We start from the raw sequence: 115,343 nt of genomic DNA, 5'->3' as shown, positions 1-115,343 counted from the left end.
CTGGGATACGATCCAGAATTTCTTTGCTGCGTTCTTCATCAGCGCGCAGTTGCTGGGTATTGTTGGTAGCCATATATCCCGGTGCAATTGCGTTGACGTTGATACCGTGTTTTGCCCACTCGTTCGCCATCAGACGGGTTACACCCATAACGGCGCTTTTTGATGCGGTATAAGAAGGTACGCGGATACCACCCTGGAAGGACAGCATAGAAGCGATGTTGATGATCTTACCGCCTTTACCTTGCTTGATGAACTGGCGAGCAACGGTCTGAGACATAAAGAAAACGCTCTTAATGTTCAGGTTCATTACGTCGTCCCAGTTTTTCTCGCTGAACTCGATCGCATCTTCACGACGGATGATACCGGCGTTGTTGACCAGAATGTCAACGTGACCAAATTCAGCAACAGCTTTCTCTACCAGCTCTGCATGACCAGAGACATTGCTCATGTCGGCAGTCAGGCTCAGGAAACGGCGTCCCAGTGCGGTGACTTTCTCGATAGTGTCTTTAGGTTCAACGATGTTGACGCCGACGATATCACAGCCTGCTTGTGCCAGACCGATAGCCATGCCTTGACCCAAACCCGTATCACAACCCGTGATCAGAGCAACTTTACCTTGCAAATCAAAAGAATTTAAAATCATATCTGTAATCTCTCTATAAGCGACAAAATACTTAGTCGTTAGCTGTTACTGTAGGGAACATCGGTAATTCCGGTAGAAAGCGATTAACGTAACTCGCTAACCTTGACGTGATCCATGTCACCGAAAACTTGATTATCGCCAACCATGCCCCAGATAAAGGTGTAGCGTCTGGTGCTAACACCGGAATGAATCGACCAGATCGGTGAAATCACCGCCCGCTCGTTTTTTATTACTCTAATGACGGGTTTCCTGCTGCTGCCCATCATGTGGAAAACTGCTGTTTCATTACTAACCGTTCTTGGTGAAAGCGCCGGGCGAAACAGATGATGTTGCGTGGCAGTGACAACGTCACCTGTTCCTCAAACTGCCCGGTTCTTTCTTGTTATGCGGGATGATAGTTTGGATGGGATGTGAATTCAATAAAAATGAAATAATGTTTTATTTATTTCTTGAGGGCCGTCATGGTTTTGCTTATTTTATGTTTCTTCTGGTACTGATGTGGCTAAAATGTCGCAATCCATAGTCATACACTCGTTGTCGTACACGGTTTGTTGGCGCAATAGAAGGTATGGCAATAAAGAGCGTTAGAGGAGAGAGATGATGAGAAGATACTTTATTGATGATGAAACGCCATGGGAAGAGCTGGGCGGTGGCATTAAACGTAAAATCATGACCTGGAGCGATGAGCTAATGATGGTTTACGTGCATTTTGATAAAGATGCGATTGGTACGCCGCACTTCCATGAAATTCACGATCAGATTGCTTATGTTGCCGCTGGCAGCTTTGAAGTCGAGATCGAAGGTGAGAAACGTATCCTGAAAACGGGCGATGCTTATCTGGCAGTGAAAAACGAGATGCACGGTGTGGTCTCGCTGGAAGACGGCAGCGTCCTGATCGATGCTTTCTCGCCTAAGCGAGCTGATTTCCTGTAATGCCTCAAAGCGTGGTCAGCCGATAGACTGGCCACGCTTTCGTCATATCCCACGATGTCTGCTTTTCTATTCTTCTACTTCTTTATTTCTAATTCCTACTCCTAAATCCCTAGACTACATGTTCAGCGGTCAGCTGATTCAGGGAATCCAGCTTATCGTCTGCCAGCACCCAGCGAGCGTCATCGCGAAACTCAGCCTGTGGAATAACGATTGAACGCATGCGTGCTGCTTTGGTTGCGATCATACCGTTCACCGAATCTTCCAGCGTCACACAGTGTGTCGGAGGAACGCCGAGTCTGTTTGCTGCATTCAAATACACCTCCGGATGAGGCTTGCTATACGGCAGTGTCTCGGCTGACATTAGGACATCAAAGTAGTGTTCCAAGTTAAACATTCGCAGCACCTGCTGCTGCATGCGGAGCGGCGAAGCGGAAGCCAGTCCAATTTTGAGATTCTGTTCACGGCACAGTTGCAGTGCATGTTCGACGCCGGGCAGGAGGGGGCGTTGTTCGGCAACAAATTCAATCGTGCGATCGATAATACGGCGGACAACCTCGTCCCGGGCGGGTGTCGCCCAGGGAGAACGCTGATACCAGAGTTCGACCACCATATCGATGCGTAAACCCAAAGTATCTTTCATGGATTCTCGTAGTGAAACGTCTATGCCAAGCGAGGCGATAACCTCCAGTTCGGCCTTGTCCCACAACGGTTCTGAATCAATCAGCAGCCCATCCATATCGAAAATCGCCGCTCGTATAGAAGAATCAAAGGACATACCACTGGCTCCGTCAGCAAAGGAAAAGAATATTTACTGATAAACTATACCCTAATAAGTCGAGTTGCAGGGCACTGCTCAGGCTATGCGGGAGATAAAGTGTTGACTGCGCGTAAAGTTACAGTAGGCTACCCGTCGTACTAAAACGATACATTACCGATGTTGCGTCGCTAAGAAGGGGTTCTCATGACGTATCAACAGGCTGGCCGTATTGCCGTCGTTAAACGCATTGCCGGATGGATCCTTTTTATTCCCGCGCTGCTTTCAACCTTCGTCTCGCTAGCTAATTATCTCTACGCTTATACCCAGAAAAAACAGGGCATTGATGCTGTTCTTCTGGATTTTGTGCATCTGATGGTCGACATGGTGCGCTTTAATACGCCTTTCCTGAACATTTTTTGGTACAACTCGCCAGTACCGGATTTCACGCGTTTTTTCAGTGGGGCGACGCTGATGTTTTGGCTGATCTACATCCTGATTTTTATTGGCTTGGCTTTACAGGTTTCGGGTGCCCGGATGTCACGTCAGGCGAAGACCATTAAGGAAGGCATTGAAGATCAACTGATTCTGGAAAAAATGAAAGGTGATGGTGGGAATACGCGTGAGACGCTGGAATCACGTGTTATTGTTCCTGGACACTCGATTTTTGTGCAATTCTTTCCGCTTTATATCCTACCAGTGATTATCGCGGGTATTGGCTATCTGGTGTTACGTTTACTCGGGTTGCCAGTCTGATTGACGGTCTGGCGCAAAGTCTGCGCCAGACGCTGTATCCTTCCCACGTTAGATCACATTTCCCATCACAGAAAAAAACGTCCCGTATTAGCTCAAAAGTTGCCGCTCGATAAGCTGTTGTGCCTCAACAATATGTTTACCACCGAAAAGATTGGCCCGGTTAAGCAGATAATAAATTTGGTAAATGGGCTGGCGATCGATAAAGCCTTTATCCAGCGGCCACACGCTCTGGTAACCATCATAAATCTGTGGGGGCAGAGCCGGATAGCGCGGCAGCATCGCTAAATCACATTCTCTGTCTCCCCAATAGCTGGCCGGATCGAACAGATAAGCGCCATCCTGACTATTCGCACAATTATCCGGCCACAAATCACCGTGCAAGAGCGACGGCTGAGGCTGATGTCCGGCCAGACGATCCTCAACGCGCGCGATCAGCGTTTCGATGTGACCAAAATGCATTCCTTTCTCTGCTGCTAACTGTAATTGCCATCCAATACGCTGTTCGGCAAAAAAGGTCGCCCAGCGCCGCTGCCAGCTGTTTGGCTGAGGTGTTGTCGAAAGGTCGTTATCAAAATCCAGACCAAATTGCGGTTGGTCGCTCCACTGGTGCAGGCGTGCGAGTTGTTCGCCCAGACACCAGGCGCTGTGCGCATCCAACGGTTTGACAGGTAGATATTGCAGAAGCAGAAAACTGTGATCGCGTGAGCTGCCGACACCATAGACTGTTGGTATATGTACCGTATTGCTACGGCCCAGCAAGTGAAGCTGATCGGCTTCAGCAGTGAATTTGGTTAGCATTTCGCGACTATCGCATTTTACGAAGACGTCATGCTCGCCGTAGCGGACGTACCAAGCCGGGTGTATTTCACCGCCGGACAATTCGCGGTATTCCTGAATTTCCGCAGTACCGTGATGCTCTTCCAAAAGTCGGCTGATAGCTTGCCACATAAGGTCATCCTCCCGTTGATGTTGCCCGATACGATGCTGTTCACTGGGGTGATTCGTTTACGGTAACCCATTGAGCACAATAAAAATGGAATCTATCGCACAGTGATAACCGATAGGCCGAGATAACGAGAAACAAGTATAGTCGGAATTAAAAATAGCGGAGTTAGGACGACGCTCAATCCGGTAGATAAGGCAATGAAATAGCGCATTAATGACGTAACCGACGGCTGTTTTCCGGTTACGTCGTGCTAAAAGGCTGAGGGCGAAAGGATTACAACGCGTCGGTGATGGCCTGAGATGCCGCCTGACGACGTTGCTTAAGCTGGTGGTAAGTCAGCGCCAGCGTGAAGAACAGTGCCTGAACGATCACAATGCAAGGGCCGGTTGCGCCATCAATATAGAAACTGATCAGGGTGCCAGCAATACAGGAAATAACGGAAACCAGCGTGGCAACAAGCACCATGCGCTCGAAACGTTTACAGACCATGAAGGCAATAATGCCCGGTGCAATCAGCATCGCGATCACCAGAATAACGCCGACGGCCTGTAAGGATGCGACAATCGTCATCGCCAGCAGGCTCAGCAATCCGTAGTGCAGTAGCTTGACGGGCAGGCCGATAACGCGGGCATGATTGGGATCGAAGCAGTACAGCATGAAATCTCGGCGCTTTAACAAGATGATGGCCAGCGTCACCCCTGCAATCAGTAAGATTTGCGTCAGCTCTTGCTGAGTGATGCCCAGCACGTTACCAAACAGAATATGGTTCAGGTGCTGATCGGTATCGATACGCGCAAACATGACGAGCCCCAGCGCAAACATGCCGGAAAAGATGATCCCCATGACCGTGTCTTCTTTAACCCGGCTGTGTTCTTTTACGTATCCCGTCGCTACCGCACAAAAAATACCGGAAACGAAAGCCCCGATAACTAACGGAATCCCCAGTAAAAACGCGACAACGATACCGGGCAGAACGGCATGGGAAATGGCATCACCCATTAGCGACCAGCCTTTCAGCACCAGATAACATGACAGCACCGCACAGACCGTACCGGTGACGACGGCAGCGAGTAACGCACGCTGCATGAACGGGTAGGACAGGGGATCGATGAGCCAGCTAATGAGCGTCATAATGCATCTCCTGATTGATCGCGTAACCGCAGGCGGCGCGATGCCAATAACCCATGCTTGGGTGCAAAGACAAACGCCAACAGGAAGACGACGGTTTGCAACGTGACAATCACGCCGCCGGTTGCACCATCAAGGAAGAAGCTCAGATAAGCCCCGACCGCGCTGGTGATCGCACCCAGTGCAATAGAAATCACGACCAGACGACCAAACCGATCGGTGAGCAGGTAAGCCGTGGCACCCGGCGTAATCACCATCGCGATCACCAAAATCGCACCGACGGTTTGCAACGCCGCGACCGTACAGGCACTCAGCAGCGTAAAGAACAGAATTTTCAGCTTCAATGGAGAAAGACCAATCGAACGGGCATGGTTCTCATCAAAGAACACGGCCAGCAGATCTTTCCACAGCAGGCAGAGAATTACGAACGTTACGCCGATGATGATTTCAACTTGCAGAATATCTTCGTCGGCAATGCCCAAAATATTGCCAAAAATGATGGATTGCACGTTAACCGATGTCGGGTTGAGCGAAATAATCAGCAGGCCGACAGCGAAAAACGTTGAGAAAATAAAGCCGATAATTGCATCTTCACGCAATCGGGTAATATGACGGATGAGCGTCATTGCCAGCGCGGCAAGCATGCCGGTAAAAAATGCACCTGCCGCGTAGGGCAGGCCCAGCGCATAAGCTCCTGCGACACCGGGGACGACGGAGTGGGAGAGTGCATCGCCCATCAGCGACCAGCCTTTCAGCATCAGGTACGCCGAAAGAAAAGCACACACGCCGCCGACAATCGCGCTGACCCAGATCGCCTTGACCATGTAGTTATAGCTGAATGGCTGCAACAGGATATCGATCATCAGGGCTTTTTCTCCTCCGGTACAGCGCGTGATGCAGGAGGATCGCTCTTGGTCGACCCATAGAACACAGCCGGACGTTCATCGTCTGTTAACACCGTCACCGAGCGGACATCGTCATCATCGTGAAGATGAGATCCCCCGAGGTTGATGTGTCGCAGAACACCGCCGAACGTTTTCTCCAAATTACTTTGGGTAAAGGTGCTGTGCGTCGGTCCTGCGGCTAAAACGGTGCGATTGACTAAAATAACGTTGTCGCAAAACTCAGGAACGCTACCGAGGTTATGAGTCGCTACCAGAATCAAATGCCCTTCATCGCGCAAGGTGCGAAGCAGGTCGATAATGGCGTTCTCCGTTTTGACGTCTACGCCAGTAAACGGCTCATCCAGCAGCAACACGCTGCCTTGTTGAGCCAGCGCCCTCGCCAGAAAAACACGCTTTTTCTGTCCACCGGACAGTTCACCGATCTGGCGATGTTGCAGCGTCGATAGCCCGACGCGTTCCAGCGACTCCGCTACAATAGCGCGGTCCTGTTTACTGGGAATACGCAGGAAATTCATCCTCCCGTAGCGTCCCATCATGACCACGTCGGAAACCAGAACGGGGAAATTCCAGTCCACGTCTTCTGTTTGTGGAACATAAGCAACCAGATTCTGTTTCAGTGCCTGGTAGATCGGTTGCTGGTTGAGCAGTACCTGCCCTGAGGTTGGCTTGACCAACCCCATGATGCTTTTGAACAACGTCGATTTTCCACTGCCGTTTACGCCAACCAAGGCGCAAATCGTACCGCCAGTCAGGGAAAAAGAGGCATGGCGAATAGCCTGATGCCCGTTGCTGTAAGTAACCGAAACATCATTGACTTCTAATGACTGTGCGGCTCGATCGCTACTCATTGATTAAATCCTTTAGCGATGGTTTCCACCGTCACTTTTAACAGGTCGATATAGGTCGGCACGGGGCCTTTTTCTGTAGACAGCGAATCAACATACAGCACGCCGCCATATTTCGCCCCCGTTTCTTTACTAACCTGTTTTGCCGGCTTATCGGAAACGGTGCTTTCGCTGAATACGACAGGGATCGCCTTCTCACGCACGGTATCAATAACTCGACGCACTTGCTGCGGTGAACCTTGCTCGTCGGCATTGATTGGCCAGAGATAGACTTCATTGAACTGATAATCCTTTGCCAGATAGCTGAACGCCCCTTCACTGGTGACTAACCAGCGTTGCTTTTCTGGGATACGGGCAAGACGTTCACGCAGCGGCGCGTCGAGAGCCTTAATTTTTTCCGCATAAGCTTTGGCGTTACGATTATACGTTTCTGCATTCGCGGGATCGGCTTGCACCAGACCTTTACGGATATTTTCAATATAGATTAATGCGTTGGAAGGTGACATCCAGGCATGCGGATTTGGGTTGCCATTATAGGCACCTTCGCGGATAGGAAGCGGCGTGATGCCTTCCGTCACCACAACGGCCGGCACATTTTTCACGTTCTCGAAAAAGCGCGTAAACCAACGTTCGAGATTCATGCCGTTCCACAGCACTAGCTGTGCAGACTGTGTTTTCACAATATCGCGTGGTGTCGGCTGATAATCATGAATCTCCGCACCGGGTTTGGTGATGGACTCAACCGTTGCTGCATCGCCTGCAATATTTTGTGCGATATCCTGAATGATGGTAAAGGTCGTGATGACTTTAAGCTTTTCAGCCGCCTGAGCGGAGGTGCTGGCTAAAAGCAGTAAAGCGCATGGTAGTGCCATACGGCGGAACAGGGCAGGTAAATGAGCGTGAAAGCCAATCATGCGGATATCCTTACAAACCGTGAAAGTGTTATTTGAGAATAATTATCAATATCATTTAAGTCAAGAGGCAGAGAAGGGCGGGGAGCGAATATTGGAAGGTGTTTCATGACACAAGAAATCACTGTTCGCAGGCACGTAGCACGCGCTTGCGCGGGTAAGGAACGCATCATGCTCCTTTGATAACAGAAATGTTGCTTTAATTTAATGAATCGTACTTAAGGTTACAACGAAAGTCTAACGGTAACGCTGATAGTCGGTGTGCACAGAGTAAGGCTTATACCCGTCATGCTTCAAGCTGCTCGTGTGTTGGTAATACCCGGATCATCTTTGAGCCTCGCCCGAAGAGCCGCCGCAGCGGTATTCAAATCATTGTCCTTACCCACCTAGGTCACTTAATAGCATAAGCTCCTGGAGATTGGGGGGATCTTATAAATGAGGTTCGCTCTTCGAGGCAACGCTTTGCGTTGTTCAAAGCGCCAGCGTTTTTGTTACGCCACTCGAATTATTTAGGAGATATGTCAAAAAACGGGAAAAAAACGATATAACCTTAAAAAATCCTCGATGGCTGCCGATAAATTAGAAATACTGTAAGCAGTATTTCTTGATTTTTAATATGAAAGGGTTATGAGTGATATGAGCACTAAATCAGAACGACGCTGGAAGTTGGCAAGTATAGTTTTATTGACGTTTCTGGTGATGTTATTAGCCTTATTGATTCAAACAAGTTAATTCTCCTCATGGCTAAACAATTAGGTTATAAATAATATCCATTATGTAGTGTATTAATACAAAAGCTATAGATAGCATAAAATCGACAATCGATTTTAAACATTGATATAAGTATACAAATTATAACTTTTTGTTATGATTGTAGTTGTGTCTATGGCAAAACTGCGACAGTTGTTGCGTATATTATCACATAATAAAGTCTGAAATGCGCTTATTGTTTGGCTTCAGAAGATGTTGAGAAATATAGATGCCAGCGTGTGCTATCGAGTATTAATGAATCAGTGATGACGTGAATTTGTGCGGCATGTCCATGACTGATAAAAAAGCCCTTGCCATCGATCACATAGTGTGTAATAACGCTTCTGGGTAAAACGAGGTACAGTTCTGTATATGAATGGCATTTTCAGTAAAGAAGACTTAAGTACAACCTTTAGCGTTGCATGCTGCTTCTCTGCCGATCCTTATCTTAGTGCCTCAAGCAGTAACGACTTTGGTTTGTCTGTATAACGCCTTTTTGGCGGTTTAAACAATTAAAGGAAATATTTGAAATGGCAAAGATTAAAGGTCAGGTTAAGTGGTTCAACGAGTCTAAAGGCTTTGGTTTCATCACTCCTGCTGACGGCAGCAAAGATGTATTCGTACACTTCTCTGCAATTCAAGGCAACGGCTTCAAAACTCTGGCTGAAGGCCAGAACGTAGAATTCGAAATTCAGGATGGTCAGAAAGGTCCTTCCGCAGTAAACGTCACTGCGCTGTAATTTTACAGTTCTGTTGCAAAACCCGCCATGGTGCGGGTTTTTTGTTGTCTGTGTTTTGTCTTTACCTGTGACGCAATAAAGATGTTTTTAATGAGGAAAATGTGCCGATGAGCTATCAGTGTCCGCTATGCCAGTTACCTCTGGAGCGACACCCGCGGCAATGGACGTGTGGTAAACATAACTTTGACTGTGCGAGAGAAGGGTACGTCAACCTGCTGCCGGTACAGTTTAAACGTTCGAAACAGCCTGGTGATAGTGCCGAAATGATGCAGGCACGACGCAGCTTTTTGGAGGCTGGCCACTATCAACCGCTACGTGACGCCGTTGCGCAGCACGTAGATCGTATTGTGGCGGATGACGCTGCTGCGCTGTTGGATATCGGCTGTGGTGAAGGGTATTACACCGCGGAGCTGGCGCATCGTCTTATATCGCACAGAACGATGACGATCTACGGACTGGATGTGTCCAAAGCGGCGATTCAGCGCGCGGCAAAGCGATATGAAAACGTTGAGTTTTGCGTTGCATCCAGCCAGAGACTGCCTTTTCGCGACGAATCCCTTGATGCTGTGGTAAAAATTTACGCGCCGTGTAATGACGCGGAGCTACAGCGCACCATTAAGGTTGGTGGTTGGGTGGTGACGGTGTCTCCGGGGCCTCGGCATCTTTATCAACTGAAAGCGGAAGTCTACGATGAGGTGTTGCTGCATCCGAACAAAGGTGAAGCGCTCGCCGGCTTTCAGCTTATGGATCAGCAAACGCTCGCGTATCCGATGCAGTTATCTGGGAGTGAAGCTGCGGCGCTATTGCAAATGACGCCCTTTGCCTGGCGAGCAACGCCAGACGTTAGCGAGCGACTGCAGGCGGCTACCGCATTTCGTTGTGAAACGGACTTTATTATCCGCTTGCATCAGCGCATTGATGGCGGTGCGGTAGCGTAATCGAGAAGAATAAAAAACGGGCAGCGTGATAATCGGGCTGCCCGTTGATGTAAGTCTTGTTTTAATACCCTAAATAATTCGCGTTGCGTGAAGGCGGCAACCGCACGACAAATCGGTTCTAACCGATTTGAACAGCGCTAGTGCTGGCCCGAAGGGTGAGTTTCATAAATGAAGCTCATTAATCCCCAGGAGTTTACACAAGTAAGTGACTGGGGTGAGTAAGAGCAGCCAACGCACAAGCAACGTGAAGTATGACGGGTATATCAGGCGGCGTAGCCGAGGTGTTCATACAGGATATTGCAGCCGATGCCAATCAGAACCAACCCGCCCATCACTTCTGCTTTTTTGCCGAGAATCGGACCGATATAGCGGCCAATCATCATCCCAAGCGTCACCATAATCATGGTAGCGCAGCCTATCACCATCGCGGTATGGAAAATATTGACCTGAAGGAAGGCCAGACCGACACCGATTGCCATGGCATCCAGGCTGGTGGCGACGGCGGTACAGATTAACAGCGCCAGACTATGATTTTTGACTTTTTCGCAGCGGCAGTCTGAAGAACCTTTGAGGCCTTCAACGATCATGCGACCACCCAGAATCAATAACAGCGTAAAGGCAACCCAGTGATCCCATTCGAGAATATATTGGCTGGCAAAAAAACCAAGTGCCCAGCCGATGAGCGGGGTGATAGCTTCGATAACGCCAAAAATGAGTCCAGTACGGATGGCATCGCGGAAACGGGGATTATGCAGTACGGCACCTTTACCGATTGACGCGGCGAAGGCATCCATTGACATACCAAATGCTAAGATAAGAGTTGCTGACATATTCATTGTAAATAGCCTCGGCTGGACGATTAACCATATACACGCAGATCATCCCCAACCCGAACGACGATCTTACGTGTCTATGGTCTCGCCTGCCAATCACGCTTGGCCGCCCGCACCACGTTTCATGCCCCGGAAATAGAAGGTAAAACGAGTATGTTGATACGAGCATTTCTGACTAGCTACTATGAATAACGACTAATCAGAAATCGGCTACTCCCCAATGACGGCGCAACCTTACCATATTATTTATAGCGTAAACAACACTAAAAGTTTTAAGTGTTAATAATGCAATTGATAATTATTTTCATTTGATTGTTGGCGGTAATAGATCGTGTAAAATAACGCCAATGTTACTGGGGTTAAATATCATCAAAAAATGAGATTTATATTCGCGGATTATTTGAAATAATCCGTTTGATAAGTTTACCTCATCGATTGTCAATCATAAATTGATATATTTTTTCTAAATCATCAATCTGGGCAACCTGAATTAATAAACGCCGTTTCTCAAGGCCTATGGCTAATACGCCATCCTCAGATAGATTCATATTTTTAATTCTTGCATAAGGAATGAATATATTCGCATAAAAGAATCCGGCTGGTTTAAATATCAGTTTAGGGCGACGAATATAGGCCAGATAAAACGCCATGAAGGCTAGAGAAATCAAAAGATAGGTGGCGAGAATGGTGCCATTACTCATCACATTCTGATAAATAAGAATCCCTACTAAGCCGATAAAAATCAGCGTATCGAGGCGATTCATCCGTTTTAGAGGGACGAGGAGCTGGGTTTTCCCTTTGAATTTATCCATGATGAACTCATCATAGATGGCATAAATCAGTGCTAATGCAATCAACACGACTAGCGTGATATCAGTCATTGTCATCCATTTTAACCTTGCTCGTTAAGAACCTAATAATAAAAAACGTAGGGAACGTGTTTCAACGTCGCTTGCGACGACCCGCAGGGTGACGGACATTCTTGTCCGTCATAAAAAATGGCCGACCGTATTGGCGGCCAGCCATTGAATATTACACGCCGAGCAGGCCGATCCAGTACCCGAAGATACCAATCGCGAAGAAGCCCATAATCAGCCATAGTGCGTTCACCTTGCGCCGTAACAGCCACATACAACCGAATGTTAGCAGTAGCGGAACGAGCCCCGGCATAAGCTGGTCAAGGATGGATTGAACAGTGGTGACCGTGGTTTCCCCGTTTTGGTTCGTCACTGTTGATACCACCATCGGAATGTTGACGTGAGTCCATTTATTGACCAAAGCCCCCATGACGAACAGCCCGAGAATAGAGGCTGCCTCGGTCATTTTTTGCAGTAAACCGCCGCCCATATCGCTGACGATATCGATCCCTTTACGGTAACCATAGGCGACGCCGTAGTAACGCACCAGCAGGCGAACTAGATTAAATAGGACGAAAAAGAGGATTGGCCCTAATAGACTACCGCTCATGGCAATCCCTGCACCGAGTGCGGCGAATACTGGACGGGCGGTGCCCCAGAATATTGGGTCGCCGACACCTGCCAATGGACCCATTAACCCGACTTTCAGGCCGTTTATCGCTGCATCGTCAATGGGGGCGCCGTTAGCGCGTTGTTCTTCCATTGCCATCGTTACGCCAAGCACCGGGGCAGCAACAAACGGCTGCGTGTTGAAGAACTCCAGATGGCGCTTGATCGCCTGTTTACGCTCTTCCGAATTTTCAGGATAAAGACGGCGGATCACCGGCACCATGGAAAAACAGAAGCCGAGTGCCTGCATACGTTCAAAGTTCCAAGAGCCTTGAAACAGGTTGGAACGGATAAACACCGCGCGGATGTCGCTGTCAGTGAGTTTTTTGACATTCGTGTTTTCGACCATTTTTCTCACTCCTGTTAATCCAGTTCGTTATCAAGGTTGTTATTGCCTGATGAAACCGGCTGGCCTTGAACTTTGTTATATTTCGGGCTGAGCTGGATATACAGCACGGCCATCACAATACCGATTACGCCCAGCGCCACCAGGTTGAACTCGGTGAACGCGGCGGTCACGAAGCCAAGATAGAAGAATGGCATCAGGTAGCCCGCACGCATCATGTTGATGACCATCGCGTAACCGACGACGACAATCATCCCTCCGGCGATATTCAGGCCGTTAGTCACGACTTCCGGGATGGAGTTCAGCATGGCGTGGACGGCGTCAGTGCCGACGGAAATAGCGACGATCACTGCAGGAATCGCGATACGCATGGCCTGAAGCAAAAGAGCCGAGACGTGAATCCAACTGATGGCTGTTAGATTACCTCGCTCTGCCGCGCTGTCTGCTGCATGCTGGAATGCGACCGTGATGGTACGAACAATGATGGTTAATACTTGCCCTGCGGCAGCGAGCGGAATCGCCAAGGCGATCCCTGCGCCGATCCCCTGACCACCAGCAATAACCAGAATGGTTGAGATAATGGAAGCCAAAGCCGCATCCGGTGCGACTGCCGCACCGATGTTCATCCAGCCTAATGCGATCATTTCCAGTGTACCGCCGATAATGATCCCGGTTTTTAAATCGCCTAATACTGCGCCAATCAGCGTACAAGCGACGAGTGGACGGTGGAACTGGAATTCATCAAGAATCGAACCCATCCCCGAAACACACGCGACGAGAAATATCAGCACAATTTGAAGTGTGGTAATCTCCATCGTACTTCTCCTATAAAATGTGTCTGAGTAAAATAAATCGCCATCCCCATTGATTTTCAAGGTCAACGTAACGTTTTCTATGTCGACATAAAGCTTTTCAATATCGACATAAATGCATATTTAAAAATCATCAGGTCTATAAGACTATTATTGATGGTGATATTTGCGTTAAGAATCCTCGCATTGTGACAGGGCATCAACGCGGCATTTTGTTAATCAAGTCCATCATTTTAATCCGAGAATCGGTTGATACCTTCCGCACCTCCAATTCAATACCGCGCTTATCTAATTCACGGAATGCTGCAATATCCTTCTCATCGATAGAAACGGCATTATTCACCTGTGTTTTCCCTTGTTTGAATGCTATCCCACCAATATTGACCGAGGTGATGTTTACGCCATTTTCGATCAGCGTTAATACGTCCGTCGGATTGGTGAACAGCAGCATCACGCGGTCGGCGGCATATTTTGGGTTGTCATAAACACGAACGGCTTTTGCCACATCCACTACGTGCGCGGTAACGCCCGGCGGCGCAACCTGAGTCAGCAACGTTTTACGCACGTGATCGGCGGCGACTTCATCGCTGACAACAATAATGCGCGAAACATTGGTTTCTTTCGTCCAGCGGGTGGCGACCTGACCATGAATCAAGCGGTCGTCGATACGAGCCAGCCCAATCTTCATGTGTTCGCCGGGTCCTGCCGGTGTGGGTATGGCGTTGGTTTTTGGGGGCGGTGGAGAAGAAGGGGACGTGGCTTTGGCGGCTTCCTGATGCTTTAGCGCTTTTACGCCATCTCTACCGGCTTCCAGGGCGATAGAAACCAGAGCGGAGAAGGAAGGGTTGTCATCCCGAGCCATAAAGGTTTCCGCCAGCATAGGGATATTCACGCCGGCAATAACATCGTGGTTTTCTTTATCGGTGACAAGGCGGCTGGCGGCGTTAAACGGGCTGCCGCCCCAAGTATCAACGAGAAACAGTACGCCTTGCGACGTGTCTAACTGCGTGAGCTTTTCCTGATATTTTTCTATCAATGTTTCGGCGTTTTCTCCAGGGATGAAATCGATCCAAGCGACATTACTTTGCTCGCCAAGGATCATTTCTGCTGTCTTTAACAGCGGTCCCGCAGTAGCACCGTGAGTGCATAACATAATTGCAATACTCACTTGTTACCTCCTCACGTTCACGATCAAAAAAGAGTCAATGTGTCAGGAAACCAAGTTAGCGTTTCGGTCGTGAAAACGTTAACCGTCGCGGTATCTTCGTGTCATACTTCAAATTGCTTGTGCGTTGGCAATGCTCGACTCATCTCTGAGCGTTGCAGAGTCTCCGCTCCCCCAGTTACTTACCTATGTAAAATCCCGAAAATTCACCGTGTTCCTCCAACAAGTTGTCAGGCGAGAAATCGTAACTGACAGATTTATTTTAGTTGTCGAAAAAATAAATAGTGTGATGATGCTCTAATGCTGACCAGTTTAAGCTGTGGGCTAAAACTGATATAAGCGAAATCTGTAAATTTTAGCGTGTTATCAATGCAAAGCTGGTCTAAGAAATTCTTTGTGAGAATTGGTAACAACCTGTTAAAGTAAACCTCCTTTAAATTGCTTAGGAGCACTGGGCATCAGCCCTTCCCATGGACTGTCACCGACAAAACGTTCTCTGTTTTCCCGCTAATGCCGGCGGTTTTCTGTACTCAGTTGGTCACTCAGGCCACATTCAGAATCTCTCTGATTCACACAAACTCTTTTTATTACCATTCAATGCGGCTCATGCATTGATGTCATCCGCTCGTTCATTTTCTGGAGTCTGACATGGAATTTTTGCTAGATCCTTCAATCTGGGCAGGCCTATTGACGCTGGTGGTACTTGAAATTGTTCTGGGTATCGACAATTTGGTGTTTATCGCCATTTTGGCGGATAAATTACCCCCCAAACAGCGAGATAAAGCCCGCATTATCGGTTTAAGCCTGGCGCTGTTAATGCGTCTGGGTCTGTTGTCTTTGATTTCCTGGATGGTCACACTGACGCGTCCATTGTTTAGCCTTGGCGATTTCAGTTTCTCAGGTCGTGACCTGATTTTGCTGTTCGGCGGTGTGTTCCTCTTGTTCAAAGCCACGATGGAGCTGCATGAACGGCTAGAGAATAAAACGCACGATGGCAACGGCAATCGCGCCCACGCGAGTTTCTGGGCCGTGGTGGCACAGATCGTCGTGCTGGATGCTGTGTTCTCGCTGGATGCCGTGATTACTGCGGTGGGCATGGTAGATCATCTGGGCGTCATGATGACGGCGGTGATCATCGCAATGGGCGTCATGCTGATTGCTTCTAAACCGTTGACCAACTTTGTCAACGAGCATCCAACGGTAGTTGTCCTGTGTCTCAGCTTCTTGCTGATGATTGGTTTGAGCCTGATGGCGGAAGGTCTTGGCTTCCATATTCCGAAAGGTTATCTGTACGCGGCGATTGGCTTCTCTATTCTGATCGAAATGTTTAACCAGATTGCCCGTCATAACTTTATGAAGCATCAGTCGCACCGTCCTTTGCGTGAACGTACCGCAGAGGCCATTCTGCGCCTGATGGGCTCACGGAAAAACACGGACAACGTGGATGCGGATGAACCGCAGAAGAAGCTCACAACCGAGGAATTCGCCGAAGAAGAGCGCAATATGATCAGCGGTGTGCTGACGTTAGCCTCGCGTTCACTGCGCAGCGTGATGACGCCGCGGACTGAAATTTCCTGGGTGGATAGTGCAAGTTCTGTCGAACAGATCCGCATGCAATTGCTGGATACGCCTCACAGCCTGTTCCCAATCTGTCGCGGGTCGCTGGATGAAATTATCGGCGTGGTCCGTGCCAAGGATCTGCTGGTGGTGTTGGAAACACAGACTGATGTGGAAAGTTTTGCGGCGGCTAACCCACCTATCGTCGTGCCGGAAACGCTGGATGTGATTAACCTGCTGCCCGTTCTGCGTCGTGCGAAAGGTAGCCTGGTCATCATTGCCAACGAATTTGGTGTGGTGCAAGGGTTGGTCACGCCACTGGACGTGCTGGAAGCGATCGCGGGTGAGTTCCCGGATGAAGACGAAACTCTGGATATCATCCCAGACGGCGAAGGTTGGCTGGTGAAAGGCGGAACGGATCTACACGCTTTACAACAGGTGGTGGATAGCAGCGAGCTGGTTGATCCGAAGGAAGAGTATGCATCACTGGCAGGAATGCTGTTGGCGCATAGTGATGAGTTCCCGAAAGTCGGTGCCATCATTGAGTTGTACAACCTGCGCTTCCATATCATCAACGTGTCCGAATACCGTATTGAACTGGTGCGTGTAGAACGTATTGTCGATCGGGAAGAAGATGAAGATGCGTAAGTCGTTCTGCACAAGTAGATGACAAAATGAAGCCCTGCCAATGTGGCGGGGCTTTTTCATCGATGGAAATAAAAGCAGAAACAGGGTGATGACTTATCACACGGCTTTCTAATTACAGTGTGCGTTAATCACACTGCACTTTGATCGCCAGCCCGCCCCGTGAGGTTTCGCGGTATTTGGCGTTCATGTCTTTACCCGTTTCGTACATGGTTTCAATTACTTTATCCAGTGAGACGCGTGCTTCGCTGGTGCGACGGGTGGCCATACGGGCGGCGTTAATCGCTTTAACGGAAGCAATTGCGTTACGTTCTATGCACGGAACTTGTACCTGACCTGCAACCGGATCGCAGGTTAAGCCCAGATTGTGTTCCATACCGATCTCGGCGGCGACGCAAACCTGTTCCGGGCTCGCGCCCATCAGCTCTGCCAACCCAGCTGCCGCCATGGAGCAGGCTACGCCGACTTCACCCTGACAGCCGACTTCGGCACCGGAGATGGAGGCGTTCATTTTGTAGAGAATGCCGACCGCGCCTGCCGCAAGGAAATAGCGGATGTAAATGGTCGGGCTAACAGGCTCGATGAAGTGATCGTAATAGGCCAGAACGGCAGGGACGATACCGCATGCACCGTTCGTTGGTGCGGTAACCACACGTCCACCTGCGGCGTTCTCTTCATTCACCGCCAGCGCGAACATATTGACCCAGTCCACCACGTTCATCGGGTCATTGGATAGCTTATCGGACGACACCAGCATACGGCGCAGCGCAGATGCACGACGTGGCACGCGCAGCGGGCCGGGCAATATGCCTTCGGTGTTCATACCGCGATCGATACAGGCACGCATTGTCTGCCAGATATCGGCAAAGTAGGCGTCAATCTCTTGACGGCTGTGCAGCGCCAGCTCGTTACGCATCACCATTCCGGAAAGCGACAGGCCACTCTGTTTGCAGTGATCCAGCATCTCTTTGGCGGAATTGAAGGTATAGGGAACGGATACGTCGGTGGTGGCGTCTTTACCGAAACTCTCCGCATCAACGATGAAGCCGCCGCCGATAGAGTAGTAAGTTTTGCTATAGATTTCTTTATTGCTGGCAAATGCGGTGATGGTCATACCGTTTTCGTGCAACGGCAGATTTTCACTGCGGAAAACCATACCGCCTTCGCGTGGGAAATCGACCTCATGCTGCCCGTTAGCCAGCAGCAGGCGTTCGCGTTGCTCAACATCGCGGATGAAACCGGGAATGGCATCAATATCCACGGTATCTGGCATATTGCCCGCCAGACCCATAATGATAGCGATATCCGTATGGTGGCCTTTACCCGTCAGCGACAGTGAGCCATACACATCGACGGCAATGCGCGTGGTCGCGGTCAGTCGGTCCAGGTTGATCAATTCATCGACAAATTGCTTACCGGCTTTCATCGGTCCAACCGTATGAGAGCTAGAGGGGCCAATACCGATCTTAAACATGTCGAAAACGCTTATCACGCGAAACTCCTTAAAGACTCAAGGTCGTACCCACTCTTTATTATCTGGTCGCCAGCATCCAGTTCCTTCATCACAATCAGATAGTTATGCTGCTAATTATCTGATGATTTCGGTTCCAGCGAGACATGACCTGAATTTTAGTGGATATATACCCAAAGATTAGAATAAAACTCGTTAAATCGCGCTATTGTAGTGTGGAATATGTTGTGTGGCTTTCTTTTTCGCATGAAATAAACTTATGTCATTGCATAATTTAACTTATCCTAAATACGACCTAAGTCATTGTAAATGCTATGTCTGGGTGGTTTTTGATCGCAAAGGCCGCTTTTAGAATAGGGATATTTAGTGAAGGAAAAGAAGTGGTGGGCTAAACGCCGCTGAACGCGGCATTGAGCTTATTAGGGCCTGTCGGAAATCTGTAAGGCGAGCTGGTGGATGATGGCGGCGGTTAGCCCCCAGACAAACTGCTGCTGGTACCAGGAAAGATAAACGCGATGGCGCTGCTGCTTGCGTTCGATATCCAGCGGGTAATAGCGCGTTAGCGCGAAGGCCTCGTCCAGCGGCATTTCAAACAGTTCGGCGACTTCATCTTCATTGGGATGAAAGCGGGTCTGTGGGGCGATCAGCCCGACGACGGGTGTGACCTGAAAACCGCTTACGCTATCCAACGGCGGTAATACGCCCAGCACCTGGACATTTTCTGGCGGGATAGCCACTTCTTCCTGCGCTTCACGCAGCGCCGTTTCAATAATTGAACGATCTTCTTTATCCGCCGCCCCGCCGGGGAACGCCACTTGCCCAGCATGTTTACGCAGATCGGCAGAACGTCGGGTCAACAACAGCGTGGGTGTAGGGTGACAAATAATCGGCACCAGCACCGCAGCCTGACGCTGCTGGTGCACAGGCCGCAGCGATGGCGGAAGCTGTAACTGAAAGCGCGTAATAAAGTCATTCAGCGCAAAAGCCGTTGGCGGCAAAGCGATCTCACTCATTTATTTGATACCTGGATTGTTTGGGTGCCGTTCAGCAGGGGAAGAATACGACCCACTTTATCAAACGTTTCCTGATATTCAGCCTGTTCCTGACTGTCGGCGACGATGCCGCCACCCGCCCAGCAGTAGATTCTGCCGCGTTCGGTTAATAGCGTTCTGATGGTGATATTGGTATCCATGGTGCCGCACAGGCTGATATAGCCGACGCTGCCGCAGTAGGCATTGCGGCGCTGAGGTTCCAGCTCTTCAATAATCTGCATGGCGCGGATTTTGGGTGCGCCGGTAATCGAACCGCCGGGGAAACAGGCGCGTAGCAGCGTGGTTGCAGGGCAATCTTCCGGTAGCAGTGCTTCAATGGTGCTGACCAGATGGTGCACCGCGGGGAAAGGTTCGACGACGAACAGCTCCGGCACACGGACGCTGCCCGGCACCGCGACACGACCGATATCGTTACGCAGGAGATCGACAATCATCAGGTTTTCTGAGCGATCTTTTTCCGAATTAGCGAGCCGCACCGCCTGTTGTTTATCGGCATTCGGGTCTGCGAGACGCGGCAGTGTGCCTTTAATCGGGCGCGTTTGTATGCGCTGATTTTCCAGCCAGAGAAAACGTTCCGGCGATACGCTGATGACGGTATTTTTCGGCAGGCGCAGGAAAGCGGAAAAGGGCGCTTTATTGCCTGCTGACAGTCGTAAAAATGCCTGCCATTCATCACCATCGTAAGCCGCGGAAAAGCGCTGTGCCAGGTTGACCTGATAGCAGTCTCCCGCCAAAAGGTAGTCCTGTATTTTGCGGAATTTTTCGCCGTACGCCTCGCGTGACATATTCGGCTGCCAACTACTGGTAAGGCTGAAATCGGCTTTTGGGGCGTTAACGGGCGGAGTCGCTAACCAGTCGAGCTTTGCCTGAAGGGAATGATGTACGATCAGCGTTAACGTCTGCCGATGGTGGTCGGCAACCAGCGCCCAGTCGTATAGACCCACCGCCATATCCGGCAGGTCGATGTCCCGTTCGGCCTGTGCGGGCAGCGTTTCAATCTGACGTCCCAAATCATAGCCGAACAGGCCAAGTGCGCCTCCCTGAAAAGGGAAATCAGGATGTGTTTCCGCGGGCAACGAGAGTGAATCAAGCTGCTCTTGCAATAAGGTAAACGGATCGCCTTCTACGGTATTTGTGACGCCGTCACGTGTAATTTCCGTCTTGCCCCCGTGCGTGCAAAGCGTGATTCTCGGGTCTGCGACCATAATATCAAAGCGATTGTGCGTATGATCGGCAAACCCGGAATGCAGCAACATCGCCCACGGCTGTTGGGAAAAAGGCGCAAAGCGATCGAGCAGCACACTCGGGTAATAAGGTAACGTGTAATAGATAGCGGTGGAGCCAGAATTGCTTGTAGGGGTTACGTGAGTCGTATTGGCGGCAGTCATGTTTGTCGTGTTGTGTCTGTTCTATGATGTTGCGTCGATTTTACTGGTTACAGCGTACCACAAAGCAGAAACACTGGTGTATGTCGAAGCGGGCGTGCGATGATAGGTGCGAATTTATCAATTAGGGAATTATCATGATTGCAGGTATGCCCGCGCTGACGCACAAACAGCAACAAGATGCTGTAGAGCGTATTCAGGAACTGATGTCTGAGGGCATGAGCAGCGGCCAGGCGATAGCACTGGTTGCGGCGGAGATCCGCCAGAATCATCAAGGTGACACCGTCGCGATGATGTTTGACGAAGATGATGACGAATTTAATGACAGCGACGAAGAACACCATTTTGACGATGGGGAAGAGGAAGAAGAGCAATAACCACGCCTCCCCTATACCCGTCATACTTCAAGTTGCATGTGCGTTGGCTACGTTACTCGCTCCACTTGCGTGGACCTCGCCCCGTTGGGGCCGCTGCAAGCAGCGTTCAAACCTGCCTCTGGCAGATTTGTCAGTCACCCGAATCACTTACCTGAGTAAGCTCATCGGGATGAAATGAGAGACATCCTGCCTCTCACCGAAGGCCAGCCGTTGGCTGGACAAATTCGTTCCCGACGAATTTGTCCTTCGATTGCCGCGTTATTCGGCCTTGTGGCCTCACCCCTTCGGGGTCAGCGCAAGCGCTGTTCAAAACGCTAACGTTTTGTCCTGAAACTCGAATTATTTAGGGTATAAAAGTGGTGATGGCTTATACCGCAGCTATCGCTTTGATTTCGACTTTGAATTGCGGATGCATCAATTTAGCCTGCACGGTGCAGCGTACAGGCGCGCTACCCGCCACGACCCAGGCATCCCACGCGGCGTTCATTGCAGCAAAATCATCCGCATCGGCGAGAAAAATCGTCACGTCTAACAGCTTGCTCTTATCCGTTCCCGCCTGTAGTAGGATCGCATCTAACGCGCCCAGCGCGTTTTCCGTTTGCGCCTGTGCATCGTCATCCAGATTTTCCGGTACGCTGGTGTAATAGAGCGTGTTGTTGTGGATGACGGCGTCTGACCAACGTGCTTCAGGATTAATTCGTGTGATCGCCATGAGGTGGGGGTTCTCCATGTGGGGATAATTAAAATAGTGACATCAATCAATACCAGCCGCCAAGCCTAACACAGCAGGTTCCGGCACGCTTTCCTGATTTAGGGTGGTAGCGTCGGGTGACTCTTGGCATAATCAGCGCGATATTTTGCCACGGCCTGAAACGGTCAGCGGCTTACAAATTTACTCTAAATAATTCAAGTTTCAGGAAGGCGGCAAGCGAGGGAATCCCGATGAGCTTACTCAGGTAAGTGATTCGGGTGACCGAGCGCAGCCAACGCACACGCAACTTGAAGTATGACGAGTAAAAGCATTCCCTTGAAAAAGAGAGCAGGCGTGACGAACGATCGTGTAATTGATGATTTTGCTAATGACGGCGCGCTGGCGAAAGCGATCACGGGCTTCAAGCCTCGTGAGCCACAGCGACAGATGGCGCAGGCAGTCATGCGGGCCATCGACGATAAAACGGCGTTGGTGGTGGAAGCGGGAACCGGAACCGGTAAAACCTATGCCTACCTTGCGCCCGCCTTGCGTTCTGATAAAAAAGTCATCATTTCGACCGGTTCGAAAGCGCTACAGGATCAGCTCTATAGCCGCGATTTACCGACGATCGCGCAGGCGCTGAAGTACAAAGGCAAATTAGCGCTGCTGAAAGGTCGCTCGAACTACCTCTGTCTGGAACGGCTCGAACAGCAATCGCTGGGCGGCGGTGATTTACCCGGTGAAACGCTGAGCGAACTGGTTCGGCTGCGCGGCTGGTCGTCAGAAACGACGGAGGGCGACGTTACGACCTGTTCTGGCGTGGCAGAAGACAGCGCGATCTGGCCGTTAGTGACCAGCACCAACGATAACTGTCTGGGCAGCGACTGCCCGCACTATAAAGAGTGCTTCGTGGTGAAAGCACGACGTAAAGCGATGGATGCCGATATCGTGGTGGTCAACCATCATCTCTATCTGGCCGATATGGTCGTGAAGGAGAGCGGTTTTGCCGAGCTGATCCCAGAAAGTGACGTCGTCATTTTCGATGAAGCCCACCAAATTCCCGATATCGCCAGCCAATATTTCGGCCAACAGCTTTCCAGCCGCCAACTGCTGGATCTGGCGAAAGACATCATCATTGCTTACCGCACCGAAGTGCGTGACGCTTCTCAACTGCAAAAAAGTGCCGATCGCCTGACGCAAAGTACGCAGGATTTTCGGCTGGCGCTGGGCGATCCGGGATTTCGCGGTAATCTGCGCGATGTGCTCGAACAGCCGTCGCTTCAGCGTGCGCTGGTGCTGCTGGATGATGCGCTGGAGCTGTGTTACGACGTCGCGAAACTGTCGCTCGGGCGTTCAGCGCTGCTGGATGCCGCCTTTGAGCGCGCCACGCTTTATCGCAACCGCCTGAAACGGCTGAAAGACGTGCAGCTACCGGGTTACAGCTACTGGTACGAATGTAATTCACGCCATTTCGTGTTGGCGCTGACGCCGTTGTCCGTCTCCGATCGCTTTCGTGAATTAATAAAAGAGAAGCCTGCTGCTTGGGTGTTTACCTCCGCGACGCTGTCGGTTAACGACCAACTCTTCCACTTCACCGATAGGCTGGGGCTGGATAACGCGAACACGCTCCTGTTACCCAGCCCGTTTGATTATGCTAATCAGACGCTGCTCTGCGTCCCCCGTAACTTGCCGGAAACCAATCGTCCCGGTGCGGCAAAAAGGCTGGCGGCGATGTTGCAGCCGTTGATCGAGGCGAATCAGGGGCGCTGCTTTATGCTGTGTACCTCGCATCAGATGATGCGCGATTTGGCAGCCGAATTCCGCGCTACACTGACGCTACCGGTGCTGTTACAGGGCGAAACTGGCAAGGCGCAACTGCTGTCGCAATTTGTGTCGGCGGGTAATGCCTTGCTGGTGGCGACCAGCAGCTTCTGGGAAGGCGTGGATGTGCGCGGCGATACGCTCTCCTGCGTCATTATCGATAAACTGCCGTTTACCTCGCCGGACGATCCGCTGCTCAAGGCGCGTATTGAAGACTGCCGCTTGCGCGGTGGTGAGCCTTTCGACGATGTGCAGGTTCCCGATGCGGTGATTACCCTGAAGCAAGGCGTCGGACGACTCATCCGTGATGTCGATGATCGCGGTGTGATTGTGATTTGCGATAATCGACTGGTGATGCGTCCGTATGGTGCCGTGTTCCTTAACAGCCTACCGCCGACGCCGCGTACCCGCGATATTCGGCAGGCGATTAATTTCCTGACGCGTAACACATAATTCCCAATTGGCGGTTGCCGCATGGCCTGACCGATGGCGGGAAGGGCTGCGGCACGACAGGGGCTTATGCTATGATACGGGTTATTAAGATTTATTTATCCTGCCTGAGGTTGGCATGTCTACGCGAATTCTAGCGCTTGATACCGCAACGGAAGCCTGTTCCGTCGCACTCTGGAATGAAGGTGAAATTCATTCTCTGTTCGAAATTTGTCCCCGTGAACACACACAACGTATTCTGCCGATGGTGCAGCAGGTGCTGGCCGATAGCGGCCTGACGCTCAAGGATCTTGATGCGTTGGCCTTTGGTCAGGGGCCGGGAAGTTTTACCGGCGTGCGGATTGGTATTGGCATCGCCCAAGGGCTGGCGCTGGGAGCAGATTTACCGCTGCTTGGCGTATCGTCACTAGCGACGATGGCACAAGGCGCTTTCCGTCTCACGCAGGCAACGCAGGTGCTGGCGGCCATTGATGCGCGGATGGGAGAAGTGTACTGGGGCTGCTATCAGCGTGATGCTGACGGTAGCTGGCAGGGGGAATCCGAGGAAGCGGTATTGAAACCTGAACAGGTGCAGGCATTAACTGCCGCGCTGTCAGACGAATGGGCCACGGTAGGCACCGGATGGGAAACCTATCCTGAACTGGTCAGCCATTCTTCGCTGGTGTTAGCGAAGGGCGACGTGCTGTTGCCGCAGGCGCAGGACATGTTGCCTCTGGCATGTCAGCTATGGCGGGCAGGAAAAGCGGTCAGCGTCGAGAATGCACAACCGCGCTACCTGCGCAATGAAGTAACCTGGAAAAAGTTGCCCGGCCGCGACTAGTCAGAATATGCATTCTGCGCGAAGTATACCTGTCATAAACAGCAACTTATTCGATGCTGAGCAGTCTAACTACCAGATATCTGAAGAAGGGGGTGTGCAATGTTTGTACAGATAGAACGCGTACAGATGAAGCGTGTGCATCTGAATCAGAAAAAAGCACGTCTCGGTATGGTGGTTGCGACAGCGCTGCTGCTTTCAGGCTGCGTCACGGTGCCGGATGCCATTAAAGGCACCTCACCCACGCCGCAGGACGATTTGGTGCGTGTGATGAATGCGCCGCAGATTTATGTCGGTCAGGAATCACGCTTTGGTGGGCGGGTGGTCAGCATCCGCAATGAAGCAAATAAAACGCGTCTGGAAATTGCCAGCATGCCGCTGGATAGCGGCGCGAAACCGCGGTTGGATATGCCGTCAGAAGGGCGTTTTATTGCCTATGTAAATCGCTTTCTGGAACCTGTCGATTTTAAAGACCAACTGGTCACCGTTGTCGGGCCGATTGTCGGCACCGAACAGGGCGCTATCGGGGATAAACCCTATCGTTATGTCGTGATCGATGCGCAGGGCTACAAGCGTTGGAATGTTGTGCAGCGTCTGATAACACCACCCGGCGGCTATGGCTATGGCCCGTGGGGATGGCGCGCAGGTTACGGCTACGGTTGGGGCCCAGGATGGGGATTTGACGGCGGTTGGCCCGGTCCGGCACGGATTGAGAATGTCGTGACAGAATAAGAATAGGGCTATTTTACTTGTCATTTTGAACCTGAGCAGTGCTCACACAAACGCAATTGCGTTTGAACGCCACTTGTGGCGGCCCGCAGGGTGAGTGTAGCGAATAATCCTCACGTACTACATGTACGCTCCGGTTTTTCCGCACTGTCCGTGTCCAAACTGACTGTGCCAATAACGCCCTATGGGGTAGATTCTAAAATTATTTAGTTCGGTGTGAAGAAATCAGGCGATGCAGGTTGCCTGATTTTTTTTGAATAAAGAATAAATTAGTGATCGCTCTCGCAACCTTAACATTGTTTGTTAGCTAACTGGTAAGCTGAGTTAAAATAATGTTAATAACAATAAGCCTCTGAGGGCGACGATGATGCCGCTAAAAAAATATCTCGGGAGTGACGTCTTGGAAAAAATTTGGTTATCACGCTATCCGGCGGATGTGCCGGCGGAAATCGATCCAGACCGCTATTCGTCGTTGATTGACATGTTTGAAAATGGTGTGAGACGTTATGCCGATCGACCTGCATTTATCAATATGGGTGAGGTGATGACGTTTCGTAAGCTGGAGGAGCGGAGCCGGGCGTTTGCGGCCTACCTGCAAAACCAGCTTAAATTGCAGAAAGGCGATCGTGTGGCGTTGATGATGCCCAATTTGCTGCAATATCCCGTGGCGCTGTTTGGCGTGTTGCGTGCGGGTATGGTGGTTGTCAACGTTAACCCACTGTATACGCCACGGGAACTGGAACACCAGCTAAAAGACAGCGGTGCCAGCACGATTGTTATCGTGTCTAACTTCGCGCATACGCTGGAAAAAGTCGTTCATAACACGGCGGTGAAGTACGTTATCCTGACTCGCATGGGTGACCAGCTATCCACGGCAAAAGGCACGCTGGTTAACTTCGTAGTGAAATACATTAAGCGGCTAGTGCCCAAGTATCATCTGCCGGATGCGATATCGTTTCGTCGTGTTTTGCAGGAAGGGCGACGCCAGCAGTATGTTCGGCCTGATATCATCAATAGCGATCTCGCCTTTCTGCAATATACCGGCGGCACGACGGGGGTGGCTAAGGGCGCCATGCTCACACACCGCAATATGCAGGCGAATTTGGCACAGTGCCTTGCGGCTTATGGCCCGGTATTGAGAGAAGGAAATGAATGGGTGGTAACGGCGTTGCCGCTGTACCATATTTTTGCTTTGACGGCTAACTGCCTGCTGTTCTTTGAGTTGGGCGGACAGAATCTGCTGATCACCAATCCCCGCGATATTCCTGCAGTAGTAAAAGAATTGAAACAGTATCCTTTTACTGCGATTACGGGCGTCAATACGCTGTTTAATGCGTTGTTAAATAATAAAGAGTTTCATGAGCTCGATTTCTCGACACTGCGATTGTCCGTTGGCGGCGGTGCGTCGGTGCAGCGGGCGGTAGCGGAACGCTGGGAGAAGTTAACGGGTAAACATCTGCTTGAGGGATATGGGTTAACAGAAAGTTCCCCTCTGGTGGCCGTGAACCCTTATGATCTCAAGCATTACAGCGGCAGCATCGGGCTGCCGGTGGCATCAACGGATGTCAGAATCATTGACGACAACGGTAACGATGTTGGGCCGGGCGAATCAGGTGAACTCTGGGTGCGCGGGCCGCAGGTGATGTTAGGGTACTGGCAGCAGCCTGCTGCTACAGACGACGTGTTAAAAGATGGCTGGCTGGCAACGGGTGACATCGTCACTTCTGACGATGAAGGATTCCTGCGGGTCATCGATCGCAAGAAAGACATGATTCTGGTCTCCGGCTTTAACGTCTATCCGACGGAGATTGAAGATGTTATCAGTCGCCATCCCAAAGTGTCCGAGTCGGCAGTGATTGGGGTGGAAAATGAGGTCTCCGGTGAGGCAGTAAAAGCCTTTGTGGTAAGGCGTGATCGCTCGTTAACGAAAGAGGAACTTATCACGCACTGCCGTCGTAATCTTACTGGCTATAAAGTGCCGAAAGAGATTGAATTCTGCGACGATTTGCCGAAATCCAACGTCGGGAAAATCCTGCGCCGCGAATTACGTGACGAGAAGAAGGCAAAGAGAGACGCTGCCGCCTGACGATTTTCCGCGAAAAACGACTGCTAGAGAGAGGCAGGACGCGATATGATGTTTTCACGCCGGTTTATCCGGCGTTCTTTTTTATAGCGATACGGATTCATCCAGAACCGTAAAGTAAAAACAACCAAGAGAATGACGTTTTGAATTATCAGTTGATCACTTCCGACATCGGGTTACAACAGGTTTGCTCCCAGGCGCGACGCTTTCCGCAGGTAGCATTGGACACGGAGTTCGTCAGAACCCGCACGTATTATCCGCAATTAGGGTTGATTCAATTGTATGACGGCGAACAGCTTTCACTTATCGACCCGTTAACGATTACCGACTGGGCCCCTTTTCAAGCGTTACTGCGTGATGAACAGGTCACTAAATTCCTGCATGCGGGCAGCGAAGATCTGGAAGTGTTTCTCAATGCGTTTGGAACGCTGCCGACGCCTTTCATTGATACACAGATTCTGGCCGCATTTTTAGGCAAGCCGCTCTCATATGGTTTTGCTGCGCTGGTGGCCGATTACATGGGCGTGACGTTGGATAAAAGCGAGTCGAGAACGGACTGGCTTGCTCGTCCGCTGAGCGAAAAACAGTGTGATTATGCTGCTGCCGATGTGTTCTATCTGTTGCCGATGGCTATTCAACTGGTGGCAGACACGGAAGCCGCAGGGTGGATAAATGCCGCGCTGGATGAGTGTCTCCTGCTGTGTCAGCGTAAGCAGGATATTCTGGCACCGGCGCTGGCCTATCGCGAATTTGGCAACGCCTGGCAGCTGCGTGGCCGAAATCTGGCTTGCCTTCAGCGTCTGGCTGAGTGGCGTTTGCGTAAAGCGCGCGAGCGAGACAGCGCGGTGAATTTTGTCGTACGTGAAGAGAACCTCTTGCAGGTGGCGCGTTGTCTGCCGACGTCGCTGGGTGAACTGAGCTCGCTGGGGCTGAGCGGCCCTGAAATCCGCTACCACGGCAAAACGCTGTTGGACTGTGTTACACAGACGGACGGTATTGCTGATGCGGATTGCCCACCTCCGGTGATGAATTTAATCGACTATCCCGGCTATAAAAAGGCGTTTAAAGATATCAAAGCGCTAGTGCAGCGCGTGAGCGAACAGAGTGGATTATCCGCCGAGCTTTTGGCCTCACGTCGCCAAATTAATCGTCTGCTGAACTGGCACTGGAAATTAAGTGGGCAAGATGCGGGGATGCCGGAAATGTTGTCTGGCTGGCGCGGTCAGTTATATGGTGATGAACTGCGTGAAATTGTGCAGGGCTATTAATCACCAGTAAACACGTCTTATCAATACGCCTTATTTGCTGTGATGATGTAATCATAAAAAAGCAGCAAATAGGGTGATAAGAATACGGTGAAAAAAATAAAATAAGAAATAAAAAACTGGCTAAATATACAGTCTATTGTGAAATGAAATGCACTTAGTTTGATGTATGACGGGAATAGATATCCCCTACGTAAAAGCAGGGGATATCACAGCAGAAAAATCATTTAGGCGTTTCTTCCGCTTCCGGTAATGTAACGTTCAACTCAAGCACGGAAATATCATCTCCTTTTTGCTCAAGCTGAACCGTCACCATCTCAGGGTCGATCTGTACATATCTACAGATAACCTCAAGAATGTCTCGCTTTAATTGCGGCAGATAATGGGGTTCGCTATCTCCCCGGCGTCGCTCCGCGACAATAATTTGCAGCCGTTCCTTGGCAATATTGGCTGTCGTTTTTTTGCGGGACAGAAAGAAGTCCAGTAAAGCCATAATTTATCCCCCAAAAAGTCGTTTAAGAAAACCCTTCTTCTCTTCTTCAACAAAACGGAAAGGACGCTCTTCGCCAAGCAGACGTTCAACGGTATCCGCGTAGGCTTTGCCTGCATCGGCTTCCGCATCCAGAATGACGGGTTCGCCCTGGTTAGAAGCGCGGAGCACAGATTGGTCTTCTGGGATTACGCCAACCAGCGGAATCCGCAGAATTTCAAGAACGTCTTCCATACTCAGCATGTCGCCACGGCTCACCCGGCCTGGGTTGTAGCGCGTCAACAGCAGATGCTCTTTAATCGGATCTTCAGAACGTTCTGCACGACGTGATTTCGAAGACAGAATGCCCAGAATACGGTCGGAGTCGCGAACGGAAGAGACTTCCGGGTTGGTGGTGATAATCGCTTCGTCGGCGAAATAGAGCGCCATCAACGCACCGGTTTCAATCCCGGCGGGTGAGTCACACACGATAAAATCGAATTCCATGTCGCCCAGATCGTTGAGCACTTTCTCTACGCCTTCATGCGTTAACGCATCTTTATCACGCGTTTGAGATGCTGGCAGAATGTAGAGATTATCCGTTCTCTTATCTTTGATCAGCGCTTGATTCAGCGTGGCATCACCCTGAATAACGTTGACGAAGTCATACACCACGCGACGCTCACATCCCATGATCAGGTCGAGGTTACGCAGACCAATGTCAAAATCGATGACAACCGTCTTTTTTCCTTTCTGGGCTAAACCGGTAGCAATGGCCGCGCTTGATGTGGTCTTGCCAACGCCCCCTTTACCCGATGTAACAACAATGATGCGTGCCATAAATGTTTCCTTGGGAGATTCTAGTCTAGAGGTTTTATCGTTAAAACATTGTCCAGTTGGTTCAGATTGATCCGTGCTGGCTGCCCAAAATACGCTTCAGGAATCTGATCGCTCAGCCAGTAACGGCCAGCAATCGAAACCAGTTCTGCGGCCAGATGCGTACAGAATATCTGGCACTGAACATCGCCAGAAACGCCTGCGAGGGCTCGGCCGCGCATCATGCCATAAATATGAATATTGCCATCGGCAATCACCTCAGCACCCGCGCTCACGTTGCTCGTGATGATTAAGTCACAGTTCCGGGCGTAAATCTGTTGGCCGGAACGAACGGGGGGACTGATGACTTTCGTTTTCACCGCAGGAGGAACGGCGGCGATGGGCTCGACGACCCGGCGTTGTGCTTTACCTTCGCTCAGAAGGGGAAGCCCCGCCTGCGCAATGATTTTCTTTAATGCGTCGTCGGTACACCCGCTGACGCCAACGACATGCAGGCCAGTTGACGAAATGGCCTGCTGTAATTTTATCCAGTCCGTTTCCGCTGTTAATGCAGCAACATTAATCACAACGGGGGCATTTTTCAGGAAAGCAGGCGCCTGCTCTATTTTTTCCTGTAGTGCCTGGTAAATTACCTCGGGTTGGGAATCATGCAAATGAACAACCGATAAGGTAAAGCTGCTGCCTTTTAGCTCTATTGGCGTTTGTGACATCTATCCTGACTCATTTTCAGCATCTTTTAATCCCTAGAGTAACATTTAAGGCATGATATTCCAGAGCGCTGTAAGCATGTTATAGTCACAATTATATACAGGCAAGATGGCATTCCCATCAAATAGAGTAAAAAAAATGTTTTGTGTGATCTATCGAAGTGCGAAACGCGATCAGACCTATCTTTATGTTGAAAAAAAAGACGATTTCTCACGCGTGCCAGAAGAATTAATGAAAAGTTTCGGCACGCCGCAGTTAGCCATGCTCTTACCGCTGGATGGGCGTAAAAAACTGGCGAATGCCGATATAGAAAAAGTGAAACTTGCGCTGCAGGAACAGGGCTTTTATCTGCAAGTTCCTCCCCCGGTTGAGAGCTTATTAAACACGCCTGTATAAGTGTAAAAAAATAATACCAAGGCGTACTTTCAGATAAAGCCGCAAACATAATTTGGCGTGGAATATCTCAGCCGTTCGCATGATATTCCGCGCGATAAATATTCACTTTTTGAGTTATCATTTAATTGTTTCCATTTTGGTGGGATATGACGCCGTTTCCCTCCTTAAATGAATTGCTTAGCTTTCATAGCGAACATCATGTGCTTCCGTCGGCGATGGAAGTTCCCATTTTGTCAGCATCCCCTGCAACGTTTTATTGCTCAACGTAGTGTCCCGTTTACCGTTGCGACGCAGCAATTCCTGACGTGGACGCTCCAGATAGACGATCTCCACTTCTGCACCGTAGGCATAGCACAGATCCAACGTATGGGCGCGCATCTGCTGGCTCAGGTGCGTAGCGTTCCACACAAATGATTCGTGTGTTCGCAGCAGTGAACGCGCTTTGTCGGTCGCCCAGTGCACCGCTTTCCCTTCATTTTCACCGTGTTTCAGCCCCAACTCTGTTCGCGCATCGTCGAAAGAAACCACGGGTAAATTGGGCCGATGTGTTCGCACCCAAGTATCTTTTCCCGAAGCCGGCAAACCGCACATCACGGTGATCTTTGAACCCGGTTCCTGAAACAGTGGATAGTCTGGATGGACATCGGCTCCGCGAAAATAGCTCAGGCGCGTATGGACATCGACAAACGCTCTCGGTTGGCCGTAGCAGCCTTCCTCCCGCGCATATCGGCCTCCGCCAGCGTTGCCAGTAGCGGAATGCTCAACTGCCAGGACAATTCGCGAATCGTAAAGATCGGCGACACCCGGCGGCGCTCATCCTCAAGGCAGTAAAACGGTACCTGATGCACCGAAATTAACCGGCAAATCGCTTCCCGAATCGCAAACGGCACGCCAGCGTCCCACAGTAGCGCCCGAGCGTCGATCGCTCCTTTACGCGAATGCCCCGGTTGACCAATTATCCCTGTCACCGGATCGATCACTATCGTTCGGTATTTCGCAACGTCATGCAGCAACGCGGCAAAAAACAGTATCTCCTGCTGTTCGCGCGTGGCTGTCTGATAATCGGGAAGCTGTAATAGCGACTCGACAACCAGCATTGTGTGTATCCAGACATCGCCTTCGCCGTGGTAGCGCGGCTCCTGCTGCGTCTCTTTGGCGCGTTGAAGCACCGGGAACGCATCCAGACAATCAGCAAAATCTGGCTGTGCGCCAGAGGCAGGGACCAATCCCCTGATGGTATTCCACTCCATGATAATCATACTCCTTGCTTATCGGGCATGGCGGTGGCGAGTGCGTCTAAAGAACGCAGCGTATTCAGCCCCAGCATTTCCCAGGATACTTGTGGACAAGGCGCGTACAAATCAACGCCTTCAGCCAGTTGATTCGGTAAAATTTTATCATGTAACTCGAATTATTTATGGTGTATATATTAAATTGTAAATGATTTAATTTTAATATCATGCTTTTTAAATATAATATTGATTTATTTTTGGTGATGAACGAATGTTTTTAATTTATCGATGGTTAGGGTAAATATAGATTTTTTCATTGATTATTTATTCTATTGAGCTATACATAATAATACCAATTAAAGTCGTTGTGTATTTTATGTCAAATCAATGAATGCGAGGGGTTTATATGAATGAGTATTTTACAAATTTAGATTTTTCAAATGGAAAGGATATAACGCAATCACAACTAAATGATGCATTGAAAGTAAATAATTACATTTATATCGATTTATATGATACACACTGGTCTCCAAATATCTTCATTCCAGATGAAGTACCATTTAGTGGCGGAATTATACATATTACGAGTAAGGCAAAATACAAATCAACTCTATATGTGTATAATAAACAATATGTTATATCTAAAAATGAAGAGTTGGTTGTTTTAGGCAGCCCAACTAAGGAGTGGTCTGTCGTTGTACCAGCACCTTAATATCTAATAAATAAAATATGAATCATTTTGATTTGCAAACGATAATGCTTAGCCACACTTACGTAATGCACCCTTCTGTACGAAGGTTTTTTTATAATCTTAGAAGCGACATACGGCGTAAAGGATTTTAAGAGCAACGAGACCTCAACGCATATAATAGGGCTTCAAATGGCTACAAAATTTGGGGCTCCAGAGACGTGCTGCTGCTTGGCGAGAACGATACAGTGGGGTATTTTCGCTGCAACGGTTTTACGCCGGATGGGGTAAGCATCTGGGGCTGGGGTGGCAATTGCCTGACAATTGTGTGATTTCATTATTATGATTATGCGTCTATCTTCTCGCTAAATTCACATAAATCTTCAATCAAGGCGGCGGGGGGATTTATCGTCCCCGAACGTTTCGAGGACGATAAACCGCTCTATGAAAAACCGTATGTTGATGCAGGAAGAAACGGTCTCACAGAGTACGAGATCCCGTTTACCGCGCTTCCACGTTGAAGTGCGTTACGGCGACGTTAGCTTTCATAGTGAACATTATGCGCTTCTGTCGGCGAAGGAAGTTCCCATTTCGTCAGCATACCTTGCAGCGTTTTGTTGCTCAATGTGGTGTCCCGTTTCCCATTGCGGCGCAGCAATTCCTGACGCGGACGCTCCAGATAAACGATCTCCACTTCTGCGCCGTAGGCGTAGCACAGATCCAACGTGCGGGTGCGCATTTGCTGGCTGAGATGCGTGGCATTCCACACGAACGGTTCGTGCGTTCGCAGCAGTGAACGCGCTTTGTCGGTCGCCCAGTGCACCGCTTTCCCTTCGTTTTCACCGTGTTTCAGCCCCAACTCTGTTCGCGCATCGTCGAAAGAAACCACGGGTAAATGGGGCCGATGTGTTCGCACCCAGGTATCTTTTCCCGAAGCCGGCAAACCGCACATCACGGTGACCTTTGAACCCGGTTCCTGAAAAAGTGGGTAGTCTGGATGAACATCGGCTCCGCGAAAATAACTTAGGCGCGTATGAGCATCGACAAACGATCTCGGTTGGCCGTAACAGCCTTCCTCCCGCGCCAGCTCGCGAAACAGCTCAATACTGTCGAGCACGCGCGCTTGATCCTGACAGATGCGTCCGCGCATATCGGCTTCCGCCAGCGTTGCCAGCAGCGGAATGCTCAACTGCCATGACAGTTCGCGAATCGTAAAGATCGGCGACACCCGACGACGTTCATCCTCAAGGCAGTAAAACGGCACCTGATGCACCGAAATTAAGCGGCAAATCGCTTCCCGAATCGCAAACGGAACGCCTGCATCCCACAGCAGCACGCGGGCGTCGATGGCGCCTTTGCGCGAATGTCCCGGTTGACCAATCTGACCCGTTACCGGGTCAATTACCGTCGTGCGGTACTTTGCAACGTCATGCAGCAATGCGGCAAAAAACAAGATTTCCTGCTGCTCGCGCGTGGCTGTCTGGTAATCGGGAAGCTGCAATAGCGATTCGACCACCATGATGGTGTGTGTCCAAACATCGCCTTCGCCGTGGTAGCGCGGCTCCTGCTGCGTCTCTTTGGCGCGTTGAAGCACCGGGAACGCATCCAGACAATCTGCAAAATCTGGCTGTGCGCCAGAGGCAGGGACCAATCCCCTGATGGTATTCCACTCCATGATAATCATACTCCTTGCTTATCGGGCATGGCGGCGGCGAGCGCGTCTAAAGAACGCAGCGTATTCAGCCCCAACATTTCCCAGGATACGGCTGGGCAAGGCGCGTACAGATCAACGCCTTCAGCCAGTTGGTTCGGCAAAATAGGGCGTCGGGAATGATGCGAGCCGCTGTCTAAAATGGTCTGGATAAAGTCATGGCGCACCAGCTTGTAACGAGCCAGTACCTGTTCATCATCTTCAACCTTCAGATACAGGCCTTCCGAACGATCCGATTTATCGGTTTGTTGCCAGCACAACGCGAGCGGTAAACCTTCACGCTGCACGGTGGATTCAAACGCCGTCTTCCAGTTCTGGCTTTTTGCCAGCGAACGGAACACCAGCTTCCACAGCAACGCCGGATTCGTTGGCATTTCCCCAGCATAAAGTACCGGAACGGACAGCACGGGCGAACCGGCCAGCATCGCATGTCGGCGCGCCGTCGATAAAAAAATGCCGTCGCGACGATCGTAAAGATCAAATTCGTGAAAGTAGTGCGGCAAACGGTCGTAAAACACGGAATGCTTGCTGTACGCCCATTCGCCGTACATCACGAAGCGGTCTTCCAGCAGCTCAAGAAAACGCATTTCGTGCGCGGTGGCCCAGAGCTTGAACTGATTGAACTGCCGCTCCCGTGAGCCGCCAGCCAGATAGTGGCCGCGCGACTGGAGCAGGAGTTCTGCCGTTTCATTGAAGGACACGCCGCTGTTTGCGCCGTCGATCTTTTCTTCGATCACGACGTAACGGCCTGCCAGTGCTTTCAGTGCAATTTGATCCGACGCATCATCGCCGGGCTGTAAACGCGAACCTTCCAGATGAGGGGTACGCGGATATTTTAATAACGGTATTGAATGTAAATACATGTTTTTCGCCTGCTGCGTTATTGGCGCAGCCAGGCCCATCTACAGTAAAAAAAGAGGGCCGACGAACGTGTTCTGGCGCGAGTCTATAGACTGTCCACTGGCATTCCAGAGGTCAGAGTCGCGGGGGAGGAAGCGGGAGATTCGTTTTCTGCTCCGCACAATAGCGGGGAAAACAGGGAACTCGTACCGCAGCCAACGCTGGCGCAGACTGCGCCGAATCGAGGCTGCTTAATGCAGTCGTCGGCGGTTAGAGGGGGGCTGACGTAAAGGGCACTTTAGGGCTCCACATGACACATTGGGGGTGAGTAAACGGCGCGATTCTAGCGAAGGAATTCTCCGACAACAAGTTTTTCTATAAAAAATGCTATTCTTTCCTGTCGTTGTAGAATGCACTGTCGCGTGTAAACGTGGTAAAAAGGCCTGAGGCTATCGACGTCAGCGTGATAAGAATAGCGAGTGGTGAGATAGGGGAATGCACACAATGAAGAGTCGAGGAATATAATGAAAATCAGTGTGATAAAGAAAGGGATTGCGGGTCTGTTACTGGTGCTGCCGTTGCACGGATTTGCCGAAACAAAAGATCCAGACTTGTTCGTCGGCTATACCACGCAGGATCTTACCGATGCATTACCTGCGCAGCTGTTGAACATGATTCAGCGAGAAAAAGTGGTCGATGCGGTAAACCACATGGTGCAGACCGAGTATGTTGACCCTACGACAGGCAATAAGGCGCTGGTTTCACTGTTCATGCTGCCGCCAGATAGAGATGGCAATGTCCCGATTGCCTCCAAACCCAGCGATCTGGATGCGGTGATCGCCAGTACGGAAAAAGAGATGCTGCGCCAGCGTATCAAACCTGACCAGCGTGCGGGAAACATTGATGATGCGACGCCTTTTCGCTGCTTACAAACGATTCTGAATAACAAGGTTCTGCATTCGCTGTGCTCGACGCTGATTAAAGGGCGCGTGCTGGAAGTGCAGGCGATCAACACGGTCGAAAATATTCAGGATGAAGCCGCGCTGAATAAGGTCATCGGACAACAAAATGAGTTTGTTGTTGGGATGGGAAAAACGATGCTGGCGCTTAAAAAGTAATCTGCGCTGACACAGTAGGACAGGCGTCAGCGGCGACAGACCCCCACGGTTTCTCATCAACATTTCTGAGCGAAGGCGAACACCTTCGCTTTTTTTGCACCAAAAATCCCCCGATTCTCCCTTGCCAGATTCTCAGCGTTCGTGCATAACTGCCGGTGCCAAAGGGCCGATGCCTGAAATCGGGCATGGCGAAACGACATTCATTACGAAATATATTCATCACGAAACGACACCGGATAAACGCTATGCTTTTGTTACTCGTTTTGGCTGTGATTGTAGTCGCCGTTTACGGCTGGTTAAAACAGCCGCAGTATGTATCACCAGAGGTCAAGCCCCAGCCGGAAAACCCACTCTTTCGCGATGGCGCGTTTCATAACCCAGTGGCTCGCCCGACGGTCGATAGCCAGAACCGATTCACGCTGCTGTATCGCTTTCTTTTCGAGAAAGACGCTGGCGCGTTACCAGATACCCGGCTGCCGTCGGAAAAAACCAATCTGCATCAGTTGAGTAAAACGGATAACGTCATCATCTGGATGGGACACTCCAGCTATTTTATTCAACTGGAAGGGAAAACGTTCCTGCTGGATCCGGTATTTAGCGACAACGCTTCGCCAGTGCCGCGCACCAACGTCGCTTTCAAGGGCAGCAATGTGTATTCACCGGACGATGTTCCCGAAATCGACTATCTGCTGATCACCCACGATCACTGGGATCATCTGGATTACCCCACGCTGAACGCGCTACGCGGGAAAATCCGCCGCATCGTCACGCCAACGGGCGTAGGTTCCTATTTTGTAAAATGGGGCTTCCCGCAGCAAGATATTACGGAAGGCGGCTGGTTCAGTTGCCTGAAAGAGAACGGGGTCGACATCCATGTGCTTCCTACACAGCATTTTTCTGGTCGGCTTCTCAAACATAACCAAACGCTGTGGGGCTCATTTGCGCTGATTACGCCACAGTATCGTCTGTATCTCGGCGGGGATAGCGGCTATGGCGCGCATTACAAGGAGATCGCTGAGCGTCTGGGCGGGTTCGATATCGCGATACTAGAATGCGGGCAATACGATCGGGACTGGCCACACGTGCATATGACGCCGGAAGAAAGCGCGCAGGCGGCCAGTGATTTGCAGGCTAAAGCGGTACTACCGAGCCATAACAGCAAATTTAAGCTGGCTCACCACCGCTGGAACGATCCGCTGGATCGGATCTCTCAGGCGAGTGAAAACCAAGACTGGCGACTGATGACGCCCCGCATTGGTGAACGCGTTCAGGTTGATAATCCGCAGCAGACGTTTAGTCAGTGGTGGTAGCGGGCGAAACGAGAGTTAAGCTCGCATTCCTCCGCCACAGAGCGCTATCAACCAAACGTTTTCTCATTCAGGCAGTCAATGAATGCCCGGAGTTTGGGGGACAGGTCGCGACTGGCGGGCCAGAGAATCCACATTGGGCTGCTATTGTGGGTGAAGTCATTAAGGATGGTCTGTAATCGGCCATCGCGCAGGTATTTCGCCACGCTGAAATCTGGCAGGCAGGCAATGCCTTGGGCCTGTCGAGCAAGATGGATGCGCATTTCTATGCTGTTGCAGACCAGCGAGAGTGGAATATCGTTGGGGGTTTCCCCTGCGGTTGGCGGAAGCGGCCACGGTTCGAGACGGCCGGAGCTGGGAAAGCGGTAATGCAGGCAGATATGCGCCTGAAGATCCATCGGATGCTGCGGCTGCCCGTGTTCCTTAAAATATTCTGGTGCCCCGACCAGCACGCGGCGGAACGTGCCCAACTGACGGCGCTTGAGTCCTGAATCCGCCAGCGTTCCGGTGCGTATGGCGGCATCAAAACCATCACCAATGACATCCACTAAACGGTCGGAGAAATCCAGATCCAATTCGACCGCCGGATAGCGCCGCATAAAATCTGCGATGACAGGCTCGAACAGGCTGCTGTGTCTGGGCAGGCTGACGCGCAATTTACCGTGTGGCGTCTCGCTGGCCTGCGTCATTTCCAGTTCAGCAGCTTCGACCTCGCTCAGAATACTGCGGCAGCGTTCAAGGAATTTTTCACCTTCGGCGGTCAATGCCAGCGTTCGTGTACTGCGGTGAAAGAGTCGCACACCCAAACGTGCTTCCAACCGTGCAACCGCTTTGCCGACAGAGGAGGGGGAAACCCCCAATTCGCGCGATACGGCAGAGAACCCAAGCCGTTCAGCCACGCGCACAAAAATGCCAATACTGCCCAGTTTGTCCATCATCACGCTGATCCATTTAAGACATTTTTGTCCGAAGTATTGATAACTTTATCCTATTTTTCTCGTTATGGCTTTGACTTAAGCTGCCGGAAACGCCCGACTATCCTTGTTGGTGCCTCTGGGCATCACGTTATTGCAGACGAGAACAATGACTTCACTTTCTTTTCCCTCCGCCAAAATCTGGCTTCAGCTGCTGGCCGCTTGCCTCACTGGTTTATTGATTCCGCTGTGCTTCACTGGCCCTGCGGTCGTGCTACCCGCGATCAGTCAGGAGTTGGGCGGCAGTCCGGCGCAGCTTGGCTGGATTATGAACGCTTACATCCTCAGCTATGGTGGCGCGATGATGGTGTCGGGCAGCCTGACCGACATCTACGGGCGCAGACGCATTTGGTTGATCGGGCTGGCGTGGTTCTGTGTTTTTACCTTTGCGATTCCGTTTTCCCCCAGCGTACTATGGATCGATCTGCTGCGATTACTACAGGGGATAGGCGGCGCGGCGGCTTTCGCCGCGGCGATGTCATCGCTGGCACCGCTTTTTGCTGGCCGAGCCCGCGCGCGTGCTTTCAGTTTACTAGGCACGACCTTTGGCCTTGGGCTGGCTTTCGGCCCGTTGGTATCAGGATGGATGGTTGAGGCCAGCAGCTGGCAGGGCATCTTCTACGCTACGGGCATCGTGGGTTTGCTTGGCTGGGGGCTGGTCGCAATAAGCACTCGACAGGTGCGCGAGACGAACGCTGGCGCGATGGACTGGCCGGGCATGATCAGCTTTACGCTGGCTTTGGGACTCTTCACCTACGGTATGCTGCTGGTACCGGAACTGGGATGGCGCAATGCTACGGTTATCGCCATGTTGCTCGCGTCAGTTACTGTGTTTGCCGGTTTTGTGGTTATCGAACGGCGAGCAGTACAACCTATGCTGGATTTGAGTTTCTTTCGCTCTCCCGGATTTATTGGCGTACAGGTGCTGGCCGCTTCGCCAGCCTTCCTCTTCATCGTGCTGATTGTGATGCTGCCGGGGCGCTTCATCGGCATTGACGGCTACAGTGCATTGCAGGCAGGGCAGATGATGGTGTGGCTGGCAGCTCCGTTGCTGGTTGTGCCGTTCCTGGCGGCGTTGCTGACGCGCTGGTTCACTCCCAGCTTGCTATGCAGCGTCGGACTGTTCCTTGTGGCGGGCGGACTGCTCGGGTTAGCGCATGACTTTGCTCAGCGCTGTGTGGCGTTACCCTTGCCGCTATTGCTGATTGGCATCGGTATCGGCCTGCCGTGGGGGCTCATGGACGCGCTGGCCGTCAGCGTGGTGACGCCGGAACGGGTCGGCATGGCGACGGGGATTTTCAATACCGTGCGGGTATCCGCAGATGGTGTCGCTATCGCTATGATGAGCGCCTTGCTCGCCACGTTGATCCAAAATGGTATGGCGCTGGAGATGGGGGAATCGGTCTCACAGGCTGCACTTCTGGAAGCGGCCAGCCGCACCGCGTTGGGGGAACTGCATACCGCCGTGTCGATCCTGCCCGGTTATGAGGCTCTGTTATCACAACGCTATACGGAGTCGTTCATCACCGTCATGTACGTATTAGCGGGGATCGCTGCACTGACGGCCTGTGCGGTATTCGTCTTGCTGCGTGAGCAGCCAGCAGGTGCGAGTACCGAACAGCAGACATAGTGTGGGGCTTCACCATTCGGTTGTATTAATGACATAGTCCGTGCTGCGTTTGGTAAACCATCAATAAAGCATTAGCCAGCCAGCAATCATCGCGAAAAAAAGTGCTGGTATCGAAAATAGATGAAATTGCCACCAAATGCGGCGATCGTTTGCCATACGCAACGCAATAATGTTAGCCATTGAACCTTGAAGTAATCCAAAACCACCGATATTCACAGCCCATGTCAGTAGAACCGATGAAGGGACGGCATGAAGTAGAAATAGGGTCGCAGGTACGTTACTGATAACTTGCGAGAGGCCTATCGCCAGCAGAAAATGCGCACCATTACTCCAATGCGGTATTAATGTAATAAGGTTGCTAAGGGCCGGTAATTTCGTCAGGAGGAATACATCAATAAACATCAAAACAAACACGGCCAGTAATCCCCAGTCAAGCTGTAGCAATACACGACGTGCAAATAGCAGATAAAATAGGGGAACCAGAATCAGTACTGGTAGGATTTTATCCAACTCAAGTGCCACGATAAACAGCACGTACAACACCAGCGTACCTAAAAGCAGACCATGACGATAATCTCCCCCGAGAGAGTTATCCGGTGTCGCGACTCCGTTGTTACTGAAACTGCATACGGTCAAAATCAGTAGTGCGATAAACAGCAAGGCACTCAAGGGGAGCATTTCCATCACAAATTCCATAAAACTTAATCCGCTCTTACTCCAGAGAAGAATGTTTTGTGGATTGCCAATAGGCGTGAGTAAAGAGCCTGCATTAACGGCGAGGGCTTCAAAGATAATTAATCGCCCAACGGGAAAATCAGATGCTTTAGACAACGACAGCGTGAGTGGCACCGTAATGAACAAAGCAACATCATTGGTGAGAAACGTGGATAGTAACGCTGCCAGCGTCACGATAAATAATGCCAATGTTTTCTGTGTTCTAAACTTACTCACCAACTTCGAACCCAGTTTGTCAAAATACCCACTGAGCTCAATCCCTTTGGTGAGCATCAGTAATGTTGTCAACGTCAGAATAGTTTTCCAGTCAACGGAAGCGGTAAGTTCATCTGTTTTAAATACAGCAAAGAAACTGAGTACGATCCCCAGCACAACGAGAGCGTGAAGAAATTTGTCACGCATAAATGGAGTCAGCAATTCGCGCATTATATCTCTCAAGAGTGAATCGAAGGATGGAAGCCGATGTGGCTGTTTTTAATTTTATAATCAGTTGGTCACTGATGAATCTATCTGATTAAAGGCTTCATTTTTCCCCATCTGCTCTGGAGATTTTATGTCGTGGCTAAGACAAATTCACGCCCAGAGGATCGAATGATTTAATGCTCTCAACGATATGATCTTTAACAATCGGGTCAACAATCTGATTGTAATGATTCTTAACCAACGGAAATCGTTTGATCTACGTTCAGGTTGTTTGTGATACAGATGAGCTTTCGAGAGGGGACGAGACGTTATGAAAAGAAAAATCCACGCGATTGCGTGGATTTTATAGGATATAATCGTTGCCATGAGACTCAATGAAAACTCATGAGACAACAGAAGCTATTTAGACGTTGAACAGGAAGTTCATCACATCGCCATCTTTAACGATGTATTCCTTGCCTTCTGAACGCATTTTTCCGGCTTCTTTCGCGCCTTGTTCACCTTTGTAGGTGATGAAGTCTTCATAGGCGATAGTCTGCGCGCGGATGAAGCCTTTTTCGAAGTCGGTGTGAATCTTACCAGCTGCCTGCGGGGCAGTGGCGCCGACAGGGATTGTCCATGCACGAACTTCTTTCACGCCAGCGGTGAAGTAAGTTTGCAGATTCAGCAGTTCATAGCCCGCGCGGATCACGCGGTTCAGGCCTGGTTCTTCTAAACCTAACTCAGCCATGAATTCTTCACGGTCTGCATCATCCAGTTCGGCAATATCTGATTCAACGGCGGCGCAGACGGCCACAACGACAGAACCTTCAGCGGCGGCGATTTCACGCACTTTATCGAGGTATGGATTGTTTTCGAAACCGTCTTCGTTGACGTTGGCGATGTACATCGTTGGTTTTAGCGTCAGGAAGCTCAGGTAGCGAATGGCTGCTTTATCTTCATCGCTTAAATCCAGCGAGCGCAGCATGCCAGCGTTTTCCAACTGAGGTAAACATTTCTCCAGCGCGGCCAGCTCAGCTTTAGCGTCTTTATCGCCGCCTTTGGCTCTCTTCTGCACGCGATGAATGGCGCGTTCGCAGGTGTCGAGGTCAGACAGTGCTAATTCAGTGTTGATGACTTCGATGTCATCAGCTGGATCAACTTTGTTGTTTACGTGAATGATGTTGTCGTTTTCGAAGCAGCGTACAACGTGGCCGATGGCTTCCGTTTCACGAATGTTGGTCAGGAACTGGTTACCCAAACCTTCACCTTTGGATGCGCCTTTTACCAGACCCGCGATATCAACAAATTCCATGGTGGTGGGAAGGATACGCTGTGGCTTAACGATTTCAGCCAGCTTGTCCAGACGTGGATCGGGCATTGGCACGACGCCAGTGTTCGGCTCGATGGTACAAAACGGGAAGTTGGCCGCTTCGATGCCGGCTTTGGTCAACGCATTGAACAGAGTGGATTTACCGACGTTAGGCAGCCCAACGATACCGCATTTGAATCCCATGTTTATATCACCTTAAATAACTTATTAATCAGGCAATTACTATCTCTTGCCTGTCAGAATGGAAATATTTCGGCCGATTATACACGGAATGGCGATTTATCTCGATCTGCCATCCGCATTCTGACCAGATTATGCCGCTTTGAAGGCATGCAAGCGGTTCATCGCTTTGATCATGTCTTCTTTCATCAGGATTTCTGTGCAGCGTACGGCTTCGTCAATGGCATCGTCGATCAGCGTCTGCTCGCTCATCGGCGGTTTTCCCAGCACAAAACCGATCACTTTGCTTTTATCACCCGGATGACCGATACCAATGCGTAAACGATGGAAGTTCGGGTTGTTGCCCAATTTACTGATGATGTCTTTCAGACCGTTATGGCCGCCGTGTCCGCCGCCTAACTTAAGTTTGGCAATTCCCGGTAATAAATCCAGCTCATCGTGGGCAACCAGAATTTCATCAGGCTGGATGCGGTAGAAGGTGGCCATTGCCGCGACGGCTTTGCCGCTCAGGTTCATGAACGTGGTGGGAACCAGCAGGCGTACATCTTGCCCAGCCAGATTCAGGCGGGAAGTGTAACCAAAAAATTTGCTTTCTTCTTTCAGCGGCTGACGGTAAGCGTCCGCCAGACGATCGACAAACCAGGCACCCGCATTATGACGAGTGGCGGCATATTCCGCGCCAGGATTAGCCAGGCCGACAATTAATTTAATGCTGCTCACGGTATATTCCAGATTACGTGCTTAAACTTACGCAGGGTAGTGTGATAAACGAAAGCGCTAGTTTACACACCGCATGACGTATAGCCAAATATACCCGCCATACTTCAAGCTGCACGTGCGTTGGCAATACACGGCTCATCGCTGAGCCTCGCCCTGATGGGCTGCCGCAAGCGGCGTTCAAATTGGCTAAGCCAATTTGTCCTCGCTCACCCCGGTCATTTACTGGAGTAAGCTCCCAGGGATTAATGGACCTCATAAATGAGGTCCACCCTTCGGGCCAGCGTTAGCGCTGTTCAAATCGGTCTCTAACCGATTTGTCACTGCGTTGCCGCCTTCCTGCAACTCGAATTATTTAGGGTATATCGACGCTGGAATATAAATATAATATTATTTGTTCAGTAATGTGATTATTTGGAATTTTGTCTATTTAGTTGTTTAAACGTAAAAAAATATTAATCATTACTTTTATCTGTGATCCCTCCCGCAATCATCTATGCACAATATTGTCTATAATTGCACCAATGCTAAGAAAGTAAACGGTAATGGCACTCCGATTCATCCACAGAATTAATCTGGAGGTGGCAGATGAAACGTAAAAATGTGGCAGTATTGGGTAATGTATTGATGGGGCTTGGTATGGTTCTGATGATTGGCGGCATCGGCTTCTCCATCGCCAGCCAATTCCCTAAGCTGAATGTCCCTGCATATATGACTTATATTGATTTGGTAGGTATTTTTTCTGGCGCAATATTTTGGTTGGTGGGCGCGCGTATCAGCGGACGTGAGGAAGTTGCAGACCGCTATTGGTGGGTTAAACACTTTGATAAGCGTTGCCGTCGCCAGCGTCATCTATAGTGTTAATAAGAATGAATATTAGAGCCGCCGTAGCCTCACTATGGCGGTTTTTATTTTTTATAGTGATATACACTAAATAATTTGCGTTTCAGGCAGGCAGCAAGCGAAGGACAAATTCGTCGGGAACGAATTTGACCCCAACGCACATGCAACGTGAAGTACTACGTGTATAGAAATAAGAAAGCCACCTTGTTACAGGTGGCTTTATCATTATCGTTTGCGATCGGTTACCCGATCAGCGGCGATTAATGTTCAAACATCGCAGAAATAGATTCTTCGTTGCTGATACGACGAATCGCTTCGGCTAACATTCCGGACAGCGTCAACGTACGAACATTCGGCAGTGAACGAATGTTTTCCGCCAGCGGAATGGTATCGCAGACAATCACTTCATCAATTACAGAGTTCTTGATGTTCTCGTAAGCATTGCCTGAGAAGATTGGGTGTGTGGCATAAGCGAATACACGTTTAGCCCCACGTTCTTTCAGCGCTTCCGCCGCTTTGCACAGCGTACCGCCAGTATCGATCATATCATCAACCAGTACACAGTCACGACCAGCGACGTCACCGATGATGTGCATCACCTGAGAAACGTTGGCACGCGGACGGCGCTTGTCGATGATCGCCATGTCGGTATCGTTCAGCAGTTTAGCGATTGCGCGGGCACGCACAACGCCACCGATGTCAGGAGAAACCACGATTGGGTTTTCCAGATTCTGTTGCAACATGTCTTCCAGCAGGATCGGGCTACCGAATACGTTATCTACCGGGACATCGAAGAAACCCTGAATCTGTTCAGCGTGCAGGTCCACAGTCAGAACACGGTCAACCCCCACGCTGGACAGGAAGTCAGCAACGACTTTCGCGGTGATTGGCACACGTGCGGAACGCACGCGACGATCCTGACGAGCATAGCCGAAGTAGGGGATAACGGCGGTAATACGTCCCGCAGAAGCGCGACGCAGAGCATCAACCATAACAACCAGTTCCATCAGGTTGTCATTGGTGGGTGCACAGGTGGACTGGATGATGAAAATATCACCACCGCGTACATTTTCATTGATTTGCACGCTGACTTCGCCATCGCTAAAACGACCGACAGCGGCGTCGCCAAGGCTAGTGTACAAACGGTTGGCAATACGTTGTGCTAGTTCCGGGATGGCGTTACCAGCAAAAAGCTTCATATCAGGCACGAGAAGAACCTCAGGCTTGCGTCCAGAGAAATATTGCACCTGCCAGGCAGGGATGAACAAACAGGTACAATATGCATACGGGTGTATGAATTAAGTTTGCTACAGACTGGCCGCGTGGCAGCCGGTGTGTGGCAAAACCTAACGTTGCCCAGAAAGCGTACGTTGTAGCGGAGAGATATTAACACCTCTCGCGACGAAACCGTTTAACCATTCCGGGGCCTGGTCAAGCACCTGACGGGCTGCGAACTCGGTGTCAAACTCTGCAAACACACAAGCCCCCGTTCCAGTCAGGCGCGCCGGGGCATATTCTAGCAGCCATGAAAGTAGCTGTTCAACCTCACGAAAACGTTTTCTTGCGATAGCTTCACAATCATTGACGAAGGTCTGGTTTAATAAAGTTTCTAAATCACGAACTGGCGAATTACGCGTCAGTTCAGGATCGCCGAAAATCAACGGTGTGGCAATACTCACACCAGGGTGCGCCACCAGATACCATTTTTCTGGCGGATTTGCAGGTGTTAACTGCTCACCAATGCCTTCGGCAAAGGCAGCATGTCCACGGACAAACACGGGAACATCCGCACCCAATTGCAATCCCAGTTCGGCCAACGTATCAACGTTCAGCCCACTTTGCCACAAATGGTTAAGAGCGACTAAAACCGTAGCCGCATTAGATGAACCGCCGCCCAGCCCGCCGCCCATTGGCAGGCACTTATCGATACTGATGTCTGCGCCGAAGTAGGCTGGGCGAAGAATATGACGTTCACAGTGCTGCTGTAATAGGCGTGCGGCGCAGACAATCAGATTTTGCTCGTTCTCTACATCGTCTACAGGGGTAATCAGGTTAATCTGGTCGTCATGGCGTGGCTGAATCGTCAGGGTGTCACCGTAATCCAGAAACTGAAATAGCGTTTGCAGCAGGTGATATCCGTCCTGTCTCTGGCCGGTAATATAAAGAAACAGGTTCAGTTTGGCGGGGGAAGGCCATGTCTCGATAACCATCGGTTGCATCGCTTATTTAACCATCCAGTTGTTCATTTTCAGCTTAATACGCTGCTCGCCCTGAACCAGTTCCAGACTGCTTGGGAGCGGGGGAGTTAGCTCGGTGTTGTAGCTCTGATAGCTGACGTTCCAGTTTTGGTTGCCTTGGCGATAGGTGACGGTTTTCAGCAGATAGCGTTCGTCCAGTGTGAATTCGCTGGCGTCACCTGGGATGCCGAGTATCCATTGGCGTAGATTATTTAGCGGGATCGCCATGCCAGTCAGTTGCTGAATCATGTATTCAGCGTCTTTGCCCACATAACGCTTGCCCTGATTATCGGTAATTTGCACGCCATCAGGCTGGGCTCGCAGTTCTAATTCGGTGCTCCCAAGCGGGTTGGTCAGCAGCAATCGATAACGCTGTGGCGGTGTGTCCTGCCAGAAAAAATTGGCTGATACTCTTTTGCTATCGGAGATATAGGCAAAAGCGCCACGCGTCTGATATTGGCTGAGCTGCTGTACTTTTTGCTGATGCTGCTGCCACTCTGGCGAGGTTGGGCTTTTACCCGTTTGGGTCGGTTGGTGAACGCTACAGGCGGCTAGCAATACGCTGGCTAAAGGCAGTAAACGCAGGCATCGGACGGTTTGGGTTTGCATATCGGTCGTATCCTGTAAATGAACGAAGTTCGTGAAATACGTCACGCTAACGGGCTTACCGCTCAGCGTCAATGATGTTATTCGTTAATGGCGTTTATTGTTTTCTGTCAAAAAGCGTATACCTCAGACGAGGTGTATCGCGTGCTGTCGCTTTTCTTGCACCCCTGCATCAAGTAGAATGCGACTCAAACGAAATCCATACTAAGACCGGTATTACTCAGAAACAGCCTAATGACCCTGCTTGCGCTTGGTATTAATCACAAAACCGCACCAGTTTCTCTGCGTGAACGCGTTGTGTTTTCACCAGATAAATTAGGAGTGGCCCTCGACAGTCTGCTACAGCAACCGCTGGTGCAGGGCGGCGTTGTGCTGTCTACCTGCAATCGTACGGAACTCTATCTTAGCGTTGACGAACAAGAAAACCAGCGTGAACAGTTGATTCGCTGGCTGTGTGAGTATCATCAATTGCGACCGGAAGACGTCAATGGCAGTTTGTATTGGCATCAGGACAACGCTGCCGTTAGCCATTTGATGCGTGTGGCCAGCGGTCTGGATTCTCTGGTGTTAGGCGAACCGCAGATTTTAGGGCAGGTGAAGAAGGCATTTGCCGAATCACAGCGTGGCCATTCCCTGTCCAGCGAACTGGAGCGGCTGTTCCAGAAGTCTTTTACCGTAGCTAAACGCGTTCGTACGGAGACGGATATCGGTGCCAGTGCGGTGTCGGTGGCATTTGCCGCCTGTACGCTGGCGCGGCAGATTTTTGAATCATTGGCGGATGTTACTGTGCTGCTGGTCGGTGCCGGAGAGACCATTGAACTGGTTGCTCGTTATCTTCGTGAGCATAAGGTTCGGAAAATGATGATAGCAAACCGTACCCGTGAACGCGCACAGGCGCTGGCAATGGAAGTGGGCGCAGACGTCATTACGCTGGCGGAGTTGGACGAACAGCTCGTTCATGCTGATATCGTGATCAGTTCAACGGCAAGTACGCTGCCGATTATCGGAAAAGGGATGATGGAACGGACGCTGAAAGCGAGACGGAATCAGCCAATGCTGATGGTGGATATTGCGGTTCCGCGAGATATTGAGCCGGAAGTCGGCAAATTACCGAATGTCTATCTCTACAGCGTGGACGATCTGCATGCGATCATTCAGCATAACCTTGCGCAGCGCAAAGCGGCGGCAGTACAGGCTGAATCCATCGTGCAGCAGGAAAGCTCCGATTTCATGGCCTGGCTGCGCGCGCAGTCCGCGGTGGAAACGATTCGTGATTATCGTGCTCAGGCCGATGAATTGCGTGCGGAAATGACAGCCAAGGCGCTGGCTGCCATCCAACAAGGCAATGACGTTGAAGCGGTGATTCAGGAACTGACACACCGTTTAACCAACCGTCTGATTCACGCGCCGACCAAATCCCTTCAGCAAGCCGCTCGTGACGGCGACCAACACCGGTTACAAATTTTACGTGACAGCCTTGGGCTGGACTAGCATTCATCTCTATTACAGGATTTAACCGCCCGCATGAAGCCTTCTATTGTTGCTAAACTGGAAGCGTTACAAGAACGCCATGAAGAAGTCCAGGCGTTACTCGGTGAGCCCAGCGTCATCGCTGATATGGATCGCTTTCGCGCGCTGTCGCGAGAATATGCGCAGCTCACTGATATTACCCGCTGTTTCCAGCAATGGCAGCAGGCGCAAGAGGATCAGCAGACCGCAGAAATGATGCTGGACGATCCTGAAATGCGCGATATGGCACAGGAAGAGCTGAAAGAAAGTAAAGCGACGATTGAAGCACTGGAGCAGCAGCTTCAGGTGCTGCTGTTGCCGAAAGATCCCGACGATGAGCGCGGCTGTTTTCTGGAAGTGCGCGCCGGGACCGGCGGTGACGAAGCGGCAATCTTTGCTGGCGATCTGTTCCGTATGTATAGCCGTTATGCCGAAGCACGCCGCTGGCGTGTTGAGGTGGTGAGCGCCAGCGATGGTGAACATGGCGGCTATAAAGAAGTTATCGCCAAAATCTCTGGTGATGGTGTGTACGGTCAGCTCAAGTTTGAATCCGGTGGTCATCGCGTTCAGCGCGTTCCTGCGACTGAATCTCAAGGGCGCATTCATACCTCGGCCTGTACGGTCGCCGTGATGGCGGAAGTGCCGGAAGCGGAGATGCCGGACATCAACCCGGCTGATTTACGCATCGATACCTTCCGCTCTTCTGGCGCGGGCGGTCAGCACGTTAACACCACCGATTCCGCTATCCGTATTACCCACTTGCCAACCGGTATTGTCGTGGAGTGTCAGGACGAACGTTCACAGCACAAAAACAAAGCCAAAGCGCTGTCGGTGTTGGGGGCGCGTATTCGTGCCGCAGAAGTGCAGAAACGTCAGCAGGAAGAAGCGTCAACTCGTCGTAACCTGCTCGGCAGCGGCGATCGTTCTGACCGTATCCGTACCTACAACTTCCCACAGGGAAGGGTGACCGATCACCGCATTAACCTGACGCTTTACCGGCTGGATGAAGTCATGGAAGGGAAGCTGGACACGCTGATTCAACCAGTCGTGCAGGAATATCAGGCCGATCAGCTTGCTGCGTTGTCCGAGCAGGAATAATGACGTATCAGGATTGGTTAATCTCTGCCGCAGCGCAGCTCGCGGCGGGAGAAAGCCCGAAGCGAGATGCGGAGATTTTGCTGGGCTTTGTGACCGGAAAGGCCCGCACGTTCCTGCTGGCGTTTGGTGAAACTGAGCTGAACGCGGCTGAACAGCAGCAGTTAACTGAACTGCTGGCGCGCCGTGAACAGGGTGAACCCATCGCCTATTTGATCGGCGTGCGCGAGTTCTGGTCACTGCCGCTGGCCGTTTCACCCGCCACGCTGATTCCTCGACCTGATACCGAGTGTCTGGTCGAACAAGCCTTGTTACGCCTGCCTCAAACGCCGTGTGCCGTGCTGGACCTGGGCACTGGAACCGGAGCGATTGCGCTGGCGCTGGCGAGTGAACGGCGTGATTGCCGGGTGACTGGCGTCGATGTTCAGCCCGATGCCGTTGCGTTAGCGACAAAAAATGCGCAGCAATTGGGGCTCGACAACGCCCGTTTCTTGTCAGGAAGCTGGTATTCACCGCTTGATCACGCGCGCTTTGCGCTTATCGCCAGTAACCCACCGTATATCGATGCCGATGATGTGCATCTGTCGCAGGGCGATATTCGTTTTGAACCTGCCAGCGCGCTGATTGCCGCCGACAACGGACTGGCCGATTTACGCACCATTATTGAATCCGCTCCGCATTATTTAGAGGCCGATGGCTGGCTGCTGCTGGAACATGGCTGGCAGCAGGCTGACGCGGTGCGTCAGCTATTGCAGGCCCGAGGATTTACACAAATAGAAACCTGTCAGGATTATGGTGGCAATGACCGCGTGTCGTTAGGACGCTGGTCGAATGCCCCAATTTATTAGGAGCAATGGACGTGATAACTCTTTACCCCGCCACGATATATCTGCATCTGGCAACGGTTGGCATCAGTATTTCCCTGTTTGTGATTCGTTTTTTTTGGCTGTGCCGACAATCCGCTATGCTGCAACAGCGCTGGGTGAAAATCCTGCCGCATATTAACGACACCTTGTTATTAATCAGCGGTATTGGTTTAATCACGCTTAGCCATACGTATCCGTTTACTCCCGAGCAAAGCTGGCTGACGGAAAAACTGTTTGGCGTTATCATTTATATCCTTCTTGGCGCTATCGCCTTGGGGAAACGCCCCCGTAGCCAGAACGTTCGCTGGCTGGCGTTTGTATCTGCTTTAATATGCTTTGGTGTGGTCGTGCTGTTGGCACTGACGCAGTCACCGTTGCTGATGGAATAATTATGAGTGCTATTGCTGATTTTGAATTCAACCAGTCACTGCTAAGTGATGGTGTCGTGTTGGTTTCACAGGCGATTCGCCGCGACTTTCCCGCTCAGGATGTGCGGCAAAATCTGCAACAGCTGGTTGAGAGCGCCCGAGCCGCTATTCCTGACGGTCTTGAGCAAGATCTTCAGCTTGAAAAACTGATTGAGCTGTTTTATCACACCTGGGGATTCGGTGGTGCGGGCGGCGTTTATCGCCTATCTGATGCGCTGTGGCTGGATCAGGTGCTTGAATCTCGTCAGGGCCTGCCCGTGTCGCTGGGTATCATCTTTCTGCATATCGCCAATGAACTCGGTCTGCCGCTGATGCCGGTGATTTTCCCGACGCAGTTGATTCTGCGCGCTGACTGGCTTGATGAAGAGATGTGGCTGATCAATCCGCTCAATGGCGATACGCTGAGCGAGCATGTGCTGGAAGTGTGGCTTAAAGGTAATATTGGCCCGTCAACTCGCCTGCTGGATGAAGATCTGGATGAAGCCGAGAATGTCCTGATCGTGCGTAAGATGCTCGACACGCTGAAAGTCGCCCTGATGGAAGAAAAACAGATGGAGCTGGCGCTGAGAGCCAGCGAAGCGGTGCTGCAGTTTGACCCGGATGATCCCTATGAAATCCGCGATCGCGGCCTGATTTATGCTCAACTGGATTGCGACCATATTGCGCTGTCCGATCTCAACTATTTCGTTGAACAGTGCCCGGAAGATCCGGTGAGTGAAATGATAAAAGTGCAGATTCACTCGATAGAGCAGAAACAGATTGTCTTGCATTAAAAAAACAGTCTTACATTGAGAAACCGTTTTGCAGTAATGCTACGTTAATTTATTTCCCGACATGAAGGTAAAAGTATGACGAATAAAGTGGTCAAGATAGGGGATATCCCAGTCGCCAACGATCTGCCTTTTGTGCTGTTTGGCGGCATGAATGTTCTTGAATCACGCGATCTGGCGATGCGCATTTGTGAGCATTACGTCACGGTCACGCAGAAGTTGGGCATTCCTTACGTGTTCAAGGCGTCATTCGATAAGGCTAACCGCTCCTCGATTCACTCTTACCGCGGTCCCGGTCTGGAAGAAGGGATGAAAATCTTCCAGGAACTGAAACAGACTTTTGGCGTAAAGATTATCACTGACGTGCATGAATCGCATCAGGCCCAGCCCGTTGCCGATGTGGTTGATGTGATCCAGCTTCCTGCGTTTTTGGCACGCCAAACCGATCTGGTGGAAGCGATGGCGAAAACCGGTGCGGTAATCAACGTGAAAAAACCGCAGTTCGTCAGCCCGGGGCAAATGGGTAACATCGTCGATAAATTTATCGAAGGTGGCAACGATCAGGTGATTTTGTGCGATCGCGGTAGCAACTTCGGTTACGACAATCTGGTTGTCGATATGCTGGGTTTCAATGTCATGAAGCACGTTTCCAACGGTGCGCCAGTGATTTTTGACGTGACACATGCGCTGCAGTGCCGCGACCCGTTTGGTGCGGCGTCTGGTGGCCGTCGTGGACAGGTCACTGAACTGGCGCGTGCCGGTATGGCCGTCGGTCTGGCGGGGCTATTCATTGAAGCTCACCCGGATCCTGCGAATGCGAAGTGTGATGGCCCGTCTGCGCTGCCGCTGGATAAGCTAGAGCCGTTCCTGCAACAGATCAAAGCGATTGACGATCTGGTGAAAAACTTCCCAGAACTGGATACTAGCAAGTAATCTTACTCACAGTAGATTACTTGCTGACGTAAAAAACGTAGGGAACGTTTTTCAACGTCGCTTGCGACGACCAGCAGAGTGGTGGGCAGGAAGCTCGTCATAAAAAAACCCGCGATATCGCGGGTTTTTGTGTTTATAACGTTCGGCGTTTTCTACGACACAGCATGATGACTGTTATTTATAAAGATCGGCGCTGATCGTGAGGTTGTTGCCTTTACCTTCCCACTGTCTGGTGATGTGGTAGTACTTGGCACCTTTCTCGCCCGCGCGTTTAGCAACGGCTTCGGACACCTGTGTCATGTTGGTGTAGTTGCCGCGGAATTTAACCGAATCGAAAGGCACCATCTGCGCTGCCGTGGCGTTGTTCAGTTCCTGAATTTGGGTGCCATCAGATAACGTTACCGTGTAACGTCCACCTTTTGACGATTGTGTTTCGAAGAAATTACCTACGTTGCGGCTAGGGCTGCCAGAGTTGGCGACACCTGGGATTTCCACTTTAGCAGCTTCTGCACCACCTGCAGCCAACGCGGCGCGGCCTGCATCAGAATCCGCTGGAATCACGTCCGTGCTCTGGGTCTGGCGCTTCGGCGCATCGGCTTTATAAATGTATGCAGTGACTTTCTGGTTGGCACTATTCGAGTTCACATCGACCTGACGGACGATGTAGAACGAATCGGCATTTTTCTCTTTTGCTGCTTTCGCAATGGCGTCATTTACGTCCGGCTGGCTACGGAAAAATCCACCAACGGTTACCGTGTCATACGGTTCCAGCCCGTAAGCCACATCTTTCGGCAGCTCTTTCACGCCGTAGAATGTGCGGAATTGGGTGTCTTGATTCGCTTTTGGTGCATCTTTGCGATACAGGTCGACCGTGACATTCCAGTTGCCGCTCGAATTAGCATCATCCATCGCTTGTACATAAAACGACTCTGCACCCAGCTTGTCGGCGCGTTTTGAGGCGGCGGCTACCGCTTCATTGATCGCGTTAAAACGTCCTTTAAACGTAATTCGTTCAAAGGGTTGCAGGGATTCTGCTTGCTCAGGCGTAAGTTCCTGTGCAGCCTGCGCTGAAAATGCCGAGAGTGATAACAACAATGTGGATGCAATAACAGTAGTCTTCAGCTTCATAAAAAATCCTTTCGCCTTCCTGCCACTCGAATTATTTAAGGTATAGCAATCAACCTGTAACGGAATAGGGCTGATTATCGCACGGAATAAATTCTTGTGCTTTAGCATTTTCAGCGGGCTAAAAAGCCGTGATGCTTCGGCTTGGAACAAGAAAAGTGCTAATAATAACGGTTAATGATTGTTTTGACATCATAAGGGATATTTATACAAATTATCGCATTAACAACCTTGTAACACGTTGTTTTTGTGAAACAGCCCAGAAAAATACTTCTGTAATAATGCTACAAAAGGCAGAGAAGAGCATGATTTTCGACCAAGAAAGGCTGACAGAACCTGTGATAACTCGGCTTTTCTGTGAAATTCATTTTATTTATGGATCATCGATCACATTTTCAGTACGTTATAAATGAGTTCGCCTACAGTGAGACGCCTCAAAAAACGTGTGGTAAGAAGATGATAAGACCTTCTTCCTACCGCGTGAATGTGGGGATACAGGGTGCCGTAGGTCTCGGCGAATTCGTATAACAGAATAGGGTGAGAATAATAACCTTCGTTAAAAATAAGCGAAAAGGGTATCAGCATGCGTATTGGTGTACCAAGAGAGCGGTTGGCCAATGAAGCCCGTGTAGCAGCGACGCCGAAAACGGTTGAACAGCTGCTGAAACTGGGTTTTACGGTCTCGATAGAACGTGAAGCGGGAAAACTGGCAAGTTTTGATGATGCGGCATACGAAGAAGCCGGTGCGTCGATTGTTGACAGTTCGGAAGTCTGGCAAGCCGATATCGTCCTGAAGGTGAATGCGCCGCAGGATGATGAAATCGAACTGACCCGAGCGGGCAGTACGGTTGTCAGCTTTATCTGGCCAGCGCAGAACCCAGAACTGCTGGCGAAGCTGGCTGCCCGTCAGGTGACGGTGATGGCGATGGATTCCGTGCCGCGTATTTCGCGCGCGCAGTCACTGGATGCGCTCAGCTCGATGGCTAACATCGCGGGCTATCGTGCCATCGTTGAAGCCGCCCACGAGTTTGGCCGCTTCTTTACCGGACAAATTACCGCTGCAGGTAAGGTTCCGCCTGCCAAGGTTATGATTATCGGTGCAGGCGTGGCAGGTTTGGCCGCGATCGGTGCCGCAGGTAGTTTAGGCGCTATCGTTCGTGCTTTTGATACCCGCCCTGAAGTAAAAGAGCAGGTTAAAAGCATGGGGGCTGAGTTCCTCGAACTCGACTTTGAAGAAGAAGCGGGCAGCGGCGATGGCTATGCCAAAGTCATGTCTGAAGCCTTTATCAAAGCCGAAATGGAACTGTTTGCCGCTCAGGCGAAAGAAGTTGACATTATCGTCACTACCGCACTGATCCCTGGAAAACCGGCACCGCGCCTGATCACCAAAGAAATGGTGCTGAGCATGAAGCCCGGTAGCGTGATTGTCGATTTAGCAGCACAAACGGGCGGGAACTGCGAATTGACCGTAGCCGATCGCGTTACCGTGACGGAGAACGGCGTCAAAATTATCGGTTACACCGATTTACCTAGCCGTCTGCCGACGCAATCCTCACAGCTTTACGGCACGAACCTGGTTAACCTGCTGAAATTACTCTGCAAAGAGAAAGATGGCGAGATCAACGTCGATTTTGACGATACCGTGATTCGCGGCGTGACCGTCATTAAAGAAGGTGAAATCACCTGGCCAGCACCGCCGATTCAGGTTTCAGCACAGCCACAGCAGGCGAAACCTGCCGCTGCGGTAGTGAAGGAAGAAGCCAAGCCGACGTCGCCGTGGAAGAAATATGCGTTCCTCGTGATCGCCATCCTGCTGTTTGGCTGGCTTGCTGACGTCGCACCTAAAGAGTTCTTGTCTCACTTTACCGTTTTTGCGCTGTCCTGCGTGGTGGGTTATTACGTTGTCTGGAATGTCAGCCACGCATTGCACACGCCATTGATGTCAGTCACTAACGCAATATCAGGCATTATCGTTGTCGGAGCATTGTTGCAGATCGGCCACGGCGGATGGGTGTCATTCTTCTCATTCATTGCCGTATTGATCGCCAGCATCAATATTTTCGGTGGTTTCACCGTGACTCAGCGCATGCTGAAAATGTTCCGTAAAAACTAAGGGGTAACACATGTCTGGTGGATTAGTAACTGCTGCATACATTGTTGCCGCAATTCTCTTTATTTTCAGTTTGGCTGGATTGTCCAAGCACGAAACGTCGCAACAAGGGAACATCTTTGGTATCAGCGGTATGGCGCTTGCGCTGATCGCGACGATACTGGGGCCTGATTCTGGCAACGTGGGTTGGATCATCGTCGCGATGGCGATCGGTGGATCAATCGGTATTTATCTGGCGCGTAAGGTTGAAATGACCGAAATGCCGGAACTGGTTGCGATTCTTCACAGCTTTGTGGGCTTGGCTGCGGTGCTGGTTGGCTTTAACAGTTTCCTCGATCACGGTGAAATTACCGATCCGGTGATGGTCAATATCCATTTGACGGAAGTCTTCCTGGGTATCTTCATCGGTGCCGTGACCTTCACGGGCTCGGTGATCGCGTTCGGTAAACTGCGTGGCAATATCTCCTCCAAGCCATTGATGCTGCCTCATCGCCATAAAATGAATCTGGCGGCGCTGGTTGTGTCTTTCCTGCTGTTGCTGGTTTTCGTCAATACGGGCAGCGTAGCGTTGCAGGTACTGGCGCTGATTCTGATGACGGCGATTGCACTAGTATTTGGCTGGCATCTGGTTGCATCGATTGGCGGGGCGGACATGCCAGTCGTCGTTTCTATGCTGAACTCCTACTCCGGTTGGGCGGCAGCGGCAGCGGGCTTCATGCTGAGCAATGACCTGCTGATCGTGACCGGTGCTCTGGTGGGTTCTTCTGGTGCGATTCTTTCTTACATCATGTGTAAAGCGATGAACCGTTCCTTTATCAGCGTGATTGCCGGTGGTTTTGGTACGGATGGCGTGTCCTCTGGTGAGAGTGAAGAAGTCGGTGAATACCGTGAGGCTTCAGCGGAAGACGTGGCTGATTTACTCAAGAACTCAACTTCAGTTATCATCACGCCGGGATACGGTATGGCCGTCGCGCAGGCGCAGTACCCCGTGCATGACATCACCGCAAAACTGCGTGCGCGTGGCATCAACGTTCGCTTTGGTATTCACCCGGTTGCAGGGCGTCTGCCTGGTCATATGAACGTGCTGTTGGCTGAAGCAAAAGTCCCTTACGACATCGTGTTGGAAATGGATGAAATTAATGATGATTTCACCGATACCGACACTGTGCTGGTCATTGGTGCGAATGACACCGTTAACCCAGCAGCGCAAGAAGATCCACACAGCCCAATTGCTGGCATGCCAGTGCTGGAAGTGTGGAAAGCGCAGAATGTTATCGTGTTCAAGCGTTCTATGAATACCGGTTATGCTGGCGTACAGAACCCGCTGTTCTTTAAAGAGAACACGCAGATGTTGTTTGGCGATGCCAAAGACAGCGTTGAGGCGATTCTGAAAGCGCTGTAAGCGTGATAGGAAGTAGAAAACGAAAGGGGCGAAATCGCCCCTTTTTTACATCTCGGGTATAGCTTCATGACATCGCCAAAAATAATGCCAGCACGGAGGCTGGCATTATTTGATGTTGAGCGAGATGAAACGAGCAATTAGCTGTTATCACCGTCTTCTAACGTAATCGGTGACACGAAATCATCGGGTTTGATCGCAAGTAAATCGCACTTCAAGTGATCGATCACATGCTCGACGGTATTGCCGATAAAGGCAGCGGAAAGGCCGGTTCTACCCAGCGAGCCTAATACCACGACGCCCGCCTGCAGATGCTCCGCCAGATCGGGAATCACTTCTTCCGGCAACCCTTTTTCTACGTGCGTTACGCGTTCATCCAGGCCGAATTTCTGCCGTAGCGATTTCATCGCGATAAGATGCTGGCCTCGAATCGCATCGTTGTAGACGCTGGGATCGAAATCAGGCAGTTCAATGGCAATATTGATGGGGGTAACCGGGTAGGCTCCGACCAGATGAACCTCGGTCTGATCAACCTGCTGCGCCAGCTCCAGCGTTTCCGATACCAGTTTGATATTGAGTGGATCGTGATAAGGGTCTTCGCTGGCCAGATTGACGGCAACCAGCGCACGACCTTCGACTGGCCAGGGCTGATCTTTCACCATCCACACGGGGCAGGGGCATTTGCGCAGTAGCTGCCAGTCGGTTGGCGTAAAGATAACCGCTTCCAGCCGATCGTGCTGATGTGCCATTTTCAACAACAGGTCATGTTGTCCGGAAATGACTTCCCGAATAATGGCTTCAAAGGGCTTATTGTGCCAGACCACTTTGATTTCTATCGAAACGCCAGCGTCAAGGTAGTATTTGCACTGTTCCGCAATCCACTCAGTCCGTTGCTGAATAACGCCCTGACGCATTTCCACCCGTTCATCGGGAGAAAGCAGGGTTGTCATTTCATAAGAGAAATCATAAATCGGCAGAAATGCCTTGATACGGCCGCCAAGCCGCTGAACCAGGTAAACTGCCCGGCGCAGTGCTGGTTGGTCATCCTGATTTGGGTCAATAGCTACCAGTAAGTTCTGATACTTTGCCATAGCTCCTCCAAACAGCTGTTACTCTACAGCCTGTAAATCAAGAGTACCGCAATGGAATCGTTTTGAACAACAGAGATAAGCAGCAGAATGACAAAATAGGAAATATCACGAATGACGCGGAAAGGAAGGAGAATACTGACGTTGCCACAGCAGAAAAAGTGGCAACATCAAATAGTTAGGCGGGAAAGATTATTTACGCGATGAGCCGGCTAATTCGGAAAGCGCATCAATATTCTCGATCGTGATGTATTTCCCTTTTACTGCCAGCGTACCGCTTTTCTGGAAACGCCCTAGCAAGCGGCTGATGGTTTCAACGGTTAGTCCCAGATAGTTACCGATATCACCGCGCGTCATGGTCAGACGGAATTCACGCGGCGAGAAACCGCGCTGAGCAAAACGGCGGGAGAGGTTGTAGATAAACGCCGCCAGGCGCTCTTCAGCGTTCTTCTTCGACAGCAGCAGAATCATGTCCTGATCTCCACGGATTTCACCGCTCATCAGGCGCATCATCTGCTGACGCAGGTTAGGCATTTTCCCGGAGAGATCGTCCAGCGTCTCGAAAGGAATTTCGCATACCATTGACGTTTCCAGCGCCTGCGCAAAGCTCGGATGTTGGGCAGTACCGATCGCATCAAAGCCCACTAAGTCACCCGCCAGATGAAAACCAGTGATCTGCTCGTCGCCTTGCTCCGTAATGGTATAGCTTTTTATCGTACCGGAACGGATGGCGTACAGCGATCTCAATTCATCGCCTGCTTTAAACAGTGCTTGCCCCTTCTGGATAGGCTTCTTCCTTTCGATGATGTTGTCGAGCTGATCGAGCTCGTGTTCATTCAGGGTGAAAGGGATGCATAGCTGACTGATACTGCAATCCTGACAGTGGATTGCACAACCGCCAGACTGGATGCGTCGGATAATTCGCTTTTCCGGGATCATAGGCTTTGCTCAGGCAATAATTGATATTGGTCAATTTTAACAGCTTTTATCGGCCATGATAAGACCGGCAATCACGGGAATAGGCCAATAAATAGTGAACTAACTATAATTTTTCGATTTTGCTGGAAAATATTCCGATATATAAGACCCGCGAGGAGATAATATTTTCGTTCATTACGTTACCGAACGGTTAACACATTGATTAATCCGAATCACTTACTGTGATAAGCAATTCGGAGGGCAATTTCGTGTGTCGCGAAGCGCAAAAATTATAACGGTAAACTATTCTGTTGAAGTAAAGAGCTGTTGAGGTAAATATCCTTCGTGAGCCAGCAGCCATTGCTTACGATGAATACCACCCGCATAGCCCGTCAGTGCGCCACCAGTACCGATGACACGATGGCACGGGACCACGATGCTAACAGGGTTTGAGCCGTTTGCCATGCCGACCGCACGCGCTGCGCCAGGGCGTCCCAGCAGCGTCGCAAGTTCGCCGTACGTGGTAATTTCTCCACAGGGAATTTTTCGTAATTCCTGCCAAACCTGTTGTTGAAATTCGGTTCCTACAGAAGCGACGGGCAGCGTATCAATAATCGCTAATTCACCCTCAAAATAGCGTTGCAGACGGTCTGTCAGGCCACCGGGATTATGGCGCGGCTGTAACGAAAAGGGATCATTTCGATAACTGCGATTGAGTGAGCGAAATAAATCGTCTTCATACTCGCGCCACTCGACGGCACGCAAATGATTATTTTCATCCGCAATAATCAATAACTCCCCGAGCGGAGTTGCCATAGTGTCCTGAAAAAAAGTCTGCATAGTGATTCCTTACGCGCTTATCGCTTTCTTGCTTCTCTCATGAGTGACATGTTGATTATCCGACATCATCGGGCGGATTGAAAATAAAATGCGAGAGATGTCACGTGGTGATGTGGAAAAAGAGAAAGCCATTGCGATCGTAGCCCTGTGCCTCCGGTGTATTTTCATGTCTGGCAAGGTTGATGAGCTTTGAATGCGTCGGCAACGCCATTCCAGAAGAACCACCATTGGTGGATGAGTACTTAAGAAAGTCGATGCAGATTTGACGTGAGGGGGATAAGCTGCGTCTAATATTATTAAAAAAATCAAACAGTAATATAGTAATTACTCAATTTTTATTTATGAGAGATGGAGCATGTCAATCTTCATTCTACTGCCAGATCACATCATTATATGGCAATAATGTGAAGGTGAGCGGTGCTGGTATGCTCTATTTTTTATGTGCTCTATGTTATTTGGAGGAAATGCACAGAATGAAAAAGAAATATGCCGTAGTGGGAACAGGGGGGCGTGCAGGCCTTTATCTGGAATCTATTGCCCGGGATTATCAGGATCAGGGACAGTTTGTTGCTTTTTGCGATACAAACCAGACGCGAATGAATTACGCCAACCAGATTGTCCATAAATTTGGACATGACAATGTCGTGATGTATCACGCCGATCGGTTTGAGCAGATGATCGCGGAAACCAAGCCCGACATTGTTATTGTTACGTCTATAGACCGGACGCATCATCACTATATTATCCGGGCAATGGAATTAGGGTGCGATGTCATCAGTGAAAAGCCGATGACGATCGATGAAAAGAAATGTCAGGCGATTATTGATGCGATTAACCGTACCGGACGTAAATTACGCGTGACCTTTAATTACCGCTACGCACCACATCACAGTAAAGTCCGTGAATTAATTGCCGCAGGGCTGATTGGTGAAGTTTATTCTGTTCATTTCGAGTGGCTGTTGAATACCGAGCACGGGGCGGATTATTTCCGTCGCTGGCACCGTGATAAACGCAATAGCGGTGGACTATTGGTGCATAAATCCACTCACCATTTTGATCTGGTAAATTTTTGGTTGAATAGTGAACCAGAAACGGTTTACGCACAAGGCGATTTGCGTTTTTATGGGAAAGCCAATGCTGAAGCGCGCGGCGTCACAGAGTTTTATTCACGTTCACACAATAGTCCTGCGGCAGAGAACGACCCGTTTGCGCTGCATATGAATCAAAGCGAACAGCTGACGGCATTATATTTAAATGCCGAACATGAAGATGGTTATTACCGTGATAAAAGCGTGTTCGATGATGGCATTAATATCGAAGATGTATTGGCTGTTGTGGTGCGTTATAAGAGTAAAGCCATCATGACCTATTCATTAAATGCCTATTTGCCCTGGGAAGGGTTGAATGTGGTATTTAATGGCAGCAAAGGCCGATTGGAAATGAAACTGGTAGAAAAATCTTATGTAAACGGAGGCGGACAAAAAGAGGATGAAGGTGCGCTGAATGAATGTGAAATAAAGATCTATCCGATGTTCGACGAGCCTTATGTCGTACCGGTTGAATTTAAAGCGGGCGGACACGGCGGCGGCGATCAGGTCATGTTAAACGATCTGTTTGGTACACCGGAACCCGATCCATTACATCGCGCAGCAGATTATCGTGATGGGGCAATGTCTATTTTAACTGGCATCGCTGCCAATCGATCATTACGCACCGAACTGCCAGTGAAAATAAGCGAACTGGCCGTCAACCTGAAAAGAGGGAATTAATCAAAATACCTGCCATTTCAGGCAGCAAATGCTTCCGCATCCGTAGTACCTGTTTGCCCCTAAAAGGGCAGCAGGTGGAAACCTCCGAATACTATTATAAGGGTTCTATTATGGCGAAAACACGGAACAAATTATCTCACCTACTCCTGCTCTGTGCTGCGCTTCCCGTGGGCGCGGCATTCTCTCACTCTGCTGATGCTGCCGAGATCCGTATCTCTTGGTGGGGTGGCAATCAGCGGCATGAGGCAACACTCGCTGCTATTAACGCGTTCCAAAAAGCCAACCCGACGATTACCGTCAAAGCCGAATATGCTGGCTGGGACGGCTACCTTTCCCGCCTGTCAACACAGATGGCCGGGGGGCAAGAACCTGATGTCATTCGCATTGATTGGAACTGGCTGCCGCAATTTTCCCGCAATGGTGACGGTTTTTATGATTTAAACAAACAAAAAGACATTCTGGAACTGGGAGATTTCCCACCGAACTACCTGAAAACGTCTGATGTAAAAGGGAAGCTGCAAGGCCTGCCGATTTCGATGACGTCTCGCAGCATGATTTACAATAAAACCACCTGGGACAAGGCAGGTGTTGCCTACCCGAAAACTTGGGATGAGCTATTTGCCGCAGGCCCGGTGTTTAAACAAAAACTGGGTGATAACTATTACCCGCTCGGCGTTGCTCAGGGGGCAAGTGATGTGCTGGATATTCTCACACTTGGCCGTAGCTATATGGCACAAAAATACGACATCGATCTGATTGATGAAAAGAAACAGAGTATTGCCTATAGCCGCGATCAGGTACGAGAACTCTTCGGCTTTTACAAAAAATTGGTTGATTTCCATGTGATACCCGATCAGCGTTATTTCTCCTCGTTCGGGCGTACCAACGTCTATGAGATTCGCCCCTGGATTAACGGCGAATTAGCTGGCATGTATTTATGGGATTCTGCCATCTATACCTACTCCAGTAATATGCCAAAGGATGCTGTGTTGGAAACGGGGCCGTTCCTCACCATGCCAGACGCTAAAGATTCTGGGTTGACCACCAAACCGTCTTCGCTGTTCGCCATCAGCAAGAACAGTAAGCATCCTAAGGAAGCGGCGATGCTGATGAGTTTTATGCTGAGCAACCCGGAAGGCGTTAAAGCCGTAGGATTGCAAAACGGGATGCCAGCCAACCCGAAAGCGCAGAAATTGCTGGAGGGTATCGGTGTGATCAATCCCGGTAACCTGTTAGCGAACGCGTATCGGGCAGCAGCGGAACAGCCCGCATCGAAAGTGCCTGTTTCACCGTTTATGGAAAATCAGGAGTTAGTACAGTTGTGGACAACAAGTCTGCAAAAGCTGGACTACGGCAATGGCGAAGTGAATAAAGTTGCTGATGATTTTCTGAGTGGTGCCAATCGTATATTAAAACGTGCTATCCGCTAACCACCGTTGTGAATGTGCGATGCCGTATGGCATCGCACGCTCTTACTCGCTTTCAGCAGCACCAGTTCCTGAGTGAACCAATACACCTGTCGGCGGTATGCCTGCCAGTTTTTTTATGACAAGGTAGCCATTTCTTCATGCTAGGAGCGCAGAATCAGATGGTCCAACGCTGTTCGATATAAGCCACGATATCACGGGTATGATGGAACAAAAACGGATAGGGCGACTCACTGATTGTCATCACGTATTAGGGGGGTATAATGCGTAGTGCGAGTGTATTAACAAGAGTTGCATAATGAAACGCAGTCGGAATGAAGTGGGGCGCTGGCGGATGTTACGTCAGGTTCAACGTCGAAGAAGTCGCTGGTTGGAGGCTCAATCACGTACGTATCGCCATATTCGCTCTGCCCGTTATTTGCAGCAAAAGCATAAGCGTCGGGCATTACTCTATGCGGTAACCTACGACTGGTAAGCCAGTGAGAAAATTAGCGACCTAAGGTATGGTCGCTAATTTTCAATCCTGTATATTTCATCTGCCTTTGTTGCTGGAGTGAATATCCCAAAAACAGGCAATTATACAATTTAAATTACAGCCAATTGGGTAAAACCACTTTCGATTTACTTGATTGGAATTGTACATTACTTCGGTTACCAAAGATTAGGTTATCAGTACCTAGTTAATATCCGCCTGAATTTTCTTCGCTCTTTTGTCGGCCCGCTTTTCGGCGACCGTCTTCAGAGGCTTCTTCTTACTGTTTTTTTTGCTATCCAGTCCTTTACTCATATCTTGCCTCGTTTGATAAATAAAAGGGTAGGTTGCCATTTCATTAACCTCCTGTGCGGGCAGATATGCAAGCAGAAAATTGTTTTTGCTGTGTAAGAATGTAAACCGTGGAAAGAGATGTTTTCCAAGGTTTATCCGTCATACGTCAAGCTGCATACGTGTTTGCTACGATACTCGGCACACTTACGTGTGCCTCGCCTCATCGGGCCAACGCTTTACGTTATTCAAACATTAACATTTGTCCTGAAACTCGAATTATTTAGGGTATAAATAATCTTAGCGTGAAGCGAGGAGAAGTCGCTATTTAGACTTAGGTTCGTAGGGTAAACGTGAGAACTGTAGTGAACGCTGGCGATAAAACATCACGCGTTCGCGAAAGTAGTTGTGCAGATGCTTAGGCTGTTCTCTCTCAATAGCCTCTGGAATGACTGGCATATTGTAACGTTCTTTGAAGGCAACGCCTGATGCCGCCAGATCGACGTTAACTTTATCCATATCCTCTTTGGACAACTCTGCCAGATTGTATCCCATACCACTTTCCCCTGCTGATTGATCACAGACTGATGTGTGCTACGGTAAGGTAGCGACAGGGAAATGGCAAGTGTTCACCTTATCATGTGGATGTTTATTATTCTCATTACGAAATGGGAATCATTTTTAATACAGATATGGCATAACGGATATAGATCGCGGCTGTTATTTTTTGATAATAAAAATGATTCGCAATAATATATTAAAATCCATTCTTAATTGATAATAAATATCAATAACAGATGTTTAAATTTTTGTTGACTATTTAACTTCTGTCTTGTTAATTTTAATAAAGTGTTTTTTATTTTATTTTTTCAGGCATAATGCCCAGAATAATTTCACCTGCTGGGAAAATAGGGCGTGACTATGTTAAAAAAAGAAATGATTCAGAAGCTGAATGAGCAACTTAATCTGGAGTTTTATTCTGCGAATTTATATCTGCAGATGAGTGCATGGTGTGGTGACAAAGGTTTTGAAGGCGCATCCAGCTTCTTGAAGACGCATTCTCAGGAAGAAATGCAGCACATGCAGCGCCTGTTTGACTATTTGGATGATACGGGAAGTCTGCCTGTATTAGGCGCGATTGCCGCACCGCCGGTTGATTTCGATTCACTGGCTGATGTCTTCAAATTGACCTATGAACACGAACAACTGATTACAGCAAAAATTAATGAACTGGCACATGCAGCGATGGCGCTGCAGGATTACTCCACATTTAATTTCCTGCAATGGTATGTTGCTGAGCAGCATGAAGAAGAGAAACTGTTCCGCTCTATTCTGGACAAACTTGCGTTGGTTAATGCCAGCGAAGGCGGCCTGTTCTTCATTGATCAGGATCTGAAAAAAATGTCTGCGGCAGCTCCGTCAGCCTGATGACGGCAATCGACGCTTCTGTCGGCCAATGTACATTTGAATGATGCGGGATAATGTTCTCTTTATTCCGCCATTTGTCCCCCTCGAACGGCCTTTCTACCTATACAGCCCTGTCGATTTTATTCCTGGCTTCATGCTCGACTTCATCTTCCTCTGTCGCTATGATCGCGTTAGTAGTGATATGCAACGTTATGTTTTATAAATTTTGAAGTTGTCTTTCTCTGATTCGGATAAAGCTGCAAAACTCGCCACATCATTATTGTCTGGATACGCATGTCGGGAATACCATGATGAAGAAATTCTTGCTATCTATCGTACTTACCTCACTTTCTGTGAATGCTTTTGCTGCCGCTAAACTGGCAAATATCAGTCGGTTTGAATACGGCGATCGCTGGGCTTTTACGCGTGAAGAAGTTCAACTGATTTGCCGCTCTGGTAATGCGCTGTATGCCTTACACACTGGGACGCTGATGCAATACCCGTTAAACGATGTTGCAATTGTGCAGATGAAGTCTGGGCAGGTGAGTGCGCAGCCGATAGATGTCATCTGGCTGGACGATCCTAAACATCCTGGACAGAAAAAAAGCCTTCAGCCATTTATCGAACGCGCAGAGCGCCTGTGCCAGCCAGACGCTAAACCATGAAGTGGCTGATTTACTTATTAATGTTAAGAAGTTATTTCTTTGTGGTTAAGATTGGGTGTGAAATATGTTCCATTTGTGATGATTACGAATGACGTGCTGAAAAGCAACGACTGACGGAGGCGAATCAGCGTACTTCAGAGGAGTTAGCCTGTACTTTGTACGTGCCGGTGGAACCTCAGATGATCGCTGTTTTTTCTGATGTATCGGCTGATGGTTCTTGTTAATTAAGATGTCAGTGTGAGGCGGATTTCGCCTCTGTGGGTTTTTTGAAAGTTTTTAAAAATAAACGCTTGCTAATGATATTTATATATGCGTTAATAGCCCGTCGGTTTGGTTCGCAGGCCTAAAAAGCAGTTTAGTAAAGCAGTTCTCATTTCCAAGTGTTATCCATAGATATCCCTTTTTTGAGCCCTCTTATCGTTGCTAATTAAATTCTGTGCACAGGCCCTATTTTCCGGAAGGCTCTATATAAATTAAGGTAACATCTATGTCTAATAAAATGACTGGTTTAGTAAAATGGTTTGACGCGGGTAAAGGTTTTGGCTTCATTACTCCTGACAACGGCAGCAAAGATGTATTCGTACATTTTTCTGCTATTCAGAGCAACGATTTCAAAACGTTGGACGAAGGCCAAAAGGTTGAATTCACTATTGAAAACGGACAGAAAGGTCCTGCAGCTGGCAACGTTGTTGCACTGTAAAAATCAGTATTGTAATAAGCCAAGTTGAATTAGTGTTTCTCTTGCGATAGCGATGATGGTTAAGCCTGAGCAGACAAGAAAACACTCAGAGCCCTAGCGTAAGCTGGGGTTTTTAGTTATGAAACACGAGAAGAAAATATGCTTATTCAAGCTGTGACAGCTTACCTGTAAGCCGATACGGTTCCGGTTAAACCTTTCCTATTGTGCTGAACGACCCGTCATCTAATCAGCTTCTCGATTCACTGCTAGTTCCCGAGCCACCATCGATAGGTCGGAACACGAGCCCGTCACTAAATCACCGTAAGAGACCGATGGCGGCGTTATTCGCGGTAGAAAACGGAAATAAGAAACACAGTGATGAAACAGCAATCGCTGCTTCTTTTCACCGCGCCCCTATTCTTAAACTGCCTAACGGTATTGCCATTCCTGGCGATAAAGTCGCGGTTATTTTATTTCCAGCACGTCAAGGCGGGTGAGGGACGATGTTTCATTATCTTCTTCCGGCTGCCAGCCAACAGGTTGTAATGGCAGTTCTTCACGATCAAAGGCTAAATCACCGCCATCTACCACGTCGCTACCGTGACCAATGCTTTTAAAGTCAAACAGTGCATGATCGGCAAGATGAGATGGAACAACATTCTGCATGGCGCTGAACATGGTCTCAATACGGCCGGGGTAGCGTTTATCCCAGTCGCGCAGCATATCTTTAATCACCTGACGCTGTAGATTTGGCTGCGAACCGCAAAGATTGCATGGAATAATTGGATACTGGCGAGCTTCAGCAAAGCGTTCGATATCTTTTTCACTGCAGTAGGCAAGAGGGCGAATGACGATATGTTTTCCGTCATCGCTCATCAGCTTCGGTGGCATGCCTTTCAGTTTCCCACCGTAGAACATGTTCAGGAACAGCGTTTGCAGAATATCATCGCGGTGGTGCCCCAGAGCGATTTTTGTTGCGCTGAGTTCCGTTGCGGTACGGTATAAAATCCCGCGGCGAAGGCGTGAACACAGAGAGCATGTGGTTTTCCCTTCTGGGATCTTCTCTTTCACAATCCCGTAAGTATTTTCTTCGACGATCTTGTATTCCACGCCGATACTGTCAAGGTATTGCGGCAGAATATGCTCTGGGAACCCTGGCTGCTTTTGATCCAAATTCACCGCAACCAGAGAAAAGTTAACTGGTGCGCTTTGTTGCAGATTGCGCAGAATCTCCAGCATGGTGAAGCTATCTTTCCCGCCGGAGAGGCACACCATAATGCGATCGCCTTCTTCTATCATATTGAAATCAGCGATAGCTTCGCCGACGTTACGGCGCAGGCGCTTTTGCAATTTGTTTAAATTGTATTGTTGTTTCTGGTTAATTTGTTGATTTTCTGGCATTTTATTTTGTTCCTACACCCATAAGGGGCACCAAAGGGGCAAAACGATCCACAGCGCGAGTTTCCGATTCAGCATGCTAACCTGATCTTCATTCATGTCTTCAATCCATTTCCCGTAGATTTCATACACCATTTGCGCGTTCTCATATCCCATTTGGTTTGCAATAAACGAAGGGTTTGCACCTGCCGAGAGTAACCAGCAAGCATAAGTATGGCGCGTATGGTACGGATTACGGCGACGAATGCCAGATCGTTTTACAGCAGCGTTCCACAATTGCCCGATGGACGAGAAAGAGTAACTAATTTTTTGCTCACCTTTGCGTAATCGAGGGAGAAAAACGAAGCGTAAATGCTGGATTTCGGTAAGGCCATACTCCCTGTGGTGATAAACAATGTCATTCGGTCGCTGGTTCCCCGTGATTTTTATTTGTGACTGGAGCGCTTCCAGAGCTGGTTGTAGCAAGGTGACCGTGCGGATATCCAAGCTGACAATCTTTTTGTATGGGGCAGATGAGAGAAGCAGGCATAATACTTCAACAAAAATAGCACATTGCAGGAGCCATTCCATGACGCGTTGAAAACAGCCCCGACATGAGTTTGGGGCGTACATGGTCTGATTTTCTTGCAAAATTTACATTTAACTCATCAAAAGAAACCAAAAAATCAAAAATAATTTAACATTTTTACGATGATAACCATAAAATTAGCATAGTCATTGCTGCATGATGTGGGCGATGGCGTAGGACGCAATATAACAAGAGCAATATTGGGCTGGCCGATTTGTTGTGGTCAGATTCTTTGAGTATGTCGTGCTGTGGAACACAAGCGAGAGTTCAAGATGAATAAAATGACCAAGATCTGTTTTTCTGTGCTGTTGGCTGGTAGCTTATTGACCCCTGTTTTGGCAAATGCCACTACGTCGGAAGACATGCGCGGTATGCAGAAAAGTTATACCGCTGCCACTAAAGCGGATGATGCCGCAGCGTTGAAAACCGCGCTGAGCACATTCCGTGAGCACGTTGAGCACGCTAAAATGCAGGTGCCGCCTGATTTCGCCAAACAGCCTGCTGATGGCCCAGACAGAAAAGCCTATGTGGAAGGTCTGGATAAGATTTTGCAAAAAGTGGACAACGCACAGGCTCTGGCGGATGCTGGTAAACTAAGCGAAGCCAAAGCGGTGTTAGCTGAAATCAATACCTTAAAAGGTGAGTACCACAGTAAATTGAGAGGCTAAGCCGCTTTTCGTTTACCATAAGCTGCCAGTGGGATCGAACTCACTGGCGGCTTTTTTTGTTATAAACGTTACGACAGTCAGGACTAGCCAGCTAAGGGGGGAAACAAGATGACATCACCATCACACGATGTAACGCATGATGGCAAAGATACACAAAGCAGAATTCTTGAAGCCACGCTGGAGTCATACTGGATCATGGTGTGAGAGGGGCACCTATCGAAAATAGCGCAACAGGCCGGGCTATCGTCGGGGACGCTAACCTACAATCCCTCCTGATCCCGCTGGTATGAAAACCTTATGACCAGTCTTAATCCTGGCTCGTTCTGTCAGCGCCAGCCAGGACGTAAGGCTCACCATCGGTAATGAAGCTGCTTCTACGAAATCCAAGTTTGCGGGTTTCCTGGCCACAGTGCTTTCAGGGACTAGGGAAAATTCGGCAAGTGGCTCGTTCCTGTATCAAAAATACTGGCAAAAATTTCGTCACCTGGGATAAAACGCGTCACGCGACTTCCTACTCCGATGACAGCTCCAGACAAGTCGTTGCCCAATGTAGCAGAGTGCTTAAAATGCAAAACCGGCTTAAATATTCCGGTTGGGATCATGTTATCAATCCCGGTGTGTGTTCAACCACATGGAATTGCGCTTGCCATTTTTAAACTGAACGCAGGCATCGTGTTTTTTATCCGCCCAGTCCAGACCAACATGAGCAGCAAACTGGTTTATCGCAGTCATAACCAACTCCTTTTCACAGAGGACTGGTATGCATTCCACGCTCTTTGAAAGAAATATAGTCAGCAGTTTTTTGCGTGCCCTGAGTATTCGTTAGCGAACGTGGAGCACTTACTGGCTCGAAAGCAAAGCGGCAATCATCAGATCACATGATTCTGGCACAATATTCGTAACCAATAAGCGCATACTCCGAATCACTTAGAAGTGTAACTCTCAGGGTGCGAATGACTATATCTGGCACAAAACGGACATGCACAAAAAAGAGTCGCTCACGAGCGAACATCAGTCTCTTCTATTGCCGCTGTTACTCTGAGAATGGTCTGGCATGTAGTGTTAAATTCGTGGGTGATCGCACAGATGCTTTTCCCTTCACTGAGACGTAGAAACACCTCTTTCTTTTGTTCATCATCCAGAGCTGATGGGCGACCGAAACGCTTTCCAGATGCCTTAGCTTGCGTAATACCAGCATGCGTATGCTCAAGTAGCAGATCCCGTTCAAATTCAGCGACTGCGGAGATTACCAGCATTGTCATCTTTCCGGCGGGACTGGTGAGAGCTACCCCACCGAGCGCCAGACAGTGAACCCGTATTTCTGATGCAGAAAGCCTTTATCTGTTCGTCTTCCGCCCGTGAACGTTCGGTTAGAACGGCACCGCGCAGTGTATTCCACACTATTGATTACATTGATAATAAATGGTGTGATACATCACAGTCAGCGAGGCTGACCATCACTCGGATTTGGGAAAATAAACACAATGGTAAATTTAACGGATATGGCTGATGGGGATTACCCCGAATATCGCCAGTTTTTTATTCTTGAATATGCTCAGGATTTACAGGAATCCCGGGGATATGACGCAGAAAAGGCGAGGGCGATCGCCACGCAATCGATCGATATTGCGCTACCGCAGGGCATTTACACCGCAGCTAATAAATTATGGTGCATTCATTCCTCAGGTAACGCAGACATCATCGGCTACTTGTGGGTCGTTCTGAAAGAAAACACCGCCTGGGTATCTGATTTTTGCCTTCTGCCCGTATGGCGGAGTCGTGGTTTCGGTAAGGCCTCGCTTGCTGCGCTGGACGTAGCGCTCGCTGCGTTAGGCATTGGCGAAATCGGGCTGAGAGTGGCTGCACATAACCCAATGGCTAAGGCGTTATATGAAAAAAATGGCTTCCAGATCACCGGTTTTAATATGCATAAAAATCTAGAACCGAACCTTCCATCAGATCGCCATTAATCCAATGAAATAGCACAAGCGCACCCCAACGATCACTGGCCTCCAACGCCTTTCTAGCTCACTTCTTCGCCGCTAAAGTTCAAAAAAAAGACGCCGATAAACAAATAGTAGGAGCTCATTGCAACGGAATGTTGATTACGATAAGTATCAACTCTAGGGGAGCCATAATGGCCAAACAATTAATACAAAAAAAAACAATGAGCACCCGCGCTCAAGTGCTGCTAACTGGCGCATTAACCATCGCACTCGGTTTCGCTGTCACCATTGGTGTGCTCAGTTGGCAGTCTAGTAAAGAACAAAAATCGCTGGCCGAACGCTATTTACAACAGATAGCCCAAAGTGAAGCATTAAAAATTCAACAGGAACTCAACTACGCTCGGGATGTGGCGCATAACCTCGGACAAGGGCTGGTTGCGTTGCCCGCCGCAGGTATTAAAGACCGCGCGGTGGTCGATAAAATGACGGAGTATGCTCTGCGGGATAACCCAGAATATCTATCGATTTCAGTCATTTTTGAAGAGAATGTGTTTGATGGTCGTGACGCCGAGTTTGCCGATCAGCCCGGCCAGGCACCTAAAGGCCGCTACGCCTGGTTTGTCGATCGCGATCAGGCAGGCAACTACAAGATGCACCCTCTGCAGTCCTTCCTGACTCCTGGCCAAGGTGATTACTACCTGTTGCCGCAAAAGAGTCAGAAAGATACGCTCATCGAACCCTACTCCTATGCTTATAACGGCGTTCCAACGCTGCTGACGTCAGTCGCCGCACCGATTGTCAGTCAGGGTAAACTGTGGGGCGTCGTGACTTCAGACATTTCCCTTGCGTCATTACAGCAAAAAGTTAACCAGATTAAACCTTGGGAAGGCGGCGGCTACGCGATGCTGCTATCCAGTGAGAGTAAAGTCATCTCTTATCCTGATAAATCCCAGACGAGCAAGGCCTGGCAAGGGCCGACGGACAATTTCACGTCCTCAGTGGCACAACACGACGATGCGATTCTGGGTGAAGAAGCGTTGATTACCTGGCAACCCATTACTATCGGCAACAGTACAGATAAATGGCATTTGGCCATTGTTGTCCCGGTGAGTCAGGTGATGGCCGCTTCTGAACGTCAGTTAATGAATGCCGTCATCATGATGGTGATCAGTATCCTGCTGGTGAGCGCGCTGCTGGGCTGGGTATTCAGCCGTAAAGTGCTTAAACCACTGGGTGGTGAACCACGTGAGGCAGCCACCATCGCGCTGGCTGTTGCGGAAGGTCGATTAAGCAATGTGATTGACGTGAAGCCCAACGATCGCAGCAGTCTGTTCTTCGCGCTGAATACGATGCAGTCACAGCTGCGTCAGGTGGTCGGACAGATTAAAGACGCCAGTGATTCCGTGCGACAGGGTGCAGCAGAAATTGCCAGCGGTAACCTCAACCTTGCATCACGTACGGAGCAGCAGGCCGCCGCGTTGGAGCAAACGGCAGCAAGCATGGAAGAGATCACCGCAACGGTGAAACATAATGCCAACAACGCGCATCAGGCCACGACGCTGACAGAGAATGCCACGAAGATTGCTCAGCGCGGTGAATCGCTGGTCAGTCAGGTGGTTCAGACGATGGCGCAGATTGATGAGAGTGCGAAGAAGATTGGCGATATTACCGCCATGATTAACAGCATCGCTTTCCAGACCAACATTCTGGCGCTGAACGCCGCAGTAGAAGCAGCACGAGCGGGTGAGCAGGGAAGAGGATTCGCCGTTGTGGCATCGGAAGTTCGTAGTCTTGCCCAGCGCAGCGCCAGTGCGGTGAAAGAGATTGCCGCACTGATTGAGGAATCCAGCCAGCGCGTTGAAAGCGGCGTTAAACTGGTGAATGATGCGGGTAAAACCATGCAGGATATGACACACGCCGTCAGCTCAGTACAAAGTATCATCGGTGAGATTGTCACGGCATCGGATGAGCAGGCGAAGGGAATTAGTCAGGTCACGATTGCCGTCAATGAAATGGATGGTGTGACGCAGCAAAACTCCGCGCTGGTACAGCAGATGTCGGCTGCAGCCAGTTCGCTGGAAGATCAGTCTATGTCGTTAGCGCAGGCGATAGAGCATTTTCGTCTGGAGCAGCAGCACGCTTTACCCCATGCGTTATTAAAGTAAAAAAAACACCGTTACCCGGCAGATCATTAGGCTGCCGGGTTGATATATTCAACATGTCTGTGGTTCTTGCTTGCATTCCCCCTAAGAATCCGTTCTGTATCGCTTGAAGCATTGAACCAGAGTGTGCGAGCAGCGACCGTTCGACATCTTTTTCGATAATTAATGTCAAACCAGAAATACGATGACCGCTGACATAAACGCTAGCGGCGACCTCGTAGACTTGTACTTGCGGACCATTCATATGTTGCTGAGGAATCAGGTTTAAACTTATTCTTTTTTCTCTCGGTCTTCGCCTGTTTTGTTACTGCTTCGCGTTCCTTCATTAGCTTATCGATGTAGTCGTCTTTAATATGATTACTCTCAGCGTTGGTCAGCGTGCGGCCCTGTTTTTTGCGTGCTTGATCGAGTAACGTTTTGAGCTGACGTTGTTCACTTTCTGTCATGTCTTTCTGAGTCAGTCTTGGCATGGGAATGGACCTGATAAGCGTACTGAAAAATACATTGTAGAGGAAAACACACTGAGACCCAGATAAATTGCACCACGAACGTCCTTGATTTCTTGATAATGGGCACATAATTTATTTATTCAGATATCGTAGGTCGGTGCATATAAACACATAACGGAGCGAAATAATGTCATCAGAGTTGGCTGTGGCGGCGCAATTTAAGGCTTATAACGAACATAATATAGATGCCTTTGTGGCATGCTTTTCACCAGACTTTAAAGCGTACCGTATGCCGTCAGAAACACCGTCGATGGTAGGTAAAGAGGTGCTGAGAGAGTTTTACATAAATAGCCGATTCAATAACCCTGAACTGAGGGCTGAATTGGTATCTCGTACTGTGTTAGGCAATAAAGTATTTGATCATGAACTAATATATGGTCTTGCAGCAGAGCCGATAGAAAGCATTGCCGTCTTTGAGGTAGATAACGGGCTTATTAATTCGGCTTGGTTTTTCTTTCCTTAATAAATAAAAAAGAGAATGGTGACGCTTTGATCCTACAACCTACCAAGAATTTGATTTACTCAATAAGGCTGAATCATAGATAAATGTTATCGTTGAGGCGGGTGACAATTCCTTCCCAGATGCTAGAGTAGTCTTCAATTTTACCTTTTAACTAGTGTTTTATTCCATTAAATAAGTATTTTCCCAGTAGATTAGACGGTCTTTAACGGAGAGAAAGGGAGAGCGGTAGCATGCGGGTTGTGATTCTGGGAAGTGGCGTCGTTGGCGTAAGTACCGCCTGGTATCTTGCGCAGGCAGGGCATGATGTTACCGTTATTGACAGGCAACCGGAGCCCGCGTTGGAAACCAGCGCCGGGAATGCCGGACAAATATCCCCTGGCTACGCCGCACCTTGGGCTGCGCCGGGCATACCGCTGAAAGCGATAAAGTGGATGTTTCAGCGCCATGCACCGCTGGCCATCCGGCCGGACTTTACGGCTGCACAGCTTTGCTGGATGTGGCAAATGTTGATCAACTGCGATGCACGCCACTATAAAACCAATAAAGCGCGGATGGTGCGTCTGGCGGAATACAGCCGCGACTGTTTGCAAGCGCTGCGGCAGGATACCGGCATCCAGTACGAAGGTCGGCAAGGTGGAACGCTGCAACTGTTCCGCACTGAGCAGCAGTATGAAAACGCGACACGGGATATTGCCGTGCTGGAAGAGGCTGGCGTACCGTATCAACTGTTGACTCGCCATGAGCTAGCCTCGGTTGAACCTGCGCTGGCGAACGTGGCGGGTAAACTGACTGGCGGGCTACGTTTACCGCATGACGAGACAGGCGACTGCCAGCTGTTCACTCGCCAACTGGCGGCGATGTCCGCCGAGGCCGGCGTCACCTTTAAACTGGGGCGTAACGTTCGTCAGTTGCGGGTTGAAGGGCAGAGCGTCACGGGCGTGCAGTGCGACGACGAAATCATCGTGGCAGATGCCTATGTGATGGCCTGCGGCTCCTATTCCACCGGATTACTGCGTCAGTGGTTCGATATTCCAGTTTATCCGCTGAAGGGCTATTCGCTGACGATCCCGCTAGCAGATGACGCCTCGGCACCGGTTTCTACCGTACTGGATGAAACGTATAAAGTGGCAATTACTCGCTTTGATCGCCGAATCCGCGTTGGTGGCATGGCTGAAGTCGTGGGCTTCAACACCGAGCTGAATCCCAAGCGCCGTGAAACGCTGGAAATGGTGGTGCGCGATCTCTATCCTCATTGCGGCCCGATTGAGCAAGCAACATTCTGGACGGGATTGCGTCCGATGACGCCGGACGGCACGCCGCTGGTAGGGCGCTCACCGCTGAAAAATCTGTATCTGAATACGGGGCACGGCACGTTAGGCTGGACGATGGCCTGTGGGTCGGGGAAGTTGCTGGCGGATATTCTGTCGGACAAATCACCGGAGATTGAGGCCGATGATTTGTCCGTGGAAAGGTATGTTCGTTAGTTTTGAATTAATTAGTTTTAAACTACGTGCGGGGCAGTGGCGTAATGCTGCCCTTGTGGTGCCGCGTGAGCAGGCGGGCGCGTATCGCCAGCAGGGCGGCACAGAGCATCACCAGCGCCAGTGATATTTTTGACGGCAGAGGGAGCGCCATAGCAATCAGCCCCAGCGCTGCACCGCCCGCCATCTGCACAAACCCTACCATCGCCGATGCAATTCCCGCCTCATTGGAATAAGGCTCCAGCGCATAGCTGGTGGACGGCCCGATCAAAAATGCCAGACCGGCACAGGCCAGCGCGACGGGCAGCATGTAGGTTGGCCAGGTGTTTTGCATCGCTTCGGGTAAAAGAACGACGCCGCTAAGCAGCGAAAGAAAACCCGCCCCCATCAGCAGGCTACCGATAGCCAGACAGCGCGGCCGGCCGACTTTACGGATAATGCGATTCGCAAAAAAGCTGACCAGCATGATCCAAAAACCGTTTACGCCGAAGGCAATCGAAAACTCAAGCGGCGTGAGCTGGGCCTCATTCATCAAGACCACAGGAGAGAAGGTGACATAGGTTAACGCCATCCCCATCGCGCCCGCGTTGACTGAGGCGAATCCCAGAAAGTGGCGATCGGATAACAGACGTGCGTATTGGCGCAGCGGCAAGCCGTGTACGGGCAACGTTGAATCCGGTCGCGTTTCGGGAAGAAAGCGGATAACGAGTGCCAGTACCAAAATGCTGTAGCCCGCGAGGAACCAGAAGGGGGCACGCCAGCCTAAGGCTTCGGCCAAAAGCCCACCGAATAGCGGCGCCAGCGCTGGCACAATGTTCAACGTGCCGTTAAGAAAGCCATAGGTTCTGGCGGCATCGTCGCCGTTCAGTTTGTCACGCACGCTGCTGAAAATGGCGACGGCGGTACAACAGACGGCCAGGCCCTGAAAAAGGCGTGAGAGGATGAACAGCGTGGCGCTGGTCGCTAGCGCAGCCATGACCGCGCCGATGAGATAGATAATCACACCAGCTAGCGCCATTGGGCGTCGACCGTACTTATCGACCAGCGGCCCCGCCAGAAGTTGGCCTAATCCCATGATCAGAATAAACAGTGCGACGGTGGACTGAATCAGCGATTCTGGGCTGTTCAGCGCCACGGCGATGGCGGGAATAAGCGGTAAATAGATGTCAATGCCCAGCGGGCCGAGTAGAACCAGAGCCAGTAAAATCAGAACAAATCGTTGCATAACAAAACAGAAATCTACGTTTTATGGGTTCGACAGGGTAATGCGCACCGTGGCGGAAGGAAAGTGTTATCTTTGTGACAACGTCACGATGAGGTGGTGATTCCAACTCTGGAAGGGGATATCAGCCAGCTAACTATTAATCATTAACAGATAACTGGCCGACTGAGAGGAGGGTCAATGCCCTACCGTTTGTTTACGGAAAAGCTCACGGAAGACAGGGTAAATATCATCCTGATCGCGGATATGCTGCATAGCGAAATTATCGAACGTATCGCGCAGCGTTTCATATTCGCGCCAGAGCGTCTGGTGTGAACGCCGGGTGATTTCAATGTAGCTATAGTAACGGACCATCGGCAGAAGCTGATTCGCCAGAATCTGGTGACACAGCGGGGAGTCATCAGCCCAGTTATCACCATCCGAGGCCTGTGCCGCGTAGATGTTCCACTGTGACGGATCGTAACGCTCGCGCACCACTTCCTCCATCAGCTTTAACGCACTGGAGACAATGGTGCCGCCGGTTTCCTGAGAGTAGAAGAACTCCTGTTCATCAACCTCTTTGGCCTGCGTATGGTGGCGAATGTAGACGACGTCGACGTTTTTATAATTTCTGCTGAGGAACAGATACAGCAGAATATAAAAGCGCTTCGCCATGTCTTTCGTCGCCTGATCCATCGAACCGGACACATCCATCAAACAGAACATCACGGCCTGGCTCGACGGCTCGGCCCGACGCTCGTAGTTCCTGTAGCGCAGGTCAAACGTATCGATAAAAGGCACGCGGGCGATTTTCTGGCGCAGTTCGGTAATTTCCTGCCGCAGCCGTTCCTCTTCCAGCAATTGTGCAGGTTCGGTATGCGCCAGCTGTTCCAGCGTCTCTTCCAGTTCATGTAACGTGCGGCGTTTCCCCGCTGTCATCGCCATACGGCGTGCCAACGAGTTTTGCAGCGAGCGCACCACGCTGATATTGGCAGGAACGCCGTTAGCGGTGTATCCGGCGCGGTGCGTTTTGTACTCGGTCATCTGCCGATGCTGGGTCTTCTTCAAGTTCGGTAGTGCCAGATCTTCAAACAGCAGATCCAGATATTCGTCTTTGGAGATCTGAAAGACAAATTCATCATCGCCTTTGCCATCTTTACTGGCGTCTCCCTGACCGGAACCACCGCCGCCACCTCCTTGTGGTCGCTCGATTTTGTCGTTCTGTACAAAGTGATCGTTGCCCGGGTGGACGCGGTGGCGATGTCCTCCACGAGCCTGATGGAACATCGGTTCGTTGATGTCTGCATTGGGGATCGAGACGGACTCCCCGCTTTCGATGTCGGTCACCGAACGCTTATTAATGGCCTCGGAAATCGACTGTTTTATTTGCGACTTATAGCGGCGCAGAAAGCGTTGGCGGTTCACCGTGCTTTTGTTTTTGCCGTTCAGTCGTCGGTCAATAAAATAGGCCATGTTTCCCCCAAACGCTGTTGCCAGCATCGTGCGTCATTATGATGACTTCCTCACCCGCAGATACCATTCGCACAGCAAACGCACCTGTTTCCGGGTGTAGCCTTTCTCCATCATGCGATCGACGAAATCATCATGTTTTTTCTGCTCATCCGTTGAAGTTTTGGTATTAAACGAAATCACAGGCAGCAGCTCTTCCGTATTGGAGAACATCTTCTTCTCAATGACCGTGCGCAGCTTCTCGTAACTGGTCCAGTTTGGATTCCGGCCGCTGTTGCTGGCACGGGCGCGCAGGACAAAGTTGACGATCTCGTTACGGAAGTCTTTAGGGTTGCTGATGCCCGCAGGCTTCTCGATCTTTTCCAGCTCGGCGTTTAACGATTCGCGGTCAAACAGCTGACCAGTATCTGGATCACGGTACTCCTGATCCTGAATCCAGAAATCCGCATAGGTAACATAACGGTCAAAAATGTTCTGGCCGTATTCGGAATAGGATTCGAGATAGGCGGTCTGGATCTCTTTACCGATAAATTCGGCGTACTTCGGTGTCAGATAGCCTTTCAGATGCTCCAGATACTTCTCTGCCAGCTCCTGCGGGAACTGCTCACGCTCGATCTGCTGTTCCAGTACGTAGAACAGATGCACTGGGTTGGCCGCGACTTCGCTGTGATCGAAGTTAAAGACGCGCGACAGAATCTTGAACGCAAAGCGGGTCGACAGGCCGTTCATTCCCTCATCTACGCCTGCATAGTCGCGATACTCCTGATAGGACTTCGCCTTCGGATCGGTATCTTTCAGGCTTTCCCCGTCGTACACCCGCATCTTGGAGTAGATGCTGGAGTTTTCCGGATCTTTCAGGCGTGACAGAATGGAGAAACGGGCCAGCGTTTCCAGCGTGCCGGGCGCGCAAGGGGCATGCGTCAGCTCGCTGTGATCCAGCAATTTGTCGTAGATTTTGACCTCTTCGGATACACGCAGGCAGTACGGCACCTTCACGATATATACGCGGTCAAGAAACGCTTCATTGTTCTTGTTGTTACGGAATTGCACCCACTCGGATTCATTGGAGTGCGCCAAAATAATCCCGTTGAACGGCAGGGCGGCAATGCCTTCCGTCCCGTTATAGTTGCCTTCCTGTGTTGCGGTCAGCAGTGGGTGGAGCACCTTGATCGGCGCTTTGAACATCTCGACGAACTCCATAATGCCCTGGTTCGCGCGGCACAGTGCACCGGAGTAACCGTAGGCATCGGGATCGTTCTGGGCAAAATGCTCCAGCTTGCGGATGTCGACTTTACCGACCAGCGCTGAAATATCCTGATTGTTCTCATCGCCGGGCTCGGTCTTCGCGATCCCAATTTGCGCCAGAATTGATGGCCACACTTTGACAACTCTGAACTTGGTAATGTCGCCGCCAAATTCCTGAAGGCGCTTGGCTGCCCACGGTGACATGATGGTGCCGAGGTAGCGCCGTGGGATGGCATACTCTTTTTCAAGTATCGCGGCATCTTCCTGCGGGTTGAACAGGCAGAGCGGATGGTCATTCACCGGGCTGCGTTCGCCGTTGGCGCTGAGGATGTAAATCGGTACGCGCTGCATTAGCGCTTTCAGGCGTTCGGCCAGAGAGGATTTCCCGCCGCCGACCGGTCCCAACAGATACAGAATCTGTTTCTTCTCTTCCAATCCCTGCGCGGCATGTTTCAGGTAAGAGACAATCTGTTCGATGGCCTCTTCCATACCGTAAAATTCTTCAAAAGCAGGGTAGCGAGCAATCACCCGGTTTGAGAATAGGCGCGACATTCGTGATTCTTGGGCGGTATCCACCATTACAGGCTCACCGATAGCCGTTAACAATCGTTCAGCCGCGTTCGCATAAGCGTTGCGATCCTGCTGACAGATAGTAAGGAATTCCTGCAGAGTGAACTCTTCATCCTTGGCAGCGTCGTAGCGCTGGCGGTAGTGATCAAATATGTTCATAGCGATGCCCGTCCTTCGTCGATTAGCACAGATTAAGAGAGCGTGTGGAATATATGCCTATTAATGTATTGCCCTCCGAAAGAAGAAATCTCCTGAGTCCAGCAACCCTTATGCCAACTTGTAGCGTCAGGGCGTCGTGATTTTATTCATTCCTGCTGGTCAGGAAGACGTCACCTTCTGTATTAAAGCGTAGTTTGCATCCGTAAAATTTCCTCTAGTCCACGGACGTATTTTTAAGATATTTCAAGGACTCACTTTCAGGAAAATCCGTGTAACATTATACAGAATGGGCGTTCCGCCTTAAGGACACGGCCTATTACCGACGTTAGCGCACGTAAAACCTATCGAATATATAGGTTATTCGTTAATGTTATTTTTATATAACCTGAATGCGAACGTGTGTAATTGGCTTATCATGTTTCATGATATTTATCTGTAATAGGAAATAGAAAACTGTGAAAAAACCTCAACTATGTATGCTGGCCGCACTGGTTTCTGGTGCTGTGCTCCTGCCTTCAGCCTATGCCGCAGATGTCTCGCTGGGCCTTGGCGCTGCGGGTTCAACGTCTGTGTACCGTGGTGTTGATAATGACGTTTATCCGCTTCCTGTACTGAATTATGAAAGTGAAAGTTTTTATTTCCGCGGGCTGGGTGGTGGATACTACCTGTGGAATGACGGCGCAAATCGTTTCTCTTTAACAGCGTATTACCTGCCTTTAGGGTTTAAGCCGGGAGATAGCGACGATCTGCGTATGAAGCAGTTGGACAAACGCCGCGGTACGCTGATGGCGGGTGCGGCTTATCGTCATACTGCCGACTGGGGTGAAATTCGTACCGTGCTGGCAGGGGATACACTGGATTACAGCAACGGTTTCGCGTGGGATACCGCTTACCTTTACCGCTTCTCAATGGGCGATCTGAGCATCACCCCGGGTATCGGCGCCACCTGGTTCAGTGAAAACATGAACCAGTATTACTACGGCGTTAGCGCACAAGAATCTGCTCGTTCCGGCTTTAACCAATATAGCCCTGGCGATGGCTGGGCTCCGTATCTTGAACTGAGTGCGGGCTATCAGATTAACCAAAGCTGGAGCGCCTGGGCCGTGGGTCGTTACACGCGTCTGTCTGACGAAATGAAAGACAGCCCGATTGTTGATAGTAACCACAGCATCTTAATGAGCGCGGGCGTCAGCTATCGCTTCTGATGCTTTTCATGAGCGCTTTTAATGCTCTGCGTAAGCATAGTGCATCTGCCGTACAATAATGGGGTGATATCACCCCATTTGCACATTTATGGTGCACCGAATGCCATGTTAGGTTTGACGATAAACTGGTTACGTTGACGGCAAACAGGGAGGAACGCATGACAAAAGCGATTCGTTTTCCAGATAACACTCGCGTACCGGCGATCGGTCAGGGAACGTGGTACATGGGCGAAGATGCCCGAATGAAAGCTCAGGAAGTGACGGCGCTGCAAGCAGGTATCGACCTTGGATTAACGCTGATTGATACCGCCGAAATGTATGCGGAAGGCAGGGCGGAGGACGTAGTCGGCGACGCGATACGTGGCCGTCGTGATAGTGTTTATCTGGTATCGAAAGTGTACCCGCACAATGCGGGAGGCGAAAAAGCGATACAGGCATGTGAACGCAGCCTGAAGCGGCTGAAAACCGAGCGCATTGATCTGTATCTGCTGCACTGGCGTGGTGGCATCCCGTTAGTTGATACGATCGCCGCAATGGAGCGATTGCAGCAGGCGGGAAAAATCGGCCAGTGGGGTGTGTCCAATCTCGATCTTGAGGATATGCAGGAGCTGTGGTCGCTAAATGGCGGACAGCATTGCATGACTAATCAGGTACTTTACCATTTGGCTTCGCGCGGTATTGAATTTGATTTGTTGCCGTGGTGTCAGCAACAACAGCTTCCCGTGATGGCATATTGCCCGCTGGCGCAGGCAGGGCGCTTGCGTGAGGGATTATTCTCGCATCCGGTGGTGAACCGCATTGCGCGTGAACATAACATCACGCCTGCTCAACTTCTACTGGCGTGGGCGATTCGCCAGCCGGGCGTGATCGCGATTCCAAAAGCCAGTTCTGTGAAGCATGTGCAGGAAAATGCGAAAGCGCTGGACGTGGTGTTGTCTAAGGACGATCTCGGGCAGTTGGATCATGCTTTTCCACCGCCGACGCGCAAACAGCATTTGGATGTGGTGTAGCAGAAGATAAAGGATTTGCAGAAGAGGTGTATGGCGGTTTCGCCATACACCCATATATACCCGTCATACTTCAAGTTGCATGTGCGTTGGCTTTCCTTACTCACCCCAGTCACTTACTTGTGTAAGCTCCTGGGGATTCGTGCGGTTGCCGCCTTCACGCAACTCGAATTATTTAGGGTATAGCTACGTTATAGCCGTGGTTATTTCTTGATGCGGATAACCGTTGCCAAACGAGCCGGAGCCTTGGCGGATGCGACAAACGGTTGATTAATCCGCGCGGTTTCCACACACACGAACGTCTTATATCCCTCATCTGGCATATCGCTAATCGTACGAGACAGCTCTGCACCGGGGTTCCATGACACCACATCGCTATGGTGCGTATGGTGTACTTCGATAGCGCGTTTCAGTACCGCATCATGTACCACGCTGGTGTCCTGCGGCTGGGTATAAATACGATCTGTACGGTCGGTAAAGACTAAATCGCCTTGCTGCGTTGCCAGCTTGCCCTGATCCACTTTATCGATGAATGATTCACCCAGACCGGCAATGCGAATATCGCTGATGTCGCCGATGTTGAAATAGGTGTGCAGCGCGCTGGTGATGCTGTAATCGCCATGCGCTTCCAGCTCAATGCCGCACTCTTTACCCAGTTTAAAGCGAGCGATGAGTGTGAATTCATGCGGCCAGCTCTTACGCGTTTCTTCATTGTCTCGCAGCGTGAATGTGAGCTGCACACCGTGCTCATCTTCGCTGTGAGCGGTAAATTCCCACGGCAGCAGACGGGCAAAACCGTGGTTAGGATCGGCGAAAGGGCCAAACCAAGGGAAACAAATCGGTACACCGCCGCGAATCGCAACGTGATGAGTAAAAGGCGTATTGTCGCTCAGCCAGAGCACGGGCTCTTCGTTTGTCGGCTGCCAACTGAGTAGGTGCGCCCCTTGCAATGCGACCGCTGCGCGCACTTCTGGATGATCAACGACGATGATAGGTAGTTGGTCCAACTGACGCTCGCTGAGGGTTGCGCTAATTTGCTTAGTGATGGGGAGTGAGAAAATTGTGTTATGCATGATAGTGCCTTTTTTTGATTGTTTTTCGTGGTAAAAAGAAATCTGCAATTAACAATAAAAAAGGGCGACATTACGTCGCCCTTTTTTCACAGAATCATCGCTGACGCTTATTTAGAGATGTGAGCGATCAGATCCAGAACTTTGTTTGAGTAACCTGTTTCGTTGTCGTACCAGGAAACCAGTTTCACAAAGTTATCGCTCAGTGCGATACCGGCTTTAGCATCGAATACAGAAGTCAGTTTTTCACCGTTGAAATCGGTAGAAACCACTTCGTCTTCGGTGTAACCCAGAACGCCTTTCAGCTCGCCTTCAGAAGCGGCTTTGATGGCTGCACAGATTTCTTTGTAAGACGCTGGTTTTTCCAGACGTGCAGTCAGGTCAACAACAGAAACGTTCGGGGTAGGAACGCGGAACGCCATACCAGTCAGTTTGCCGTTCAGCTCAGGAATCACTTTACCTACTGCTTTAGCAGCACCGGTAGAAGATGGGATGATGTTCTGTGCTGCGCCGCGGCCGCCGCGCCAGTCTTTGTGAGACGGGCCATCAACCGTTTTCTGCGTTGCAGTGGTTGCGTGAACGGTGGTCATCAGTGCTTCAACGATACCGAAGTTGTCGTTGATAACTTTTGCCAGCGGCGCCAGGCAGTTGGTGGTGCAAGATGCGTTAGAAACGATTTCCTGACCTGCGTAAGTTTTGTGGTTTACGCCCATAACGAACATCGGGGTGTCATCTTTAGATGGACCAGTCAGAACGACTTTCTTCGCACCAGCAGCGATGTGTTTACGTGCAGTGTCGTCAGTCAGGAACAGACCAGTTGCTTCAGCAACAACGTCTACGTTGACTTCGTTCCACTTCAGATTTGCAGGATCGCGCTCTGCGGTAACACGAATGGTTTTGCCGTTAACAACCAGGTGGCCATCTTTAACTTCAACGGTGCCGTTGAAACGACCATGAGTTGAGTCGTACTTCAGCATGTACGCCATGTAATCAGCATCTAACAGGTCGTTGATTGCAACGATCTCGATGTCAGAACGCTCTTGCGCAGCGCGAAAAACAATACGGCCGATACGGCCAAAACCGTTGATACCTACTTTGATAGTCATATATTCCACCAGCTATTGGTTTGTGAATAAAAGGTTGGTTGTAAAATTACAAAAACCTTGCTGAGCGTCAAGCGGAATCGTGTCAATAGTTGCTGTAAGTCAAACCTATGACTAAACTTTGTGCGAAAACCGCTCGACCCTGTAACTAAGTAACATCTAAGCCTGATATGAGGGTGAAATGCATCATATAAAGCCTGTGTGATCTCAATATGTGATGTGCATCACAATTAAATATTGATGCTAATAACATTCCTAATATTAGGTCAGAACAGCCTGTTAGGTTGTTAATTTTTTGTTATAATCAACGATTAATTGAATTGATAACACCCGCCGTGAGACTTCCTATGACTAACGACTCTGCTTCGCGTACCCCGTCCGACAACACTGAATTGACAGAGATGCAGCGCTATGTCACCCAGCAACGCGGTACGGAGCCTGCGTTCTCAGGAAAATTGTTGCATAACAAGCGCACTGGCGCTTATCACTGCCTGTGCTGTCAGGCTCCGCTGTTTTATTCCGACAGCAAATACGACTCCGGCTGTGGCTGGCCGAGCTTCGATCAGCCCGTTTCCTCAGAGGCGATTCGCTATCTGGAAGATGATTCACACAATATGCGCCGCATCGAGATCCGCTGCGGGCAGTGTGATGCACATCTGGGGCACGTGTTCCCTGATGGCCCGAAAACTACGGGAGAACGCTACTGCGTGAATTCTGCTTCGCTGAGTTTTATCGACGGCGTTGATGGCGAACGCATTGACGGGTAATCTGTCCGCGATAGGTGCGACAGTGGCAGGCTGATAATGTTTTAGCTTTAAACGATTCAGCTGCGATAAAACGCTACACAAACTAGAATCCAGTAATAATAAATCTGACCTTTCTCGGAGCAGAAACCGGATATGGAACTCAATGATCTGATCGACGCCATGACGCCAGAAATTTACCAACGGTTAGTCACGGCGGTGGAGTTAGGCAAATGGCCAGACGGTGTCGCGTTGACGGCTGAACAGAAAGAAAACTGCCTGCAAATGGTGATGATGTGGCAAGCTCGCCATAACGAACAGGCTGAGCACATGACGATTGGTACTGATGGTGAAATCGTGATGAAGAGCAAGCAGGAGCTGAAGCGCGAATTTAATATCGCTGACGCTATTATTACGTTGAAACCCGACGCGTAACGTGTGAGCAGGCAGCCTCATTGGCTGCCACTATTTTCAGTTGTCAGTCGCGCTAACGGGCAGAAGACAACGTAGCAAGAAACTGTGTCATATCCGTCAGTATTGCACCACGCTGCGCCATTTCCCGTAACGCAGATTCGCTGTCATCAGGCGAAAGATTCACGCCACGACAACCATCCACCAGGACTTCGGTGTGATAGCCCAGCGCAATCGCATCCAATACGCTGAACTTGACGCAATAATCTGTTGCCAGCCCCAGAATCGTCAAATGGGTGATGTGATTAGCGTGTAGCCACGTATCCAATTCGGTTTTAACCCGATGCCCATTATCGAAAAAAGCGCTATAGCTATCGATCTCCGGCTGCGTCCCTTTTTGTACGATCCACTGAATGGCCGACTGATTAAGCGCTGGATGAAAATCAGCCCCGGTGGTTCCCTGCACACAGTGAACCGGCCACCAGATCTGCGGCCATCCGTTTAATTCACCGAGTTCTCCGACCTTGGTATTCGCATTAACCGCAAAGCTGCCGTGATTAGCCGGATGCCAATCCTGACTGGCAATCACCGTGACGCCAGCGGCCAGACAAGCCTCAATAGCACGATTGGCAACGTCAATGACGCGGTCGCCTTCGTTAACGGCCAATGCGCCGCCGGGGCAAAAATCATTTTGCAAATCAACTAATAGAAATGCTTTTTTCATTATCTACTCCGTGATTAACTCAATCTTTATCGCTCAATTCCCCATGCAGGTTCTGCTGCATCAACTGGCGGATTTCATCGGCGCTTAAGTCTTGCTGGCTCAATAAGTAATGCAGCTTGGTCAAGGCGGCTTCGACGGTCATATCAAAGCCACTGATGACGCCCGCATGCGCCAGCGCATTGCCCGTCGCATAGCCGCCCATGTTCACGCGTCCGGAAATGCATTGTGTCAGGTTGACGACCACAATGCCGCGAGCGGAGGCTTCACGTAGCTCGTGCAGCAGCCCGGGGCTTTGCGGCGCGTTGCCAACGCCGTAGGAGCGCAGGATAAGCGCTTTTACTGGCTGACGGAGGAAATTGCTGATGACATCGGCAGAAATGCCAGGATAAATCGTAATCACCCCGATAGGCTGCGGCGTAATGTGATGCACTTTCAACGGCGGACAGTTGCTACATTCCACGGTGGGGGCCAGTCGACGAATATGGATACCGGCTTCCAGCAGCGGCGGATAGTTGGGGGAGGCGAAGGCATCAAAACCGTCCGCATGGGCTTTAGTGGTGCGGTTGCCGCGCAGCAGTTTGTTATTGAAAAAGAGGGCGACTTCATTAATCGGATGATTAGCCGCCACGTACAGCGCGTTTAGCAGGTTGGTCTGGCCGTCCGAACGCAATTCTGCTAACGGAATTTGTGACCCTGTCACGATAACCGGCTTGGCAAGATTTTCCAGCATAAATGAGAGCGCAGATGCGGTGAACGCCATCGTGTCAGTGCCATGCAGAATCACGAAACCGTCATAATCATCGTAGTGGTTTTGAATATCGTCCGCGATGGATTGCCAATCCGCTGGCGTCATGTCAGACGAATCGATTAGCGGGTCATATTCATGAATCGTGAACGACGGCATCTCTTCACGATGGAATTCCGGCATTCTTGCCAACTGCTGCTGTAAATGTCCGGATACCGGCACATAGCCATTAGCAGAGCGCTGCATGCCGATGGTGCCGCCCGTATAGGCGACATAAATGGATTTCTTTCGCATGGTGGTGTGAGTCAGGATTAAACCGAGAATTATAGAGGGAAAAACAGCCCGGTAGTATCATCATAAGTAATGACTATTACCGGGCCAGGCCCGTCATACTTCAAGTTGTTTGTGCGTTGGCTTCCTTCACGCAACTCGAATTATTTAGGGTACATATGGGCACGCTACCGAACTTCTCCGCAGGTGAGGCAAAATGCGTATCGGTTCTGCGGGTCGTTCAGGTTATTCATGATGGACGGCTGTGACCGCATGGCTTCCGCCAGCTGTGCGACCGGTGCTGGCAGCATAGACTGGACGGCAACGGGCAGCAGGGCATAAACGGAAGCGTTCACTTGATTCAGCATTGTGTCGAGCAGACCTGGCTGTTCGGCATACCAGTTCAACTGATACTGCCCCAGTTTTGCCAGCTCAGCCGCTTTCTTCACAGCGTCATCAAAATCGCCGATCTGATCGACCAAACCATTTTCTTTCGCGTCGCTACCGACCCAGACGTGACCTTGTGCGATCTGATCGATTTGCTCTGGCGTTTTCTTACGTGCCTGCGCCACGATATCGATGAAGTTCTTATAACCCCGCTCGATACTCAGTTGCATCATCTGCGAGAATTCAGGCGGCAGCGATTTCGTGATTGACAGATCGGCCAGCGGGGAAGTGGCAACGCCATCCGTGTGGACGCCAAGGCTTTCCAGCGAATCTTCGAACGTGGTAATCACGCCAAAAATACCGATAGAACCAGTTAGCGTACTGGCGCTGGAGATGATCGCGTTCGCTGGCGTTGAGATCCAGTAGCCGCCCGATGCTGCCATACCGCCCATAGATACCACGATCGGTTTACCCGCCAAACGGAGTGCCATCAGTTCTGAGCGAATCAGCTCTGACGCAGTGACGCTACCGCCGGGGCTATTGACGCGCAGTACCAGCGCTTTGACTTTAGGATCGAGGCGCGCGGCGCGAATTTGTGCTGCCGTGGTATCGCCGCCGACCATTCCCGGCGTTTCCGGGCCATCAATGATTGCGCCATTGGCAAACACTACCGCGATCTGGTTGTTGTTTTGCACTGGCGGTTTGATGGCGTAGTCGTAAATGCTGATGAAATTAAAGTTGTTCTTCTGGCTATTCCAGCCGAACGCTTTAACCAGCGATTGTTCGGTCACGGAACGTGATGCCACTTCATCGACCAGCTTGTTATCCAGCGCATAGCGTGCGGTGTCGCCCTGAACGGCCTGCAAGCCTGCAATGATGCTGGTTGCGCCAGGAAAGAGCTGCTGAGGTGTAATCTGGCGGTTAGCAGAAACGATATTTAAATACTGCTGCCAGAGGGCGTTGATCCAACGGCCATCGGCATCGCGCGCTGCAGGTGACATATCGTCACGCAGATACGGCTCAACGGCTGACTTATAGGTTCCCACGCGGAAGATATTGGTGGTCACTTTCAGCTTGTCCAGCATGGACTTGAAGTAGAGATTGTTGGTCGCGAAACCGTGCAGATCAACACTGCCTTGTGGCGTCAATGACACCGTATTGGCAAAACTGGCCAAATAGTATTGAGACTGGTTGTAGCTGTCGCCGACCGCATAAATAGGCTTGCCGCTATCGCGGAATTCGCGCAGCGCTTTACCGATGTATTGCAGAGACGGTTGGTCGGCACCGGTAAAGTCGCTGAGATCCAGCACCATGCCCGTGATGTTGTCGTCACTCTTTGCCTGACGAATACTGTCGACGATATCGAACAGTGAGTTCTCCTGGCGACGGTTGTTCGATGCGCCGAAGAATTCGCGTCCTAATTGACGCAGTTTGTTGTTAACGGTGGGTTGATCAACGACCACGCCCGTCAGATCGACCAACAGCGCACCTTTCGTGGCCGCTTCCGGCGTCGTTTTTACCTGTGAGTAGATCCCAACACCCACTAAAATCAGAGCAATAAGGAAAATATTGAGAATAAATTCTCTGATAAAATTAAGCAGACGCCATGTCCACTTAAAAAATCCGCTAAAAATTCGCCACAATGTGCGCATGATATCTCCATTAACGGGTAAACAGCGTGTGCCCTACGTCCTTCAACTTGCCCTCTGGCAAGTGATGAAGCACAAGGAGTGATAGTATCCTAATGAGCGGACAGTAAAAAGTCAGCATTAAATCGTCGCAGAAGCACGCCCTGTCGGGGTTATCTTGTAACAAAACTTCTACTTGTGCTAACGTGGCGCGCAACGTTGGCGTACAGTCATTTCTACTGTAGAAGTGGCTTGTCGTAGAACTGAATTGTACAGCAGAAATTATATTGCCAGACAGGAGATGTGCGATGGATGCTCTTGAATTGCTATTGAATCGTCGTTCGGCCTCGCGCCTGACCGCACCCGCACCAACGGGTGACGTATTGAATAACATTATCCACGCCGGTATGCGTGCGCCGGATCATGGTGCGATGCAGCCGTGGCGCTTTTTTATGATCGAAAATGACGGTCTGGATCGTTTTAGTTCGCTACTGACCCGTGCCGCGCAGCAGGAAGGGCTGGACGACGCTGGTATTGATAAAGCGCGTCAGGCGCCTTATCGCGCCCCGCTGATTATTACCATTGTCGCGCATTGTGAAGAGAATCCGAAAGTCCCGCTTTGGGAGCAAATTGTCTCCGCAGGCTGTGCGGTTCAGGCCATGCAGATGGCGGCATTGGCGCAGGGCTTCAACGGCATCTGGCGTAGCGGTGCCTGGACGCACAATGCTTTGGTGCGCGAAGCGTTTAACTGCCGTGAGCAGGATGAAATTGTCGGTTTCCTCTATCTGGGGACACCACAGCTCAAAGCCTCGACGACAGTCATGCCGCTTGATACCGATGCGTTTGTTCACTACTTCTGATCGTCATCTTTTGAATAATCTCGATTTCCACCCCGTTTTACAGCGTGCTTTCCCGCGAGTTACGCGGGAAATGTCCAGTCTGCTTGATGGTGAATAATGCGACTTTTTATTGCCGAAAAGCCCAGCCTTGCGCGGGCGATTGCAGACGTGTTACCCAAACCGCATCGACGCGGCGATGGCTTTATTGCCTGCGGCCAGAATGATGTTGTGACGTGGTGCGTGGGGCACCTGCTGGAGCAGGCGCAGCCGGATGTTTATGATGCGCGCTATGCTCGCTGGTCGCTCACCGATCTACCTATCATACCCCAGAAATGGCTGTTGCAGCCGCGACCTTCAGTCAGTAAGCAGCTCAACACCATAAAAAAGCTCCTGAATGACGCCACCGAAGTGATTCACGCGGGAGACCCCGATCGTGAAGGACAACTGCTGGTGGATGAGGTGCTGGAATATCTTTCCCTGCCGGAAGAAAAACGCCAGCAGGTACGTCGTTGTCTGGTTAACGATCTTAACCCACAGGCGGTAGAGCGTGCTGTTTCTCGTTTACGTGAAAACAGAGAGTTTATCCCCCTATGTGTGTCGGCGCTGGCGCGTTCTCGAGCGGACTGGCTTTACGGTATTAACATGACCCGCGCCTATACGATATTAGGGCGCAATGCGGGCTATGATGGTGTGCTGTCAGTTGGCCGCGTGCAAACGCCAGTGCTGGGGCTGGTGGTGCGACGAGATGAAGAGATAGAAAACTTCGTTTCCAAAGATTATTTTGAAGTGAAAGCCCATATCGTAACGCCTGCCGATGAGCGTTTTGTCGCGATGTGGCAACCCAGCGAATCCTGTGAACCTTATCAGGATGAAGAAGGGCGATTGCTGCATCGATCGTTGGCGGATCATGTCGTCAAGCGTATCGAAGGCCAGCCCGCGTTCGTCACCAGCTATAATGATAAACGGGAATCAGAAACCGCACCGCTGCCTTATTCGCTGTCGACGTTACAGATCGAAGCCGCTAAGCGTTTCGGGCTTAGCGCACAGCAAGTTCTGGACGTGTGCCAGAAGCTCTATGAAACCCATAAGCTGATTACGTACCCGCGTTCTGACTGTCGCTATTTGCCAGAGGAGCATTTTGCCGGGCGTCATGCCGTCTTGAATGCCATATCCGTACATCAGCCAGACCTGTTGCCACAGCCGGTTATGGATGTGGATCGGCGTAACCGCTGCTGGGACGATGGTAAGGTCGATGCTCACCATGCGATTATTCCTACCGCCCGCAGTGCAAGTGCCTCGCTGACGGAGAATGAGCGCAAGGTGTATGGTTTAGTCGCGCGGCAGTACATCATGCAGTTCTGCCCGGACGCCGTGTTTCGCAAGTGCGTCATTGAACTGGATATCGCGGGTGGTAAATTTATTGCTAAAGCGCGCTTCCTGGCCGAAGCCGGGTGGCGCACGTTGTTAGGTGGCAAAGAGCGGGACGAAGAAAACGAAGGTATGCCGTTGCCCGTAGTGGCAAAAGGTGATGAATTACTGTGTGAACGCGGTGAGGTCGTTGAGCGCCAAACACAGCCGCCGCGGCCGTTTACCGATGCCACATTGTTATCGGCGATGACGGGCATCGCGCGTTTTGTGCAGGATAAAGAACTGAAGAAAATCCTACGGGCGACCGATGGATTAGGAACCGAAGCGACGCGCGCGGGTATTATCGAATTATTGTTTAAACGGACATTTCTGTTTAAGAAAGCCCGCTATATTCATGCGAGTGAAGCGGGGCGGGCGTTAATTCACTCACTGCCTGCGAGCGCGGCGCATCCTGACATGACCGCACATTGGGAAGCCACGTTGACGCAAATTAGCGAGAAAAAATGTCGCTATCAGGATTTTATGCAACCGCTGACGAACTCCTTGCAGGAGTTGATTCAGCAAGCGAAACAAAACGGTGCGGTGAGGGCATTTAAAGGGCTTTCTGCACCGCCGTCGGGTGCATCAAAACGGCGCAAGCCTCAGACTAAAAAAGCGAAGGAGCAGGAGCAATGAAATCGTTAGTGTCTTTGTGTGTCGCCAGTGTGATGCTAGTGCTGCCCGCGCTGGCGCAGGCTAATCGTGGCGGAACAGATATTGTTGTTCCCGTTCCACCGGAAGTATGGGGAGCAGGAACAGCGGTGCGTGAACAAAATAACAACTGCCTGCGCTGCTGCGTGTATGAAAACCGGAACTATTCTGAGGGCGCGGTGGTAAAAGTCGAAGGAGTGATTCTGCAATGCGTGCGAGACAAGCAAACGCTGGGAACAAACAACCTGATATGGCAATTGGTTAAGCAATAATCGGGCGTTAAAAAGCACTACGACTAATACTTCTACGAATTTTAATCACCGCTGTGGCTTTGATGCACAGCGGTGATGTTATTTTTACTGCGTACGATCTTTTACAACGTACTATCTCTACAGCGAAAATTTCTACAACGAAAACTGCGCCCAGATCGGTGCATGGTCGGACGGTTTTTCCATCCCTCGAATATCGTAATCAATACCGGTAGCGACGCAGCGTTCGGCCAGGAACGTACTGGCAAGAATCAGGTCAATACGCAGGCCACGGTTGTCATCGAACCCGGCAGAACGGTAGTCAAACCACGAAAAACGATCGTTGCTGTCTGGATTCGCGGCACGGAAGGTGTCGATAAGCCCCCAGCCTTGCAAACGCGCCATCCATTCGCGCTCTTCCGGCAGGAAAGAACATTTACCAGTACGCAACCAGCGCTTACGGTTTTCTTCGCCGATGCCGATATCCAGATCGGTAGGGCTGATATTGACATCACCCATCACAATCAGCGGTTGTGTCGCGCTATGGTGTTGTTCCAGATAGGTTTGCAGATCCTGATAGAAGCGCGTCTTGGCGGGGAATTTCACCGGGTGGTCGCGGCTTTCTCCCTGTGGAAAATAGCCGTTAACGACGGTGAGTGTGCCGTGCTCGGTGGCAAAATCTGCCATGATGATCCGGCGCTGTGCATCGTCTTCATCCGTTGGGAAACCGCGACGAACCGCAATGGGCTGCTCTTTACACAGCAGTGCGACGCCGTAGTGACCTTTTTGTCCGTGGTAATAAACGTGGTAGCCGTACTGGCTGACATCCTCTAACGGAAACATGTCATCGTGGACTTTCGTTTCCTGCAACCCGATCACATCCGGCTGGTGTTGTTCGATAATGGCGGCCAACTGATGAGGGCGCGCCCGCAGGCCATTGATATTAAAAGATACAACTTTCATGTTCGCTGCCATTCGCTAAAAAATGTGACGAGATGGTAGCAGAAAATGGGGCATGGCGTCACGGCGAGGCTACGCTTTCGAATGGGGTTACTGGGCTTATTGCTGTGGCTTCAGAGACGGTTGGCGCGGATGAGAATCGTTAAAAATAAGATTCACTTATATTCAGTTGAACATGAGGCTTGTAGACCGTTATACTCCGCACCTCGCAGGAGAGAGGGCGCATACCCGTCATTATTTAGGGTATAAAATGACGCTCCGCCGAAGGCGCAAACTCCCATAATCGCTCAGGCTACCCTAACTGCGAATTCCATTGAAGCCAACTGGAGAGAGGTTGCTATGCAACCCACCGAAGGGGCAAGCAGCACTGCTGCGTAAACTCTCAGGTAAAGCGGACAGAGGGAGTGGCACATTTCACAGGATAACTTGTGTGCTGACTTACATCTATCTGATCGCGATTACGGCAGAGGGGATGTCCGGGGCGCTGGCCGCTGGACGTCGTAATATGGATATTTTTGGCGTAGGCATGATTGCCTTCATCACCGCGCTTGGCGGTGGTACCGTTCGCGATATTCTCCTCGGTAATTATCCCATCGGCTGGACGCAGCATCCCGGCTATATCTACCTCACCATTGGTGCGGGCCTTTTCACGATTATCATTGCGCGCTTCATGCACCATTTGCACCGACTCTTTCTGGTGCTGGATGCGATGGGACTGATTGCCTTTACGGTCATTGGTTGCAACGTCGCACTGCAACTGAATTATTCAACGACGGTGGTGATTATGGCGGGTATCGTAACCGGGATTTTCGGTGGAATATTGCGTGATATTTTCTGTAACCGTACGCCAATGGTGCTGAAAAAAGAGCTGTACGCCAGCGTCTCGCTTTTGGTTGCACTTCTCTATCTTGGGTTAAAATCGCTTAACGTTAATCACGATATTAATCTGCTGGTGTCATTCAGCATTGGTTTGGCCGTGCGTCTGGCAGCCATTCGCTGGTCGTGGCAGCTCCCGGTGTTTTCTTATGTTCCTGGACGCTGGAAAGGGAAGGCGTAAGGCTATCTTTTCCCCATTCCATACTATTGCGCTGATTATTGGTGCGAATGGTGGTGGGGAAATAACACTACGCGTTGCTCAAAACCGTGCCGGTTTTGTCGAACCTTGGTCGAAGGTTCTCACCTTCCCCTAATGGGAATCTGATACTTTGTCGTTGGGATTTAATTCAGAAGTGTTACTTTGAAATGGTGGTGGGGGAAGGATAACTCGTCGCTTCGCTCCTCGCCCTGCGGGTCAACGCGGCGCGTTGCTCAAAACCGTGCCGGTTTTGTCGAACCTTGGTCGAAGGTTCTCACCTTCCCCTAATGGGAATCTGATACTTTGTCGTTGGGATTTAATTCAGAAGTGTTGCTTTGAAATGGTGGTGGGGGAAGGATTCGAACCTTCGAAGTCTGTGACGGCAGATTTACAGTCTGCTCCCTTTGGCCGCTCGGGAACCCCACCACTGGCCTTGCTGCAAGATGCTTTCGCTTCAAGCGGGGCGCATCATATCAAATGACGCGCCCCTGTAAAGCGGGATATATCAAAAATAAATGCGGTTGCCGTTTTTTTATTCCGTTCGGCGCATCCTTATACAAAAAGATAGCCGATCAACCAATTACAGAATAATGGTGCGGTTACCGTAGACAAAAACACGCTGTCCCAGCACGCGGTACAGCGCACGACTCAGGACATTTTTCTCAACGTCACGGCCTGCACGCATCATGTCGTCGCCCGAATAAGTATGGTCGACATGAATAACGTCCTGCATGATGATCGGACCTTCATCCAGATTATCGTTGACGTAGTGTGCCGTCGCGCCAATGATTTTTACACCGCGCTCGTAAGCCTGATGGTACGGGCGAGCACCGATAAAGGCGGGTAAGAACGAATGGTGAATGTTGATCACCTGATTCGGGTAGTGCTGAACAAAGGCCGGTGTCAGCACTCGCATATATTTCGCCAGCACGACGTAATCGGGTTTGTATTGGTCGATCTGCGCGATCATTTTTTGATCGTGCTCTTCGCGAGTCAGTCCTTCATGGCTGACCAGATGGAAAGGAATATCAAACCGCTCAACCAGCGTCTGCAAGGTATCGTGGTTGCCGATGACGGCAGAGATTTCGACATCCAAACCACCGTAGGCGCTTTTCATCAACAGATCGCCCAAACAGTGGGCCTCTTTCGTCACCAGAACGACGATGCGACGACGGCCAGCTGCGGTTAATTCGCGAGAAGATCCTTCGGGAAGCGCGCTATCCAGATCGGCTAACAGCGTGGTGTCGTTGAAAATCCCTTCCAACTCGGTCCGCATGAAAAAGCGGCCAGTGCGATGATCGACAAACTCATTGTTTTGCACGATGTTCAGTTCGTGCTTATAACAAATATTCGTAATTTTCGCGATGAGCCCTTTTGCGTCGGGGCAAATGGTTCGTAATACTTTTCTTTGTATATTTTGGGATTGCATGAGCGTGTGGATCCTGTCCAAAAACTAAAATAACGATCTTATGGTAACGCAGCAATAAGGCCGCGTGGGCGACTGCCTGTGTTCTATTGTCCGCAACACTTTTTGTATTTTTTGCCGGAACCACACGGGCAAGGTTCATTTCTGCCTGTCTGCAAATGAACGCCGTCTATATAGTACCAGCGATCCTGCTGGCGAAGGAAGCGTGAGCGCTCTCGCATCACTTCTGTTCGCTGGTTGTCGCTTTCAGATAGATAACGTGCGGTGAATTCCACATAGCCCTCATCGGGCGTTTTTCCAGGAGACGTTGCCAGTATAGTAAGGCCGAGCCACTGTGAATTCTGGCAGCTTTCCGCGAGGGATTCGCGCCATTTCTCGGGCTGAAGATCGGGATGCCAGGTGGCGATAAGGTAATCGACATCGTGTTTGACATAGGCGGTATAGCGCGATCGCATTAAGATGGCTGGCTCAGCCGCTGTTGCGGCATGCGTGAGGTAGGGTTGACAGCATGCGTTATACTGCAATCCACTGCAACAGGGGCAAGATTCTGACACGACGTCTCCTGAAGAAAATTTAAGATAAAAACTGATAGATAATAAACAGATCACTATGCAGGATGCCGATATGTTACCTAAGAAACTCTACGTGTAGCAATGTGCGCTAAAATGAAGGCAGGTGGATCGATCATGCAGCGAAAAAAAATTGGAATAGCCTTGGGATCTGGGGCAGCGAAAGGATGGGCGCATATTGGTGTATTTAATGCGTTAACAGAAATGGGGGTAGAGGTTGATGTTGTGGCTGGTTGTTCTATCGGCGCGCTGGTTGGTGCGGCGTATGCCACAAACAATCTCTCCTCAGTGGATCGCTGGGTGAGGGCGTTTGGCTACTGGGACGTGATTAGGCTGATGGATCTCTCTTGGCAGCGTGGCAGTTTGTTGCGTGGCGATCGTGTTTTTAATAGTGTGAAGCATTTGTTACATACAACACAGATTGAAGACTGTGCTATTAAATATGGCGTAGTAACGACCAACCTCAGTACAGGGCGTGAACTCTGGCTGACGGAAGGCGACTTGCATCAGGCTATGCGGGCGTCTTGCAGTATGCCCGGCCTGCTATCCCCCGTTCGATTTAACGATTACTGGCTGGTGGATGGCGCGGTGGTTAACCCTGTTCCCGTTTCTCTGGCGCGGGCAATGGGAGCCGATATCGTGATCGCAGTTGATCTCCAGCACGACGCTAGCCTTAATCATCAGGATTTGCTGTCGATCAAACCGACGGTGTCAGACATTGATGTGGAGAATGTTCCGCAAGATTGGCGTAGCAAAATTCGGGAACGCTTACTGCGGGGCCGCCGTCAGCAAGCGGAAAGTTCGCCAACGGCGATGGAGATAATGAGTACGTCGATCCAAATTCTTGAAAATCGGTTGAAGATGACGCGGATGGCTGGCGATCCGCCTGATGTGCTGCTGCAACCACATTGCCCCCAGATTGCTACCTTAGATTTTTATCGGGCGCAGGAGGCGATTGAGGCGGGTTATAAAGCGGTGGAAAAGATGCGTGATGAATTGTTGCCGCTAGCGAAAAAGGCATAGTGAAACGCGCTGCATGGAGTTAAAGCACACGCAGTGAAGAAGACAGGGTGTGCCGTCTATTCGGCACACTGGCGCTAAAGCAGGTGTGATTATTCGGTGTTTGAAGTAAGGGGTACTGATGGAACAACCACTAGCGGGTAAGCATATTTTAGTCATTGATGACGAGGCCGTTTTTCGATCTGTGCTCGCTGGTTATCTGACTTCTCTTGGGGCGTCAGTTCAGGAAGCAGTTAATGGATTAGATGCGCTAAGTACTCTTGAACATTACCAACCCGATTTAATGATTTGCGATCTGAATATGCCGACGATGGGAGGAATCGAGTTCCTTGAACGTCTGCGCCTGAAAGACAACGACACGCCAATACTGATCATTTCTGCAACCAGCCAGATGGCGGACATCGCCAAAGTCTTGCGGCTTGGTGTTCAGGATGTGTTGCTGAAGCCGATTCGTGACTATGCACGTTTGCGTGAAGCTGTGATGTCCTGCCTGTATCCTGATATGTTCACTTCACAGCTGAATGAGCTGGAGCAACTCATGCAGGACATGGACTCTCTTAATCAATCTCCTGAAGCCATCACCAAACTACTTGCTCAGCTACAGCCGCCTGTTCAGCAAACACTTGCTCGTTGCCGTGTTAACTATCGTCAGTTGACGGCAGCGGAGCAACCGGGGCTGGTGTTGGATATTGCCGCGCTTTCAGAGACTGAGTTAGCGTTTTATTGCCTTGATGTTACTCAGGGCGTCAATAATAGTGGGACGTTGGCAGCGTTGCTGCTTCGAACCTTGTTCAATGGAGTGCTTCAGGAGCATTTGGCCGATCAGCAACACCGCTTACCGTATCTGCCTACGTTATTAAGGCAGGTAAACCAGTTGCTGCGTCAAGCGAGTCTGAACGGTCGTTTCCCTTTACTCGTAGGGTATTACCATCAACGGTTAAAACAGCTGATACTGATTTCCGCCGGGCTAAATGCGACGCTGAATGTTAACGAACAGCAGATAGCGTTGAATAGCGGCGTCCCTTTAGGGACGCTTGAAGGCGCTTATCTCAACCAACTGCATTACCAGTGTGAAGCATGGCAATGCCAGATATGGGGCGGTGGTGGCCGTTTACGACTGATGTTGACGACAGAATAGTCTGATAGCGCGAGATGAAGCTGGTTTCAGGTAATACTCATCTTTTGGTATTATTTTTTATTTCCTACTATGTAGGGAGTTATCTTATTTTTATTGAACGATAACGTTGGGACAAGCGTGCTCTTGTTAAAGTCGTTATACTCTTGCGGTTATCCTGATTAGATAAATAAAGTTCATTATTTGAACGGTATATAAGAGGCTGTTTATGTCTATTGTGAATAAAAAAGTAAAAAAAGCGGTCATACCGGTTGCTGGACTAGGGACGCGTATGCTGCCTGCCACCAAAGCCATTCCCAAAGAAATGCTGCCGTTGGTAGATAAACCGCTGATCCAATATGTTGTTAATGAGTGTATCGCCGCAGGGATTAATGAAATTATTCTCGTTACACACTCTTCTAAAAATTCTATCGAAAACCATTTCGATACCAGTTTTGAACTGGAAGCCATACTGGAAAAACGCGTTAAACGTCAGCTGTTGGAAGAGATTCAATCTATCTGTCCTAAGCACGTTACCATTATGCAAGTGCGTCAGGGATTAGCGAAAGGGTTGGGCCACGCAGTATTGTGCGCGCACCCGTTAGTGGGGGATGAACCTGTCGCAGTTATTCTGCCAGATGTGATTATTGATGAATATGAATCCGATCTGAAGAAAGATAACCTGAGTGAAATGCTACAGCGCTTTTCTACGACAGGCCACAGCCAGATTATGGTTGAACCGGTTGAAAATGTAAGTAGCTACGGTGTGGTTGATTGCAAAGGCGTAGAATTAAAAGCAGGAGATAGTGCCCCGATGGTGGGTGTGGTTGAAAAACCTAAGGCCTCCGAAGCACCGTCTAATTTAGCTGTCGTTGGCCGCTATATTCTCTCTGCTGATATTTGGGCTCTGCTGGAGAAAACAACGCCAGGTGCAGGTAATGAAATTCAGTTAACCGATGCCATCGCTATGTTGATGGAAAAAGAAACGGTAGAAGCATATCACCTGAAAGGTGTGAGCCACGACTGCGGTAATAAATTAGGCTATATGCAGGCATTCGTGGAATATGGTTTGCGCCATGACGGATTAGGACAAGAATTTGCACAATGGTTGCAAGAAACGATTGAAGCAGAAGAAAAATAACAGAGTGTAATGATCGCTCTCTGTTTACAAAAAACAGAGAGCAGCCAAAAATGGCGGCATATCTGTTTTTCTTTGCAATATGCGTTACCAAAGAAAAACCCCCGACAGTTATCGGGGGTTTTTTAGTATTCAGTACTTATAAACAATTACAGCAGGAAATCATCTAAAGATTTACCTTGCTCTTCGATTGCTTTCTTGATTACTGCCGGAGTACGACCCTGGCCAGTCCAGGTTTTAAGTTCGCCGTTTTCGTCAGTGTATTGATATTTTGCCGGGCGGGCGGCGCGTTTGTTTTTACCTGCAACTTTCACTGAACCTAAAGATTGCAATAATTCGTTAGGGTCAATGCCATCGGCAATCAACATATCGCGATATTGTTGCAATTTACGCGCACGTTCTTCAACTTCAGCCTGAACCTGGCTATCTTCTTCGCGGCGTTCATTAACCACGACTTCCAGTTTTTCCAGCATTTCTTCCAAAGTATCCAGGGTACATTCTCTTGCCTGGGCACGCAGAGTACGGATGTTATTAAGAATCTTTAGCGCTTCGCTCATTGTGATAATCTCAAATTAATATTATTGGTGATACGTAGTGTGATAATAGAGTGCTATTTTCCTTTCTGCAATAGTCAAATTTGTAAGTTTGTTAAAAAATATCATTTTTAAAACAGAACTCACATCGTATGCTACATAAATATAAATACTTTCCTGTTATCGAAAAATACATTTGCCATGCCGTTTTTCTACATCAAACGACAGTAAATGGCTTATTGATGCCACGTCTTTGTTATAAGGAACATTTATATCTTTTATCATAACAGATCATCGCAGGCGGGCGTATGGACAAAATGTGGACGAGAAATAGACCATTGCGCAGCGTGAAGACGAGTTGTTACAATAAGTTTTTACGACATGAAGATCATATACACTAAATAATTCAAGTATCAGAGTAGACGTTAACGTTTGAACAACGCAAAGCGTTGGTCTGCTAGGGCAAGGCTTATTTATAAGCTTTGTAACGAGAGAGGAAATCCCGATGAGATTACTTAAGTAAGTGATTCGGGTGAGTGAACGCAGCTAACGTACACGCAACTTGAAGTATGACGAGTATATAGCCTGACTTTTGGAGTAGCTGAGTGGCCCAACTTTATTTTTATTACTCTGCAATGAATGCAGGGAAATCGACGGCGCTCTTGCAGTCGTCATATAACTATCAGGAACGCGGTATGCGCACGCTGGTGTTCACTGCAGAAATAGATAATCGGCATGGTGTGGGGATAGTCAGTTCGCGGATCGGCCTTTCTTCTCCGGCATTATTGTTTAATCCGCAGACATCCTTATTTGAACTGCTGGAGAAAGAGCACCGCACTCAGCCCGTAGATTGTGTATTAATTGACGAATGTCAATTTTTAACCCGCGAGCAGGTGAACGAGCTTTCCGATGTCGTGGACCAATTAGATATCCCGGTATTGTGTTATGGGCTGCGTACTGATTTTCGCGGTGATTTGTTTTCCGGGAGTCACTACTTATTAGCGTGGGCAGATAAGCTGATTGAGTTAAAAACGGTCTGCCACTGCGGCCGTAAAGCCAACTGCGTGTTGCGGTTAGATGCGCAGGGTAATGCCGTCCACGAAGGGGAACAGGTCGTTATTGGTGGCAATGAGAGTTATGTTTCCGTGTGTCGTAAGCATTATAAAATTGCGCTGGGATTAACCCGTAAAGAAAGCGTGTAAGTCGGTTAAATATCCGGCTGTCGGGGTGACTAATAAACGGCGTATTGATGTGAGCGCGAGTAGTAAAAATGCCCAACCTTAAAAGGGTTGGGCATTGTAGTAAGCGAGCCTATAAAGTGATAACGGCTGACGTGCTAATGTGCCGCTTTTTTGCCAGTTTTGGTGGCTTTTGCTACAGGTTCAACGGCTTCTGTTTTTACTTCTTCAGAGAACTTACGGCCATAGTAAGTATCCAGCAGAATTTGTTTCAATTCGGAAATCAGCGGATAGCGTGGGTTAGCGCCAGTACACTGGTCGTCGAACGCATCTTCTGACAGTTTATCGACCTTAGCCAGGAAATCGGCCTCCTGTACGCCAGCTTCGCGAATGGACGTTGGGATCCCCAACTCGGTCTTCATTTCTTCCAACCAATTCAGCAATTTCTCGATTTTCTGCGCGGTACGATCGCTAGGTGCGGTCAGGCGCAGATGATCGGCTATTTCAGCGTAACGGCGGCGTGCTTGAGGACGGTCATACTGGCTGAATGTCGTCTGCTTGGTTGGGTTGTCGTTTGCGTTATAGCGAATCACGTTTGAGATCAGCAGGGCATTAGCCAGGCCGTGCGGAATATGGAACTCCGAGCCCAGTTTATGCGCCATTGAGTGACATACGCCGAGGAAGGCGTTGGCAAACGCGATACCTGCGATTGTTGCGGCGTTATGCACGCGTTCACGGGCCACCGGATTTTTCGCACCGTCACGGTAGCTGTCTGGCAGATTTTCCTTCAGCAGTTTCAGCGCTTGTAACGCCTGTCCGTCTGAGTATTCGTTTGCCAGCACGGAAACATAGGCTTCCAACGAGTGTGTTACCGCATCAAGCCCGCCAAACGCACACAATGATTTCGGCATATTCATCACCAGGTTGGCATCAACAATCGCCATATCTGGCGTCAACGCATAATCTGCCAACGGATATTTCTGTCCAGTTGCATCGTCGGTCACTACGGCAAACGGCGTGACTTCGGAACCGGTACCGGATGTGGTGGTAATCGCCACCATTTTGGCTTTAACGCCCATTTTCGGGAACTTGTAGATACGCTTACGGATATCCATGAAACGCAGCGCCAGCTCTTCGAAGTGCGTCGTAGGGTGTTCATACATCACCCACATAATTTTCGCCGCATCCATTGGTGAACCGCCACCCAGCGCAATAATCACATCCGGTTTGAAGGAGTGCATTTGTTCGGCACCTTTACGTACGATGCTCAGCGTGGGGTCAGCTTCAACTTCAAAGAACACTTCGGTTTCCAGCCCGTGCTGTTTCAGCACGGAAGTCACCTGATCGACATAGCCATTATTGAACAAGAAGCGGTCGGTCACGATAAATGCGCGTTTTGCGCCATCAGATGCAACTTCTTCAAGTGCAATAGGTAGTGAACCACGACGGAAATAGATGGATTTAGGAAGTTTATGCCACAACATATTCTCTGCTCGCTTGGCTACCGTTTTTTTGTTGATCAAGTGCTTCGGCCCGACGTTTTCGGAGATGGAGTTTCCGCCCCAGGAGCCGCAGCCCAGCGTCAGAGACGGAGCGAGTTTGAAGTTGTAGAGATCGCCGATCCCCCCCTGAGAAGCCGGGGTGTTAATCAGGATGCGCGCCGTTTTCATCATATTACCGAAATGATTCACGCGCTCTGGCTGGTTGTCTTGATCGGTATACAGGCAGGATGTGTGACCGATGCCACCCATTGCGACCAGTTTTTCCGCTTTAATGACGGCGTCGTTGAAGTCTTTCGCACGGTACATCGCCAGCGTTGGCGACAGCTTTTCATGGGCAAACGGTTCGGATTCGTCGACGGCAGTCACTTCACCGATCAGCACTTTAGTGTTTGCTGGGACGGTGATGCCCGCCATTTCAGCGATCTTCGGTGCAGGTTGACCAACGATGTCGGCATTCAGTGAGCCGTTTTTCAGCAGAATACCCTGTACGGCATGCAGTTCTTTGCCTTTCAGCATGTAACCGCCGTGGGTGGCAAAACGCTCACGTACGGCATCATAGATGCTGTCTACCACGATGACTGACTGCTCTGACGCACAAATGACGCCGTTATCGAAGGTTTTCGACATCAAAATGGACGCAACGGCACGCTTGATATCTGCGGTTTCGTCAACGACAACAGGCGTGTTACCGGCACCGACGCCGATCGCCGGTTTACCGGAGCTGTATGCCGCTTTCACCATGCCTGGGCCGCCAGTGGCGAGAATCAGGTTGATATCCGGGTGGTGCATCAGTTGGTTGGACAGTTCGACGGAAGGTTGATCGATCCAGCCAATAATATCTTTCGGTGCGCCTGCCGCAATGGCCGCTTGCAGAACAATGTCTGCGGCTTTATTCGTTGCATTTTTTGCTCGCGGATGTGGAGAGAAGATAATCCCATTACGGGTCTTCAGGCTGATCAACGCTTTAAAAATCGCGGTAGAAGTGGGGTTGGTGGTGGGAACAATACCGCAAATCAGGCCAATCGGCTCTGCAATGGTAATCGTACCAAAAGTGTCATCAGTAGAGAGGACGCCGCAGGTTTTTTCATCCTGATAAGCGTTATAAATGTATTCAGATGCGAAGTGGTTTTTGATGACTTTGTCTTCCACGATCCCCATACCTGATTCAGCAACCGCCATTTTTGCCAGCGGGATACGGGCATCCGATGCAGCGAGTGCGGCAGCGCGGAAGATCTTGTCAACCTGTTCCTGAGTGTAAGTGGCAAATTCCTGCTGCGCCTTTCTCACTCTTTCGACCAGTGCGTTAAGTTCAGCAACGTTGGTTACGGCCATAATGCTCTCCTGATAAATGTTAAACTCTTTCAGTCAATTGTTCGCCGAATAGAACAGTATAGATAAGCGATAGGGGTACGTTTCCGTCACCGGGCTATTTTTTCCCGTCTATCTCACGTTAATTGACTCAAAGAGCTTGTCAGCCGCCGTTGTGGCGTGATCGTTGCTTTTTAAAATATTGTAACCGTCTATATCGTGAATTTTTGAAATATTGTTTTGAAAATAGGTCAAAATTAAGAGAGTTTACGTGTTAACGACGGCATGGGATGAGCATACCTATTTGTGGGTGCTTTTTTTGTGATCAATATCGAGTTTTCTTTAAGCTGACACCATTCAGCAGGTTGATGTTGATAATCACTATCATTAACGGGGTAAAACCATCGGTTTTTCTACCTAAAATGGGGCGGTAGGGGAGATCGGCGGGCGTTGATGCAGATAATTGTCGGAGCCAATTCCGGGCGCTATCTACGTATTCGTATAAATCGTGGTCATCGCATAAAACGTGCTCGTATAAACAATGCTTATATTTTAATCGGGGTAGTTATTTTACGCACAGCCTGTAGCAGATAAATGGGGAATTACTGTGGTACCAGGTGAGTAATGGAATTGTTAAAATAATAACATTTTGGTCAGATAATGACGCGGATAGGTAAGCATGCATCATCATTTTTGTGCTGTGAAAATGATAAAATCCACTACGATGTTTTTTTGTTCAAAATCTATAAATTGCTGAGTATTTAAAAAAATATCTGCCAGTAAATATAAAAATTGTTGTTTATCATGATGTTAACGTCCATCTCATGCTACTGTACTAAAATATTTATCTGGCAGTAGTAAAGAAAATTAAGCAACATTAATGTAAAGATATTGGCGAATGTGTCCGCTTTTGATAGCTTCGAGTCTCTGCCTGCTATTCGTTATCCACCCATAAATTAATTTTATGATTTATTTGGATAATGGGCGATCTTTTCTGCTCTATGTGACGGCTATTTTTACGAGTAGAGTCCGGTATGACGTTGTATCAAGACAGGGGCGTTTATAAAGTGAAAACTCGCAAAACAAAACAATGCTTTGTTACCAGTATGATTGCCGCAGCAGTGATGGTGTCATGCGTGAATGTTCAGGCTGCTACTGTACCTGCCGGTGTTGAACTGGCGAAAGAGCAAGTTCTGGTGAGAAATAATGGCGCTGAGGTGTCATCACTGGATCCGCATAAAATAGAAGGTGTGCCGGAATCCAACGTCGCACGCGATTTATATGAAGGGTTGGTGATTTCCGATCCGGATGGACACTCGGTTCCTGGCGTGGCCGAGCGGTGGGAAAGCCGCGATTTTAAAGTCTGGACATTCCATTTACGCAAAGATGCCAAATGGTCCAATGGCGATCCAGTTACCGCACAAGATTTCGTTTATAGCTGGCAGCGTCTGGCCGATCCGAAAACCGTTTCTCCTTATGCTAGCTATTTGCAATATGGTCATCTACTGAATATTGATGACATTATCGCCAGCAAGAAATCTCCCGATATGTTGGGCGTAAAAGCACTCGATGACCATACGTTGGAAGTCACACTAAGCGAGCCGATCCCTTACTTTTATAAATTACTGATTCACTCGCCCATGTCCCCGGTAAATAAAGCGGTCGTGGAGAAGTTTGGTGATAAATGGACCCAGCCGGAAAACTGGGTAGGGAATGGCGCCTACCGGCTTAAATCCTGGGTCGTGAATGAGCGGTTGGTGCTGGAGCGTAATACCCAGTATTGGGATAACGCCAAGACCGTAATTAATCAGGTCACCTATCTGCCGATTGCTTCTGAAGTGACCGATGTTAACCGTTATCGTGCGGGTGAAATTGATGTCACCAATAATAAATTACCTATCGAGCTATTTCAGAAACTGAAAAAAGAAATCCCACAAGAAGTTAAAGTTAATCCCTTCCTCTGTACGTACTATTACGAAATCAACAACCAGAAACCGCCGTTTAACGATGTCCGGGTGCGTACGGCACTGCGTATGGGGCTTGATCAAGACATATTGACCAACAAGGTGAAGAATCAGGGTGACATTCCTGCCTATGGCTTTGTTCCTCCGTATATCGATGGCTTGGAAGCGTCAGTACCGGAGTGGTTCACCTGGCCGCAGGCGAAACGTAATGAAGAAGCGAAAAAACTGCTGGTGGAAGCGGGCTATACCGCAGAGAAACCGCTGACGTTTAATTTGCTCTATAACTCATCAGATTTGCATAAAAAGATGGCGATCGCGGCGGCATCGATCTGGAGACAGAATCTGGGCGTTGACGTAAAGTTGGAAAACCAAGAGTGGAAAACTTTCCTCAGCACCCGTCATCAGGGAGCTTATGATGTTGCACGCGCCGGATGGTGTGCGGACTATAACGAACCGACATCGTTCCTGAATAGCATGCTGTCAGACAGTAGCAACAACACGGCGCATTATAAGAGTGCGGTGTTCGACAAGCTGATGGAGCAGGCGGTTCAGGCGAAAACGGGCGATGAGCGTGCGCAAATTTATCAGCGGGCAGAATCGCAGCTGGATAAAGATGCGGCGATTGTATCGGTCTATTACTACGCGAACGCCAGACTGATAAAACCTTATGTCGGCGGTATTACCGGCAAGGATCCGTTGGATAATATACGAGTGAAGGATCTCTATATCATTAAGCATTAATCCGCGGCTGTTTACGGTTTGATGCAAATGAAGTGAGCGAACAGCGATTAATTTGGTATTTAATCTCTGGTTACCCATTCCTACTTTGTGGGAATGGGTTGTGAGTCGAATCGATTAATCGTTTTCTCACAGGGCTCTAATTCAGGAATCGTGCTGGGATAACTAACACGACAACATTACAGGAGAAAATAATGACACACATCACAACTAAAAAAAGAGTAGCTGCCGCTATTATCGTGGCATTAAGTAGCACGATGGCTGTTTCTGCCTCTGCCGCGACCGTTCCCGCAGGCGTTCAGTTAGCAGAAAAACAGGAATTGGTTCGTAACAACGGTGCTGAAGTTTCCTCTCTTGACCCGCATAAAATCGAAGGCGTGCCGGAATCCAATGTGTCGCGCGATCTGCTGGAAGGGTTGGTGATTTCCGACGTTAACGGCAAAACCAGTCCCGGCGTAGCGGAAAGCTGGGATAACAAAGATTTTAAAGTGTGGACATTCCACCTGCGTAAAGATGCCAAATGGTCCAACGGTGAGGCAGTTACCGCACACGATTTCGTCTATAGCTGGCAGCGTCTGGCCGATCCCAAGACAGCATCACCTTACGCCAGCTACCTGCAATATGGTCATCTGCTGAATATCGATGACATCATCGCTGGTAAGAAATCCCCTGATACGCTGGGCGTAAAAGCGATCGACGATCATACCTTTGAGGTTACGCTCTCCGAAGCAGTACCTTACTTCTATAAGCTGCCTGTTTACGTCGCGATGTCCCCAATCAATAAGGCCGTTGTCGAGAAATTCGGTGAAAAATGGACGCAGCCGAAAAACTGGGTCGGCAATGGTGCCTACAAACTGAAAAGCTGGGTTGTGAATGAAAAAATGGTGCTGGAGCGTAACCCGCAATATTGGGACAACGCCCATACCGTGATTAACCAAGTGACGTATTTGCCGATCGCGTCTGAAGTGACGGACGTGAACCGCTACCGCAGCGGTGAAATTGATATGACGTACAACCAGTTGCCGATTGAACTCTTTCAAAAATTAAAGAAAGAGATCCCCGATGAGGTGAAGGTTAACCCGTACCTATGCACTTATTATTACGAAATCAATAACCAAAAGCCGCCGTTTAATGATGTTCGGGTGCGTAATGCACTGCGCATGGGCATAAGTCAGGATATTCTGACCAATAAAGTAAAAAATCAGGGTGATATTCCAGCCTATGGTTTTGTACCGCCGTATATTGATGGTTTCAACGCTCAGATCCCAGAGTGGTTCACCTGGCCACAGACGAAGCGTAATGAAGAAGCGAAAAAACTGTTGGCAGAAGCGGGCTATACCGCCGACAAACCGCTGACGTTGAACCTGCTGTACAACACTTCTGATCTGCACAAAAAAATGGCGATCGCGGCGGCTTCTATCTGGAAACAGAATATCGGCGTGGACGTTAAGCTGGAAAACCAGGAATGGAAAACCTTCCTCAGCACCCGTCATCAGGGAACCTATGATGTTGCACGCGCCGGATGGTGTGCTGACTATAACGAACCTTCAACCTTCCTGAACAGCATGCTGTCCGACAGCAGCAGTAACACCTCGCACTATAAGAGCAAAGAGTTTGATGCACTGGTTGCGAAATCCTTGCAGGTGAAAACCGATGAGGAGCGCGCTGCGGTTTACCAGCAGGCGGAATCGCAGCTGGATAAAGACGCAGTCACCATACCGGTCTATTACTATGCGAATACCCGACTGGTGAAACCTTATGTTGGTGGATTAACGGGCAACGATCCGCAGGATAATGTTTACGTGAAAGATCTTTATATCATCAAGCACTAATAATAATGGCTGGCGCACGCTGTTGTGCTGCCAGCCTTTTATAGGTACGAGCAATGTTAAAATTTATTCTTCGCCGCTGTTTAGAGGCGATTCCAACACTATTGATCCTGATCACCATCTCGTTCTTCATGATGCGATTGGCACCCGGTAGCCCTTTTACCGGCGAGCGTAATTTACCGCCGGAAGTGATGGCGAATATTGAAGCCAAATATCATCTGAACGATCCCATCATGACGCAGTACGGCAACTACTTACTGCAACTGGTACAGGGTGATTTCGGTCCTTCTTTTAAATACAAAGACTATTCCGTGAACGATCTAGTCGCGACGTCTTTCCCAGTTTCTGCGAAATTAGGGTTCGCAGCTTTCATTCTTGCCATTGTTTTTGGTGTGAGTGCGGGTGTGATCGCTGCGCTGAATCAGAATACGAAATGGGACTATACCGTGATGGGTTTTGCCATGACGGGGGTGGTTATTCCTAGTTTTGTCGTCGCGCCGCTGCTGGTACTGATTTTCGCCATTACGCTGCGTTGGCTGCCCGGCGGTGGCTGGAACGGCGGGGCACCCAAATATATGATTTTACCGATGGTGGCGTTGTCTTTGTCTTATATCGCCAGCATCGCGCGTATTACTCGAGGATCGATGATCGAGGTTTTACACTCTAACTTTATCCGCACCGCGCGCGCCAAAGGGCTGCCGATGCGCCGCATCGTTCTGCGCCACGCGCTAAAGCCCGCGCTGCTGCCCGTGCTGTCCTATATGGGGCCGGCGTTTGTGGGAATTATTACTGGCTCGATGGTCATTGAAACCATTTTTGGTTTACCCGGCATTGGGCAACTGTTTGTGAACGGTGCACTGAACCGTGACTATTCACTGGTACTGAGTCTGACGATTCTGGTCGGCGGCTTAACCATTTTATTTAATGCGATCATTGACGTGCTCTACGCTGTTATCGATCCGAAAATTCGCTATTAATTGGGGGCGTTATGTTTTGGAATCGAAAAAATGTTGAAGCGTTAGAGAACTTCACCGAGCAGGCTGAAATTGAAGGGCGCAGTTTGTGGCAGGATGCGCGTCTGCGCTTTATCCACAACCGTGCGGCGCTGGCTAGTCTGTTTGTTTTAGCTGTGATTACCGTGTTTGTAATTTTTGCGCCGATGCTGTCTGCATTTGACTACGCCGATACCGACTGGGGAATGATGTCAGCCGCACCGGATATGACGTCTGGTCACTACTTTGGTACGGATTCCTCTGGTCGTGATCTGCTGGTACGTGTTGCCATCGGTGGACGTGTGTCGCTGATGGTGGGTGTGGCGGCGGCACTGGTCGCCGTGGTCGTCGGCACGTTGTATGGCGCGATGTCCGGCTATCTGGGCGGGAAAGTGGATTCAGTCATGATGCGTCTGCTGGAAATACTCAACTCGTTCCCATTCATGTTCTTCGTGATTCTGCTGGTAACATTCTTCGGGCAGAACATGTTGTTGATCTTCGTGGCTATCGGCATGGTGTCTTGGCTGGATATGGCACGTATCGTGCGCGGTCAGACGCTGAGCCTGAAGCGTAAAGAGTTCATTGAAGCGGCGATGGTTTCCGGTGTCTCCACGCGCGGTATCGTGCTGCGTCACGTTGTGCCTAACGTGCTGGGGGTGGTGGTGGTGTACGCCTCTCTGCTGGTGCCTAGTATGATTCTGTTCGAATCCTTCCTGAGCTTCCTGGGGCTGGGAACGCAGGAGCCGTTAAGCAGCTGGGGCGCCTTGCTGAATGATGGTGCGAACTCAATGGAGGTTTCGCCGTGGTTATTGTTCTATCCGGCGGCGTTCCTGGTTGTCACGCTGTTTTGTTTTAACTTTATCGGCGATGGCCTGCGTGATGCCCTCGACCCGAAAGATCGCTGAGGAGCATTAACATGGGCAAAATTGAGCTAACTGGTGCGCACGACGCGCTGCTACATGTTCAGGATCTCCGGGTAACGTTCAACACGCAGGATGGTGATGTGACGGCGGTTAACGACCTGAACTTCACGCTCAACGCCGGTGAAACGCTGGGGATTGTCGGTGAATCCGGCTCCGGTAAATCACAAACCGCGTTTGCGTTGATGGGATTATTGGCGCGTAATGGTCGCATTGGCGGCTCGGCGCGTTTTCGTGGCAAAGAGATTCTCAATTTGCCAGAAAGCCAGCTGAATAAGCTGCGCGCTGAAGAAATCAGTATGATTTTCCAGGACCCGATGACTTCGCTAAACCCTTACATGCGTGTCGGCGAACAGCTGATGGAAGTGCTGATGTTGCACAAAAGCATGAGTAAAAGCGAAGCGTTTGAAGAGTCGGTCAAAATGCTGGATGCGGTAAAAATGCCGGAAGCGCGTAAGCGTATGAAGATGTATCCGCATGAGTTTTCCGGCGGGATGCGTCAGCGCGTGATGATCGCGATGGCGTTACTGTGTCGGCCAAAGCTGCTGATTGCTGATGAACCAACAACGGCACTGGACGTAACGGTTCAGGCGCAGATTATGACGCTGCTGAACGAACTGAAACGTGAGTTTAATACATCTATCATCATGATCACCCATGACCTGGGCGTGGTGGCTGGTATTTGTGACAAAGTGCTGGTGATGTACGCCGGACGCACCATGGAATACGGCGCTGCACGCGACGTCTTTTATCATCCGAGCCACCCGTATTCTGTTGGCCTGCTCAACGCCGTGCCGCGTCTGGATGCGGAAGATGAGGTGCTGGCAACCATTCCGGGTAATCCGCCTAACTTATTACGTTTGCCGAAAGGCTGTCCGTTCCAACCACGCTGCCCGTATTCAATGGATGTCTGCCATAGTGCACCGGCGCTGGAATCTTTTGGTGATGGCCGCTTGCGCGCCTGCTTTAGAGCGATTGAGGAGGTGGTATGAACAACGCGGACGAGAAAAAGGTGTTATTAGAAGTGGACGATCTGAAAGTCCACTTTGACGTCAGAGATGATAAGCAGTGGTTCTGGCAGCCGCCGAAAAAACTGAAAGCCGTTGATGGCGTGACGCTACGTTTATATGAAGGCGAAACGCTGGGCGTAGTGGGGGAATCCGGCTGCGGCAAGTCTACGTTGGCACGTGCCATTATCGGGCTGGTAAAAGCGACTGACGGGCGGGTTACCTGGCTGGGGAAAGACCTGCTGGGCATGAGCGCCGATGAGTGGCACGCCACGCGCAGCGACATTCAGATGATATTCCAGGATCCGCTGGCGTCGTTGAACCCGCGTATGACCATCGGTGAAATTATTGCCGAGCCGTTGAAGGTCTATCACCCTGAGCTGGATCGCCAAACGGTAAAAGATCGCGTGAAAGCGATGATGCTGAAGGTTGGACTGCTGCCGAACCTGATCAACCGCTATCCGCATGAATTCTCTGGCGGGCAGTGTCAGCGTATCGGCATCGCACGGGCGCTGATTTTGGAGCCTAAGCTGATTATCTGTGATGAACCGGTTTCCGCGCTGGACGTGTCGATTCAGGCACAGGTAGTTAACCTGCTGTGTCAGCTACAGCGTGAAATGCGCCTGTCGCTGATTTTTATCGCTCATGATTTATCGGTCGTGAAGCACATTTCCGATCGTGTGTTGGTGATGTATCTGGGGCATGCGGTAGAGCTGGGAACGTACGATCAGGTCTATCAAAACCCGCAGCATCCCTATACACGGGCGCTGATGTCTGCTGTGCCGATTCCCGATCCCGATCAGGAACGGAACAAGAAGATACAACTGCTGGAAGGGGATTTACCTTCACCGATTAATCCGCCATTAGGCTGTGTGTTCTGCACCCGTTGTCCAGTGGTCGGCCCTGAGTGCTTGAAAACGCGTCCGCTGCTGGAAGGGAGCTTTACGCACGCCGTTTCATGCCTGAAGGTCGATCCGCAAGCGCTGTTACCGGTGCAGGAAGCGGAAGTTCAGTAACCCGTTTATCGGCGGCTGATGTAAAAAAGGCGTCTCCTGCGGGAGACGCCTTACGTTTAAGCGAGATAACTTATTCTTTCCACAAAATGTGGCAAAGTTTGTGGTCTTTCTCTCGGCAAATCAGCACGCGGGCAAAAATATCCGTGATCTCTTCACCTTCCTGTTTGGCCAGACCGATCACGACTTCGGCAAAGAAGTCAGGATTCAGGTCGAAATCAACGTGTTCGGCCCAGTCTTCCGCAGGGTCAAATAACTCCGCACCACCGCGCTCTTCAAATTGCAGGTTGAACAGCAAAATATCTGCTGGGTCAAGGTTATCAGCAGCCAGTTCCAAAAAGATGTCATAAGCCTGTTCCAATGCTTCGTCTTCGGTCAGGCGATTATTCAAATCCATAACGTAATTCCTGTTCATTCCCAATCGCCATATTAAAACACGGGAAAACGGAGTATGCCCTAAATAATTCGAATTGCAGGCAGACGGCAACCCAGTGATAGATTTGTCGGGAATTTATAGCAGGGGACTGAAAAAGTAGAACAGCCGCTCGACTATGCGTTGCCAATAAGGGCGGTTTTGCCACTGTTCTGCATTTAACAGGCGGGAGCGGGCGATATAATCTTCCTGTACGCAGGCTAAATCACTGCCGAATCCGGCATCATCAATCACCAGCGTGATTTCAAAGTTCAGCCACAAGCTGCGCATGTCCAGATTCACTGTGCCGACCAGGCTGAGCTGGCCGTCTACCAGCAC

Annotated in this window: 107 protein-coding genes, 1 tRNA gene, 1 other RNA gene, 4 pseudogenes and 1 riboswitch (2 of these 114 only partly in view); of the genes and pseudogenes, 56 read left to right on the top strand and 57 right to left on the bottom strand. The window is 50.0% G+C overall.

Features of this window, described 5'->3' with window-relative positions:
* On the bottom strand, positions 1–643 hold the 5' portion of the coding sequence (gene kduD, locus JFY74_11925) for a 2-dehydro-3-deoxy-D-gluconate 5-dehydrogenase KduD (GenBank protein QQG26846.1). 119 nt of this gene lie to the left of the window's left edge; only the first 643 of its 762 coding nucleotides appear in the window; the start codon lies at positions 641–643; its stop codon lies beyond the left edge, outside the window.
* A gap of 83 nt (positions 644–726) precedes the next feature.
* Positions 727–927: pseudogene (locus tag JFY74_11920) on the bottom strand (5-dehydro-4-deoxy-D-glucuronate isomerase).
* A 316-nt stretch (positions 928–1,243) separates the two neighbouring features.
* Here JFY74_11920 and JFY74_11915 point away from each other — a divergent pair.
* A complete protein-coding gene (locus JFY74_11915) occupies positions 1,244–1,576 on the top strand; it encodes a cupin domain-containing protein (GenBank protein QQG30528.1) in 333 nt (110 codons plus the stop codon).
* A gap of 109 nt (positions 1,577–1,685) precedes the next feature.
* Here the strand turns inward: JFY74_11915 and hxpB are convergent, their stop codons facing one another.
* Complete coding sequence (gene hxpB / locus JFY74_11910; protein ID QQG26845.1) at positions 1,686–2,351, bottom strand: hexitol phosphatase HxpB; 666 nt, start codon at positions 2,349–2,351, stop codon at positions 1,686–1,688.
* Between the two features lie 186 nt (positions 2,352–2,537).
* Here hxpB and JFY74_11905 point away from each other — a divergent pair, with 186 nt between their 5' ends.
* The gene (locus JFY74_11905) at positions 2,538–3,086 is read left to right on the top strand and encodes a YniB family protein (protein QQG26844.1); all 549 of its coding nucleotides are present in this window, start codon (positions 2,538–2,540) and stop codon (positions 3,084–3,086) included.
* Between the two features lie 87 nt (positions 3,087–3,173).
* Here the strand turns inward: JFY74_11905 and JFY74_11900 are convergent, their stop codons facing one another.
* From JFY74_11900 to JFY74_11880, 5 genes are all read right to left on the bottom strand, one after another.
* Entirely contained in the window at positions 3,174–4,034 is an 861-nt protein-coding gene (locus JFY74_11900; protein QQG26843.1) for a fructosamine kinase family protein, read from the bottom strand.
* A gap of 271 nt (positions 4,035–4,305) precedes the next feature.
* Complete coding sequence (locus tag JFY74_11895; protein ID QQG26842.1) at positions 4,306–5,163, bottom strand: metal ABC transporter permease; 858 nt, start codon at positions 5,161–5,163, stop codon at positions 4,306–4,308.
* A complete protein-coding gene (locus tag JFY74_11890; protein ID QQG26841.1) occupies positions 5,160–6,023 on the bottom strand; it encodes a metal ABC transporter permease in 864 nt (287 codons plus the stop codon). Before JFY74_11890 ends, JFY74_11895 begins: the two co-directional genes overlap by 4 nt.
* The gene (locus JFY74_11885) at positions 6,023–6,913 is read right to left on the bottom strand and encodes a manganese/iron ABC transporter ATP-binding protein (GenBank protein ID QQG26840.1); all 891 of its coding nucleotides are present in this window, start codon (positions 6,911–6,913) and stop codon (positions 6,023–6,025) included. Before JFY74_11885 ends, JFY74_11890 begins: the two co-directional genes overlap by 1 nt.
* Positions 6,910–7,824 carry a metal ABC transporter substrate-binding protein gene (locus tag JFY74_11880; protein QQG26839.1) on the bottom strand — a complete coding sequence of 305 codons (915 nt, stop codon included), beginning with the start codon at positions 7,822–7,824 and terminating at the stop codon, positions 6,910–6,912. Before JFY74_11880 ends, JFY74_11885 begins: the two co-directional genes overlap by 4 nt.
* Positions 7,825–8,943: 1,119 nt before the next feature.
* Here JFY74_11880 and JFY74_11875 point away from each other — a divergent pair.
* From JFY74_11875 to rlmA, 3 genes are all read left to right on the top strand, one after another.
* Positions 8,944–9,060, top strand: a complete 117-nt coding sequence (locus JFY74_11875; protein QQG26838.1) for a DUF2627 domain-containing protein — start codon at positions 8,944–8,946, stop codon at positions 9,058–9,060.
* 41 nt (positions 9,061–9,101) lie between these two features.
* Positions 9,102–9,311, top strand: coding sequence for a transcription antiterminator/RNA stability regulator CspE (gene cspE, locus JFY74_11870; protein ID QQG26837.1), 210 nt, complete (start codon positions 9,102–9,104; stop codon positions 9,309–9,311).
* A 107-nt stretch (positions 9,312–9,418) separates the two neighbouring features.
* Positions 9,419–10,249 (top strand): 23S rRNA (guanine(745)-N(1))-methyltransferase, encoded by an 831-nt coding sequence (gene rlmA / locus JFY74_11865; protein QQG26836.1) that lies wholly within the window; start codon positions 9,419–9,421, stop codon positions 10,247–10,249.
* A gap of 263 nt (positions 10,250–10,512) precedes the next feature.
* Here rlmA and mntP read toward each other — a convergent pair whose 3' ends face one another.
* The 5 genes from mntP to manX all read right to left on the bottom strand — a co-directional run bounded on the left by mntP (position 10,513) and on the right by manX (position 14,934).
* Positions 10,513–11,085, bottom strand: a complete 573-nt coding sequence (mntP, locus tag JFY74_11860) for a manganese efflux pump MntP (protein ID QQG26835.1) — start codon at positions 11,083–11,085, stop codon at positions 10,513–10,515.
* Between the two features lie 425 nt (positions 11,086–11,510).
* Positions 11,511–11,969 (bottom strand): DUF986 domain-containing protein, encoded by a 459-nt coding sequence (locus JFY74_11855; GenBank protein QQG26834.1) that lies wholly within the window; start codon positions 11,967–11,969, stop codon positions 11,511–11,513.
* Positions 11,970–12,114: 145 nt separating this feature from the next.
* Complete coding sequence (locus JFY74_11850; protein QQG26833.1) at positions 12,115–12,957, bottom strand: PTS mannose transporter subunit IID; 843 nt, start codon at positions 12,955–12,957, stop codon at positions 12,115–12,117.
* A 14-nt stretch (positions 12,958–12,971) separates the two neighbouring features.
* On the bottom strand, positions 12,972–13,769 hold the full coding sequence (locus JFY74_11845; GenBank protein QQG26832.1) for a PTS mannose/fructose/sorbose transporter subunit IIC: 798 nt from the start codon (positions 13,767–13,769) through the stop codon (positions 12,972–12,974).
* 196 nt (positions 13,770–13,965) lie between these two features.
* Positions 13,966–14,934 carry a PTS mannose transporter subunit IIAB gene (gene manX / locus JFY74_11840; protein ID QQG26831.1) on the bottom strand — a complete coding sequence of 323 codons (969 nt, stop codon included), beginning with the start codon at positions 14,932–14,934 and terminating at the stop codon, positions 13,966–13,968.
* A gap of 645 nt (positions 14,935–15,579) precedes the next feature.
* Here manX and JFY74_11835 point away from each other — a divergent pair.
* Positions 15,580–17,136 (top strand): TerC family protein, encoded by a 1,557-nt coding sequence (locus JFY74_11835; protein ID QQG26830.1) that lies wholly within the window; start codon positions 15,580–15,582, stop codon positions 17,134–17,136.
* Between the two features lie 124 nt (positions 17,137–17,260).
* Here JFY74_11835 and sdaA read toward each other — a convergent pair whose 3' ends face one another.
* The 3 genes from sdaA to pabB all read right to left on the bottom strand — a co-directional run bounded on the left by sdaA (position 17,261) and on the right by pabB (position 21,044).
* Positions 17,261–18,625 carry an L-serine ammonia-lyase gene (gene sdaA / locus JFY74_11830; GenBank protein ID QQG26829.1) on the bottom strand — a complete coding sequence of 455 codons (1,365 nt, stop codon included), beginning with the start codon at positions 18,623–18,625 and terminating at the stop codon, positions 17,261–17,263.
* A gap of 398 nt (positions 18,626–19,023) precedes the next feature.
* The gene (locus JFY74_11825; protein ID QQG26828.1) at positions 19,024–19,617 is read right to left on the bottom strand and encodes a CoA pyrophosphatase; all 594 of its coding nucleotides are present in this window, start codon (positions 19,615–19,617) and stop codon (positions 19,024–19,026) included.
* The gene (gene pabB / locus JFY74_11820; protein ID QQG26827.1) at positions 19,614–21,044 is read right to left on the bottom strand and encodes an aminodeoxychorismate synthase component 1; all 1,431 of its coding nucleotides are present in this window, start codon (positions 21,042–21,044) and stop codon (positions 19,614–19,616) included. The genes JFY74_11825 and pabB overlap by 4 nt, the downstream gene beginning before the upstream one ends.
* A 134-nt stretch (positions 21,045–21,178) precedes the next feature.
* On the opposite strand from pabB, the gene JFY74_11815 reads away from it, so the two are divergent.
* Positions 21,179–21,418 carry a YoaH family protein gene (locus JFY74_11815; protein QQG26826.1) on the top strand — a complete coding sequence of 80 codons (240 nt, stop codon included), beginning with the start codon at positions 21,179–21,181 and terminating at the stop codon, positions 21,416–21,418.
* A gap of 367 nt (positions 21,419–21,785) precedes the next feature.
* On the opposite strand, the gene JFY74_11810 is transcribed toward JFY74_11815, so the two are convergent.
* The gene (locus JFY74_11810; GenBank protein QQG26825.1) at positions 21,786–22,130 is read right to left on the bottom strand and encodes a RidA family protein; all 345 of its coding nucleotides are present in this window, start codon (positions 22,128–22,130) and stop codon (positions 21,786–21,788) included.
* A gap of 294 nt (positions 22,131–22,424) precedes the next feature.
* On the opposite strand from JFY74_11810, the gene JFY74_11805 reads away from it, so the two are divergent.
* The 5 genes from JFY74_11805 to rnd all read left to right on the top strand — a co-directional run bounded on the left by JFY74_11805 (position 22,425) and on the right by rnd (position 29,277).
* Positions 22,425–24,383 carry an ATP-dependent DNA helicase gene (locus JFY74_11805; GenBank protein QQG26824.1) on the top strand — a complete coding sequence of 653 codons (1,959 nt, stop codon included), beginning with the start codon at positions 22,425–22,427 and terminating at the stop codon, positions 24,381–24,383.
* A gap of 115 nt (positions 24,384–24,498) precedes the next feature.
* The gene (gene tsaB, locus JFY74_11800; GenBank protein QQG26823.1) at positions 24,499–25,200 is read left to right on the top strand and encodes a tRNA (adenosine(37)-N6)-threonylcarbamoyltransferase complex dimerization subunit type 1 TsaB; all 702 of its coding nucleotides are present in this window, start codon (positions 24,499–24,501) and stop codon (positions 25,198–25,200) included.
* A gap of 126 nt (positions 25,201–25,326) precedes the next feature.
* Entirely contained in the window at positions 25,327–25,929 is a 603-nt protein-coding gene (locus JFY74_11795) for a Slp family lipoprotein (protein QQG30527.1), read from the top strand.
* Between the two features lie 397 nt (positions 25,930–26,326).
* Positions 26,327–28,012, top strand: coding sequence for a long-chain-fatty-acid--CoA ligase FadD (gene fadD, locus JFY74_11790; GenBank protein ID QQG26822.1), 1,686 nt, complete (start codon positions 26,327–26,329; stop codon positions 28,010–28,012).
* Positions 28,013–28,152: 140 nt separating this feature from the next.
* Positions 28,153–29,277 carry a ribonuclease D gene (rnd, locus tag JFY74_11785; GenBank protein QQG26821.1) on the top strand — a complete coding sequence of 375 codons (1,125 nt, stop codon included), beginning with the start codon at positions 28,153–28,155 and terminating at the stop codon, positions 29,275–29,277.
* A 220-nt stretch (positions 29,278–29,497) separates the two neighbouring features.
* Here rnd and minE read toward each other — a convergent pair whose 3' ends face one another.
* From minE to minC, 3 genes are read right to left on the bottom strand one after another with little or no spacing between them, the layout of a single operon-like run.
* Positions 29,498–29,767 carry a cell division topological specificity factor MinE gene (gene minE / locus JFY74_11780; protein QQG26820.1) on the bottom strand — a complete coding sequence of 90 codons (270 nt, stop codon included), beginning with the start codon at positions 29,765–29,767 and terminating at the stop codon, positions 29,498–29,500.
* 3 nt (positions 29,768–29,770) lie between these two features.
* Positions 29,771–30,583 (bottom strand): septum site-determining protein MinD, encoded by an 813-nt coding sequence (minD, locus tag JFY74_11775; GenBank protein QQG26819.1) that lies wholly within the window; start codon positions 30,581–30,583, stop codon positions 29,771–29,773.
* A 20-nt stretch (positions 30,584–30,603) separates the two neighbouring features.
* On the bottom strand, positions 30,604–31,290 hold the full coding sequence (minC, locus tag JFY74_11770; GenBank protein ID QQG26818.1) for a septum site-determining protein MinC: 687 nt from the start codon (positions 31,288–31,290) through the stop codon (positions 30,604–30,606).
* A 136-nt stretch (positions 31,291–31,426) separates the two neighbouring features.
* Here minC and JFY74_11765 point away from each other — a divergent pair, with 136 nt between their 5' ends.
* Entirely contained in the window at positions 31,427–31,684 is a 258-nt protein-coding gene (locus JFY74_11765; GenBank protein QQG30526.1) for a YcgL domain-containing protein, read from the top strand.
* A 177-nt stretch (positions 31,685–31,861) separates the two neighbouring features.
* Here JFY74_11765 and JFY74_11760 read toward each other — a convergent pair.
* Positions 31,862–32,943: pseudogene (locus JFY74_11760) on the bottom strand (AAA family ATPase).
* Between the two features lie 379 nt (positions 32,944–33,322).
* On the opposite strand from JFY74_11760, the gene JFY74_11755 reads away from it, so the two are divergent.
* Entirely contained in the window at positions 33,323–33,628 is a 306-nt protein-coding gene (locus tag JFY74_11755) for a hypothetical protein (GenBank protein ID QQG26817.1), read from the top strand.
* Positions 33,629–34,142: 514 nt separating this feature from the next.
* Here JFY74_11755 and JFY74_11750 read toward each other — a convergent pair.
* Entirely contained in the window at positions 34,143–35,288 is a 1,146-nt protein-coding gene (locus JFY74_11750; GenBank protein ID QQG26816.1) for an AAA family ATPase, read from the bottom strand.
* Positions 35,285–36,178, bottom strand: a complete 894-nt coding sequence (locus JFY74_11745) for an RNA ligase family protein (protein ID QQG26815.1) — start codon at positions 36,176–36,178, stop codon at positions 35,285–35,287. Before JFY74_11745 ends, JFY74_11750 begins: the two co-directional genes overlap by 4 nt.
* 501 nt (positions 36,179–36,679) lie before the next feature.
* Here JFY74_11745 and JFY74_11740 point away from each other — a divergent pair.
* Both JFY74_11740 and JFY74_11735 read left to right on the top strand, forming a co-directional pair.
* Positions 36,680–37,273, top strand: a complete 594-nt coding sequence (locus JFY74_11740) for a hypothetical protein (GenBank protein QQG26814.1) — start codon at positions 36,680–36,682, stop codon at positions 37,271–37,273.
* A 245-nt stretch (positions 37,274–37,518) separates the two neighbouring features.
* The gene (locus tag JFY74_11735) at positions 37,519–38,583 is read left to right on the top strand and encodes an MBL fold metallo-hydrolase (GenBank protein QQG26813.1); all 1,065 of its coding nucleotides are present in this window, start codon (positions 37,519–37,521) and stop codon (positions 38,581–38,583) included.
* A gap of 47 nt (positions 38,584–38,630) precedes the next feature.
* Here JFY74_11735 and JFY74_11730 read toward each other — a convergent pair whose 3' ends face one another.
* Positions 38,631–39,518, bottom strand: a complete 888-nt coding sequence (locus JFY74_11730) for a LysR family transcriptional regulator (protein ID QQG26812.1) — start codon at positions 39,516–39,518, stop codon at positions 38,631–38,633.
* Between the two features lie 145 nt (positions 39,519–39,663).
* Between JFY74_11730 and JFY74_11725 the strand changes: the two genes are divergently transcribed.
* Entirely contained in the window at positions 39,664–41,184 is a 1,521-nt protein-coding gene (locus tag JFY74_11725; GenBank protein ID QQG26811.1) for an MFS transporter, read from the top strand.
* Positions 41,185–41,244: 60 nt separating this feature from the next.
* Here the strand turns inward: JFY74_11725 and JFY74_11720 are convergent, their stop codons facing one another.
* The 3 genes from JFY74_11720 to pth form a co-directional block, all read right to left on the bottom strand.
* Positions 41,245–42,345, bottom strand: coding sequence for an anion permease (locus tag JFY74_11720; protein QQG26810.1), 1,101 nt, complete (start codon positions 42,343–42,345; stop codon positions 41,245–41,247).
* 400 nt (positions 42,346–42,745) lie between these two features.
* Positions 42,746–43,837, bottom strand: a complete 1,092-nt coding sequence (gene ychF / locus JFY74_11715) for a redox-regulated ATPase YchF (GenBank protein QQG26809.1) — start codon at positions 43,835–43,837, stop codon at positions 42,746–42,748.
* 129 nt (positions 43,838–43,966) lie between these two features.
* Positions 43,967–44,554 (bottom strand): aminoacyl-tRNA hydrolase, encoded by a 588-nt coding sequence (gene pth / locus JFY74_11710; protein ID QQG26808.1) that lies wholly within the window; start codon positions 44,552–44,554, stop codon positions 43,967–43,969.
* Between the two features lie 585 nt (positions 44,555–45,139).
* Between pth and ychH the strand changes: the two genes are divergently transcribed.
* Entirely contained in the window at positions 45,140–45,409 is a 270-nt protein-coding gene (ychH, locus tag JFY74_11705; protein QQG26807.1) for a stress-induced protein YchH, read from the top strand.
* 245 nt (positions 45,410–45,654) lie between these two features.
* Here ychH and prs read toward each other — a convergent pair whose 3' ends face one another.
* The 3 genes from prs to lolB all read right to left on the bottom strand — a co-directional run bounded on the left by prs (position 45,655) and on the right by lolB (position 48,240).
* The gene (gene prs / locus JFY74_11700; protein QQG26806.1) at positions 45,655–46,602 is read right to left on the bottom strand and encodes a ribose-phosphate diphosphokinase; all 948 of its coding nucleotides are present in this window, start codon (positions 46,600–46,602) and stop codon (positions 45,655–45,657) included.
* 138 nt (positions 46,603–46,740) lie between these two features.
* Entirely contained in the window at positions 46,741–47,613 is an 873-nt protein-coding gene (gene ispE, locus JFY74_11695) for a 4-(cytidine 5'-diphospho)-2-C-methyl-D-erythritol kinase (GenBank protein ID QQG26805.1), read from the bottom strand.
* 3 nt (positions 47,614–47,616) lie between these two features.
* Positions 47,617–48,240 (bottom strand): lipoprotein localization protein LolB, encoded by a 624-nt coding sequence (gene lolB / locus JFY74_11690; protein QQG26804.1) that lies wholly within the window; start codon positions 48,238–48,240, stop codon positions 47,617–47,619.
* 231 nt (positions 48,241–48,471) lie between these two features.
* Between lolB and hemA the strand changes: the two genes are divergently transcribed.
* The 6 genes from hemA (at position 48,472) to kdsA (ending at position 53,838) form a co-directional block, all read left to right on the top strand.
* A complete protein-coding gene (gene hemA / locus JFY74_11685; GenBank protein QQG26803.1) occupies positions 48,472–49,728 on the top strand; it encodes a glutamyl-tRNA reductase in 1,257 nt (418 codons plus the stop codon).
* Positions 49,729–49,761: 33 nt separating this feature from the next.
* Positions 49,762–50,844 (top strand): peptide chain release factor 1, encoded by a 1,083-nt coding sequence (prfA, locus tag JFY74_11680; GenBank protein ID QQG26802.1) that lies wholly within the window; start codon positions 49,762–49,764, stop codon positions 50,842–50,844.
* Positions 50,844–51,689: a peptide chain release factor N(5)-glutamine methyltransferase gene (prmC, locus tag JFY74_11675; GenBank protein ID QQG26801.1), complete on the top strand. Its 846-nt coding sequence runs from the start codon at positions 50,844–50,846 to the stop codon at positions 51,687–51,689. The genes prfA and prmC overlap by 1 nt, the downstream gene beginning before the upstream one ends.
* A 5-nt stretch (positions 51,690–51,694) precedes the next feature.
* Positions 51,695–52,096 carry a SirB2 family protein gene (locus JFY74_11670; GenBank protein ID QQG26800.1) on the top strand — a complete coding sequence of 134 codons (402 nt, stop codon included), beginning with the start codon at positions 51,695–51,697 and terminating at the stop codon, positions 52,094–52,096.
* A 2-nt stretch (positions 52,097–52,098) separates the two neighbouring features.
* Positions 52,099–52,908 carry a tetratricopeptide repeat-containing protein gene (locus tag JFY74_11665; protein ID QQG26799.1) on the top strand — a complete coding sequence of 270 codons (810 nt, stop codon included), beginning with the start codon at positions 52,099–52,101 and terminating at the stop codon, positions 52,906–52,908.
* Between the two features lie 75 nt (positions 52,909–52,983).
* Positions 52,984–53,838, top strand: coding sequence for a 3-deoxy-8-phosphooctulonate synthase (kdsA, locus tag JFY74_11660; protein QQG26798.1), 855 nt, complete (start codon positions 52,984–52,986; stop codon positions 53,836–53,838).
* Between the two features lie 174 nt (positions 53,839–54,012).
* Here kdsA and JFY74_11655 read toward each other — a convergent pair whose 3' ends face one another.
* On the bottom strand, positions 54,013–54,966 hold the full coding sequence (locus tag JFY74_11655; GenBank protein ID QQG26797.1) for a DUF1471 domain-containing protein: 954 nt from the start codon (positions 54,964–54,966) through the stop codon (positions 54,013–54,015).
* A 580-nt stretch (positions 54,967–55,546) separates the two neighbouring features.
* Between JFY74_11655 and pntA the strand changes: the two genes are divergently transcribed.
* Together pntA and pntB are read left to right on the top strand one after the other, a co-directional pair.
* Positions 55,547–57,076, top strand: coding sequence for a Re/Si-specific NAD(P)(+) transhydrogenase subunit alpha (pntA, locus tag JFY74_11650; protein ID QQG26796.1), 1,530 nt, complete (start codon positions 55,547–55,549; stop codon positions 57,074–57,076).
* 10 nt (positions 57,077–57,086) lie between these two features.
* Complete coding sequence (gene pntB / locus JFY74_11645; protein QQG26795.1) at positions 57,087–58,475, top strand: Re/Si-specific NAD(P)(+) transhydrogenase subunit beta; 1,389 nt, start codon at positions 57,087–57,089, stop codon at positions 58,473–58,475.
* A gap of 137 nt (positions 58,476–58,612) precedes the next feature.
* Here pntB and uspE read toward each other — a convergent pair whose 3' ends face one another.
* The 3 genes from uspE to ogt form a co-directional block, all read right to left on the bottom strand.
* A complete protein-coding gene (uspE, locus tag JFY74_11640) occupies positions 58,613–59,563 on the bottom strand; it encodes a universal stress protein UspE (protein QQG26794.1) in 951 nt (316 codons plus the stop codon).
* A gap of 189 nt (positions 59,564–59,752) precedes the next feature.
* Positions 59,753–60,499, bottom strand: a complete 747-nt coding sequence (gene fnr, locus JFY74_11635; GenBank protein ID QQG26793.1) for a fumarate/nitrate reduction transcriptional regulator Fnr — start codon at positions 60,497–60,499, stop codon at positions 59,753–59,755.
* A 282-nt stretch (positions 60,500–60,781) separates the two neighbouring features.
* Positions 60,782–61,318: a methylated-DNA--[protein]-cysteine S-methyltransferase gene (gene ogt, locus JFY74_11630; protein QQG26792.1), complete on the bottom strand. Its 537-nt coding sequence runs from the start codon at positions 61,316–61,318 to the stop codon at positions 60,782–60,784.
* Between the two features lie 473 nt (positions 61,319–61,791).
* On the opposite strand from ogt, the gene JFY74_11625 reads away from it, so the two are divergent.
* From JFY74_11625 to JFY74_11615, 3 genes are all read left to right on the top strand, one after another.
* Positions 61,792–63,087 carry a Gfo/Idh/MocA family oxidoreductase gene (locus tag JFY74_11625; protein QQG26791.1) on the top strand — a complete coding sequence of 432 codons (1,296 nt, stop codon included), beginning with the start codon at positions 61,792–61,794 and terminating at the stop codon, positions 63,085–63,087.
* A gap of 110 nt (positions 63,088–63,197) precedes the next feature.
* Positions 63,198–64,517 (top strand): carbohydrate ABC transporter substrate-binding protein, encoded by a 1,320-nt coding sequence (locus tag JFY74_11620; GenBank protein QQG26790.1) that lies wholly within the window; start codon positions 63,198–63,200, stop codon positions 64,515–64,517.
* 295 nt (positions 64,518–64,812) lie between these two features.
* Entirely contained in the window at positions 64,813–64,989 is a 177-nt protein-coding gene (locus JFY74_11615; GenBank protein QQG26789.1) for a YciY family protein, read from the top strand.
* Between the two features lie 201 nt (positions 64,990–65,190).
* Here the strand turns inward: JFY74_11615 and JFY74_11610 are convergent, their stop codons facing one another.
* Together JFY74_11610 and JFY74_11605 are read right to left on the bottom strand one after the other, a co-directional pair.
* Positions 65,191–65,340, bottom strand: a complete 150-nt coding sequence (locus JFY74_11610; GenBank protein QQG30603.1) for a hypothetical protein — start codon at positions 65,338–65,340, stop codon at positions 65,191–65,193.
* A gap of 261 nt (positions 65,341–65,601) precedes the next feature.
* Entirely contained in the window at positions 65,602–65,832 is a 231-nt protein-coding gene (locus JFY74_11605) for a DNA polymerase III subunit theta (protein QQG26788.1), read from the bottom strand.
* 366 nt (positions 65,833–66,198) lie between these two features.
* Here JFY74_11605 and ftnA point away from each other — a divergent pair, with 366 nt between their 5' ends.
* The 3 genes from ftnA to cspG all read left to right on the top strand — a co-directional run bounded on the left by ftnA (position 66,199) and on the right by cspG (position 68,049).
* Positions 66,199–66,705, top strand: a complete 507-nt coding sequence (ftnA, locus tag JFY74_11600; GenBank protein QQG26787.1) for a non-heme ferritin — start codon at positions 66,199–66,201, stop codon at positions 66,703–66,705.
* A 287-nt stretch (positions 66,706–66,992) separates the two neighbouring features.
* Positions 66,993–67,349, top strand: a complete 357-nt coding sequence (locus tag JFY74_11595; GenBank protein QQG26786.1) for a YebY family protein — start codon at positions 66,993–66,995, stop codon at positions 67,347–67,349.
* 487 nt (positions 67,350–67,836) lie between these two features.
* Positions 67,837–68,049: a cold shock protein CspG gene (gene cspG / locus JFY74_11590; protein ID QQG26785.1), complete on the top strand. Its 213-nt coding sequence runs from the start codon at positions 67,837–67,839 to the stop codon at positions 68,047–68,049.
* A 444-nt stretch (positions 68,050–68,493) separates the two neighbouring features.
* On the opposite strand, the gene ttcA is transcribed toward cspG, so the two are convergent.
* Positions 68,494–69,429, bottom strand: coding sequence for a tRNA 2-thiocytidine(32) synthetase TtcA (gene ttcA / locus JFY74_11585; GenBank protein QQG26784.1), 936 nt, complete (start codon positions 69,427–69,429; stop codon positions 68,494–68,496).
* Between the two features lie 12 nt (positions 69,430–69,441).
* Positions 69,442–70,038, bottom strand: coding sequence for a tyrosine-type recombinase/integrase (locus tag JFY74_11580; GenBank protein ID QQG26783.1), 597 nt, complete (start codon positions 70,036–70,038; stop codon positions 69,442–69,444).
* A 228-nt stretch (positions 70,039–70,266) separates the two neighbouring features.
* Here JFY74_11580 and JFY74_11575 point away from each other — a divergent pair, with 228 nt between their 5' ends.
* Both JFY74_11575 and JFY74_11570 read left to right on the top strand, forming a co-directional pair.
* Positions 70,267–70,662, top strand: coding sequence for a cytochrome B562 (locus JFY74_11575; GenBank protein QQG26782.1), 396 nt, complete (start codon positions 70,267–70,269; stop codon positions 70,660–70,662).
* A gap of 108 nt (positions 70,663–70,770) precedes the next feature.
* Positions 70,771–70,926: pseudogene (locus JFY74_11570) on the top strand (TetR family transcriptional regulator).
* A gap of 734 nt (positions 70,927–71,660) precedes the next feature.
* On the opposite strand, the pseudogene JFY74_11565 reads toward JFY74_11570, so the two are convergent.
* Positions 71,661–71,999, bottom strand: a pseudogene (locus JFY74_11565) (recombinase family protein).
* Positions 72,000–72,146: 147 nt separating this feature from the next.
* Here JFY74_11565 and JFY74_11560 point away from each other — a divergent pair.
* Together JFY74_11560 and JFY74_11555 are read left to right on the top strand one after the other, a co-directional pair.
* The gene (locus tag JFY74_11560; GenBank protein ID QQG26781.1) at positions 72,147–72,632 is read left to right on the top strand and encodes a GNAT family N-acetyltransferase; all 486 of its coding nucleotides are present in this window, start codon (positions 72,147–72,149) and stop codon (positions 72,630–72,632) included.
* Between the two features lie 167 nt (positions 72,633–72,799).
* A complete protein-coding gene (locus JFY74_11555) occupies positions 72,800–74,773 on the top strand; it encodes a methyl-accepting chemotaxis protein (protein QQG26780.1) in 1,974 nt (657 codons plus the stop codon).
* 200 nt (positions 74,774–74,973) lie between these two features.
* Here the strand turns inward: JFY74_11555 and JFY74_11550 are convergent, their stop codons facing one another.
* Positions 74,974–75,240: a DUF3811 domain-containing protein gene (locus tag JFY74_11550; GenBank protein QQG26779.1), complete on the bottom strand. Its 267-nt coding sequence runs from the start codon at positions 75,238–75,240 to the stop codon at positions 74,974–74,976.
* A gap of 166 nt (positions 75,241–75,406) precedes the next feature.
* Between JFY74_11550 and JFY74_11545 the strand changes: the two genes are divergently transcribed.
* Both JFY74_11545 and JFY74_11540 read left to right on the top strand, forming a co-directional pair.
* Positions 75,407–75,742: a nuclear transport factor 2 family protein gene (locus JFY74_11545; GenBank protein ID QQG26778.1), complete on the top strand. Its 336-nt coding sequence runs from the start codon at positions 75,407–75,409 to the stop codon at positions 75,740–75,742.
* 230 nt (positions 75,743–75,972) lie between these two features.
* A complete protein-coding gene (locus tag JFY74_11540; GenBank protein QQG26777.1) occupies positions 75,973–77,226 on the top strand; it encodes a D-amino acid dehydrogenase in 1,254 nt (417 codons plus the stop codon).
* A 22-nt stretch (positions 77,227–77,248) separates the two neighbouring features.
* On the opposite strand, the gene JFY74_11535 is transcribed toward JFY74_11540, so the two are convergent.
* From JFY74_11535 to yeaG, 3 genes are all read right to left on the bottom strand, one after another.
* Positions 77,249–78,448 carry a multidrug effflux MFS transporter gene (locus JFY74_11535; protein ID QQG26776.1) on the bottom strand — a complete coding sequence of 400 codons (1,200 nt, stop codon included), beginning with the start codon at positions 78,446–78,448 and terminating at the stop codon, positions 77,249–77,251.
* A gap of 174 nt (positions 78,449–78,622) precedes the next feature.
* Positions 78,623–79,897, bottom strand: a complete 1,275-nt coding sequence (locus JFY74_11530; GenBank protein QQG26775.1) for a YeaH/YhbH family protein — start codon at positions 79,895–79,897, stop codon at positions 78,623–78,625.
* Positions 79,898–79,933: 36 nt separating this feature from the next.
* A complete protein-coding gene (gene yeaG / locus JFY74_11525) occupies positions 79,934–81,868 on the bottom strand; it encodes a protein kinase YeaG (protein ID QQG26774.1) in 1,935 nt (644 codons plus the stop codon).
* Positions 81,869–82,323: 455 nt separating this feature from the next.
* Here yeaG and JFY74_11520 point away from each other — a divergent pair, with 455 nt between their 5' ends.
* A complete protein-coding gene (locus JFY74_11520) occupies positions 82,324–83,073 on the top strand; it encodes a MipA/OmpV family protein (protein QQG26773.1) in 750 nt (249 codons plus the stop codon).
* A gap of 158 nt (positions 83,074–83,231) precedes the next feature.
* Positions 83,232–84,083, top strand: a complete 852-nt coding sequence (locus JFY74_11515; protein ID QQG26772.1) for an aldo/keto reductase — start codon at positions 83,232–83,234, stop codon at positions 84,081–84,083.
* A gap of 200 nt (positions 84,084–84,283) precedes the next feature.
* Here the strand turns inward: JFY74_11515 and JFY74_11510 are convergent, their stop codons facing one another.
* Positions 84,284–85,153, bottom strand: a complete 870-nt coding sequence (locus JFY74_11510; GenBank protein QQG26771.1) for a D-hexose-6-phosphate mutarotase — start codon at positions 85,151–85,153, stop codon at positions 84,284–84,286.
* A gap of 107 nt (positions 85,154–85,260) precedes the next feature.
* Positions 85,261–86,256, bottom strand: a complete 996-nt coding sequence (gene gapA / locus JFY74_11505) for a glyceraldehyde-3-phosphate dehydrogenase (GenBank protein ID QQG26770.1) — start codon at positions 86,254–86,256, stop codon at positions 85,261–85,263.
* A 344-nt stretch (positions 86,257–86,600) separates the two neighbouring features.
* On the opposite strand from gapA, the gene msrB reads away from it, so the two are divergent.
* Together msrB and JFY74_11495 are read left to right on the top strand one after the other, a co-directional pair.
* Positions 86,601–87,020, top strand: coding sequence for a peptide-methionine (R)-S-oxide reductase MsrB (msrB, locus tag JFY74_11500; protein QQG26769.1), 420 nt, complete (start codon positions 86,601–86,603; stop codon positions 87,018–87,020).
* A gap of 132 nt (positions 87,021–87,152) precedes the next feature.
* Positions 87,153–87,431: a YeaC family protein gene (locus JFY74_11495; GenBank protein QQG26768.1), complete on the top strand. Its 279-nt coding sequence runs from the start codon at positions 87,153–87,155 to the stop codon at positions 87,429–87,431.
* Positions 87,432–87,483: 52 nt separating this feature from the next.
* On the opposite strand, the gene pncA is transcribed toward JFY74_11495, so the two are convergent.
* The 3 genes from pncA to sppA all read right to left on the bottom strand — a co-directional run bounded on the left by pncA (position 87,484) and on the right by sppA (position 91,185).
* Positions 87,484–88,131: a bifunctional nicotinamidase/pyrazinamidase gene (gene pncA, locus JFY74_11490; GenBank protein ID QQG26767.1), complete on the bottom strand. Its 648-nt coding sequence runs from the start codon at positions 88,129–88,131 to the stop codon at positions 87,484–87,486.
* A gap of 19 nt (positions 88,132–88,150) precedes the next feature.
* Entirely contained in the window at positions 88,151–89,170 is a 1,020-nt protein-coding gene (gene ansA / locus JFY74_11485; GenBank protein ID QQG26766.1) for an asparaginase, read from the bottom strand.
* Positions 89,171–89,334: 164 nt separating this feature from the next.
* Positions 89,335–91,185 (bottom strand): signal peptide peptidase SppA, encoded by a 1,851-nt coding sequence (gene sppA, locus JFY74_11480; protein ID QQG26765.1) that lies wholly within the window; start codon positions 91,183–91,185, stop codon positions 89,335–89,337.
* 284 nt (positions 91,186–91,469) lie between these two features.
* Here sppA and JFY74_11475 point away from each other — a divergent pair, with 284 nt between their 5' ends.
* From JFY74_11475 to JFY74_11465, 3 genes are all read left to right on the top strand, one after another.
* On the top strand, positions 91,470–92,021 hold the full coding sequence (locus JFY74_11475; protein ID QQG26764.1) for an NAD(P)H nitroreductase: 552 nt from the start codon (positions 91,470–91,472) through the stop codon (positions 92,019–92,021).
* 96 nt (positions 92,022–92,117) lie between these two features.
* Positions 92,118–94,043 (top strand): DNA topoisomerase III, encoded by a 1,926-nt coding sequence (locus JFY74_11470; GenBank protein QQG26763.1) that lies wholly within the window; start codon positions 92,118–92,120, stop codon positions 94,041–94,043.
* Complete coding sequence (locus tag JFY74_11465) at positions 94,040–94,330, top strand: YnjH family protein (GenBank protein ID QQG26762.1); 291 nt, start codon at positions 94,040–94,042, stop codon at positions 94,328–94,330. The genes JFY74_11470 and JFY74_11465 overlap by 4 nt, the downstream gene beginning before the upstream one ends.
* 132 nt (positions 94,331–94,462) lie before the next feature.
* Here JFY74_11465 and xthA read toward each other — a convergent pair whose 3' ends face one another.
* Positions 94,463–95,269 carry an exodeoxyribonuclease III gene (gene xthA / locus JFY74_11460; GenBank protein ID QQG26761.1) on the bottom strand — a complete coding sequence of 269 codons (807 nt, stop codon included), beginning with the start codon at positions 95,267–95,269 and terminating at the stop codon, positions 94,463–94,465.
* Positions 95,270–95,579: 310 nt separating this feature from the next.
* Positions 95,580–95,675, top strand: a riboswitch (glycine riboswitch).
* A 21-nt stretch (positions 95,676–95,696) separates the two neighbouring features.
* Between xthA and JFY74_11455 the strand changes: the two genes are divergently transcribed.
* Complete coding sequence (locus tag JFY74_11455; GenBank protein ID QQG26760.1) at positions 95,697–96,323, top strand: trimeric intracellular cation channel family protein; 627 nt, start codon at positions 95,697–95,699, stop codon at positions 96,321–96,323.
* A 186-nt stretch (positions 96,324–96,509) separates the two neighbouring features.
* Here the strand turns inward: JFY74_11455 and JFY74_11450 are convergent.
* From JFY74_11450 to JFY74_11435, 4 genes are all read right to left on the bottom strand, one after another.
* Positions 96,510–96,639, bottom strand: a non-coding RNA gene (locus JFY74_11450) — RtT sRNA.
* A 43-nt stretch (positions 96,640–96,682) separates the two neighbouring features.
* Positions 96,683–96,767: transfer RNA gene (locus tag JFY74_11445), tRNA-Tyr, on the bottom strand.
* 154 nt (positions 96,768–96,921) lie between these two features.
* Positions 96,922–97,770 (bottom strand): formyltetrahydrofolate deformylase, encoded by an 849-nt coding sequence (gene purU / locus JFY74_11440; GenBank protein QQG26759.1) that lies wholly within the window; start codon positions 97,768–97,770, stop codon positions 96,922–96,924.
* Between the two features lie 83 nt (positions 97,771–97,853).
* Positions 97,854–98,321: a YchJ family protein gene (locus JFY74_11435; GenBank protein ID QQG26758.1), complete on the bottom strand. Its 468-nt coding sequence runs from the start codon at positions 98,319–98,321 to the stop codon at positions 97,854–97,856.
* 132 nt (positions 98,322–98,453) lie between these two features.
* Here JFY74_11435 and rssA point away from each other — a divergent pair, with 132 nt between their 5' ends.
* The 3 genes from rssA to galU all read left to right on the top strand — a co-directional run bounded on the left by rssA (position 98,454) and on the right by galU (position 101,611).
* Positions 98,454–99,359: a patatin-like phospholipase RssA gene (gene rssA, locus JFY74_11430; protein ID QQG26757.1), complete on the top strand. Its 906-nt coding sequence runs from the start codon at positions 98,454–98,456 to the stop codon at positions 99,357–99,359.
* A 118-nt stretch (positions 99,360–99,477) separates the two neighbouring features.
* Positions 99,478–100,494, top strand: a complete 1,017-nt coding sequence (rssB, locus tag JFY74_11425) for a two-component system response regulator RssB (GenBank protein QQG26756.1) — start codon at positions 99,478–99,480, stop codon at positions 100,492–100,494.
* 205 nt (positions 100,495–100,699) lie between these two features.
* A complete protein-coding gene (galU, locus tag JFY74_11420) occupies positions 100,700–101,611 on the top strand; it encodes a UTP--glucose-1-phosphate uridylyltransferase GalU (GenBank protein QQG26755.1) in 912 nt (303 codons plus the stop codon).
* A gap of 146 nt (positions 101,612–101,757) precedes the next feature.
* Here galU and hns read toward each other — a convergent pair whose 3' ends face one another.
* On the bottom strand, positions 101,758–102,165 hold the full coding sequence (hns, locus tag JFY74_11415; GenBank protein ID QQG26754.1) for a DNA-binding transcriptional regulator H-NS: 408 nt from the start codon (positions 102,163–102,165) through the stop codon (positions 101,758–101,760).
* Positions 102,166–102,746: 581 nt separating this feature from the next.
* Here hns and JFY74_11410 point away from each other — a divergent pair.
* Positions 102,747–103,343, top strand: a complete 597-nt coding sequence (locus tag JFY74_11410; protein ID QQG26753.1) for a thymidine kinase — start codon at positions 102,747–102,749, stop codon at positions 103,341–103,343.
* 134 nt (positions 103,344–103,477) lie between these two features.
* On the opposite strand, the gene adhE is transcribed toward JFY74_11410, so the two are convergent.
* The gene (gene adhE / locus JFY74_11405) at positions 103,478–106,153 is read right to left on the bottom strand and encodes a bifunctional acetaldehyde-CoA/alcohol dehydrogenase (protein ID QQG26752.1); all 2,676 of its coding nucleotides are present in this window, start codon (positions 106,151–106,153) and stop codon (positions 103,478–103,480) included.
* Between the two features lie 1,010 nt (positions 106,154–107,163).
* Between adhE and oppA (JFY74_11400) the strand changes: the two genes are divergently transcribed.
* From oppA (JFY74_11400) to oppF, 6 genes are all read left to right on the top strand, one after another.
* The gene (gene oppA / locus JFY74_11400; GenBank protein QQG26751.1) at positions 107,164–108,834 is read left to right on the top strand and encodes an oligopeptide ABC transporter substrate-binding protein OppA; all 1,671 of its coding nucleotides are present in this window, start codon (positions 107,164–107,166) and stop codon (positions 108,832–108,834) included.
* 191 nt (positions 108,835–109,025) lie between these two features.
* Positions 109,026–110,663: an oligopeptide ABC transporter substrate-binding protein OppA gene (gene oppA / locus JFY74_11395; protein ID QQG26750.1), complete on the top strand. Its 1,638-nt coding sequence runs from the start codon at positions 109,026–109,028 to the stop codon at positions 110,661–110,663.
* A gap of 53 nt (positions 110,664–110,716) precedes the next feature.
* The gene (gene oppB / locus JFY74_11390) at positions 110,717–111,637 is read left to right on the top strand and encodes an oligopeptide ABC transporter permease OppB (GenBank protein ID QQG26749.1); all 921 of its coding nucleotides are present in this window, start codon (positions 110,717–110,719) and stop codon (positions 111,635–111,637) included.
* Between the two features lie 11 nt (positions 111,638–111,648).
* The gene (oppC, locus tag JFY74_11385; protein QQG26748.1) at positions 111,649–112,557 is read left to right on the top strand and encodes an oligopeptide ABC transporter permease OppC; all 909 of its coding nucleotides are present in this window, start codon (positions 111,649–111,651) and stop codon (positions 112,555–112,557) included.
* An 11-nt stretch (positions 112,558–112,568) separates the two neighbouring features.
* The gene (locus tag JFY74_11380) at positions 112,569–113,564 is read left to right on the top strand and encodes an ABC transporter ATP-binding protein (protein QQG26747.1); all 996 of its coding nucleotides are present in this window, start codon (positions 112,569–112,571) and stop codon (positions 113,562–113,564) included.
* Complete coding sequence (gene oppF / locus JFY74_11375) at positions 113,561–114,595, top strand: murein tripeptide/oligopeptide ABC transporter ATP binding protein OppF (GenBank protein ID QQG26746.1); 1,035 nt, start codon at positions 113,561–113,563, stop codon at positions 114,593–114,595. Before JFY74_11380 ends, oppF begins: the two co-directional genes overlap by 4 nt.
* A gap of 70 nt (positions 114,596–114,665) precedes the next feature.
* On the opposite strand, the gene JFY74_11370 is transcribed toward oppF, so the two are convergent.
* Positions 114,666–114,989, bottom strand: coding sequence for a YciU family protein (locus tag JFY74_11370; GenBank protein QQG26745.1), 324 nt, complete (start codon positions 114,987–114,989; stop codon positions 114,666–114,668).
* A 114-nt stretch (positions 114,990–115,103) separates the two neighbouring features.
* Positions 115,104–115,343: the 3' portion of a cardiolipin synthase gene (gene cls / locus JFY74_11365; protein QQG26744.1), read on the bottom strand. It continues 1,221 nt past the right edge of the window; only the last 240 of its 1,461 coding nucleotides appear in the window; its start codon lies off the right edge, out of view; it ends in the stop codon at positions 115,104–115,106.

Source organism: Pectobacterium carotovorum (assembly GCA_016415585.1).
Classification (GTDB): Bacteria; Pseudomonadota; Gammaproteobacteria; order Enterobacterales; family Enterobacteriaceae; genus Pectobacterium; species Pectobacterium carotovorum_K.
The sequence above is the reverse complement of the archived record's forward strand: the minus strand, read 5'-3'. Positions and strand labels throughout refer to the sequence as shown.

Excerpts from the sequence above, each read along its gene's own strand:
- uspE (QQG26794.1), bottom strand. The coding sequence starts at position 59,563 with ATGGCAAAGTATCAGAACTTACTGGTAGCTATTGACCCAAATCAGGAT.
- ansA (QQG26766.1), bottom strand. The coding sequence starts at position 89,170 with ATGCGAAAGAAATCCATTTATGTCGCCTATACGGGCGGCACCATCGGC.
- JFY74_11805 (QQG26824.1), top strand. The coding sequence starts at position 22,425 with ATGACGAGTAAAAGCATTCCCTTGAAAAAGAGAGCAGGCGTGACGAAC.
- xthA (QQG26761.1), bottom strand. The coding sequence starts at position 95,269 with ATGAAAGTTGTATCTTTTAATATCAATGGCCTGCGGGCGCGCCCTCAT.
- JFY74_11835 (QQG26830.1), top strand. The coding sequence starts at position 15,580 with ATGGAATTTTTGCTAGATCCTTCAATCTGGGCAGGCCTATTGACGCTG.
- JFY74_11550 (QQG26779.1), bottom strand. The coding sequence starts at position 75,240 with ATGCCAAGACTGACTCAGAAAGACATGACAGAAAGTGAACAACGTCAG.
- JFY74_11725 (QQG26811.1), top strand. The coding sequence starts at position 39,664 with ATGACTTCACTTTCTTTTCCCTCCGCCAAAATCTGGCTTCAGCTGCTG.
- lolB (QQG26804.1), bottom strand. The coding sequence starts at position 48,240 with ATGCAAACCCAAACCGTCCGATGCCTGCGTTTACTGCCTTTAGCCAGC.
- hxpB (QQG26845.1), bottom strand. The coding sequence starts at position 2,351 with ATGTCCTTTGATTCTTCTATACGAGCGGCGATTTTCGATATGGATGGG.
- JFY74_11665 (QQG26799.1), top strand. The coding sequence starts at position 52,099 with ATGAGTGCTATTGCTGATTTTGAATTCAACCAGTCACTGCTAAGTGAT.
- JFY74_11755 (QQG26817.1), top strand. The coding sequence starts at position 33,323 with ATGAATGAGTATTTTACAAATTTAGATTTTTCAAATGGAAAGGATATA.
- rssA (QQG26757.1), top strand. The coding sequence starts at position 98,454 with ATGCAGCGAAAAAAAATTGGAATAGCCTTGGGATCTGGGGCAGCGAAA.
- JFY74_11610 (QQG30603.1), bottom strand. The coding sequence starts at position 65,340 with ATGGCAACCTACCCTTTTATTTATCAAACGAGGCAAGATATGAGTAAA.
- JFY74_11555 (QQG26780.1), top strand. The coding sequence starts at position 72,800 with ATGGCCAAACAATTAATACAAAAAAAAACAATGAGCACCCGCGCTCAA.
- JFY74_11900 (QQG26843.1), bottom strand. The coding sequence starts at position 4,034 with ATGTGGCAAGCTATCAGCCGACTTTTGGAAGAGCATCACGGTACTGCG.
- JFY74_11530 (QQG26775.1), bottom strand. The coding sequence starts at position 79,897 with ATGGCCTATTTTATTGACCGACGACTGAACGGCAAAAACAAAAGCACG.
- JFY74_11535 (QQG26776.1), bottom strand. The coding sequence starts at position 78,448 with ATGCAACGATTTGTTCTGATTTTACTGGCTCTGGTTCTACTCGGCCCG.
- JFY74_11890 (QQG26841.1), bottom strand. The coding sequence starts at position 6,023 with ATGATCGATATCCTGTTGCAGCCATTCAGCTATAACTACATGGTCAAG.
- ttcA (QQG26784.1), bottom strand. The coding sequence starts at position 69,429 with ATGCCAGAAAATCAACAAATTAACCAGAAACAACAATACAATTTAAAC.
- oppB (QQG26749.1), top strand. The coding sequence starts at position 110,717 with ATGTTAAAATTTATTCTTCGCCGCTGTTTAGAGGCGATTCCAACACTA.
- JFY74_11540 (QQG26777.1), top strand. The coding sequence starts at position 75,973 with ATGCGGGTTGTGATTCTGGGAAGTGGCGTCGTTGGCGTAAGTACCGCC.
- purU (QQG26759.1), bottom strand. The coding sequence starts at position 97,770 with ATGCAATCCCAAAATATACAAAGAAAAGTATTACGAACCATTTGCCCC.
- fnr (QQG26793.1), bottom strand. The coding sequence starts at position 60,499 with ATGATCCCGGAAAAGCGAATTATCCGACGCATCCAGTCTGGCGGTTGT.
- JFY74_11515 (QQG26772.1), top strand. The coding sequence starts at position 83,232 with ATGACAAAAGCGATTCGTTTTCCAGATAACACTCGCGTACCGGCGATC.
- JFY74_11815 (QQG26826.1), top strand. The coding sequence starts at position 21,179 with ATGATTGCAGGTATGCCCGCGCTGACGCACAAACAGCAACAAGATGCT.
- JFY74_11370 (QQG26745.1), bottom strand. The coding sequence starts at position 114,989 with ATGGATTTGAATAATCGCCTGACCGAAGACGAAGCATTGGAACAGGCT.
- JFY74_11670 (QQG26800.1), top strand. The coding sequence starts at position 51,695 with ATGGACGTGATAACTCTTTACCCCGCCACGATATATCTGCATCTGGCA.
- JFY74_11475 (QQG26764.1), top strand. The coding sequence starts at position 91,470 with ATGGATGCTCTTGAATTGCTATTGAATCGTCGTTCGGCCTCGCGCCTG.
- ychF (QQG26809.1), bottom strand. The coding sequence starts at position 43,837 with ATGGGATTCAAATGCGGTATCGTTGGGCTGCCTAACGTCGGTAAATCC.
- pntB (QQG26795.1), top strand. The coding sequence starts at position 57,087 with ATGTCTGGTGGATTAGTAACTGCTGCATACATTGTTGCCGCAATTCTC.
- JFY74_11620 (QQG26790.1), top strand. The coding sequence starts at position 63,198 with ATGGCGAAAACACGGAACAAATTATCTCACCTACTCCTGCTCTGTGCT.
- JFY74_11765 (QQG30526.1), top strand. The coding sequence starts at position 31,427 with ATGTTTTGTGTGATCTATCGAAGTGCGAAACGCGATCAGACCTATCTT.
- ftnA (QQG26787.1), top strand. The coding sequence starts at position 66,199 with ATGTTAAAAAAAGAAATGATTCAGAAGCTGAATGAGCAACTTAATCTG.
- galU (QQG26755.1), top strand. The coding sequence starts at position 100,700 with ATGTCTATTGTGAATAAAAAAGTAAAAAAAGCGGTCATACCGGTTGCT.
- oppA (QQG26750.1), top strand. The coding sequence starts at position 109,026 with ATGACACACATCACAACTAAAAAAAGAGTAGCTGCCGCTATTATCGTG.
- JFY74_11885 (QQG26840.1), bottom strand. The coding sequence starts at position 6,913 with ATGAGTAGCGATCGAGCCGCACAGTCATTAGAAGTCAATGATGTTTCG.
- adhE (QQG26752.1), bottom strand. The coding sequence starts at position 106,153 with ATGGCCGTAACCAACGTTGCTGAACTTAACGCACTGGTCGAAAGAGTG.
- gapA (QQG26770.1), bottom strand. The coding sequence starts at position 86,256 with ATGACTATCAAAGTAGGTATCAACGGTTTTGGCCGTATCGGCCGTATT.
- JFY74_11905 (QQG26844.1), top strand. The coding sequence starts at position 2,538 with ATGACGTATCAACAGGCTGGCCGTATTGCCGTCGTTAAACGCATTGCC.
- JFY74_11495 (QQG26768.1), top strand. The coding sequence starts at position 87,153 with ATGGAACTCAATGATCTGATCGACGCCATGACGCCAGAAATTTACCAA.
- JFY74_11595 (QQG26786.1), top strand. The coding sequence starts at position 66,993 with ATGATGAAGAAATTCTTGCTATCTATCGTACTTACCTCACTTTCTGTG.
- pncA (QQG26767.1), bottom strand. The coding sequence starts at position 88,131 with ATGAAAAAAGCATTTCTATTAGTTGATTTGCAAAATGATTTTTGCCCC.
- JFY74_11825 (QQG26828.1), bottom strand. The coding sequence starts at position 19,617 with ATGAGTGAGATCGCTTTGCCGCCAACGGCTTTTGCGCTGAATGACTTT.
- kdsA (QQG26798.1), top strand. The coding sequence starts at position 52,984 with ATGACGAATAAAGTGGTCAAGATAGGGGATATCCCAGTCGCCAACGAT.
- oppF (QQG26746.1), top strand. The coding sequence starts at position 113,561 with ATGAACAACGCGGACGAGAAAAAGGTGTTATTAGAAGTGGACGATCTG.
- JFY74_11380 (QQG26747.1), top strand. The coding sequence starts at position 112,569 with ATGGGCAAAATTGAGCTAACTGGTGCGCACGACGCGCTGCTACATGTT.
- JFY74_11605 (QQG26788.1), bottom strand. The coding sequence starts at position 65,832 with ATGGGATACAATCTGGCAGAGTTGTCCAAAGAGGATATGGATAAAGTT.
- msrB (QQG26769.1), top strand. The coding sequence starts at position 86,601 with ATGACTAACGACTCTGCTTCGCGTACCCCGTCCGACAACACTGAATTG.
- sppA (QQG26765.1), bottom strand. The coding sequence starts at position 91,185 with ATGCGCACATTGTGGCGAATTTTTAGCGGATTTTTTAAGTGGACATGG.
- JFY74_11465 (QQG26762.1), top strand. The coding sequence starts at position 94,040 with ATGAAATCGTTAGTGTCTTTGTGTGTCGCCAGTGTGATGCTAGTGCTG.
- JFY74_11895 (QQG26842.1), bottom strand. The coding sequence starts at position 5,163 with ATGACGCTCATTAGCTGGCTCATCGATCCCCTGTCCTACCCGTTCATG.
- JFY74_11625 (QQG26791.1), top strand. The coding sequence starts at position 61,792 with ATGAAAAAGAAATATGCCGTAGTGGGAACAGGGGGGCGTGCAGGCCTT.
- pntA (QQG26796.1), top strand. The coding sequence starts at position 55,547 with ATGCGTATTGGTGTACCAAGAGAGCGGTTGGCCAATGAAGCCCGTGTA.
- JFY74_11875 (QQG26838.1), top strand. The coding sequence starts at position 8,944 with ATGAATGGCATTTTCAGTAAAGAAGACTTAAGTACAACCTTTAGCGTT.
- ispE (QQG26805.1), bottom strand. The coding sequence starts at position 47,613 with ATGCAACCGATGGTTATCGAGACATGGCCTTCCCCCGCCAAACTGAAC.
- rlmA (QQG26836.1), top strand. The coding sequence starts at position 9,419 with ATGAGCTATCAGTGTCCGCTATGCCAGTTACCTCTGGAGCGACACCCG.
- yeaG (QQG26774.1), bottom strand. The coding sequence starts at position 81,868 with ATGAACATATTTGATCACTACCGCCAGCGCTACGACGCTGCCAAGGAT.
- JFY74_11880 (QQG26839.1), bottom strand. The coding sequence starts at position 7,824 with ATGATTGGCTTTCACGCTCATTTACCTGCCCTGTTCCGCCGTATGGCA.
- cspG (QQG26785.1), top strand. The coding sequence starts at position 67,837 with ATGTCTAATAAAATGACTGGTTTAGTAAAATGGTTTGACGCGGGTAAA.
- JFY74_11510 (QQG26771.1), bottom strand. The coding sequence starts at position 85,153 with ATGCATAACACAATTTTCTCACTCCCCATCACTAAGCAAATTAGCGCA.
- JFY74_11845 (QQG26832.1), bottom strand. The coding sequence starts at position 13,769 with ATGGAGATTACCACACTTCAAATTGTGCTGATATTTCTCGTCGCGTGT.
- JFY74_11810 (QQG26825.1), bottom strand. The coding sequence starts at position 22,130 with ATGGCGATCACACGAATTAATCCTGAAGCACGTTGGTCAGACGCCGTC.
- oppA (QQG26751.1), top strand. The coding sequence starts at position 107,164 with ATGACGTTGTATCAAGACAGGGGCGTTTATAAAGTGAAAACTCGCAAA.
- hns (QQG26754.1), bottom strand. The coding sequence starts at position 102,165 with ATGAGCGAAGCGCTAAAGATTCTTAATAACATCCGTACTCTGCGTGCC.
- JFY74_11580 (QQG26783.1), bottom strand. The coding sequence starts at position 70,038 with ATGTACGCCCCAAACTCATGTCGGGGCTGTTTTCAACGCGTCATGGAA.
- minE (QQG26820.1), bottom strand. The coding sequence starts at position 29,767 with ATGGCTTTACTGGACTTCTTTCTGTCCCGCAAAAAAACGACAGCCAAT.
- mntP (QQG26835.1), bottom strand. The coding sequence starts at position 11,085 with ATGAATATGTCAGCAACTCTTATCTTAGCATTTGGTATGTCAATGGAT.
- JFY74_11740 (QQG26814.1), top strand. The coding sequence starts at position 36,680 with ATGAAAATCAGTGTGATAAAGAAAGGGATTGCGGGTCTGTTACTGGTG.
- JFY74_11745 (QQG26815.1), bottom strand. The coding sequence starts at position 36,178 with ATGTATTTACATTCAATACCGTTATTAAAATATCCGCGTACCCCTCAT.
- JFY74_11850 (QQG26833.1), bottom strand. The coding sequence starts at position 12,957 with ATGGTCGAAAACACGAATGTCAAAAAACTCACTGACAGCGACATCCGC.
- JFY74_11470 (QQG26763.1), top strand. The coding sequence starts at position 92,118 with ATGCGACTTTTTATTGCCGAAAAGCCCAGCCTTGCGCGGGCGATTGCA.
- JFY74_11545 (QQG26778.1), top strand. The coding sequence starts at position 75,407 with ATGTCATCAGAGTTGGCTGTGGCGGCGCAATTTAAGGCTTATAACGAA.
- minC (QQG26818.1), bottom strand. The coding sequence starts at position 31,290 with ATGTCACAAACGCCAATAGAGCTAAAAGGCAGCAGCTTTACCTTATCG.
- ogt (QQG26792.1), bottom strand. The coding sequence starts at position 61,318 with ATGCAGACTTTTTTTCAGGACACTATGGCAACTCCGCTCGGGGAGTTA.
- prfA (QQG26802.1), top strand. The coding sequence starts at position 49,762 with ATGAAGCCTTCTATTGTTGCTAAACTGGAAGCGTTACAAGAACGCCAT.
- cspE (QQG26837.1), top strand. The coding sequence starts at position 9,102 with ATGGCAAAGATTAAAGGTCAGGTTAAGTGGTTCAACGAGTCTAAAGGC.
- rssB (QQG26756.1), top strand. The coding sequence starts at position 99,478 with ATGGAACAACCACTAGCGGGTAAGCATATTTTAGTCATTGATGACGAG.
- prmC (QQG26801.1), top strand. The coding sequence starts at position 50,844 with ATGACGTATCAGGATTGGTTAATCTCTGCCGCAGCGCAGCTCGCGGCG.
- JFY74_11795 (QQG30527.1), top strand. The coding sequence starts at position 25,327 with ATGAAGCGTGTGCATCTGAATCAGAAAAAAGCACGTCTCGGTATGGTG.
- JFY74_11575 (QQG26782.1), top strand. The coding sequence starts at position 70,267 with ATGAATAAAATGACCAAGATCTGTTTTTCTGTGCTGTTGGCTGGTAGC.
- tsaB (QQG26823.1), top strand. The coding sequence starts at position 24,499 with ATGTCTACGCGAATTCTAGCGCTTGATACCGCAACGGAAGCCTGTTCC.
- JFY74_11560 (QQG26781.1), top strand. The coding sequence starts at position 72,147 with ATGGTAAATTTAACGGATATGGCTGATGGGGATTACCCCGAATATCGC.
- JFY74_11735 (QQG26813.1), top strand. The coding sequence starts at position 37,519 with ATGCTTTTGTTACTCGTTTTGGCTGTGATTGTAGTCGCCGTTTACGGC.
- JFY74_11615 (QQG26789.1), top strand. The coding sequence starts at position 64,813 with ATGAAACGCAGTCGGAATGAAGTGGGGCGCTGGCGGATGTTACGTCAG.
- hemA (QQG26803.1), top strand. The coding sequence starts at position 48,472 with ATGACCCTGCTTGCGCTTGGTATTAATCACAAAACCGCACCAGTTTCT.
- JFY74_11730 (QQG26812.1), bottom strand. The coding sequence starts at position 39,518 with ATGATGGACAAACTGGGCAGTATTGGCATTTTTGTGCGCGTGGCTGAA.
- JFY74_11915 (QQG30528.1), top strand. The coding sequence starts at position 1,244 with ATGAGAAGATACTTTATTGATGATGAAACGCCATGGGAAGAGCTGGGC.
- pabB (QQG26827.1), bottom strand. The coding sequence starts at position 21,044 with ATGACTGCCGCCAATACGACTCACGTAACCCCTACAAGCAATTCTGGC.
- minD (QQG26819.1), bottom strand. The coding sequence starts at position 30,583 with ATGGCACGCATCATTGTTGTTACATCGGGTAAAGGGGGCGTTGGCAAG.
- JFY74_11720 (QQG26810.1), bottom strand. The coding sequence starts at position 42,345 with ATGCGCGAATTGCTGACTCCATTTATGCGTGACAAATTTCTTCACGCT.
- JFY74_11855 (QQG26834.1), bottom strand. The coding sequence starts at position 11,969 with ATGACAATGACTGATATCACGCTAGTCGTGTTGATTGCATTAGCACTG.
- oppC (QQG26748.1), top strand. The coding sequence starts at position 111,649 with ATGTTTTGGAATCGAAAAAATGTTGAAGCGTTAGAGAACTTCACCGAG.
- JFY74_11655 (QQG26797.1), bottom strand. The coding sequence starts at position 54,966 with ATGAAGCTGAAGACTACTGTTATTGCATCCACATTGTTGTTATCACTC.
- JFY74_11750 (QQG26816.1), bottom strand. The coding sequence starts at position 35,288 with ATGATTATCATGGAGTGGAATACCATCAGGGGATTGGTCCCTGCCTCT.
- ychH (QQG26807.1), top strand. The coding sequence starts at position 45,140 with ATGAAACGTAAAAATGTGGCAGTATTGGGTAATGTATTGATGGGGCTT.